A 115343-nucleotide genomic window follows, 5' to 3' on the forward strand; every position below is an offset into this window, starting at 1 on the left:
CCAGAAAGGCGAGAATGTCCTTCGCCGAACTCTAAATATCCCTTTGCCGGATACCTTGCAAGGTTACAGTACTTCGAACAACCCGGCTGCGCCCATGCCGCCGCCGACGCACATCGTGACCACGACATACTTTGCGCCGCGACGCTTGCCTTCGATCAGCGCGTGGCCGGTCGCGCGGGCGCCGGTCATGCCGTAGGGGTGGCCGATCGAGATCGCGCCGCCGCTGACGTTGAGCAGCTCGTCGGGGATGCCGAGGTTGTCGCGGCAGTACAGGACCTGCACCGCGAACGCCTCGTTCAGCTCCCACAGGCCGATATCGTCCATCTTCAGGCCGAAGCGCTTGAGCAGCTTGGGGATCGCCACCACCGGGCCGATGCCCATCTCGTCGGGCTCGGTGCCGCCGACCGCCATGCCGACATAGCGACCGAGCGGCTGGAGACCGCGCTGCGAGGCGATCTTCTCTTCCATCAACACCGACGACGACGAGCCGTCCGACAGCTGCGATGCGTTGCCCGCGGTGATGGTGAAGTCGGGGCCCATTACCGGCTTGAGCGACTGGAGGCCTTCCAGCGTGGTGTCGGCGCGGTTGCCCTCGTCCTTGGTGATCGTCACGTCCTTGTACGTGACCTCCTTCGTCTCCTTGTTGACGATGGCCATGTTGGCGTCGACGGGGATGATCTCGGCATCGAAATAGCCGGCGGCCTGCGCGGCGGCGGTGCGCTGCTGCGACTGCAGTGCGTAGGCGTCCATCGCATCGCGGCTGATGCCGTAGCGCTTGGCGACGACCTCGGCGGTCTGCAGCATCGGCATGTAGACGTCCTTGTGCATCGCGATCAGCTGGGGATCGGGCGCGACGCGCATCTGCGGGGTCTGGACGAGGCTGATGCTCTCGACGCCGCCGCCGATCGTGATGTCCATGTTGTCGGTGATGATCTGCTTGGCGGCGGTGGCGATCGCCATGAGGCCGGACGCGCACTGGCGGTCGACCGACATGCCCGAGACGGTGACCGGGAGCCCGGCGCGTAGCAACGACGTGCGGGCGATGTTCCCGGCCTGATGACCTTGCTGGAGCGCGCAGCCGAAGACGACGTCGTCGACTTCCGCGCCATCGATGCCGGCCCGCTCGACCGCGGCCTTGATCGAATGCGAGGCGAGCGTGGGGGCGGGGGTGTTGTTGAAGCCGCCGCGATAGGCGCGGCCGATGGGGGTGCGGGCGGTGGAGACGATGACGGCTGAACGCATGTATTTTATCCTTATCTGCTCCCTTCCCGCTTGCGGGAGGGGTTGGGGGAGGGGGTGGCCAGAGTGGCCGGCGCAATCGCGGCTATCTCGGACCCTCCCCTGACCCCTCCCGCAAGCGGGAGGGGAATTAGTTTCAAACGAACACTTGGCTGATCCATTCGGCGATCAGGGCGGGCTTTTCCTGGCCTTCGATCTCGACCGAAAACGCGTTGGTCTGCTGCCACTGGCCGGGACGCTTCTCGTCGAACGAGAGCAGCTTGAAGCGGCCGCGGACTTTCGAGCCGGAGCGGACGGGGGTCAGGAAGCGGACCGAGTTGCCGCCATAATTGACGCCCATCTTCGCGCCTTCGATGGTCGTCGCGTCGGGCACCTTCGACGACAGCAGCGGCATCAGCGACAGCGTCAGGAAGCCGTGCGCGATCGTGCCGCCGAACGGGGTCTGTGCCGCGCGGACCGGGTCGATGTGGATGAACTGGTGATCGCCGGTCGCGTCGGCGAACTTGTCGATCATGTCTTGCGTGACCTCGACCCAGTCGGAGACCGTCTCGGTGCCGATGCGCTGCTGCATCTGCGCGGTGGTGATCGTCGCCACGGCATTCCCCTCAAAGCTCATTTGGCGCTAAGCGCTGGAATGTCTCTAGGCGTACAGGCGAGCGGATCGCAAGCCTCACCCAACCGGAAGCTGGAAAATGTCGACTGCCGTAACGTCCAATGCCCGCGATATCATGGCAAAGCTGTACCGCGCGAGCGAACCCGATGTTCTAAAACCGCTGCTGGACCGCGCCGCGCTCGATTCGGATTCGCGCGAGCGGGTGATGGGGCACGCGCTGGGCCTGCTCGCGGACCTGCGGGCGGCGCAGAGCAAGGGCTGGGTGAACCAGTTCCTCCAGGAATATCGACTGAATTCGTCGGAAGGCGTCGCGTTGCTGTCGCTGGCGGAGGCGTTCCTGCGCGTGCCCGATCCCGAGACCGCGGATCTGCTGATCGCGGACAAGCTGGGCGATGCTGACTGGCGCGCGCATGCGGGCAAATCGAATTCGAAGCTCGTCAATTCGGCGACCTGGGGGCTGGTGGTCGGCCGCGTGCTGGTCGGCGAGGGATCGACCGGGCCGCTGCGGCGCCTGATCAGCCGCGCGGGCGAGCCGTTCGTGCGACAGGCGGTCGGCGCGGCAATGAAGATGATGGGCGAGATCTTCGTGATGGGTCGTACCATCGACGAGGCGATGAAGCGGATGCGGCGGCCGGAGAACAAGGGCTTCACGGCGAGCTTCGACATGCTCGGCGAGGCGGCGCGGACGCATGCCGATGCGCAGCGATACTTCCAGGCATATGTCGGTGCGGTCGATGCGGTCGGGCGCGATCCGGCGGCGGGGCACTCGATCTCGGTCAAGCTGTCGGCGCTGCACCCGCGGTACGAGGTGGCGCGGTGGAGCGAATGCGTGCCCGCGCTGACTGAGATGCTGGAGGCACTGGCGGTGCAGGCGGCGTCGAAGGGCATCGCTCTGACCGTCGACGCGGAGGAATCCGAACGGCTGGAGATGAGCCTCGACATCATCGGCACGGTCGCGGGGCTGCCGTCGCTGAAGGGCTGGGATGGGTTCGGCATGGCGGTGCAGGCCTATGGCAAGCGCGCGCGGCCGGTGATCGAATGGGCGAACGGGCTGGACCGCGTGATGAACGTGCGGCTGGTGAAGGGCGCGTATTGGGACAGCGAGATCAAGCGGACGCAGGTCGAGGGGCTGGCGGACTATCCGCTGTTCACGCGCAAGGCGGCGACCGACGTGTCGTATCTGGCGGTGGCGAAGGACATGCTGGCCGCGGAGAATATCCGGCCGGCGTTTGCGAGTCACAATGCGCTGACGGTCGCGACGATCATGGAGTGGGCGGGCAACTCGCGCGACTTCGAGTTCCAGCGGCTGCACGGGATGGGCGACGGGCTGTACGAGCGGCTGGTGCAGGAGAACGGCTATCATTGCCGGGTCTATGCGCCGGTTGGTGGGCACCGGGACCTGCTCGCGTATCTGGTTCGGCGGTTGCTGGAGAATGGGGCGAATTCGAGCTTCGTGCACCAGTTGGCGGATGAGCGGCTGACCGAGGCTGAGATTTTGGCGGATCCTGTGGCGAAGATCGCTGCGGTCGGAGGGAAGCGGCATCCCAGCATTCCGTTGCCGGTGGATTTGTTCGGGGCTGGGGGGCACCGGAATTCCGCCGGGTTGGATTTGAGTGATGTGGGGACTTTGGAGGCGACGGTTGCTGCGGTGAATTCCCCCCTCCCGCTTGCGGGAGGGGGATGCCGTTGCGGCCGCTATTACGCGTGCGCACGCGGCGTTTCCGGGTTGGTCGACCACGCCGGTCGACGATCGCGCCGCTTGCCTCGAACGCCTCGCGGACCTGCTCGAGAAGCATCGCGACGAACTGATGGCGATCTGCGTGCAGGAGGCGTTCAAGACGATTGGCGACGCGATCGGCGAGGTGCGCGAGGCGGCCGATTTCTGTCGCTATTACGCGCAGCAGGCGCGGTTGAACCTGCATCCGATCGAGCTGCCGGGGCCGACGGGCGAGCGCAACACGCTGCATATCGAGGGTCGCGGTGTCTGGGCGACGATCGCGCCGTGGAACTTCCCGCTGGCGATCTTCCTCGGCCAGACGGTGGCGGCGCTCGTCACAGGCAACACCGTCGTCGCCAAGCCTGCACCGCAGACCCCGCGGATCGCGGCGCGTGCGGTGGAACTGGCGCATGAGGCTGGCGTGCCGGTCGATGCGCTGGTGCTCGTCACCGGCGGGCCGGAGGTCGGCGCTGCGCTGACGGCGGACGTGCGCATCCAGGGCGTCGCGTTCACCGGATCGACCGCGACGTCGCGGAAGATCGCGCGGTCGTTGCTCGACGACGAGACGCGGCCGATCGTGCCGTTGATCGCGGAGACCGGCGGGATCAATGCTATGATCGTCGATTCCACCGCGCTGCCCGAGCAGGTGGTGGCGGACGTGATCGCGTCGTCGTTCCGGTCTGCGGGACAGCGTTGCTCGGCGTTGCGCTTGCTGCTGGTGCAGGAAGATATCGCGGACGGCGTGATCGAGATGCTGTCGGGGGCGATGGAGACGCTGCGGATCGGGCGGTCGGGCGATCCCGCGACCGATGTCGGGCCGGTGATCGACCAGGCCGCGTATGACCGGCTGATGGCGTATCGCGAGAGCGTGAAGGCGAAGATCGTCAAGACGCTCGATGCGCCCGCGGACGGGTTGTTCGTGCCGCCGACTCTGGTGCGGATCGGGGCGATCGAGGATTTGAACCAGGAGTGGTTCGGGCCGATCCTGCATGTCGCGACGTGGGAGGCGGGGAAGCTCAGCGAGACGATCGCTCGGGTGAATGCGAAGGGGTATGGGCTGACGATGGGCCTGCACAGCCGTATCGCGCGGGCGGCCGAGGTGATCGAGTCCGAGGCTGCGGTGGGGAATTTGTATATCAACCGGTCGATGATCGGGGCGGTTGTGGGGTCTCAGCCTTTTGGGGGCGAGGGGCTTTCGGGGACCGGGCCTAAGGCTGGTGGGCCGCGGTATCTGTACCGGTTCTGTGCGGAGCGGGCGGTGTCGGTGGATACGACGAGTGCTGGAGGGAATGCGACGTTGTTGTCTTTGGATGAGGGTGGGATCTAGTCTCTTCTCAACCTAACACTACGTCCGCACGGGTGAAGTAGAGAGCACCTCCCCGGCGGAGGCCGGGGCCCAATTGGGGAACGGTGCTGACGACCGTTGCGCTTCGTTACTGCGACCTTGCCAATTGGGCCCCGGCCTTCGCCGGGGTGGTGTTGGGGCGTGGCGATGAGCTCTTCATGTCCAGCTTGTCTCGGCAGCCGTGATTTCACGGTATTCTAGCAAGAATTGTTTCCCCGCGAAGGCGGGGATCCAGACTGGGCTCCCGCCTTCGCGGGAGAACAAGGTAGCAGTGGCAACGGGGCTTAGGCCGGCGTTGCTTCCGCATCCGACCGTCGCCCCTCGGGATACGGCATCACCACCGACCCATCCGGCGCGGCCATCATGTTCACCTGCGTCGGGAACGCGATCTCGATCTTCTCGTCGTTGAATCGTTTCAAAATCGCGATCCCCACCGCCGTCCGGCCATCGTAGAAGCTCGCATAATCCGGCCCCTTGCTGTCGAACTGCACCTCGAAATCGAGGCTCGACGCGCCGAAGCCTGTGAAGCCGGCGCGGGTGAAAATCTTGTCGTTGGCCTCGACGATCTCCTTCAGCATCGCGGGGATGCGCGAGCAGACCTCCGGCGGCGTCGAATAGGTGACGCCGATGACGAATTTCGCGCGGCGGTGGTTGCGTTGCGTGTTGTTGAGGATCTCCTTGTTGAGGAGGTTCTTGTTCGAGATCACGCGCTCCTCGCCGTCGATCCCGCGGATGCGCGTGGATTTCAGGCCGATCGCCTCGACGCTGCCCGAGGCGGTGTCGTAGCTGATCGAGTCGCCGCGGCGGAACGGGCGGTCGAAGATGATCGCGAGCGCGGCGAACAGGTCGGCGAAGATGCCCTGCGCCGCCAAACCGATCGCGATGCCGCCGACGCCGAGACCTGCAACGAGGCCGGTCACGTTGACGCCGAGATTGTCGAGTACGACGACCAGCGCGACCGCGAACACTACGAACGTGACGAGCAGGCGGATCAGGCCCATCGCCGAGAGCAACGCTTCGCCCGAATAATGTTCGGACTGCGTACGGTGCTCGATCGCGCCGAGGATGATCTCGCGGACCCAAACGGCGGCCTGGAACACCGCGGCGACGGTGAAGAGGAAGTTGATCGTCGTCGCGACTTCGCCGGGGGCGGCGGAGTATCCCGCGACCAGCTTGGCGGCGAGCATGACGATGAAGAAATTGCCGGTGCGTGCGATCGCCTTGCCGACGACGATGCCCCAGCCGTTAAGCGCGCGCGGGCGTTCGCAGAGCTTGCTGCCGAAGCGGCGCGCGGTGTGGAGGACGATCACGATGACCGCGCCGATCCCGAATGCGATCAGGATCTGGAGCCAATAGGCCTGGACCCAGGCGAAGCTCGCGGTGACGAAGCCCTGCGCGTGATCGCCGACATCGCTGGCGTCGAAGATCGGCTGTTTGGCGGCGGTAGTGTTGGACATGGAGATACTCGTCAGGCCGCTTTTTCGATTGTGGCAATTGCGGGCGTGCCGGCTTCGAGGAAGGTGATCAGGCCACATTCCTCGCGGCTCATGTAGCGCTTGGCGCGGGGGAGGCGGAGCGCCTTGCGGAACGTCGACTGACCGGTCTTCACCAACGCGATCAACGACGGGTGGACGTAGCTCTTCCGCGCGATCGCGTGGGTGTTACCCAGGCGGGCTACTACAGGTTCGAGCATCGCCTTGAGGCTGAGGTCGCGTTCGGCCGACGCGAGCGCCTCGAACGCGGCGACGCTGGCGGCCCAGGTCCGAAAATTCTTGGCGGTGAAATCTGTGCCGGTGACGTCGCGGATGTAACAGTTGACGTCGGTCGAGGTGACCGGGTGCGCGACGCCGGCATCGTCGAGCCACGCGAACAGATGCTGTTCGTCGAGGTCCTGGCATTTCTTGACGAAGCTGCTGAGCGACCGGTCGGTGATCTTGAGCGTCCGCATCTTGCCGGACTTGCCCCTGTACTGGAGTTTCAGCGTCGAGCCCTTCACTTCGCCGTGGCGCTTGCGCAGCGTGGTCGCGCCGAAGCTCTCGTTCGCTTCGGCATAGGCTTCGTTGCCGATGCGGATGTGGCCGCCGTCGAGCAGGCGGATGACGGCGGCGACCGCGCGTTCGCGGGTCAGCGAGCGCTTGCGGAGATCAGCCTCGACCGCCTTGCGGATCTTGGGGAGCGCGTGGCCGAAGTCGGCGCAGCGTTCGTACTTGGCGGCCTCCTGTGCTTCGCGGAAGCCGAGGTGATAGCGGTATTGCTTGCGCCCTTTCTCGTCCCAGCCGACCGCCTGGATATGACCGTTGGGCTTGGGGCAGAACCAGGCGTCGCGGTAGGCGGGGGGCAGGCCGACCGCGTTCAGCCGGTCGATCTCGTCGCGGTCGGTGATGCGCTCGCCCTTGGCATTCCAATAGCCCCAGCCGTTCCGCATCTTCTTGCGGGTGATGCCGGGTTTGGAGTCGTCGGAATACACGATCTTGATGGGCAATGCGGGGGTCCTTCTTGTCTGGAAATGTTCGGGAGGACGCATCGTTCCGGAACGACCCGCGTGGCGCTTGGTTGAGGGGGCACGGGATTTCACTGGAGACATGACATGGCCGATCTTTCCCAAGCTCGCGTATTGATGCTCGCTGCCGATGGTTTCGAGACCGTCGAACTGTTCGAACCGCGCAAGGCGCTGGAGGCGGCGGGCGCGAAGGTAACGCTTGCCTCGATCAAGACCGACCCGATTCAGGGCATGAAGGGCGACATCAACAAGGCCGAGACGGCGACGCCCGACCTGACGCTCGACGAGGTCGATACCGACGATTACGATGCGCTGGTGCTGCCGGGTGGCGTCGCCAATCCCGACACGATGCGCCAGGAAGAGCGCGCGATCGAGATCATCACCGAGTTCATGGAAGACGGCAAGATCATCGCCGCGATCTGCCATGCGCCGTGGCTCTTGGCCGAGGCGGACGTGATCGACGGTCGTCGCGTGACGAGTTTCCCGTCGATCCGCACCGATCTGGAGAATGCGGGCGCGGATGTGGTGGACGAGGAGGTCGTGGTCGACGGCAATTTGATCACCAGCCGCAAGCCGGATGACATCCCCGCGTTCAACAAGGCGATCATCGACGCGCTCGAGGAAGAACTGGCCGACGAACCGGTCGACTGACCTGTTCCCCTTCCGCTTGCGGGAGGGGTTAGGGGAGGGGAGTGGGCACCGACCTGTTACGGACGCCCCTCCCCCGACCCCTCCCGCATGAGGGAGGGGAGCCTGTTGAGCCAGTGTTGGGCGGGGCGTTCTATTAGATGATAGAGCGCTATCGAGGTCAGCAGGACCATTGCCAGATACAGCGCGATCTTCGTTGGCGATACTGCCGTTGCGTCACTGACGAAGACGAGTTTGAACGCCTTCCAGAGAATGAAGTGACTGAGATAGGTCGCGTAGCTGATCTCGCCGAGATAGTGCGTCCATCTCAGTTCGAACGGGTTGGCCGGCTTGTTGGCAGTCAATGCCAGCAAAAGTAGGACCGCTGCGAATAGTGCCGGAACGACCATAGTTTCCGGCGCGCCGGCGATACAGCTTCCTGCGACAAGCACGGCAACCAGTGCAGCGCATATCGGCGCTCGCGACGCGCCACGCCAGCGCAACCATAGCGCGCAGACTATGCTGCCGGTCGTAAACTCTACCAGGCAGCGAAGCAGGCCGTAGCGCGGGATGTCGGTGCCGAGCGTCGGCGCGTCCATCGCTAGGTGCAGGCCGATCAGCAAGCCGCCGGCAATCGCCAGCAATGCCCAGCTCGGCAAACGCCGCCAGTCCACCGCGATCACCAGCACCGGAAACAGCAGGTACGCGCCCAGTTCGGCGCTGATCGACCAGGCCGGGTCGTTCCAGGCGAGGTGATGCGTGAAGCCCCAGTTCTGGAGCAGCAGGATGTGGAGCGGCAATTCCGAGAAGACGAACTGCGGATCGCTGCGGCCGGTTGCGCGGAGCAGCAGGGCCAGCGCGACGGCGCCGCCTAAGGTGACGAGATGCAGAGGCCAGATGCGGGCGATGCGTTTTTGCAGGAAGCGCGGAAAGCTTCTCGCGCCGCCGGTACGAATGCGGTCGGACCAGGTCAGCCAGATCACGAAGCCGGACAGCAGGAAGAAGAAGTCGACCGCCAGGTACCCTTTGGCAAAGACGTCGCGCACGCCGGTCGGCAACCCCGCGATAGACAGGCGGATGTGATAGAAGACGACGAACCAGGCGGCGATCCCGCGAACGCCGGTCAGCGCGCGCAGTTCGTGAACGGGCGTGCGATCCGTCACGCCGGAGATGGCACGGCACTGCGGCGCATCGGCCGGAACGATTGCTCGCTCCGCTTGCGCGCCAGATACGTGTCGAGGCCGATCTGTGCGCCGATCAGCATGTAGATGAACGGCTGGAAGGCGATCGCGATGAACCCTGCGCCGAGCAGGTAGACGATGTGCCCGCTTTGCAATGCCGCTGCAAGCGGTCCGGCCCAGGCGAATTCCCCGTCCGGATCGCTGTAGCGGCGGCGTATGAATTCCATGCGGACGATGCCGATCAGGTTGATCGCGAGCCATATCGCAAGGCCGGGATAGCCCTGCTCGCCGAGCATCTCGAAATAGGCGCTGTGATACGCGCGCGCCTTGTCGACCTCGACCTTGGGGGCCTCGGCTGCGCCGGGCGTGGTCTTCAGGTCATAGCGGATGTGGTTGCCGAGATACGCGTTGAAGCCCCCGCCGAACGGGTTCGCCTTTGCGTATTCGATCGTCCATTTCCACACCGCGAGCCGCGTCGAGGCGGATTCGTCCGCGTCATAGGTCTTGATGGTGTTCATGCGGTTGGTGAAGGTCGACGGCAGGAACGGGATCGCCGCCAGCCCCAGCACGCCGAGCATCGCCAGATACGCGACCTTGCGTTTTACGTTGCGGATCGACAGCAGCGCGAGGAGGCCGATGCAGAGCAGCCCGGTGCGCGTCGACGTGCCGACCGGGATCAGCAGGCAGGCGAAGACGAGCGCGAGGCAATAGGCCTTCACGCGCCAGTCCGGCCGGAAGATCGTGCCATGATGCATGAACCAGATGATGATCGGGACGATCGCGATCGCGACCGCGCTGATCGTGCTGCCCTCGTACAGGCCTGAATTATTGTCGACCATCAGGTTGAGCTGGCCGTAACCACCGCCGCCGCTGGCGATCGTCTTGATCCCGCCGACGACGATGATCGACGATGCGGCGAGGATCATGAACAGCAGCAACGCCTCGATCCGCACGCGCGTGCGCAGCGTCAGGGGGAGGAACGCGGCGAAGGCGAGCGCCTTCCACACCCAGTCCCATTTCTCTTTGGCCTCGACCGGGAAATCCGCGGCGATCGTCGTGCCCCAGCAATAGAGCAGCAACAGCACGATCAGCACCTGACGTCCGCCAACCCGGGTGTCGCGTTTGTCGTCGGCGAGGATCCATCCGCCGAGCGCCAGCGCGACCGCGATCAGCGAGATCGGCACGCTGTTGAGCAGTAGATAGGTCAGCCGCTGCGGCGAGACGATGTCGATATAGACATAGACAAGCACGAGCAGGAACGGCCGCTTGAACCCCATTCCGAAGAACGCGAGCAGGAAGGCGATGAACGCGAGATCACGCATCGGGGCGAGGTTTCTCGGTGGATTTGCGCTTGGTATCGGCGGTGTCGTGCGGGCTCGGCTCGCGATCGAGGTCGGGCCGCTTGAGTAGCAGGAACGCCGCGAGCATCATCAACCCGTGGCTCAGGCCGAGCGCGAGATTGTCGATCATGGGTACGGCCTCCTTCCCGGATATGCGGGCTTCGTGGAATCGTCTGTACGTCTAGTCGGTTGACGCGCCGTTAAGCGATCTGTGGCAGGGGGATAGCACGATGCGTATCCTTCATATCCTCGATCATGGCCTGCCGCTGCAAAGTGGCTACACGTTCCGCACGCGGGCGATCCTCAAGGCGCAGGAGGCGCTCGGCTGGACTGTCGCTGCGGTAACCGGCCCGCGGCATGGTGTCGCGCCTGCTTCGGTTGAGTCGGTCGACGGGCTCACCTTCCACCGTACGGATGCCGGTGTGAAGCCGGGACCGGTTGGCGAAGTCGTCGGGATCGCGGCGTTTGCCAAGCGGATCGAAACGGCGGTCGATGCCTTCAAGCCCGACATTCTCCATGCCCACTCGCCGGTGATCGATGCGCTCGCAGCGCTGATCGTCGCACGGAAACGCAAGCTGCCTTTGGTTTACGAGATTCGCGCGTTCTGGGAGGATGCGGCGGTCGGCAACGGGACGGGCACGGCGACATCGCTGCGGTATCGCGCGACGCGGGCGCTGGAGACCTGGGCGGTGCGGCGGGCGGATGCGGTTGCGGTGATCTGCGAGGGCTTGCGCGGCGACCTGATCGCGCGGGGAATCTCCGGGGACAAGATCATGGTCTCGCCAAACGGCGTCGACCTCGACCTGTTCGGTAACGCGCCGCCGCGTGACGATGCGCTGGGGGCTGAACTGGGCCTCGACGGTGCCGACGTCGTCGGGTTCATTGGCAGCTTCTATGATTACGAAGGGCTCGACGATCTGATCGCGGCGATGCCAGCTCTGGTGGCGCTGCGGCCCAAGGCGCGGCTGTTGATGGTCGGCGGCGGGCCGATGGAGGCGGCGTTGCTTGCACAGGCGGAGGCATCGCCGGTGGCGGACGCGATCCGCTTCGTCGGGCGCGTGCCGCACCAGGAGGTCGAGCGCTATTACGGGCTGGTCGATATCCTCGCCTATCCACGCAAGCGGATGCGGCTGACCGATCTGGTCACGCCGCTGAAGCCGCTGGAGGCGATGGCGCAGGGGCGGCTGGTCGCGGCCTCGGACGTCGGCGGGCACCGCGAGCTCATCCGCGACGGCGATACGGGCACGCTGTTTCCACCCGACGATCCGCGGGCGATCGCGAATGCGCTGGCGGGGATGTTCGCGGATCGCTCAGGGTGGGACGAACGGCGTGCGCGGGGGCGTGCTTTCGTCCAGGAAGAGCGTAACTGGTCGTCAAACATTCGCCGTTATGCTCCAGTCTATGAACGGCTGATCGCGGCCGCGGTGCGGGAAAATTAATGGCAGAGTTTGCTCTTCGGACTTTGCAGCGTGGCAATCTGAATCGTCTGGTGCCGATCGTCGGTGCGGTTGTCGGGGGCTTGATCGCGGCGGCGGGCGTGGTGCTGTCGTCGGGCGATTCGCTGGAGGCGCTCGTGTCGGACACGGGTATCGCGGCGCTGATCCCGATGGCGGCACCACCGCTCGGAGCGACGGCGCGCGCGATCCTTGCGCTGGGGGCGGGGGCGTTGGTCGCGGCGATCCTGTGGTCGTCGCTGTACCTGCTGTTCGGGCCGGGAGGTGTGTTTGCCGGAGCACGTCCGCGGGAGGACGGCGTGCCGATAATCCGCCGCGCCGACGCACATCCTGACGCACCGCCGCGCAAGCCGATGTCGGCGGCCGATCTCGGTACGCCCTTGATGGAGGTCGGCGTTGCGGGCGCGGCCGATGGGGCCGCGCGCGATGAGCGGGCTATTCCCGCCGATCTCGACCTGCCGCTGGCCGCCTATGATCCGAAGGCGATGCGGCCGGTGCCGATGGAGCCGGCCCGGCCGGTCGCAGCGCTGGTGCAGCCGACGATGGTCGCGCCGGTGATCAAGTCGGCGTCGACGGCCGAGCCGGAGACGTTCGTGACCGCGCCTGCGCCAAAGCCGGTCGAGCCGCCGGTCGCCGAAACGTCCGAACCGGTGGAGGAGGTCAGCGCGCCGACGCCGATCGCCCGGCCTTTGCGTGCGCAGGCCGAGCCGACTACGCCGCCGACGATCGAGACGCTGCTGCAGCGACTGGAACAGGGGGCGCTTCGTCGCGGACGGATCGGGTCGCACTGAGGTAGACGCTCGCCGCTCGCTCTGGCGTACCCCAGCCTGCCGAAAGCGCTGTTTCTCCCTTCTCGCCTCTGATACCCATAGCTCGAAAAACATCGGGGAGGGATCATGGCAAACGCCGAAACCGTTACGGGCGAGCCGGAGAAAGGCGCGTCGCGCTATGCGTGGTACGTGTTGTCGATCCTGTTCCTCGTCTACGTCCTGAACTTCGTCGACCGGCAGATCATCTCGATCCTGGCGGAGGACATCAAGCGCGACCTAGGGCTCAAGGACCAGGATCTCGGGTTCCTGTACGGCACCGCGTTCGGGGTGTTCTATTCGCTGTTCGGCATTCCGCTGGGGCGGCTGGCGGACAATTGGCACCGCGTCAGGCTGATGACGATCGGGTTGTCGCTGTGGTCGGTGATGACTGCGCTGTCGGGCTTCTCGAAGACCGGCGGGCATCTTGCCGCGGCGCGGATCGGCGTCGGGATCGGCGAGGCTACCGCGAGTCCGTCGGCCTATTCGATCATTTCCGATTATTTCCCCAAGCGGCTTCGCGCGACGGCTTTGTCGATCTACTCGGCCGGATTGTACGTGGGCGGCGGCTGTTCGTTGTTCATCGGCGGGCTGATCGTGCAGGGCTGGAACAAGGCGTATCCCGGCGGCGGGCCGCTCGGGCTGGTCGGCTGGCAGGCGGCGTTCATGGCGGTCGGCGTGCCGGGGCTGTTGCTGGCGGTGTGGATCGCGACGCTGAAGGAGCCAATCCGCGGGCTCGTCGAGGGGCTGCCCGAGCCGGAGAAGCATCCTGCGCCGTTCCGTGCGTTCGGGGCCGAACTGGTGACGATCGTGCCGCCGCTGACCTTGATCGGTGCCGCCATGGGCGGGGCGCGGGCGCTCGGGTACAACCTCGTTGCGCTCGCTGTGGTGGTCGCGGCGGTGTCGGGGCTGGTGGCGGCGGGCGAGCCCTGGCCGCAATGGGTGGCGATCGGGATCGGCGTGTATGCGGTGTTCTCGTGGGCGTCCGCGCTGAAGCGGCGCGATCCGCCGACCTTCGCCCTGATCGTCGGGACGCCGGCGTTCCTGTGCACGGTAGTCGCGTACGGGTTGAACGCGTTCCTGAGCTATGCGGCGAGCTTCTGGGCGGCGCCCTATGCGTTGCGCGAACTGGGTGCGACGCCGGCGTCGGCGGGGTTTATGATCGGCAGCCTCGGCGCGACCGCGGGGTTCCTCGGGCTGACGATCGGCGGCGTGGTGTCGGATCGGTTGCGGCAGCGCAATCCGGCGGGGCGGTTGTGGGTGGTGATCTTCGGCGCGGTCGTGCCGGTGCCGTTCCTGATCCTCGCCTTCACCGCGTCGTCGCCGGCAGCGTTCTACACGGGGATCTTCCTCGCGCAGTTGACCGCGTCGTGTGCGCTGGGGGCGGCGGCGGCGACCACGCAGGACATGGTCCTGCCGCGTATGCGGGGGACGGCGACGGCGACGTTCTTCATCGGGACGACGCTGATCGGGTTGGCGCTTGGGCCATATATGGCGGGGCGGGTGTCGACTCTGACCGGGAGCTTGTCGATCGGGATGCTGTCGTTGCTGGTGGTGACGCCGATTACGCTGGCATGTGCGGTGGCGGCGTACCGGTTGGCGCCGCGGGCTGAGGCTACGCGGGAGGAGAGGGCGCGGGCCGCGGGCGAGGCGGTTTAACCGCTCCTGTTGAACCTATCCCGGCCACCCCCTTCCGTTCGTGCTGAGCGAAGTCGAAGCGTTCAAATTTGGGGCGTGCCCTTCGACTTCGCTCAGGGCGAACGGGGATGGGGGCGGGTCAGTGCACAAAACATGTGCTTCGATACGCGCCCTCGATGCGCCGCCTTCGGCGACTACTCGGTCTCTATTCAGCACGAACGGAAGTCGTGCAGGCGAATGTGCCCCTCCTGAAGATTAGGAGGGGCCACGCACTTAGCCCGCCTGGAACACGCCGCAGGCGATCCGCCCGCCGCTGTTGCCGGCCGGGTCGGTCATCAAATCGTCCGGACCCGCGTGCACCACGAAGGCCGAGCCGTCCGTGTCCATCAGCCCCGCCATCGTCGCGCCCGGGATCGTGATGCCGATCGTGCCGCGGCCATCGGTGCCGATGACGAGGTTGGGCAAATCGCCTTCATGCGGACCCTGGGGGTTCATGCTACCATGCTTCATGCCGGTCGGGTTCCAGTGGCCGCCCGCGGTCGTGAAGTCGGGGGCGTCGCAGCGGCCGACCATGTGGATATGCGCGCCGTGCGTGCCGGGGGGCATTGCCTTGGCGTCGAGCGTGAAGCGGAGGCCGCCGGCCACTTCGGTCGCCGTCGCGCGGCCGACATCGCTGCCGGTCGCGGTCTGGAGCGTCGCGGTGGCACGCTGGCCGCCGGATACGGGGGCACCGGTCTCCATGCCAGTCTTCTCGCAGGCGGTCAGCCCGATCGTCGCCGCGCCGAGCAGTGCCAGTGTCGCAATCCGCATAGTGTATCTCCCTGTTGATCTCTTGGCGAACCCTCCGCCGTGGCTCAGGTTCCACCCCCGGTATCGAGCGCCCAACGTGCAACCGGTTCGTACGTCGCGCCGTCGCGACCGAGATGGCTCTGGTACAGCACGAGATGGGGTAGCGGGAAGGGCGCGCTCGACAGTGCGGCATGCGTCGCTAGCCAGTCCTCAATCGCGAACCCGACGCCCGCCGACCGCGCCAGCCGCGCGACGGTGATGTGTGGAAGATACGCGCGATGTTCGGGCGGGAGGCCGGCACGAACGCACGCCTGGTCGACCTTGCGGTGGAGCGCGGCGAGCGCGTCGAGGGGCGTCACGCCGGCCCAGAGCGTATCGGTCCGTCCGCGCTTCTCGAAGCGGCCGACTCCGGTGAGCGCGACGCGCGGAACCGGCGCGACGATCTGGCTCAAAGCGACCGCGACGTCCTCAGCGACCGGTCGTTCGACCTCGCCGATGAAGCGGAGCGTCACGTGCAGCTGCTCCTCGTCCTGCCAGCGTGCGGTGGGCACGCCCTCCATTATGTCGAGCAAGCTCTGACGGATAGCGGGCGGCGGGCGGAGGGCGACGAAAAGGCGGATCATGGATTGCGGCAGGTTAACTGCGAACCACCATGCCGATGCAACCACTCTGCTTGAAAAGCGTCCTGTAAAAGACGATATTCACCGTAACCGGCACCATGCCGGACAAAGGAGCTAATTTCACAATGGCTAATTGGTCTGACCCCCAGCCCCGCGCCGCGCCGTTCGGAACGTCGGCCACGGGCCAGCGTACCGAGGCCTATGACGCTGGTCTCCGTTCGTACATGCTGTCCGTGTATAACTACATGGGTTCGGCAGTTTTGCTCACCGGCATCGTCGCGATGCTGTTCGCATGGGGCGGCGCTGAGTCGCCTGCCGCACAGGTGTTCATGAGCGGCGGCATCCTGAAGTACGTCATCATGTTCTCGCCGCTCGCGATCGTGTTCGGCATGAGCTATGGCCAGAACAAGATGTCGACCGGCACGATGCAGATGCTCTTCTGGGGCTTCGCCGTCCTGATGGGCCTGTCGATGTCGACCATCTTCCTGGTCTATAGCGGCACGTCGATCGCGGGTGCGTTCTTCGCCACCGCAGCCGGTTTCGCTGGTCTCAGCCTGTACGGCTACACCACCAAGCGCGACCTGTCGGCGTTCGGGACGTTCCTGATCATCGGTGTCGTCGGCCTGCTGGTCGCGAGCCTGATCAACATGTTCCTGCAGTCGGGCGTGATGCAGCTGGTGATCAGCGGCGTCGGCGTGCTGTTGTTCGCGGGCCTCACCGCCTACGACACGCAGCGTACCAAGAGCCTGTATGCGCAGGTCGCCGGTACGGACATGGTCGGCAAGGTCGTGATCATGTCGGCGCTGAGCCTGTACCTCGACTTCATCAACATGTTCATGTTCGTGCTGCGTCTGTTTGGTAGCAGCCGCAACTAACTCCCGCTAAGGGTGTGACGAACGCAGGGCTCGGCGGGACACCGCCGGGCCCTTTTCTTTTGGCCTCGGGACAGGAATGGGACGCGCAATGCGGCTCTCGATCGACGTGCGTCTGGACTACGGGATCACGGGGGATGCCGATGTGCTCCTCCAGATCGAGGCGGCGGCGATGGCCGACCAGAAGATCGAGTCCGAGTCCCTCACTCTGTGGTCCGATAGTCCGATCCGGGCGGTGCGCGGCGAGGATGGGATCGGCCAGCGTTGCTGGTCGCGCGGGCATGGGCGGTTCACGGCCGAGTATAAGGCCATCGTCGCCGTAAATCGCGAGCGGGTGCAACTCGAGCTGTACCCGGCAACGCCACCGCGGATGCTCGACGGGGAGCTGACGCCGTATCTTATGCCGAGCCGCTATTGCCCGTCAGACCGGTTCGAGGGCTTCGTCGCGCGCGAGTTCGGCGGGCTGGAAGGCGGTCCGCTGGCGGCGGCGCTGACCGAGTGGGTGTACCAGTCGCTCGACTATCGCTGTGGATCGAGCAGCGGCGAGACGACCGCGCTCGATACGTTTGCGTCGCGCTCGGGAGTGTGTCGGGATTATTCGCACCTGCTGGTGTCGCTCGCGCGGGCGGGTGGGATTCCGGCGCGGTGCGTCTCGGCCTATGCGCCGGGGGTCGATCCGCCCGACTTCCATGCGGTCGCGGAGCTGTGGCTGGCAGGCGACTGGCGTTTGATCGATGCGACGAAGATGGCGACGTGCAGCGATATCGCGCGGGTTTGCGTCGGGCGCGATGCGACCGATATCGCGTTCATGACGGTGTTCGGGCAGGCGTATCTGTGGGAGCAGACGGTGAAGGTGACGCCGCTGGATTGAGCCTCTCTCCGGCGCGGTTCGGGGGAAACAAAGCGCCCTTCGACCGTTGGTCACCGCCAAGATTAAAGAGGGACGTCGCAATGACCGACATAGACAAGAGCGCGCTGGATAGCCTGTCCGTAGCGCCCGACGACAAGGATGCAGAGGGCAAGAGCTCGGGTCGCGATCCGCGCCAGGAAGCGGGCCAGGACAAGTCGATCGGCAAGCGCCTGCAGAAGAACCCCGACAGCGCCGACGCGCGTCTCGACAATGGGCTCGACGAGTCGATGGACGGCAGCGATCCGATTTCGGCGACGCAGCCGGGGTCTGGCACCGAGCCGGCAAAGTCGTCGGGCTATGACGAGGATGCCGAGCGGGCGCTGCGCGAAAAGCAGGCGTAACCCTCGCATCTGCTCAACGAACAGGCGTCGGTCGGCAACGACCGGCGCTTTTTTGTTGCCCAAACGCCTCGCAAGACGATCAAATCGCTTAGTTTCGTTCGGTTCGTCGCAGCCTTGTTGCAGCGCAACAGCTTTCATGGTCGCTTGGTGTTACGGAAAGATGACGCGCGATAGGGTCGTTGTTAACCATCCGAGCGCATAGTCTGCCGGTTCCTTGACGAGAGCGGGGTGACGACATGGCTTCCAGAATGAAACCGGCACAGGGGTCGATGACCCTCGCCGAGATGAAGGAATTCGCGGCTTTTCCGAGTTCGACGCAGCGGTATATCCGGCGTTCGCTCGACGTGGGCCTGGACCGCGAGGACGCGATGCAGCGCTGGTCGCGCGACGTGGTCGAGGCGGCAAGCATCCGGGCGCAGGCGCGGCTCTACAACAACCTCCCCGATCTGCGCGCGATGGTGCCGGACGATAGCGGGCTCGATGCGATCGAGCCGTTCCTGGCGCCGTTGATGACGCTGGTGGCGTTCGACCTGGGGCAGGGGCGGCTGACGAGTTTCTCGGCGTTGCGGTTCCTGTACGAGCGGTTGATCGGGGCGGAAGTCCGGCCGTGGCTGCCCTCGGCGTTCTGCGCGGCGGCGGCGCTGCCGCATCTGAATCCGGAACTGCGGCGGAAGCTGCTCCAGTCGATCAGCGAGGCGGCAGCGACCGCGTCGGGCTGGTCGAGCCGGCAGCCGGCGTTCTTTCCGTACTGGGTCGAGAAGGTGGATTCGGGGACGACCTTGGCGAGCTGAAATCTCGCGGGTAGCGAGGCGGACTGTCAGGGCGTTATCCACCCCAGCGAAGGCCGAGGCCCAATTGGAGAGGTCGCAGTAACGATGCGCACCCCTTCGTTTAGCCAGGTCTCCCAATTGGGCCCCGGCCTTCGCCGGGGGGTAACGAGGGGGATCGGATCACCGACATGCACGCCATCCCATCGACCCTCGGTTAGCCTGGTCGAGATGCAGGTGGTCGGCATGCGCGGCGTTGTAGTCGGGGGACAGCGTCGTCGCGAACAACTGGCACGCGCCGTCGCGGACGTCGCGGAGGAACGCGGCTTTGGGATCGTCGCCTTTCCAGTCTCGCGCTACGGTAATGCGGGTGCCATCGGTCAGGCGGAAACCGGCGATGTCGACCGCGTCGGCAGTCGCGTGTTCGCTCCAGTTGCTCGAATGGCTGCCGGCGATACGGCGGCAACTATAGCTGCCGAAATGATCGATCGTCGCGACGCGTGCGCCGAAGTGCCGTTCGGCAGCAGGCTGGACGATGTCCCATTCCCACATCGCCAGCGCCGCGGCGACCGGACAGGCGACGCCCAACCCGGCAGGTGCGAAGGCGATCTTTCGAGCACCGCCGGTCAGGCGCACGCCGTCTGCATAGCCGCATTGCCCCTCGCCCTTGCGCGGCGGCAGGACGGTGTAGCGGACGCCGGCACGGTCGAGCAGTGCGCGGCATTGGGGGAAATCTTCGGTCAGCGCGGTGAGCTTGCGGCCCGTGAACAGGCCGATCGGCTGGCCGAGATCGAGCGGCGCCCAGGGCACGTCCTGCGGCCGGCCGCGCAGGCTAGCCCACAGCATCAGCGCCAACGTCGCGATGACGACCAGCGCCACCAGCCACCCGATCGTCCTCCGCACCGCGCGCATGTCAGCCGCGCATCGCGTCCGACATCGGCTCCGACGTTATCGGATAGCCGAGGTCGTCGGGGATGCAGAGATGCTCGACGCCATCGCGTATCTCGGTCCACGGCGTGACGGTGCGGATGGGATGCGCGCGGGCTTTAGCTACCGCGGCGTCGAAATCGGCGAACTGCGCAAGGCGTTCGAGATTGCGGCGGGTCGGGAAGATGATCGTCGCGCGTCCGGCATCGGTCTCGGCGAGAATGTGCGCGGCGGTTGCCCAGAACAGGCGGACATTCTCGGTCTCGTCGACCCGCGGGGCGGGGGCGTCGGCGGGCAGGCGGGCGAGATAGAAGCGCGTGTCGAAGATGCGCGCGTGGGCGTGTGCTGGCCGCCAGCGGGCGAAATACTCGAGCGTTTCGAGGTCGAGGGATGTGCTTGCGTCCGCCAATGCTTCGCCAAACGCGGTTCCAGCGTGAAGGGCGGCGCGCAACTGCTCGAAGGCCTGGATGGAGGGCATCGGCGACAGGCCGATCGGCAGCCCGGCCTCCTCGATCGTTTCGCGGATCGCGGCGATGCGCGCGGCGGTCTCGTCGTCGGGTGAGCCTAGTACCGCCGCCAGCGCATGGTCGCCGGGATCGACGCGGCCGCCGGGGAATACCAGTGCGCCGCCCGCGAACGCCATCGCCTTGGCACGCTCGACCATCAGCAGTTCCGGGGGGCCGGCCGGCGTGTCGCGGAAGATGATGAGCGTCGCGGCGGGGATGGCGGGGGGAAGCGCGTCGGTCATTGGCTTTGGTAACGCGCGAGGGCGGGATCGGGTAGCGTTGTGAGGTGGCGTTACTCGGAGGTGGGGCGGTGAGTTAAGCGTGTTCTCCCGCGAAGGCGGGAGTCCAGTCTGGGTCCCCGCCTTCGCGGGGAAAGAGGGAGACGCTCGGTTGTTAGCCGTCAGTCTGCGAGCATCGCGGCGAGTGCGGGAGTCAGGTATTCGCGCGCAATGCCGTCGATTTCGGTGACGAGGCGGGCGGCGATGCGATGATTGTGCGCGAGGTCGAGGCCGTCCGGCCCCAGCACGGTGAGCGCGGTTGCCCAAGCGTCGGCGTCGAGCGCGGTCTGGTGGATGACGCTGGCGGTAACGACGTGCGTTTCGATAGGGCGGCCGGTGCGTGGATCTAGCGTGTGGGCGCCACGGCGGTAGTCGCCGGAGGTAGCCACCGCTTGACCGTGCAGCGCGATCCTGAGCGGGGGGAGTGTCAGGCCGGGCGGACTTTCGAGGTCGACCCACCAGGGATCGCCGTCCGGCTTGATCCCGCGACCGACGAGTTCGCCGCCGATCTCGACCAGTGCGTTCGGGATGCCGACATCGTGCAGCAGGTCGGCGACGGCGTCGACCGCGTGGCCCTTGGCGATCCCCGACAGGTCGAGCGCAGTGCCGCCGGGTTGGCGGAGGTGTGCGCCGGTGGGGGCGAACGAGAGCCGGGACCAGCCCGATGTCGCGAGCGCCGTCTCGATTTCGGGTGTGCTCGGGGGGCAAGCGACGGGGACGGGACCGAAACCCCAGGCATCGACGAGTTTGCCGATCGTCGGATCGAACGCGCCGCCAGTGATCTCGGCGATCGCGAGGCCGCTCGTCATGACGTGTGCGAAGTCGGGTGGGAGCGTCGTCCAGGTGCCGCTAGGCGACCGGTTGAAGCGGGACAGGAGCGAATCCGGTGCCCAGTGGCTCATCTCGGCGACGAGCCTGGCCAGCCGCGTGACGATCGCGGCGCGGATCGACGACGGATCGGCGCCGGCGGGCGCAGCGAAGCGCGCGCTCCACGACGTCCCCATCGTCTCGCCGTGCAGATCGAGCACCACCGCCGAGGGATCGCGCGCCGCGAAAGCCGCGGCGTCGATCGTCGGTGGCAGTGCGATCCTCATGCCGCCAAACTCATGCCGCCAAACTCAGACCCGGACGCCTCAGGGCGTGAGGACTTCGAGCGTCGTGACGTAGCTCATCCGCCGCTCGGTCGCGCGCGGCGAAGTCGCTTTGGCGTCGGTCAGCGTGGCGTTAAGCCAGTACATCCCGGCGGTCGGCCACGAGACGCTCAACACGCCGTCCGCCCCGGTGGTCAGCTCGCGTGCGCCCTCGTCATTGCGATAGCGCTTGCCGCCGGGGATCACCGTGACCTTCAACCCCGCCGCGGGCTTGCCGTCGACCAGGAAGCGGAACTTGGCGGTCTCGCCCGCGACCAGTTCGTCGGGGTGCGTGATCGGCGCGAACTCGAGGCCCTTGCCGGTCGTCTTGAAGACGGTGGTGGTCGGCGCGCCCGCGGTCACGAAGATCTCGTTGCGGCCCGACACCTCGGTGACCTTCACGTCGGTCGCGTTGGCGGGGATGTCGGCGACGGTCAGCGGGGCGGGCGCGTTCGGCTGCGGGGGACCGCGACGACCGCCAAGGCGCTTCTCGACGCCATCAACCTTGAAGCTGCCCATGACGGCGGACATCTGCGTGCCGATCTTCCACGTGCCGGGCTTGTCGAGCTTCACGTCGAACACCGAGCGATAGCGGCCGGTCGCGCCGTTCTGCAGCGTGCCTTCGCTGCCGTCGGGCTGCCAGACCTTCATGCCGTCGAGGCGAAGCGGCTGGTGATCGAAGAAGAAGAGGTCGTTCGAGACCGCGGCGTCGACCGTGACCCAGCCATCGGTCCCTGAGAACACGGTGGCCGAGGGCAACAGCCACATGCGGTGCGCCGACAGTGCGGCGGGGATCGACAACAGCGCGGCGGCGGCCATCAGGCGTGCAACAAAAGGCTTCATGCTGTGATCCTTAGCGGGCGGAGATGGCGACGGCGCCGAGCTCGGTCTTGCCCGTGGTGCGGGCTCCGGCGGTAAGCGGTACGGAGACGAGCTCGCGACCACCGGTCTCGCGCGCAGCCTCGACGTTGAGGACATACTGGCCGGGTTTGACGTCGGTGGGCAGGGGAATCGTGTACTGGCCCGGTGTCCGCGTCGCGCCGCTGACGCCGTCGGCGGGCATCGTCATGCTGCGGCCGCCCTTGCGCCACCACGCGCGCAGGTCCGCGAGCCATTTGGTACCAGGATCGTTGCCGCGCTTCTTCAGGTCGTACCAGACCGCCAGCGTCCGCGGCGCGCCACCGCCGACCGGCTCCAGCCATACCGCGACATAGGGGCGATGATATTCTGCGACGTCGAGCCGCGGAATCGTGATCGTCACCGCACCGGGCGGCGCTGCAACCGCAGGCGACAACAGGGCAGGCGCGGTGATCGCCCCGCCGAGCAACAGGAACGCGGTAGGACGCATGGCGAAACCCCTCAATGGATGAACAGGATGGCGAGCAAGACGGGAAGCGCGAGCCCGGCCGCGACGATCGGCCAGGTCGAGGGCCGGTGCCGCGCGTGGAGTTGCAGCAGCAGGAGTCCGGTGAGTGTGAAGAGGATGCACGCCCCTGCGAAGACGTCGATGAACCAGAACCACGCCGCGCCCGCGTTGCGCCCCTTGTGCAGGTCGTTCAGATACGAGATCCAGCCGCGATCGGTGGTTTCGGCGGTGATCGCGCCGGTCTCGCGCGCGATGCTGACCCAGCCGTCGCCGCCGGGTCGCGGCAAGGCGACATAGGCGTCGCTATCGGACCATTCGACGGGCTTGCCGGCCGGATCTAGCCCGACCGCGTTCGCGACCGCCTTGGCGACGGGAACGGGGAGCGGCGCGTCGGCGGTATGCGGTGCGCTCAGCATGTGGAGCAGCGGGCGCGGTAACGTCCCACTTTTCTCCACGACGACCGGTTTGGCACCGATCGATGCCGCATGATTGAGCGTGATGCCGGTGATCGCGAACAGCAGCATCGCGGTCAGCGACAGCGCCGCGCTGATCCAGTGCCAGCTGTGCAATTGCTTGAGCCACCAGCTTCGCCACTTGCGTTTGCGCTTGACGGTCGTCGCAGGCGACGGGGAAGTTTGGGACGCGTTCACAGAGGTCCGCCTATCGGTTCGCGACAGGCAGATCAAGGCTATTGAGAATAGTTAGCAGAAATGACGAGTGGGTGCCTAGACGTCGCAGGAGGGCGTCGAGGCGATAGCATCAGTCTCCGCGCCGTGCGCGCTCGGCCATCTCGTTGAACTGGTCTAGCGTTTTCGAAAAGCGGTGATCGGCTTCGGCGTTGCGCAATGGGCGGACGCGTTCGACGAGTATCTCGCTCGGCGTTGGCTGTTGCGTCCAGAGCGCCATGACCTCGTCCGCAAACGCATCCAGCGGCATGTAGGCCGAGCGCGTCTCCTGTCCGGGGGTGAGGCTGGTTTGTACGCCGGGGGGCACGATCTCGATGACCTCGACCTTGCCGTCCAACGCGCGACGCAGGCTGACGGTGTAGGAGTGGATCGCCGCCTTGGTTGCGGAATAGACCGGCGCGGTGGTCAGCGGGATATAAGCCAGCCCGGACGTCAGGTTGACGATCGTGCCGCCGGACTGTCCCACGAGATGATCGACCAGCGCGTTGGTCAGCCTGATCGGCCCGAGCAGGTTGGTGACGATCGTCGCCTCCGCGTCGGCGAGATCGCGGCGGGTCGAAATATCCTCCAGCTTCATGATGCCGGCATTGTTGACCAGCACGTTGAGCGCAGGATGTTCGGCGACGAGGCGCTGCGCGAAGTCTTCGATCGCGGCGGGATCGTCGATGTCGAGCGTCATCGCGCTCATGTTTTCCCGCCCTGCGATCACCTCGTCGAGCGCTTCCTGACGTCGGCCGGCAACGATCACCGCGTTGCCCGCATCGTGGAGACGCTGCGCCAGCGCGGCGCCAATACCCGACCCGCCGCCGGTGATGAGGATGGTGTTGCCGGTCGGATTCATGCCGCGTCTCCTGATGATAGCGGCCGTACAACGCAGGCGATGCGCGTTGGATGCCGCGCCATATCGTCGCTCGACCTCGATCGCGAGGCGTTTGGCCGACGTCGACCCCGGTCATGCCGGTTCGGGTAACATCGGGACGCTTGTGAGGCGGGGCCGCCCCCGGTAGGTCGAGAGCATCATGTCCAGCGTCCCGCGTCCTCCGATCCCGCAATCCCGCGGCCATGTGCTACGCTCGATCGGGCATAATCTCGGTTGGCTCGTCGGCAGCCGGGGCGTCGTTGCCGTCCTGTCGTTGCTGTATCTGGGTATCGCGGCCCGCACGCTGGGCGTGACCGGTTTCGGTCGATTTTCGCTGATTACAGGCGCGGCGCAGGCGCTGGCGACGCTGGTCGCCTTCCAGAGCTGGCAGGTGATCGTCCAGTTCGGCATCGGGCTTTCGCACGGCGAAGACGAGTCGAAGCTCGCCCGCCTGTTTCGCGGCAGCTTCATCCTCGATCTGGGAAGCGCGCTGATAGGGGCTGCGCTGGCGATCGCCATTCTCGAGCTTTGGAGCGATGCCTTCGGTATCGGCGCGACGCTCAAGCGTGCGGCGCTCATATTTACCGTCGTCCAGCTCGTGACGATCCGGTCCGCCGCCGTCGGCATCCTGCGGCTGAGGGACAAGTTTCGGCTGGCCGCGATTGCCGACAGCATCACGCCAATCGCGCGCGCGATTGGCGCAATACTCGTCATGATCTTCCATCCCACCGTGCAGGCGTTCCTGGCGGTCTGGGCTGTCGCGGAGGTGCTCACATCGGCGACCTACTGGGGCATGGTCGCGCATATCGGCGATCTGAAGCTGCTGTGGAACGGTGTCGGCTTCAAGCGGATGGTCGAGGAGAATGATGGCATATTGAACTTCGCGCTGAGCACGAACGCGAGTTCGACGCTGGCGCTGGCGAGCAAGCAATTGCCGTTGCTGGCGGTCGGTAACGAGCTTGGCGTCGCCGCGGCCGGTACGTTTCGGCTTGCCGCCCAACTCGCGCAGTCGCTGGGAAAGATCGGCCAGCTCATCTCGCGCGCGGCGTTTCCCGAAATCGTGCGGGCGGTGCAGGAGGCGAAGGATCATACGGTACAACGGCTCGTGCTGCGAACCGTGCTGATGAGCACGGTCGCGGGATCGGCGATCATGGTGATCGCGCTGCTGTTCGGTAAATCGGTGCTCAAGCTGGTGGGTGGGCACGTGTTCGGCCAGGGTCATCTGGTGCTGACCTGGATGGCGGCCGCGGGGGCAATCGATCTGGTCGCGGTCGGGCTGGATACCGTGCTGACCGCGCGCGGCTATGCCGGCCGTATTTTCCTGATCCGGATCGTTAGCGTGGCGGTCATGCTGGCGACTGCGCTGGTCACCTTGCCGCTCTGGGGGGAAGTCGGGATGGCGATCGCCGTCGTCGCCGGATCGGTCACGGTGACGAGCCTGCTCTTCGCCATCACCTACGCAAAGAAGACCCAGACCGCCTGACGCGCGTGCGGATTTATTGCGCGCTGCGCCGACTGGCGCTTGGCAGGTAGGTCGGCAGCGCGCTTCTCGCCCATTGCCGGGCGTTGGATCCTAGCAGGTTGGTCGGCAATCGCGTCAGGAACGCCTTGATCGCCTGGGTGCGGCCGATCTTCGGGATCAGAGCGCGGCAGGCAAGGAGCCAGAAATAGTCGCTCGCCGTGGCAAGTGCGTCCTTGTCGAACACGTGCGTAGCGTCGTTCGCATGGCGTAGCCGCGCCAGCCAATCCCGGGCCCAGGCCAGGAACGCTCCGTCGACATCGGCATCCCGCAAATCGGCGAAGCCCAGCAGGACGTGGCGTTCGACGTCTTCGGTCGTGGCGTCGATCTGCAGCGATGCGAGCATCGGCTGGATCAGCGTTTGTCGGCTGGTCAGGATCTCGCCGCGGAATTGGCGGACGGTTTGTTCGGGATGGAGGCGACGGTCGATCAGGATATCGGGCAGGTTCGCGAGATCATGGTCGCGTTGCAGGCGGACGAACATGTCGACGTCTTCGCAGACACGGTAGCGCGGGTCGTAGCGATACGCCTTCAATATGTCGGCGCGACCCGTGATGGAGGATTGCTGGAAGGCGGACCGGAACAACAGCCAGGCTGCGATCATCGGCGGGCTGAGCGGCGGCATGCGGCTGCCGCGCTTGGGCGATCCGTCGATGTTCATCTTGCCGGCGGCGGATCCGACCATCGCTATGGCGGGATTGTCGCGCAGGAACTCGACCTGCTTCTGCAATCGGGTCGGTCTTGCCGTGTCGTCGCTGTCGAGCCAGGCGATATAGTCTCCGCGCGCGGCGGCCAGCGCCGTGTTCCGCGTCTCCGGGATGCCGCGATTGGCGTCGTGGCGGACGTATCGCAGTCGCGTGTCGGAGAATCGCGCGATCAGGTCGGGCGTGGCATCGGTCGATCCGTCGTCGACGACGATCACCTCGGTATCGGCCAGCGTCTGCGCGAGCGCGCTAGCGATCGCATCACCGACATAATGCGCGCGATTGAACGTCGGGATGAGGATGGAGACGGTTGGTGCGCGCATCCACGCGACTTAGGCGAATGCCCTGCCAAACGCCAACGAACCCGGGCTCAGCGCTTGGGGCGAAAGCGCTCACCCGCGACGATCTCGCGTTCGTGACGCAGGACGGCACGACCCGTGCGGAACCGGGGAGTTCGATATCCAGGTCGCGTTGCATGGTCCCGGGGGCGGGGTGCGCACATCGTTCAGCTTGCTAACCCGCTAAGCCCCGTAGTTCATTAAGAAGATTGCGTCGTCCCGGTTGTCCGCTAGGCATGGACGGGAGTGGTTGGATCGTTTTGACTCCGGGGGAACTATGGCATTTCAGGCCCGAAGGGGCATCGTCGAGCGGATGTTCGCGCGCAAGTCCATCGCGCAGGTGCAGCGAGAAACCGCGGCGAGCGAACTGAAGCGTACGCTGGGCAAATGGAACCTGCTGATGCTCGGCATCGGCTGCATCATCGGCGCGGGCATCTTCGTGCGCACCGGCTCGGCGGCCGCGCTGCATGCCGGACCGGCGGTGCTGCTGTCGTTCGTCGTAGCGGGCATCGTCTGTGCGTTTGCCGGGCTGTGCTATGCCGAGCTATCCTCGACGTTGCCGGTGTCCGGATCCGCCTACACCTATGGCTATACGACGCTGGGCGAGTTCGTCGCGTGGATGATGGGTGCGCTGCTGATGCTCGAATACGGGCTGGCGGCGTCGGTGGTGGCAGTAGGGTGGTCGGGCTATATGGTAAGCCTGCTGGCCGATTTCGGCGTGCACATTCCGCCGCAGTTCACGGGACCGGCCGGGTACCCGTTGATGCGGGGCGGTGTACCCGTGCTCGTCGACGGACAGCCGGTGACGACGATCTTCAACCTGCCGGCCTTCCTGATCTGCTTAGCACTCGCCGCGCTGCTGGTGCGGGGCGTAGCGGAATCGGCCAAGGTCAACACGATCATCGTCGCGATCAAGGTCGGCGTGCTGGTCGCCTTCATCGCGGTCGGCGGCGCGATCGTGCTGTCGCACTTCAACGAACTGGTCGCGCGCAACTGGACGCCGTTCATCCCCGCCAGCCAGGGCGACGGCAAGTTCGGCGTCGACGGCATCATGCGCGCCGCCTCGATCGTGTTCTTCGCCTATGTCGGCTTCGAGGCGATATCGACGGCGGGGCAGGAGGCGAAGGATCCGAAGAAGGACATGCCGTTCGGGATCATCGGGGCGCTGGTCGTCTGCACGTTGATCTACATGCTCGTCGCCGCGATCATGACGCTGCTGGTGCCCTATACCGCGCTCAACGTGCCCGATCCGGTTGCCGTGGTGGTCGACAGTTTCGGCCCGACCTGGAGCTGGCTCGCCAAGCTCATCAAGATCGGCGCGATCATCGGCCTGACGTCGGTGGTGCTGGTGCTGATGTACGGCCAGACCCGGATCTTCTACACGATGGCGCGCGACGGTCTGTTGCCGAGGGTGTTCGCGACCGTGCACCCGACGTTCAAGACGCCCTATGTCAACACGGTGCTGGTCGGCATCATCACCGCGGTGGCGGCGGGGTTCTTCGACATCAACGTGCTCGGCGACATGACCTCGGTCGGGACGCTGTCGGCGTTCTCGATCGTCTGCCTGTCGGTCATCTATCTGCGCCGGGCCGCGCCCGACCTGCCGCGCGGCTTCACCGTACCGCTGTACCCGGTGGTGCCTTTGCTCGGCATCGCGTCGTGCGTCTACCTCATCACGACGGTGCCGATGAAGGTGCTGATGTTCTTCCTCTGGTATCTGGCGGGCGGGGTAGTGCTGTATTTCGCATACGGCATCCGCCATTCGAACCTGCAGCGCGGCGATCCGCAGGACGAGGCGCCCGACATGGGCGAGTATGTCGCCCCGGTCGGGGAGCAGCCCTGAGGCCTGTTCCCCGACCAGCCGCGCGTCAGACGACGCGCGTCAGGCAAAGATCGTTTCCAGGTCGCTAGGCGCGGCGCCTTCCTTCACATCGCGCAACTCGACGTAGATCGCTGCCTGGATGGTGCAGAGGACCATCGTCGTCACGATGCTCACTGCGGTCGTGATGAGAACGCTCAACGAGGTCGGCGTCTGCGCTGCAGCGGTCAGCAGGCCGGTCGGCGCCTGGAGAATCAGAATGACGATCCAGCAGACCAGCAGCAGCCCGAAGATCTTCCACCGCGATCCCTTGGTCAGCGCACGGCTTCGACCGAAGCTCTCGACGACGCCGATCCGTTCCTGGACATAAGCGGGCACCGCGACCGACCATGAGATGTAGAGCATGACCCCCGGCACGAATAACAGCATGAAGCCCAGGCCGATGCCGAGACCCAGCAGGATCGTCAGCCCGATCATCGGCAACAGCATCGCGAAGCCGGCCTTCAGGCAGCCGGCGAAGCTCGGGCGCTCGCCGACCAGATCGCTGATCGTCGCGCGGGTGATCGCGACTTGGAGAACCGCCGATCCGACCCAGGCGAGAAGGCCGCCGCCCACCGCCGCGATTACGATCGGGCCAGCGAATTCCGGTCCGCTGAGACCGAGACGCCAGAGTCCCGCGATCAGCTGAGGGATGCCGGAGAGGATCGCGGCCAGGCCCAGGAAGAGCGCGGCATTACGCCCGATCGCGCCGAATGCGCGGCTCAGGACGCGTCCCATGTCGAAGGTTTCCGCGATCGCATTGCTGGCCATTGAGTTTTCCCCCCGGAGCGGCATTCGCGCCGCAAGCCTGAAGAATTAACGCGGCGATGGTGCTTGTCCAGCCCGTTCCGCGCGCTTCCCACCGCCGTCGGACATGCTAAGAATGGACGGCGATGGGGCAGGTCACACCACAGCAGGGGGCGGCGCCGGTCGACGCCGACATCGCGTCGGCGTGGGCGCGGACCCGCGCGGATCGGACGATCCAGTTCGACCTGCCAGCGTTCAAGCCGCCTGAAATGCCGCCCTGGCTTCGATGGTTGCTGGAGCACCTCGACGGGATTGGGGCGGTCGGAAAGATCCTGTTCTGGATTGCGTTGTTTGCGGCGGGTGTCGCGCTCGTCGCGCTGATCGTCCGGCTCGTACGACGCTTAAAGTTTCGTAGGTCGACATTTCCCGAGGCCAGCACGTCCTGGCAGCCCGAGGCGGGCGCCGCGCGGGCATTGCTCGCCGAGGCCGATGCGATGGCCGACGCGGGGCACTACGACGCGGCGGCACGGTTGTTACTGCATCGCAGCCTCGAGGATGTCGCACGGCATCGGCCGGCGCTGGTCCGTCCCGCCGCGACGACGCGTGAGATCGGCGGCGCGGACGCGTTTCCCATCGCTGCACGCGGCGCGTTCACGCCGATCGCCGCGGCGGTCGAGCGGAGCCTGTTTGGTGGTCGCGCGCTTGCCCGCGAGGACTGGGACGCGGCGCGTACCGCCTATCGCGACTTCGCGTTGCCCGGGGCCTGGGCATGAGCGCGACGCCGTTTGCGACGTTCGGCACGCGGACGATGGGCATCGTCGTCGCGGTTGCCGTGATCGGCTTTGCCGCGTTCCTGTTGCTGACCGCCTATGCACCCGATCTCCGGCCTGGGCGCGATGGCGGCGGTCATGCGCTGTCGACCTCGGCGGTCGGGTTCAAGGGCGTGGTCGACCTGACGCGGGATACCGGCAGGTCCGTGACGCTGATCCGCGACCCCGCGGCGCTGGGTTCGAATATAGTCATGATCGCCACGCCCGGTGCGGATGTCACGCCAAAGGCGATGCGCGAGTTCCTGGCCGCGCGGGATGGCCGACCGACGCTGATCGTCCTGCCGAAATGGTCGGTGCGACGGCAGACGACCAATCCCGCCTGGGTCGAGCAGTCGGGCATGCTGCCCGAGACCATCTCGATCATGCCGATCCGCGGCTTTGGCTCGATCACAGTCTGTCGCACCGGAACCCGCCAGTACCTGTGCGGGCCGGGTGCCATGCCGGTTCTGCGAACCACGGACGGTGTCGTGCTGGCGCGCATCGGCGTTCGCCCGCTCTGGGTGCTGGCGGACCCCGATGTCCTCGACAATCACGCGCTGGCGACGCTTGCCAGCGCACGGCGAGCGATTGCGGTCCTGGACGCAGTCTCGGCCGGGCCCGACCGTCGGATCGCGTTCGACCTCACGCTCAACGGCTTCGCACGTCGCCCCAATCTGCTCAAGCTCGCGTTCGAGCCGCCCTTCTTCTCGCTGACGCTGTGCCTGTTGGCGGCTGCGGCGCTGGCTGCGTTTCATGCGTCGGTGCGCTTCGGCGTGCCCGAACGCGAGGATCGCGCGCTGGCCCTTGGCAAGCTTGCGCTGGCGGACAACGTCGCCGCATTGCTGCGGCTGGCGAAACGGTCGCATCGCACGGGTGCGGCCTATGCGACCCTGGTTGCCGACGACGTCGCGCATGCGACCGGCACGCGGCTGAGTGGCGAGGCGCTGGTCGCGTATCTCGACGGGCTGGGCGCCACACCGACCTATTCGTCGCTCGCGCGCAACGCCGCCGAGGCGCGTGACGATGTGGAACTGCTTGGCGCCGCGCAGGCGCTACACCGCTGGAAGGAAACGATCACGTGACTATCGATGAGGTCCGGCAGCTCGCCGACGCGATCCGCCGCGAAATCGCGCACGGCGTGGTGGGCCAGGACGATGCCGTCGAACTGATGCTGATCGCGCTGTTCGCGTCGGGTCACATCCTGCTCGAAGGGCCACCGGGCACCGCCAAGACGTTCCTCGCGCAGTGCTTCGCGCGCGCGGTGGGGCTTGATTACGGACGCATCCAGTTCACGCCAGACCTGATGCCGGGAGATATCATCGGCTCGAACCTGTTCAATTTCCAGACCTCGACGTTCAGCCTGACGTGCGGGCCGATCTTCACCGAATTGCTGCTGGCCGACGAGATCAACCGGACGCCGCCCAAGACACAGGCCGCGCTGCTCGAGGCGATGCAGGAGCGGACCGTGACGATCGACGGCACCTCGCACCCGCTCGCGCGGCGCTTTATGGTGGTGGCGACGCAGAACCCGATCGAGAATCAAGGGGTCTATCCGCTGCCCGAGGCGCAGCTCGACCGGTTCCTGTTCAAGCACGAGGTCCGCTATCCCGACCTAGCCGAGGAGCGTCGGATCGTCGCCGCGCACGGCAACCGCTTCGGTACGCCGCGCGCCGCCGATTGGGGTGTCTCGACGGTCGCCGACCGCGCGGCGATCGACGCCGCCTGCGATACGGTCGCGGCGATCCGGGTGGCGGACGAGGTGGTGGACTACGTCGTTGCCCTCGTACGCGCGACACGTGAGGCGGGCGACCTGCAGACCGGCGCGTCGCCCCGTGCCGCGGCGATGCTGGCAGCGGCGGCGCGCGCGAAGGCTGCAATCGAGGGACGTGATTTCGTGCTGCCCGACGACGTGAAGGCGCTCGCCCCCGCCGCGCTGCGCCACCGCGTGACGCTGGCGCCGATCGCCGAAATCGACGGGCGATCGGCGGACACGGTGATCGCCGCGCTGGTGGAGCAGGTCGAGGCGCCGCGTTGATCTATCCGACCAGACGGGCGGTACTGGCGACGGCGAGCGGCGCGCCCGTCGCGCTGCTGGTGTCGGTCGCCTTGCCCTCTGCCTGGGGCGCGGCGCCGTTGTGGGTCGCCGTCGTGCTGGCGCTCGTCGTGATCGACGCGATGCGTGCGCCCGCGGCGCCGGTGTTGCGGGTGACCGCGTCCGGAGCGGTCGGCGTCGGTGCGCCATTGCCGGTAACGCTGGCGCTGGATCGACCGACGCCGGGGGCGGAGGTCGCGCTGGAGACGGGACCGAAACTGGTCGCCGATGACGTCCGACCGATCGTTTTCGACGACATGCTGACCACGACGCGTACCTACCGGACGATCCGTCGCGGCACCGACGGCGTGTCGCGCGCGTGGCTGCGCTGGAGCGGACCGATGGGTCTGGCTTGGCGACAGCGGACGCTGGCGATCGACCACCGGGTCGTGATCACCCCCGACATCCGCGCGGTCCGCGACGAGGGCGCGCTGTTGCTGCGTAGCGCCCAGGCCGGGCAGCTGGCGCGGATCGATCGCGGCGAGGGCAGCGAGTTCGAGGCGCTGACCGAATGGCGATCGGGGATGGATCGGCGCGCGATCGACTGGAAACAGTCCGCGCGCCACCATGTGCTGCTCGCCAAGGACATGCATGTCGAGCGCAACAACCAGATCGTATTCGCGGTCGACGCTGGCCGCGCGATGGCGGATCCGGTCGACGGCGTCCCCCGCGTCGACCGCGCCGTGACCGCCGCGTTGCTGGCCGCGTATGTAGCGCTGAAGCTCGGCGATCGCGTGTCGCTGTTCGGGTTCGACGCGCGCCCGCGGATCGCATCGGGTGCGGTGACGGGCGTGCGCGCGTTCCCGGCGTTGCAGCGCCTCGCGGGAGAACTCGACTACAGCACCGCCGAGACCAACCACACGCTGGGGCTGTCGACTCTCGCCGCAGGGCTGACCCGCCGTGCGCTGGTCGTCATCTTTACCGAGATCACCGACCAGACCGGTGCCGAACTGATGATCCAGGCGGTGAAGCATCTGCTCGCCAGTCACCTCGTGCTGTTCGTGCTGATCGAGGATGCCGAACTCGACGCGCTGGCCGCCGCCGCGCCCGTCGATGTCGACGCGGTGTCGCGCGCGGTCACGGCCGCCGCGCTGCTCCGCGAGCGGCGGCTCGTCATCACCCGGCTCCGCCATCTCGGCATCCACGTCATCGAGGCACGGCACGACCGGATCGGCGCGGCGCTAGTGCGCGCCTATCTCGATTTCAAACGGAGGAACCTGCTGTGAGCACCCGCCTTGCGACCGGTCTCACCGAGACCCGTTTTCGATCCGCGCGCGAGGGCGACTGGCTGCGGCTGGAGGGGCTGCTCGACCGGATCGAGCGCGGCAAGCTGAAGGCATTGTCGGACGACGACCTGTTTGCACTGCCGGTGCTGTACCGCGCCGCGCTGTCGTCGCTGTCGGTCGCGCGCGAGACGTCGCTCGATCGCGACCTCGTCCGCTATCTCGAAGCATTGGCGATGCGCGCCTATTTCGTGACCTATTCGGTGCGGGCACCCTTGCGGGGCCGGATCGTGCGGTTCTTCACGCATGACTGGCCGGCCGCCGTGATGGCCTTGCGCCGCGAACTCGCGGTGTCGGTGCTGCTGATGGTGGCTGGTGCGATCGTCGCGTGGATCCTCGTCGCGCAGGATCCGGCGTGGTTCTACGCGGTCATCCCGCAGGACCTGGCGGGAGGACGCGATCCGACCGCCTCGACCGCGACGCTGCAAAACGCCTTGGGCGGCAACGAGAAAGGGTTTCTCGGCCTGTTCGCGACGTTCCTGTTCACGCACAACGCGCAGGTCGCGATCATGTCGTTCGCGCTCGGCGCCGCGTTCGGCCTGCCGACGCTGCTGTTGATCGTCTATAATGGCTGCATGGTCGGCGCGTTCATGGCGCTCTACGCGAGCCGTGGGCTGGGGTTCGAGATGGCGGGGTGGCTGTCGATTCACGGGACGACGGAACTGTTTGCGATCGCCATCGCCGGTGCGGCCGGTTTGCGGATCGGCATGGCGGTCGCGTTCCCCGGTCGGCTCGACCGGTTGACCGCGGCGACGCGGGCGGGGCAGGTCGCGGGTCTCGCGATGATCGGCGTCGTGCTCATGCTGTTCGTGGCCGGCGGGCTGGAAGGGATCGGGCGGCAGGTGGTCACCGCGACCGCGGGCCGTTTCGCGATCGGCGGCGCCGCGCTGGTGGGATGGCTCGCCTATTTCTTCGGTGCCGGGCGCGCCCGGCATGGCTGAGCGTCCCGCGGATCCACGCTTCGTCCGCAGCTTCGTGACACCCGAGGGCGTCGACCTCCGGCTGGTACTGGGGCAGGGGAGCGAACGCTTGAGCGCCTTCATTCTCGACATGGTGATCATGGGCGGGGGCCTGATCGCATTGAGCATCGTCGTCGCACTCGTGTTCCTCGGCATGGGCGCGATCGTCGCGCAGATCCTGGGCATGATCTGGTTGCTTGGGTTCTTCCTGCTGCGGACGGGGTATTTCATCGGTTTCGAACTCGGTGGCCGCGCGGCGACGCCGGGCAAGCGGATGCTCGGTCTGCGCGTCGTCGCGCGTGATGGCGGCCCGCTGACGGGTGCGGCGATCGTCACCCGCAACGCGTTGCGCGAGCTGGAGATCTTCGTCCCGCTGTCGTTCCTCGCCTATCGCGCCGCGGACAGCCAGGCCGAGCTGTGGACCGGAGTCGCGGGCCTTGCCTGGGCGGGTGTCTTCACCGCCTTCCCATTGTTCAATCGAGACCGAATGCGGGTGGGCGACCTGATCGCCGGAACGTGGGTGGTCCGTACGCCACACCGCAGGCTGGCCCCTCCGGTCGCGACGGCGACTGTCGTACCCGTCGGCCCCGAGTTCGTCTTTACCGCGCAGCAACTCGGTGCGTACGGCGAGTTCGAGCTGCAAACGCTGGCCGACGTGCTGCGCCGGGGTGACGTCGATGCGATGACGATCGTCGCGGGCAGCATACGGCGCAAGATCGGCTGGACCGGCAACCAGCGCGACGACGCGGCGTTCCTCGGCGCGTATTACGAGGCACTGTGCGCCAAGCTCGAACGCGGCCTGCTATTCGGCCAAAGACGCGCCGACAAGACCGAAGCGGGGCGTTGACGGTCCATCGCGACCTCGGACGGGCAACGTCGCCATCGGTCATGACGAACCCCTCAGGCAATTTCATCGTCTCGGAACAAGTCTGCGTTTGACGCAGACATTCTCATCAAGTAATCATTCGTCTCACAAAATGAGATGATGCAAATCATCGGGTGAGACGTGGATATGCTGCGTTGCCGGGTCGAAACAGACCGGGCGGGCGGGACGCGGACATCGTTCGATGGTGTGTGCGACGCGCCTCCGGTGGGGCGCGGGGGATGAGGAGCGTTGAGCGTGGCGATTGTGACTTTGCCGAAGATCAAGCACGTCCGGGCGTTCGTCGTCCGTGGTGGTGGTGCCGATTATCACGACCAGGGCGCGGGGCACTGGATCGACGATCACATCGCGACGCCGATGAGCCGCTATCCCGAGTACCGCCAGTCGCGACAGAGCTTCGGGATCAACGTGCTCGGCACGCTGGTCGTCGAGATCGAGGCGGAGGATGGCACGGTCGGCTTCGCGGTCACCACCGGGGGCGAACCCGCGGCGTTCATCGTCGAGAAGCATCTCGCCCGCTTCCTCGAAGGGCGATCGCCGACCGAGTACGAGAAGATCTGGGACCAGATGTACTTCTCGACGCAATATTACGGCCGCAAGGGGCTGGTCGTGAACGCGATCTCCGGCGTCGATCTCGCGCTGTGGGATCTGCTCGGCAAGCTGCGCCAGGAGCCGGTCTATCACCTGCTCGGCGGTGCGGTGCGCGACGAACTGCAATTCTACGCGACCGGCGCACGGCCCGACGTCGCCAAGGAGCTCGGCTTCATCGGTGGCAAGATGCCGCTCCACCACGGCCCCGCGGAGGGCGCCGAGGGGATGAAGAAGAACATCGCCATGATCGCCGACATGCGCGAGAAATGCGGTCCCGATTTCTGGCTGATGCTCGATTGCTGGATGGCGCTCGACGTCGACTATGCCACGCGGCTCGCGATCGCCGCGCACGAGCATGGCCTGAAGTGGATCGAGGAGGCGATCAGCCCCGACGATTACTGGGGCTATGCCGAACTGAAGCGCAACGTGCCCAAGGGCATGCTGGTCACCACCGGCGAGCACGAGGCGACGCGCTGGGGCTTCCGCATGCTGCTCGAGATGGACTGTTGCGACATCATCCAGCCCGATGTCGGCTGGTGCGGTGGCGTCACCGAACTGCTCAAGATCAGCGCGCTGGCCGATGCGCATGGCAAGATGGTCGTGCCGCACGGGTCGTCGGTCTACAGCTACCACTTCGTCATTACGCGCCACAATTCGCCGTTCGCCGAATTCCTGATGATGCATCCGGGACCGACCGAGGTGGTGCCGATGTTCCATCCGCAGCTGCTCGGCGAGCCCGTGCCGCAGAACGGCCGGATGAAGGCGAGCGCGCTCGATGCGCCGGGGTTCGGCGTCACGCTCAACCCTGAGATCGCGATGCACCGCCCCTACACGCATTGATCCAGTCTCTCTTTTCGCCATTCTCTTTTCCGAAAGTCCCTTCATGAAACTCTGCCGCTACGGCCAACCCGGCCAGGAAAAGCCAGGCATCGTCGATGCCGATGGTGCGATCCGCGACCTGTCGGGCGTGGTCGACGATCTCAGCATCATAACGCTGGCGCGGGCGCTCGCGGCCGATCCCGCGTCGCTGCCGGTCGTCGAGGGTACGCCGCGCTACGGCGTGCCGATAAAGGGCATCGGCAAGATCGTCGCGATCGGCCTCAACTACCGCGATCACGCGATAGAATCCGGCCTGCCGATCCCGACCGAACCGATGATGTTCATGAAGCCGCTGTCCAGCCTCAGCGGCCCGAACGACGACGTCGTCCTGCCGCGCGGTTCGATGCATGGCGACTGGGAGGTCGAGCTCGGCGTGATCATCGGCAAGACCTGCCGTTACGTCTTGGAGGACGAGGCGCTCGACAAGGTCGCGGGCTATGTCCTCGCCAACGACGTGTCGGAGCGCTTCAACCAGAAGCAGCGCGGGTCGCAGTGGAGCAAGGGCAAGGGCCACGACACCTTCTGTCCGGTCGGCCCGTGGCTGGTGACGCCCGACGAGATCGGCAACGCGCAGGACCTCGACATGCATCTCGACGTCAACGGCGCGCGGATGCAGACCGGCAACACGAAGACGATGATCTTCGACCTGAAGCAGCTCATTTCCTACGTCAGCGAATACATCACGCTGTACCCTGGCGACCTGCTGATCACCGGCACGCCGCCGGGCGTCGGCGAGGGCAAGAAGCCCGAGTCGATCTTCCTGAAGGCGGGCGACGTGATGGAACTCGGCATTGGCGGGCTCGGCACGCAGCGCCAGTCGGTCGTCGAATGGCGCCATCTGGGTGAAGGTTCGATCGCATGACGATCTATGGGGGGCGGTTTACCGGTCGCTGCGCGATCGTCACCGGCGGCGCGTCGGGGCTCGGCAAGGATGTCGCCAAGCGGATCGTCGCGGAGGGCGGCAGCGTCGTGCTGTGGGATCTCGATGCCGCCAAGCTCGCGGTCGCGAAGGACGAGGTCGGCGCAGCGCACGTCGTCGCGCTCGACGTGTCCGACGTCGACGCGGTCGTCGCGGCGGCGGACGAGAGCGCGGCCGTGCTCGGCAAGGTCGACATCCTGATCTGTTCGGCCGGAATCACGGGGGCGACCGCACCGGTCCACGAATACCCGCTCGACAGCTGGAAACGTGTCGTCGACATCAATTTGAACGGGCTGTTCTATTGCTGCCGGACGGTCGTGCCGTTGATGCTCGCGAACGGCTATGGCCGCATCGTCAACGTGTCGTCGGTGGCGGGCAAGGAGGGCAATCCCAACGCGTCCGCCTATTCGGCGACCAAGGCCGCGGTGATCGGCCTGACCAAGTCGCTCGGCAAGGAACTCGCGGGCAAGGGCATCATCGCCAACGCGCTGACCCCGGCGACGTTCGAGAGCCCGATCCTCGAGCAGCTTCCGGCGAGCCAGGTCGAGTATATGCGCTCGAAGATCCCGATGGGGCGGCTCGGCGAGATCCCGGAATCGACCGCTATGGTGTGCTTCATGGCGTCGGAGGAGTGCAGCTTCACGACGGCGTCGACCTTCGACACGTCGGGGGGACGGACGACGTTCTAGAGAGTGAGTTCTGTATCCTCCCCCGCCAGGGGGAGGTGGCTGGTACTTGCCAGACGGAGGGGGAGGTAAGGGTAACCTCTGTTCCGTATCCTCCCCCTCCATCGCCTTTGGCGCCACCTCCCCCTGGCGGGGGAGGATCGTTCCGACTGTCATCCCAAATCGCTCAGCCAACGCTGCCCGGCACGAGGCGGTACGGTTCAACAAACCCAGGAGAGAAGGCGATGATCCCGTTCGTCGACGCGCATATCCACCTGTGGGACCTGAGCCACATCCGCTATCCGTGGCTGTCGCCGCCGTTCGCCGATGATGGCCCCAATGGCAGCGTCGAGCCGATCGCGCGCGACTTCGGCATCGCCGACTACCGCGCGGCGCTCGCCCGCTGGAATGTCGTCGGTGCGGTGCATGTCGACGCGGGTGCGGACCCGGTGCAGGCGCTCGACGAGACGCGCTGGCTCGAGGGGATCGCCGCCGAGCACGGCTTGCCCAACGCGATCGTCGCCTTCGCACCGCTGGACGATCCCGACGTCGAGACGCACCTCGCTGCGCAGGCTGCGTTCCCCCATGTTCGGGGTATTCGCCAGATCGTAAACTGGCACGCCGATTCATCTCGCAGCTACACGGCGCGCGACCTCACGCAGGATGCCCAGTGGCAGGCTGGCTACGCGCTGCTGCGTACGCACGCGCTCTCGTTCGACCTGCAATGCTATCCCGCGCAGATGCCCGGCCTTGCGCCGCTGATCGCGCGTCATCCCGACGTTCCGGTCATCATCAACCACCTCGGCATGCCAGTGCTCACCGATCCCGATGGCATAACGGAATGGCGCGACGGCCTGCGCGCGCTCGCGGCGCTGCCGCATGTCGCGATCAAGCTGTCGGGCCTCGGCTTCATCGCGCGCGACTGGACGCCGGAGAGCGTGCGGCCCTTCCTGCTCGAAGCGATCGACCTGTTCGGCACCGAACGCTGCCTGTTCGCCAGCGACGCGCCGACCGACACGCTGTTCGCGCCGATCGATCGCTACCTCGAAACCTATCACGCGCTGGTCGCGGACTTCGCCGAAGACGAACGCCGCGCGCTGTTCGGCGGCAACGCGAACCGGATCTACCGGCTGGGTCTCGACCTGTGAACCCGCTGCTCGGGGTCCTGTATCACTGGCTCGGCGGGCTCGCGTCGGCCAGCTTCTACGTCCCCTATCGCGGGGTGAAGCGCTGGTCGTGGGAGATCTACTGGCTAACCGGCGGTATCGTGTCGTGGCTGGTCGCGCCGTGGTTCTTCGCCAGCCTCCAGACGCAGGACCTGCTCGGTGTGCTCGGTCGTGCACCATCGACTGCGTTCTGGTGGCCGATGCTGTTCGGCGTGCTCTGGGGGTTTGGCGGGCTCGGCTACGGGCTCGTCATGCGGTATCTCGGGCTGTCGCTCGGCATGGCGGTGGTGCTTGGCCTTTGTACCGTGTTCGGCACGCTGATCCCGCCGGCGTTCACGGGCGAGTTCCACGAAAAGCTGATCGCGACCACCTCCGGCAATATCGTCCTCGCCGGCATCGGCCTGACGCTCGCCGGCATCGTCGTCGTCGCGATCGCGGGCGCGATGAAGGATGCGCGGCTGACGCCGGAGCAAAAGCTGGCGGTCGTCGCCGAGTTCGATTTCCGCAAGGGCATCGTCGTCGCGATCGGCGCCGGAATCATGTCCGCGTGCTTCGCGTTCGGGCTGGCCGCGGGCGAACCGATCAAGGCGCTGTCGGCGACCGCGGGCACCGGGCCGCTCTGGACCGGACTTCCCGTACTGTGCCTGATCATGGCCGGCGGGCTCGTCACCAACGGCGCCTGGTGCGCGTGGCTGATCGCGAAGAACCGCAGCGCACCGCAATGGCTCGGCCGCACGGCCGACGGCGCCCGTCCGCCGCTTGTGCGCAACTATGCGCTCAGCGCACTCGCGGGCGTCACCTGGTATTTCCAGTTCTTCTTCTACACGATGGGGGAGAGCCAGATGGGACGCCTCGGCTTCTCAAGCTGGACGCTGCACATGGCGAGCATCATCATTTTCGGCACGCTGTGGGGCTTTGCGTTCCGCGAGTGGAAGGACGCCGGCGCGCGGATCAAGGCGGTGGTCTGGGCGGGCGTCGCGCTGCTCCTGATCGCGACCGTGGTGATCGGCTATGGCAACAGCATCGCGGTGGAGACCGTCGCATGACCCGGATCGCGCACCTGATCGCCGCCAGCCTGCTGGCACTCGCGGGGGCCGCACCCGCAACCCCGCCACGCGAGCCCGACGCACCGCTGGTGATGACCGCGATGCACCTCCACGATCCGTGGATCGTCGCCGACAAGGCCAGCCGCACCTATTACCTCTTTACCCGCAACGAGGTCGCGATGACCGGCGACTCGCGGCTGGGCACGATGATGTATGCGAGCCGTGACCTGAAGCACTGGACCAAGCCCAAGCTGGTGTTCGTGTTGCCCGGCGACGTCTGGGCGAAGGCGGGAAGCTGGGCGCCGGAAGTACACCGCTGGAAGAACCGCTGGTATCTCTTCGCGACGTTCCATGATCCCGCGTCGCCGCTGACGCCCAACGGCAAGCGCGCGACCTATCGTCGCGGCACCGTCCTCGCGGTCGCGGACAAGATCGACGGGCCCTATGCATTGGTCCGGGGCGGCGAGCCGATCGTGTCGAAGGACCAGATGTCGCTCGACGGCACGCTGTACGTCGACCCGAAGGGCAAGCCGTGGCTCGTCTACGCGCATGAATGGTGGCAGACGACGATCGGCACGATGGAAGCGGTGCCGCTGAACGACGACCTGTCCGCGGCGGGCTCGGCGAAGCGGCTGTTCGGTGCGAATGACGCTACGTGGGTGGTCGGCCAGAAGCAGCCCGATGGCGACACGGTCTATGTCACCGACGGCCCGGAACTGTACCGCACCAAGACCGGTGCCCTACTGATGCTGTGGTCGAGCTATGGCAAGAAGGGCTATGTCGAGGGGCAGGCGCGCTCGCGATCGGGCGGCATCGAAGGTCCGTGGGAGCAACTCGGTCCGCTCGTCGAGCGCGACAGCGGCCACGGCATGCTGTTCCGCGCGTTCGACGGGCGACTGATGATGATCCTCCACCGGCCGTTCAACTTCGCACTCGGCAAGCTCTACGAGATGCGCGACGAGGGCGATCGGCTGGCGGTAGTACGCGAGGCGACCGAACTCGACGGCGAGGCGTATCCGACGCATCCCTGCACGCCGGGCCACTCGTCGTTCGACAACGCTAAACCGGGGTGTTCGTGATGCTGGGTGCAGATGATGTGTGGCCACTGTGGGCGGACGAGCCCGCGGTGACGTTCGAGGATCCTTCGGTTGCGGCCGAGGTCGCCGTCGTCACGGCGGTGGACCAGCCGGTGCTGCTCGGGTTCCGTGCCGCCAAGCCCAATGGCCGGGCGATGCTCGTGCTTGGCGGCGGTGGCTACACGCAGTTGATGGCGGGCAGGGAAGGGGTTCAGGTCGCCGCCTGGCTGACGGGGCTCGGCTATCACGCGTTCGTCCTGCTCCACCGCTTCCCCAACGCTGCCCACGGTATCGCCGCACCGCTCGACGACGCGCGCGAGGCTATGCGGTTGATCCGTGGAAGCGGTCTCGCGCCGGCGGGGCTCGGCGTGGTCGGACTATCGTCGGGCGGTCATCTGGCTGCATGCCTCGCCGCGGCGTATCCGGACAAATGGACGGCGCCGGTATCGCGTCATCCCGACGAGCCGACGCGGCCCGACGTGATGGTTATTGGCTATGCCCCGATCTCCACCAACGCGGCGGGACGGACGATCATCGTCGACAAGCCGCCTCTGCCGCCGGTCGAGAAGCAGGCGATGTACGATCGGCTGCAACCCGATGCGCAACTTCTGCCGTCGCCGCCGCCTGCGTTCATCGTCTATGCCGGCAACGATCCCGTCGTCCCGGTCGAGAACGCCCGCCGGCTTTACACGGCGTGGCAGGACTTAGGCGGTGCGGCCGAACTCCACGTCTTCGCCGACGCGCCGCATGGGTTCGCGCTCGATACGCAGGGGTTGCCCGTCTCGATCTGGCCGACGCTGTGCGAAGCGTGGCTGCGGCAGGTCGGTTTTCTCGATTAGCGGCGTGCGAGCCGGATCACGGTCGTCGCGTCGCGGTCCACGGTGAGGATACCGCCTTCCTCCTTCAGTTCGGCGATCTGCAGCACGCTGCGGCGGCGCCATTCGGGATCGCGCGCGGACTGCGGTTCGCCGGACTGCTGGACGAAATAGACGATGTACGCATGATCACCCGCGACGATCACGTCGGGATGCTGCCCCTTGGCGCGATCGGTTTCGTCGCGGCCGGGCGTCGCGAGCAGATAGTCCGGTTGTCGCGTCCAGTGCTCGCCATCCGTCGAGCGCATCGCCAGCAATCCCTTCCACGCGTCGGAGATCAGCCACCAGCGGCCCTTCCAGCGGAACGCCTTCGGTCCCTCGCCGGGCGTATCGACGATCGTGGCCTTCACGCGCCAGTGCACCAGATCGTCGCTGTCGGCGTAGCGGATAGCCTTGTTCAGCCGCTCGTCATTGTACCAGAGTCGATAGCCGCCACCGGGTAGTGCCGCGACGCTCGCATCGATCACCCGGTCGGAGCCAAGCGACAGCCGCTCGCCGCAGGTCCAGCGCTTCAGGTCGCGGGAGGTCAGGTGGACGATGAACCGCGGCGCGTTCCAGTCGCGGAAGATGCCGGGCACGACGGTCAGCCACATATGCCACCGGCCCGCGAGATACTGGACTTCGGGCGCCCACAGCGTCGCGCCGGTGCAGGACGCGGGGATCGCCGCGGTGTCGCCGTAACGCCAGCGCACGCCGTCACGCGAGCGCGCGGTGCCGATCGCGGTACCGTGCACCCAGCGCACGTCCTTCGCGTCGGCCATCGGCAGGTCGGCACGGCGGTTGGTGTAGAACATCACCCATTCGCGGCGGGCGGGGTCGTAGACAGTCGAGGGATCGGCGGCGCCGTCGTGCACCGGATCACGAAACAGCGGCTTCGGCGCAACCGGCGAGGCCGCCCCGGCGAGCAACGCAGCAGCAAGCAGGATCACCGTGTGCCCGCCGCCGCGACGGGGTTGTTGCCCCACAGCTTGTCATAGGACCAGCCCGACAGATCCTCGACCACGCGCGCGTTGTCCGGCGTCGACGGCGTCCGCTCGCCACGCCGCAGATGCTCGATCTCCTCCAGCAGGATCGCATGCGTGGCGGGCGTCAGGCGGAACCGGGTCGACACCAGCACGCCGAACACCAGCATCGCGATCGTCCCCGCGCCTAGCACCGCGACGATCGCGTAGATCGCCTGCGGGCTCTGCGCGGTCGCCTTCGACACGAAGCCCGACGCCTGCATCACCTGCCCGACGAGGATCACCGCCAGCGCCTGGCTCATCTTGCGCACGAACGTCATCACGCCCGCGAACGCGCCCTCGCGACGGCGCCCGGTGACGATCTCGTCGACGTCGGCCATGTAGTTGTACGTCGCCCACGGGATGTAGTTCAGCGCGCCGCGCCCCAACCCGGCGAACACCACCGGCAGCCAGAACAGCGCCGACGTCGCGGTATAGCCCGCCGCGTACATCGCGAGAAAGGTCACCACCCCAATCGCGAAACTCAGCGCCGCGAACCGGTAGGCGGCCGCCGGCGACAGCCGCAGCGCGAAGTTGATCGCGAGCACGACCGCGACGAGTTGGACGATATACGTAACGCCGACCAGGTTCGCGACGATCGCGGTCGATCCGGCGAGCGCGAAGATCACGAAATAGGTGAACGCCGCGTTATAGATGTCCTGGCTGATATAGCCGCCCAGATACATGCCGAGATGGAGGCGGAACGCGCGGATCCGCAACGTCGAGAACAGGTTGCGGTACAGTGCCTTGAACGCCGCGCCGAGCGACGCCTTCTCGACGCCCTGGACCTCGTCGAGTCCCTCGGGCCGCTGCCGCTCCCAGCTGAACGCGTACAGCAGACCCGCGGCACCCATGAACAGACCTGAGAAGATCATGCCCATATACAGATACGTGTCGGGCGAGTCCGGCCCCAGATACGCGATCAGCCAGCCTGGCAGGAACGCCGCCGCGATCGCCGAGCACTGGCCACACAGGATACGCACGCCGGCGAATTTCGCCTTGGTGCGGTAATCGGTCGCCATCTCGGACGCGAACGTCTCGTACGGGATGATCTCCATCGCGTAGACCATCTCGAACAGCACGTACGTCACGAGGTAATACCAGAAGCCTTGCCCTGCGACCCACATGATCGCGAACGACGGCAGCAGCGGGATCGCGGCGAGAATGAAGAACCGCCGCCGTCCGAACTTGCGCCCCAGCCAGCTTCGCCCGAGATTGTCCGACAGGTGGCCGATCGTCGGGCTGGTGAACGCATCGAGCACGCGCGCGACGCCGAAGATGATCGTCGCCTGCGCCGCGGACAGGCCGCAGAAGCTGGTATAGAAGATCAGAATCCACGTGCTGATGACCGCCATCGACCCCGCGCCGAGCACGTCGTTCGATCCGTAGGCGAGCAGATTATACCAGCGTACCGGACGGGCGGGCGCGAGCGGCATTGCCGGACGGGCGGCGATCGGATCAGTGGCCATGCGAAAGTCCTTGGGTACCGGCGTTGGCTGGAGATGAGGCAGGAAGCGGATCGAAGCGCAGCGCGTCGAACACGATCGCCGGGTCGTCGATCCCGATCGTCACACTGTGACGTCCGGCCGCGAGCGGTGTCGGCAGCGCAAGATCGAGACGGTTGTCGAGCACCGCGAGCGCCCATGCCCGATCACCGGTCTTGCGCGGAACACCGACGCGCACGGGCGTCCCGCCGTCGATCGCGACCGATACCGCGAGGTCGGCGCCTTCGGTCGTAGGATAGGTCGGCAAGATTTCCGCTGCGAGCTGCCAGCGACCAGGCGGGAGCGTGACACTATACGACAGCGTTGCCGGCGCCGCCGCGGCTACCGCCGCACCGTTGCGGCCGAGGCCGTCGACCACGCGCCAGCCATTGCGTGGACCTTCTGCCTCTTCCGCCTCGATCACGATCGTTGCCGTTGGCAAAACCTCCCGGTTCCCCGGCGAAGGCCGGGGTCCAGTTGGAACGACTGAGGTAATGGAGGGCGGCGCGATCTCACCAGGGACCTTCCAACTGGGCCCCGGCCTCCGCCGGGGAGGTGCAGTTGGGGCGGGCAGGATTGGAACCGACAAGCGGTAACGGCGCCATTGCCCGTCGGCGGGTTCGACCGCCATCATCCCCCACCACTTCCCGCCCGCGATCTCATTATTGTAGCGGCGCGTCAGAACGGTGATTTCCGCATCCGCTGCGCGCGAACGCTCGCCAGCGACTGCCGCACCAACCGGATCGGTGTCGCGCAGGCGGTCATGCGCCTCGGCATCGAACACGCGCGTGTTGGCGAGCGCGGCCGCGGTCACCGGATAGTCGACCAGTTCGAAGAACGCGTCGCGTCGGTTGGGCGCAACGCGCGGCGCGATCGAGCGGACGCGCGCGCGCAACGTATCGAAGGCGGCGAGGCGGGTTGCGATGTCGGCAGGGGCAAGCGGGCTCGGCTTCGAGAGTTCGCCGGGCAGCCACCATTGCAGATGCTCGGGCCGGCGCTGGAAATTTAGCCGGTGATGCTCGGCCATGATCGCGGCGATCTCCGACGCGACATCGGTGCCGACCGTGCCCGCCGCCCAGTCCGTGACGACGGTATCGATCGGTTTGCCGCGCGTGCCCGGTACGTCCCACGCAAGCTGCAGGAAATAATCGGTCGCGAGTTCCGCGGGCTTGAGGTCGCCGACATTGGCGACCCACATCCGCCGTGCACCCGCATCCCAGGCACGTCCCAGTTCCTCGCGGATCAGCGCGGGCGGGGTGGTCGACAGCCAGAGATACGACAGCGGCGCGCCAAGATAGGACAAGTGATAATAGATGCCCGACCCGCCCGACCGCGCGCGCTCGGCGGCATCGGGGACGTGACGGATATAGCCGAAATTATCATCGGGCCACATCAGCGTGACGTCGTCGGGTACCTTCAGCCCGCTGCGATATACATCGAGCACTTCCTTGTACGGCGTGAAGACCTGAGGAACGCGCGCCAGATCCCCGTTCACGCCGCGCGCCAGCATCGCGCGCTGATCGGTGAATATGTGTTCGAGCAACGATCGGCGCGCATCGTCGGTGGTCGGGCCGACGATCCCGCTGTCGTGAATGCCGCGCATCCCGAGCGTCCAGACGCTCTCGTACTGGCCGTTCGCCCTGACGCGCGTGCGCCAATAGTCCGCGACGCGGGCGGGGTTGGTCACATAGTTGAACTCGGCCGCCGGTGCCGTCCATTCGCCGACATTGTTGCGCAGCATCGGTTCGGCATGGCTCGATCCCATGACGATCGCATAGCGGTCGGCAAGGCGCGCATTCTCGGGGTTCGCGTTGAACGGCGCGGTGACCTTGTGCATCGCCGGCCAAACCATGTTCGCCTTCAGCCGCAGCATGAGCTCGAACAGTTTCGCGTAGGTCTTCGGCCCGATCGTCCCGGCCTCGGGCTCGAAAGTGCCTGAGGCCCAAGGTTGCAGCCCCCAATCCTCGTCGTTGAGGAATATCCCTCGATACTGGACCGACGGCGGCCCGTAGCAGTGGAGACCGGTCGCCGCATAAATCGCGGCGTGATGCTCGGGCGTGACGTCGGCCCACCAATGCCACGGCGACACGCCGATCGCGCGCGACAGCTCGTACGCGCCGAACGCCGTTCCGCGACGATCGCTGCCGACGATCACCAGCGCTGCGGGGATACCGGGTGCGGGGTTGGCGACGGTGGCGATCACGAAGCTCTCCCACGCGCCGCGCAGTTTCGAGACGTCGAGTATGCCACGCCGGACCAGCCGGTCGATCGCGGGGTTGCGACCGAGCGTGCCGAGCCAGATCTGCGTGCCGTTGGCGGTCGTGGCACCGGTCACGCGCCGGATGTCGCTCGTCAGGTCGGCGGCGGCGATCCGGACGACCTCGTGGTCACCCGGCGCCGTCACTAGGCGCGCCATGCCTTGCGCGTCCGCCAGTGCGAGACCCGCCCCGGGCGCGAACGACACGAGACGTGCGACCGGCTCGGCCGAGGCTGGCGCCCCGAGCCATAGCGCGGCCGCGAACAAGGCACGCCGCAGGGTCAGATATAGGTCCGCAGGAACTCGGCGAGCGCGACCATCGCGAGGCTCTGACCGTACGGCATCGAGGTGAGCGCGATGTCCTTGTAGAATTGCTGCGTGTCGCCCATCGCGGTGCCGAAGCTGACCTGCTTCAGTTCGCCGGCCTCGTCGATATTGGCGAGCACGCCCTGCACGGCCTTGATCCCGACCGCCTCGTAATGGCGCGGCAGATAGCCCTTCCGGACGCCCTTCAGGATGCCATAGGCGAAGCCCGCGGTCGCCGATGCCTCGAGATAGCTGGTCGGGTCCATCACCAGCGTGTGCCACAGGCCGCTCTCGTCCTGCGTCTCGGCGAGCGTCTTCACCTGCGCTGCGAGCGTATCGATCAGGAAGGTGCGGAACGCGTCGCCCACCGGAAGGTCGAGGATCTCGATGATCTCCGGGATCGCGATCGTCACCCAGCAATTGCCGCGCGCCCAAAGCGCCTCGGCGAAGTTATGCCGCCCGTTGAAGTCCCAGCCGTGGAACCAGAGCCCGGTCTTCTTGTCGAACAGGTATTTGATATGGACGAGGAACTGCCGCTTGGCTTCCTCGACATAGTGCGGGCGGTTCAGCAGCAGGCCGATCTTGGCGAGCGGCAACACCGACATCATCAGCGTGTCGTCCCACATCTCGCCCGGATTCTCGTCATTGTAGACGATGTGCTGGAACCCGCCCTCCTCGGTCTTGGGCAGTCCGTCCGGCGCCATCAGCCACTCGGCCCAGGTGTCGAGATAGGGGATGTAGCGCGGGTCAGGCTCGCGCTCGTAGAGATAGGCGAGCGTGATGAACGGCGCGACGGTGTTGATGTTCTTGGTCGGCGTGCCCTCGGCGAAGCGATCCTCGAACCACTGCTTGATGATCGCCAGCGCGCCTGCGTCGCCGGTCTGCTCGTAATAGCGCCACATCCCGAACAGGCCGACGCCGTGGGTCCATTCCCAGCCGGCCCAGCCCTTGGTGTCGATGACACGGCCGTCTTCGAGGCGCAGCAGGAACTCGCCGGTCTCGTCCTTGATGTTGACGAGGTTGTCCATCAGCTTGGCGATCGCGGCGGTCACGTCCGCGCGCGGTACGTTATGGGTGAGGGCAGCCACTTATAGTCTCCTGTTGGGACGCGCAGGGCTGAGCCCGTAGTCGCGCGCCATCGTCCGATAAAGGGTGAGAAATTCGGGGTCCGCGTCGTAACGGCCGCCATGACCGGTCGACGGCGTCGTGCCGTTCGGTGGTGTCGGTGCGGTTGGTGTCGTCACGGCGCCGGGTGCTTCGGCGGCGTTGATTCCCTGCGAGAGGAGGTCGGGCTTGGGGCCTTCGCCGGCGGGCGTGCCGTTGTGCGTGAAGATGGCTTCCTGGTGCCGCGTCGGCTCCCAGATGAAGCTGCCCCAGCCGTGCGGCTGCGCGTGGACGAGGTCGTTCACGTAGCGTTTGCGCGAAGAATATTCGAGCGCGAGAAAGCCGTGATCGGGATAGGCTTTGGCGAACTCGGTAAAGGTTCGCGCCCAGTCGCCCTGCGCCTGTTGCTGGTAACAGGAGAAGCCGGTGGCATCGAATTTGACGCCGCGCTGGAGCAGATTGTCCATCCAGTAGCGGACGATCGGCCAATGCCGCCCGAGATGATTGTGCACCGCGACCTTCGCGTCGGGGAGCGCCTCGCGAGTGCCGGCGATTCCTGCCTTCAACAGCATCGCGAACCGGTCGTACCCGCCGGCGCCGGGCACGTTCATGTGCACCGCATCGGTCTGCGGATTACCGGTAGGGATGGTCAGCGGCACGCGTCCGTCGGGCCAGAGCATACCGAAGGTCGTCTCGTTGCCGATCACGATCAGGTCGGGGGCGGCGCCCGCGCGCTTCATCGCCGACAGCGCGTCGACGGTATGGCGGTGGACTGCCTCGACCAGTTGCGGGAACGTGAGCGCAGCCCAGGCGGCGGGCTTGTCCTGATGCTGCGGGTCGGCCCAGGTGTCCGAATAATGCAGCGTCAGCGGCAGGTGGAAACCGGCGGCCTTGATCCGCTTGGCGAACGCGATCGTGCGCGGCAGGTCGCACCACGGCCCGCCCGGCTTGCCACTCGAATACCCCTTCGCAGGATCGACGAAAAGCCGCAGCTTGATCGCGTTGAATCCCGCATCGCGCAGGATTGCGAGCGGGTCCTTGGCGACACCGTTCTCAAGATACGTCGCGCCGGCGAACTCGTCCTCGGGGATCCACGAGACGTCCGCGCCGATCAGATAGGGCCATGGCCTTGCGCCGCTTGCGACCTTTGCGGCTGGTGCGATGCTGGCGAGACAGGCCGCCCCAGCGCCCGCGCCAAATGTTCTGCGCGTGATCATTTGGCGGAGCCCAGCCGGTCGGGTGCCACGACCATCCGCACCGGCACGCCGCCCTTGACGTTGCGCATCGTCACCAGGCGGACCTGCTCGATCGCATCGCCGGGCGCGCCGTCGGACGTGACTGCGAGCGCGACGGTGTTCGCCCCGTGGTGGTTGAGGATGCCCTCGGGGATCGGGAACACGCGCTGCGGACCGACATGCGCGATGAATTGGCCCATGTTCCAGCCGTTGACGAACAACAGCGCACGGTAGCGGGCGACCGAGCGCGGCGTCGTCGTGTCGCCGAACGCGAGCGCGATCGTGGTGTCCTGGCCCTTCGGCACCGCGAGGTCGAAGCGTGTGCGGTACCAGGTCGTGCCGGGCGTCGCCGTGGTGGCGGGGATGGTCGCTGAGGCCCAGGCCTTGTCGTCGAAGCCGGGCAGGTGCCAGCCGATCCGTTCGCCATATTGGCCGCCGTTGTTGGCGGGGCCGCGCGCCGGATCGGGGAGGTCCTCGCCGCCGAGCTTGCCCTGGATCTTCCACGCGATCGGTATGCCGAAGCTGCGCCCGCCCGGCGCTTCGATCGATGCGGAAACCAGCCCGCGCGCTTCCTTGTGATAATCGTCGGAATCGAGGTCCCAATTATGCCCGTTGTTGCGCACCATCACGCTGACGACATGCTCGCCAGCGGCTTGTGCGGAGGCGGGCAGGTCGAACCGTGCGAGCCCGGTCGTGATCGGCCGCGGCAGTCCGCTCGGCAGCTCATTCTGGCCAACGAACTGGCCATCGACCCAGACCTGTACCATCCCCGACCCCCCCGCGCCGTAAAACAGCGCGATCTGCTTCGCATCGGGCGTGCCGGTGAAGCGGCCGCGATACCAGACGTCGCCGTCGTGAAATCCGTAGGAGTCCATCGTCAGGTTCAGTTGGCCATCGGGCTTCGCGGTCGTCGTCGCGCTGCCGCGTCCGTCGATCGCCTGCCAGCTGCTGTCGTCGAAGCCGGGTGCGGCTTCGGGGGAGCCCTGCGCCGTTCGCCACCCGGTCAATACTGGCAGCACGACGGGCGCTGGACCCGGCAATGCCGTCGTCGCGCTTCGGCTACCGATCGCGGTCGTCTTCGTCGCAACCGCCGTCCCGTTCCACCGCACCGACCGTAGCGCGGCAGGAGCCCAGATTTCTAGCGACGTCGTCTCGTCAGTATCGCCGGTCAGCGCCAGCGTGCCGCCGGTCGCCTTGGTCGAACGCAGCAACGCGGGCCCACGCACGAGCACCGCGTCGCTACCCCGCCAATAGCGTACCGCCTCGGCCTCGTCGGCGAGGATCAGCGTGAGGGCAGGACGCCCGCCGCCGGTGATCCGCACCACCGCGCGCCCGGCATGCGTATAATCGAGCCGGAGATCGCCCTTCGCTGCGTCGAACGCGCTGGTGGCGGTGCCTTCGAGCAGTGTCACCGTCGGTGCGGACGCATAGCGCAACACTGTCTCGCCGGTCTCTCCAGCGCGACCGTACAGCAGCATCACGTCGCCGCGATCGATCGTCAGCGCGGCTTGCAATTCGGACGTCGAATAGACCAGCCGTTGCCCGCCGAGATTAACCCCCGCAACCAGCCATTTCGCGTCGAACCCGTTCAGCCGCATCGGTTCCGCCTGCGGGAAGGTGTAGCGCCCGTCCGGCAGGTCGGCGGTGATCGTGAAGCGGTCGTCGGTCTGTCCGTTGGACGGCTTGTGCGTGACCATCAGGAAGCGTGCATCGCTCTCCGGACTGCGGTTGTGATACGCCTGCACGTTCGGCGACGACACCTTTACCGGCGCGGCGGGGACCATGCCCGCTAGGTCAGGCACGGCGGCGATCAGCCCGCCGAGCTGTTTCATCTCCTCCGCCTTGCTCCGAAGCTCGCGCGCTTCGGAGATCGCCGAACCGTAATCGTAGCTCGTGAACACGACGGGGGCGGGGAGCCAGCCCCAGCTCGTGCCGCCATAGCCCATGTAGAAGCTCTGGATGTCTATGCCGTTCGCCAGATTGGTGCCGTAGAACACGCGCTGGAACCGCTTGCCGCGCTGGACGGCGTTGCATTCGTAGCCGCCGTTCGAGCCCCAATAGTCGAACCAGCCGCCACCGAATTCGGCGAGGAAAGCCGGCGTATCGGGCGAGGCGGACGCGCCGCCCTTTGCACCGCCGGGACCGTAGAATCCCCAGTCGGGTGCCGCCACGCCGCGCGTCGGCTTGCCCGCGACGGTGCAGGTGCCACCGGGATAACCGTCGAACGCGTAGAGATCGCCCGGCCCCTGCACGACGTTCGCGACGGTCGAGGACTCGGGGACCCAATATCCGTTGCGACCCTGGTCGTTGTGGAACAGCGGCACGGTAATGCCGTCCGCACGCGCCTTGGCGTAGAGATGGTCCATGTAGCGGCGCTGTGCGGGCGTGGTCAGCGCCAGTTCGTTCTCGATCTGGTGCAGGATGACAGTGCCACTATGGCCCTTGCCGTCACCGTTGATCTGGTGCCGAGCGATGATCGCGTTGACGTGGGTGAGCCACTCATCGACTGCCGCGAGATACGCCGGGTCGTCGGTTCTTGCCCGCGCCTTCTGGTTGACCAGCCAGCCCGGAAACCCGCCGCGCGACAGCTCCGCGTTCACATACGGGCCGGCGCGGGTGATGACATAAAGCCCTTCTTCCTGCGCCATCGCCAGCACGCGCTCGACGTCGCGGATGCCGGTGAAGTCGTACACGCCCTGTTTGGGGCTGTGATACCCCCAGTCGAAATAGAGCGCGACGGTGTTGAACCCGCTCGCCTTCATCTTCTGCAATATATCGCGCCACAGATCGGGGCTGGGCAGGCGGAACGGGTGAAATTCGCTCGACCAGATCACCTGACGCTTGCCGTCGATCATCAGCGACCGTGCATCGTACGACACGCGGCCGAATGTCTTGACCGGCGCGGCGAGGTTCTGCGTCGGGCGTGCGACCTGCGCCGTCGCGGTGACCGGCGTCAGCGCGGTGGCGAGCGCCAGCGCGATCAGACGTGTGCGATCAATCATGATGGAAGATCAGCGGGAGCGACCATTCCTTCGGGCGGTTGTTATCCTCAACCTCCATCAGCGGCGCCATGTGATCCCACCAGCGTTTCATCACCGGGTGATCGGGGAGGGCATCGCGGGTGTTCGGTTCGGCGAGCTTCAGGACGGCGAACAGCGAGAGCGTCGCCTCGTCGAGGAAGATCGAATAGTCATGGATGCCACTTTCGGTCAGCAGCGCGGAAAGCTCGGGCCAGATTGCGTCGTGGCGCTTGCGGTATTCATCGACCACGCCGGGCTTGAGCTGCATCCTGAACGCATGGATCGACATCGCACCCTCCCAATCCACTATGTGGTATTGCTATGTACGATTTGGTAAAGCCGTTCGGCGCTTAGGTCAAACGCTAACCGCGCCAGAGCGGCGTCCGCGTCACCGAAAGTCCAGCGGCGTCCTCGATCACGAAGGGCGGGCGGGCATCGGGGCTGGTAGTGGCCAGATCGAGGCAGTCGATCACGAGGCCCTTCGCGTGCCGGACCCACAAGCCCCAGGCGGGGAGCACACCGAACATGCTCGGCTCCGGATAGGCGCCCGCGAGGTCTTCAGGCCTGCGTGCGGCATCTTCGGAAGTGCCGCCGCCGCGATAGGACAGATGGATGCGGGATAGCGTGACGTCCTCGACCGGATGGCCGGGAAGCCCCGCGATCGCTGTGGCGAAGCGGTGGTCGATCCCGGTGGCATCGATGTAGCTCAGTGTCACGCGTCGGATCGTGCCGATACTGGTTCCCGCCGGGCCCCGCCGCCGATCGCCGATCCGCAGGAACAGCGGCGCGGTGGTCACGTCGCGCATCGTGATGCGGCGCACGACGACGTCCTCCATGACGCCGCCGTCGACCGTCTCCAGTGCGAGCCCGCGGCAGTGCGTGAAGCTGCAACACTCGATCAGGATGCGCCGGTATCCGCCGTTGCTCTCGGTCCCGAGCTTGATCCGCCCCGTCACGCGGTCGCGGTCGGGCGCGAGCAGTTGCGTCGTCCGCCGCGTGCCGTCGAACATCGTCCCGAGGTCGTAACCCGAGACGGCGCAATGCCGCACGGTCACGTCCTCCGAAGCAACCGCGCGGCCGAGCGCAAAACTGCTCTTGATGACGATCGCGTCGTCGTTGGGCGTGTTGACGCGGCACCGCTCGACGATCGTACGCTGGACGCAATCGAGGTCGATCCCGTCGCGATCGGTGTCGATTGTCAAGTCGTGGATGTGCAGGTCGCGCGTGCCCGTCGCGAGGATCGCAAAATGCCCGCATTTGAGCATCGAGAAACCGGACAGGCGGATATTGCGGCCGTTCCGGAACGCGATCGCCTTGTTGCCAAGGCCGTTCATGCGCGCGGCATCGGGTTCGAGCCGGGCGATCTCGACCGCGCTCATCTGGCGCATCGACAGCGGTCGCTCGCCCGTCTGCGCCTTCCACCGCGCACCGGGACCGTCGCGTGTCAGCCCGAGCCCGTGGATCAGGCCGGGGCCGATCATCGCGACGTTCTCGACATCCTCGCCCCAGAACAGGCTGTTCCGCCAATGGCTGTGGCCGAAATCCTGGTACAGTTGCTCGCCATTGTCCTCAGGCAGGTCGTAGCGTCCGGCATGGCGCGCCGGATCGGCCGCCTCGATCACCGCGCCCTTGGCAAGCTGGATCGTCACGTGGCTCAGCAGCCGGATCGAGAAACACAGGTACCGTCCCGCGGGGATCAGCACCGTCCCGCCGCCTTGCCGCGCGGCGGTAGCGATCGCCGCATTGATCGCGCCGCTATCGATCGCGCGCCCATCGCCGCGCGCGCCGAGTTTGCGCACGTCGATCACCATCGCGGCATGCGCAGGGAAGGGAAGCAGCGCCGCGCCGATCCCCAACCCGACGTCGCGGCGAGTCATGTGCGAGGCGTCGAACGCGCTTATTGCAGGTTCACGTACATGCCGCCGTCGACCAGCAGCGAGGCCCCGGTGACGTATTGCGCGAGATCAGAAGCCAGGAACACCGTCGGCCCGACCAGATCGTCGGGCTTGCCCAGCCGGCCCAGCGGAATGCGCTTTTCCATGTACGACCGCTTGCCCTCGTCGGCGAGATCGTCCTTGTTGATGTCCGTCAGGATCGTGCCTGGGAACAGCGAGTTGCAACGAATACCGTGCTTGCCGAGCGCGATCGCGACCGACTGCATCAGCGAATGCAGCCCAGCCTTGGTCGGCGTGTAATGCGTTTGGTACTCGCCGCCGACCAAAGCCGAGATCGACGACATCGCGATGATCGACCCGCCGTCGCCCTGCTTCACCATCTGGTTCGCCGCGGCCTGCACCATGTAATAGGCGCCGTGGAGGTTGACGCGCATGGTCCGCTCGAACGTCTCTACCGGCATGTCCAGGAACGCGTGGAACGGGCAGATCCCGGCGTTGTTGACGAACACGTCGACCCGACCCAGCGCCGCTACGGCCTTGTCGATGAAGTCGCGCGCGGTATCCGGATCAGCGACGTCGCCCTGGATCGCGACGGCTTTCCGACCGAGCGCCTCGATCTCCGCGACCGCGCTCTCGGCACCGGCCACGTCGCGCGCGAAATTCAGCGCGACGTCCGCGCCATGTCGTGCGCAGCCGATCGCGACCGCCCGGCCGATCCCCGCCGATGCGCCGGTCACCAGCACGGTCTTGCCTTCGAGCAACATTATTTTCTCCCAGTTAGTCGGTTGGCGGCTCGAAGCCGAGTTCGCGACTGATCGCGCCCGCGGTGCCGCGCACTTCGTCGGTCAGCGTCGTCATGCGGTCGTCGCTCATATATTGCGCGGCGCTCGACACGCTGATCGCGCCGACGATCTTGCCCGCGGCATCGCGGATCGGCGCGGCGACGCAGCGGATCTGGTCCTCGTTCTCCTCCAGATCGAACGCACGGCCGCAGGTTGCATAGCCTTGCATCCGCTCGCGCCACACATTCGCATCGGCCCTGGGCGCACCCGCCGCCTGGTCCGCGTCGAAGCGCTCCTGCCAATATTTTGGCGGAGAATCGATCATCAGCGCCTTGCCGAGCCCGGTCGAACTCAGCGGCTGGCGATCGCCGACCCGGCTCGAAATCGTGATCCGCCGCCGCCCCGGCACCTTGTCGAGATACAGCGCGAAGTCGCCGTCGAACACGCCAAGATGCACCGTGTCCTCGGTCGAGGCGGCCAGCTCCTCCAGATAGGGTCTTGCGACCTGCACCAGATCGGCCTGCGCCTGCGCAAGCGTGCCGAGCAGCAACAGCTTGGGTCCGAGCCGGTATCCGGAGCGCGGTGTGAACGCGAGATAACCGCGATCGACCAGCGCACTTAGCAGCCGGTGCGTCGTGCTCTTGGTCAGGTCGAGCTTCACCGCGAGTTCGCTCAGCGTCAGTACCTCGTGGCTGACCGCCTCGATCAGATCGAGCCCGCGCATGAGGGTCTGGCTACCGGCACCGACGCCGTTTCCGGCCGACTCCGACTTGTCGATATTCGTCGTGGAAGTGTTCATGCCCACTCCATAAGACGGCCTCCTACATGCTGGCAATCGGCGAATCTTGCGTCGATTCCGGTCACGCTACACGTCTCAAAAACCGAGAAAAAATGGCCGACCGTCTTGCGGCGGTCGGCCGAGGGGGGAGCGCTCTAGAATTTCAGCTGGAGACCGGCGAAGAACCGCTGGCCGGCGTAATAATATTCCACCGGTCGAGCCTTGTCGATGTAGCTCGCCGACGACTCCTTGTTGATGTTCTGGATCTCCATGAACAACTGGGTGTGCTGCTCGGGGAACCGGAACGTCACCTTGGCATCGAAATAGCCTTCGCCACGACGATAGATCGGGCTGTTGTCGAAGTTGACGTCGGACACGGTTTGGAGCCAGTTCGAGCGGTAGTTGTAGTTGACCCGGATGTTGAGCCAATCCTTGTCGTAGAAGATGCTGGCGTTCGCGGTCCATTTCGACAGGCCGGGATAGTCATTGAGCGGCTGACCGGTGGCGACGTTGGTCAGGTTGGTCCGGATGGCGCGTGCGTAGGTGAAGTTGCCGCTGGCCCCGAAACCATCGAACGGTGCGGGCAGGAACGTGAAGGCGGTCTGCGCGCTTCCTTCGATCCCATCGAGCAACGCGCCGAAGCCGTTGACCGGCTGGCGGACCGTAAACAGCGAGCCGTCCTGGAAGAGATCGACATCGCCGCGCGTCACGTTCGAGATGACGAAGCTCTTCTCGTATTTCTTGAAATAGCCGATGCTGATCGCGGTATCCTTGTTCGGGAACCAGCCGAGGTTCACCTCCCACTGATCGGCACGATACGGGACCAGTTCGGGATTGCCCGCGGTGCAGGCGTCCTGAAGCCCGGTGATGTCGGTCGAGTCATCGAGACAATTGACGTTCGGGACCAGATCGGTCGGCTTGGGCCGGGCGAGATTGCGGGCCCAGTTGGCGCGGAAGGTCAGGTTCGGCGTGATCTCCAGCGCGCCGTTGAACGCGGGAAGCCAATCGGTGTAGCTGTTCTTCAGCGACAGCGAGTTTGCTGCAAGCGTGACCGTTTCGATCACCGCGGGAATGCCGGGGACGCCCGTGCCGGGACGGATCCGGGTCTGGCGGCTGATGTTGGTGCCGGTGCCCGTGTCGGTCGTCTTGATATAGCGGAGGCCGGCATTGCCGCTGAACCGCATGCCCAGGACGTCCTGCTCGACATTGCCCTTCAGATACGCGGCGGCGACGGTCTCCTTGATGAACACCGCCGGAATTTGCGACTGGCCATCGGCATTGCGAACCAGATCCTGGTCGAAGCCCGACAGGTCGTAGATCTGGCCCAGCCTGTCGAAGTTGATCGTCGGGACCGACAGTTGCGACGGCAGGCCAGCGGGCGCACCCTGTAGCCCGGTGAACAGGGCAGCACCCGGCAAGCCGCCGGTATTCGCCGCGATGAACTGGGCGTACTGGGCCTGCGTCATGTAATAGGTGTTCGCGGCCCGCACGGCCGGCGGCGTATCAGTGACGACTGTGGTGTAGGAGACGTTCGCACTCGTCTGATACACGGCAGGGACGGCCGCGGCACCGGTTGACGGGTTCGCCGGAACCGCTGGCGTCAGCAGGCGCGAGCCGCCGCCGTTGTAGTTCTTATACTCCTGCCAGCGGAACTGCCCGCCATATTCGATGCTCGTCAGGAACGGCAGGTTGGTGTTCCAGTCCGCGTCGAGCTTGAGCTGGTCTTCCTTGTTGTTGTTGTCGCTCGGGCGATATTGCACGGTCGGTCCGGCCTGTCGTCCGGGTGCGTTGATCGTGCCAGGGCGGACATAGGCGCCGGTCGAATTCGGGTCGAAGTTCTCGGGGAACACGAACACCGGAATGCCAAGGTCGTTGCGACGGTCTATGGTTATCCCGCCGATGCCGGTCGAATAGGCGAGCAAGTTGGTGTCGTTGACGGTTCGCCCCGTCGAATGCGAGGCGAGCGCCTTGATCTTGAGATCGTCGAACGTCCAGTCGAACCCGGTCAGGTAATAGCGGGTGCGCTGGTCGTAGGTGAAATCGCGACGCTGGACGCCGAGAATGTTGCTGGCGCCGTTCCAGACCGGTGCAGCGGCGGTGCCGACATTGACCGAATTGAGCGCGGTCAGTGCGCTGGTGACGACGTGGTTCTCGCTGGTCGAGGTGCCCGCGGTGATCTGCGGACGCGACGTCCCGCCGTTCAGTCCGACCGGCAGCGCGGCGTCGTAGTTGAAGCGCTCGAAACGGCCGAGATCGAGCGAGTAGTTGACGTCGTTGAACTGCTGCTTGCGGTTGGTGATGATCGCTTCGGCGAACGCGCGGAAGTTCGGCGCGAATTCATACTGGACCTGGAGATCGGCGGACAGGCGCTGGTCGTCGATCCGGCGCTGGCGCAGGCGCGGGACGGTCGGGACCCAGTCGAAGAACTGCGTCTCGCACGCCAGCCGCCGCGTCGTCGCGGCCGCGGCATTCGCCCCACCGACTCCTGCGCAACTGCCATAGGTATTGAAATTGGCATAAGCGGGGTTGGCGATGGTCTTCTCGTCAGAGCGGTCGAAATCCGCGATCCGCTTCCAGTTGGTATTGCTGATATAGTCCTGGCGAAGCTGCTTCTTCTCGTAGTTGACGGTGCCGAGGATGCCGAGGCCGTCGAGTAGGAAATGGGGTGTCCCGAAGATGCCGGTGAGGCGGGGACGCCATTTCTGTGCGGTGTCGAGATGTTGCGCGGAGGCCACTGCGCTGAGAAGTGGCTTTGCCAGTTCGAGTGGGCGGCGCGTCTCGACGCTGACCGTGCCGCCGAGGCCGCCTTCGGTCAGGTCGGCGCTATAGCCCTTGTAGACGTCGATCGACTTGACGAGTTCGGTCGCGAGATCGCGCAGATCGCCCGAGCGGCTGCCATCGGCGCTGGCCTGGGTGACGCCGTTGATCTCGATGCGGTTGAGATCGGGTTCGACGCCGCGGATCGATACTGCCGTGCCTTCGCCAAAATCACGGCTGAGTTGGACGCCGGTGATGCGGGCCAGCGAGTCACCGAGGTTCTTGTCGGGGAAGCTGGCGATGTCGTCGGCCACGATCGAGTCGACCACGGTGCCGGCCTTGCGCTTGCGGGCGATCGCCGATTGAAGCGAGGCGCGCGTGCCGACGACGAGGATGTCTTCCGAGGTCGCGCCGTCCGGCAGGGTCGCGTCGGGCGCGGGCTTCTGTGCGGGTTGCGCAACGTCTGTCGCGGGCGTCGTAGGCGCGGTTGTCTGGGCGGTAGCGGCGGTCGCCGAACCCAGCATCAGCGCCAGTGCAGACGTCGTGATCGCCAGATTGCGCACCGAACAAGTGTGAAGTGTCATCATATTTCCCCCGAAAGACGTTCCGGGCGGCGACGCGTGCGGTAGCCGGCCCATCGTGAAGTTACCATGCTAGGTGGCTGGGCTAGCCGGCTGGGCGCGTCGACAAGGCACGGGTGCGGCAGGCCTTGCGGCATGTTGCGCGATCGATTTTGTGCTGGGTCCAGTCATCATCATCCCCTCGTCTCGGCGCGGCCATTACCGTCGCCAGTGCCGGTTCAATGACCGACGAAAAACCATATTGTGAAGCTCTGTCCCGTTTATTAGTTTGCCATTTCCTGAAGGGCAATCATAATAATTGGGATAAGTGCGATAATTGGCACGCCGCGATGGAGATGATGATGACGATAGGCAGCCGCGCGTTTCTGGCGCTCTTGGTCGGTGTTGCGACGCCCGCGCTCGCGGCATCTCCGTACCGCGCGGTAGAGCGGCTCGATCGCGGCGTCGTCGCCACGCCCGCAAAGGACGGCGGCTGGCTTATCAGCTGGCGGCTGTTGCGGGACGATCCGTCCGCGACCCGCTTCGACGTCTATCGCGACGGCCGCAAGATCACGCCGCAACCCCTCGCCGACGCGACGTCATTCGTTGATCGGCAGGGTAATGATCGCGCCCGCTATACCATTCGCTCTATCGTCGGCGGGAAGGCAGCAGCACCGAGTGCCCCCGCGCTGATGGCACCGAACGGATATCTGTCGATCCCGCTCGTGCCCCCGCCCGGCGGGACGACGCCCGACGGCGACGCGTTCACTTATACCGCCAACGATGCCAGCGTCGGCGACCTCGATGGCGATGGGCGCTACGAGCTGATCCTGAAATGGGACCCGACCAACAGTCACGACAACAGCCAGGCGGGCTACACCGGCAACGTCTTCGTCGATGCCTACACGCTTGAGGGTAAGCGGCTCTGGCGGATCGACCTTGGTCGTAACATCCGCGCTGGCGCGCATTACACGCAGTTCCAAGTCGCCGACTACGACGGGGACGGCCGCGCCGAAATCGCGATGAAGACTGCGGACGGCACCGTCGATGGCGTCGGCACGATCATTGGCGATGCGAAGGCGGACTGGCGCGGTCGCGACGGCGAAGTCCCGCAACCGGACAAGACTGGCGCGAAGCTGCTGGCGGACGGCACCAAGGTCGCTCCGCTCGTCGGACGTATCCTGAAAGGCCCGGAGTATCTGACGGTGTTCGATGGCCGCTCCGGCAAGGCGCTCGCTACCGCGCCCTATGATCCGCCGCGCTATCCCGGCGGTAATCCAAGCTTCGACCAGATGCGCGAGACCTGGGGCGATGGATATGCCAACCGGTCCGACCGGTTCCTTGCGGGTACGGCCTATCTGGATGGACGGCATCCCAGCATGATCTTCGGTCGGGGCTATTATGCGCGCACCGCGATCGCCGCGTGGGATTATCGCGGTGGCAAGCTGACCAAGCGCTGGCTGTTCGACAGCGCGGAGCCGGGTAAAGCCGACTATGCCGACCGCGGCAACCATCAACTCAGCATCGCCGATGTCGACGGCGATGGCCGCGACGAGGTGATCTATGGCTCGATGGCGGTCGACGACGACGGCAAGGGATTGTGGACCGTGCCGCTGTTCCACGGCGATGCGATGCATCTCGCCGATCTCGATCCACTGCGTCCGGGGCTCGAGAAATGGGGCGTGCACGAACAGGTGAAGACCAATGGCGGGATCGGCTCGGCGCTGCTTGATGCGCGCACCGGCTCGATCCTGTGGACCAAGCCAGCCGATACCGATACCGGCCGCGGGCTCGCCGCGGATATCGATCCGCGCCATGTCGGGGCCGAGCTGTGGGGCTCGAACAGCCGCGACCTGTTCGACGTGAAGGGCAACGCGATTGGTCCGGCGCCGCGCCAGACCAACTTCGCGCTCTATTGGGACGGTGACCTGCTCCAGGAACTGCTCGACGGGACGACGATCAGCAAATGGAACTGGAAGACAGGTACCGCCTCGCCGTTGCTGCATCCGGAGGGCATCGCGTCGGACAACGGCACCAAATCCAACCCCGCACTACAGGCCGACATTCTCGGCGACTGGCGCGAGGAGGTCGTTTGGCGCTCGGCGGACAACCGCGAACTGCGCATCTACGTCACACCGTATCCGACGACCCACCGGCTCGTCACGCTGATGCAGGACCCGGTCTATCGCGCGGGCGTCGCGTGGCAGAACACCGCCTATAACCAGCCGCCGCATCTCGGCTATTTTCTGGGAAGCCTCACGCCGTCGGACGACGCCGACTGAGGGTGCCGGCCGTCAGGGTTGGACCTTGGCGGTCTCCACTGCGTAGATCGCCGCCTTGCCCTCGATGTTCGCGCGGAAGATCAGCCATTTCCCGTCTGGCGAAAAGCGCGCGTTAGGCTCCAGCTTGTAATCCTGCTTGCCCATGTCGACGAGTTTCTCCGCGGCGAAGGTTCCCGCTTCGATCAGGCTGTCGGCATTGTCGGCGCGAATCCCGGCGACATCGGGAACCGGCTTCGGACGGAAGAGGTACATCCATTTTCCGTCGGGGGCGTGCGCGACCATCTCGCTATCGCCGCCGTCGCCCGAGAACAGTGTCTGGTCCGCTGAGACGTTATAGTGGACCGACCATTCGTTGCGGTCGAGATGATACCAACGGCGCTTGGCGGTGGCGACGTCGTAGCCGGCGAGCCAGAAATCCTCGCCGCGCGGCGTCTGCAGATCGTACCAGATCGTCTTGCCGTCGGGCGACCAGAATTCGTGGCCGGCGATCTCCATGTTCATCGTCCGAGTGTGAACCTTGGTCATCTGGCTGCCATCGGTGCGAATGGTCCAGATCCGATCGACGCGGTGCCACGGTCCCTCATGGCAATACATCAGTAGCGTCGGGTCGGTCGGCGAGAATTGCAGGTGGTTGAGCCAGTCGGTCGCCTTCACCACGCTGCGCCGCTGCCCGGTCGTCACGTCGATGGTGAAGATCTCCATCGGGATCTTGGCGTCGAGCCGCTGGTTCAGCCGGAATTCCTTGGCATCGGCATAGACCATCGGCCGGCCGTCGGGCCAGTTCGCCGCGTATGCCGTCTGTCCGGTCTTGATATCGACGCCCGCCGCGTTGGGCTGGAGCGGCATGTCGCGCGAGGCGACCTGCCCGGCGAGCAATGTCTCGTCGGCGTTGAGCGTATCGATCCGGCTGCCCTTCGGCACCACCGCGATCTTGCGGACCTTGGCCGTATCGATGTCGGCGGCATAGATCGTGATCGGCGCGTCGTCGCCACCCTTGGCCTGTTCGGAGAAATACGCGGTGCGTGTCTTGTGACCGGCGAACAGCAGGTGAGCGCCCGGCCGGTGCAGCAAGGATCTGACCGCCCATGTCTTCGTATCCGCCACCGAGATACCGTCGGCAGTCTGGAATATCATCAGGTCGCCCTGCGGCGTGTAGGCGTTGTAGTTGAAATAGAGCGCGTAATTGCCGGGTGCGTCGGACAGCCGAAGGACCTTGTGGCCGGTCTTGGCGTCGATCCACGACGCGGGCGCCGCCGCGATCGAGGGCGCGGCGACGGCGAGCGCGATGCTCAGCCCGAATACAGTGTTTCGCATCGTCAGATCCTTGTCGTCACGCAGGCCAGCCATGGTCGCGCGACCAGGCCAGGAAAAGGTCCATCCACGGTATCGGCGTGCCGTCGCGGTGCGGGGCAGGCGGGCCATGGCCACCTTTTTCGAACATCAACAATTCCGTGGGGATCTTGGCGGCATGCAGCGCTTCGTACAGCAGGATACTGTTCCGCGCCGGCACCGCGGGATCGTCGGCGTTCGCCATCACGAAGCTCGGCGGCATGTCGGCCGGGAGATCCAGCTGTGTCGAATAGCGGCGCTGCCACACGGAATCTGCGGCATGCGCGCCGAGCAATTCGCGGCGCGATTGCGCATGCACGCCGTCATCGAGCATCGTCACGACGGGAAAGAACATCCCCGCGATAGCAGGCTTTGCGGACAGGTGATCGGCCATGTCGATCGGCGCGTAGCTCGGCATGGCCGACCGGGACGCCAGCCGCGCCGCGAGATGCCCGCCAGCGGAGAAGCCTGTGACGGCAACGCGCGCCGGGTCGACCGTCCAGCGCGTGCCCGCACCCGCGCGGATCACGCGCATCGCCCGCTGCGCATCCTGCAACGGCGCATCTGGTCCCGCGGCCCAGCCATCGTGCGGCAGGCGATAGAGCAGCTCGAAGGCGGTGATCCCGCGCGCCGCGAAATCGCGCGCGATGCCGCCGCCGGTCCGGCCAACCGCTACGCGCGCGTAACCGCCGCCCGGACAGATCAGCACCGCCGCGCCGTTGGGCTTCTCCGGCCGCACCACCGTCAGCATCGGCGCTGCGACATGCGGCCAGGCGATGTCGTCCGCCGCACCGGTCGGCGAACGCTTGACCCACTGGTCGACGACCGCCGGTGTCGGGGCTCCGGGTGCCGCACTAGGCCAGAGCGCAAACCTCTCCACCGCAAGCTTCGTATCTTGAGCGAATGCGCGGAGCGGCAGCAGGCTGGCGAGCCCACTGGCGAGACCACCGGCCAGGATCGTACGTCGCGTGGTCATCTCAGTTTCCGTCCGGTCGGGTGGAATCATGCGCCACGCTCGGCGCAAGCCGGAACGTGGCAGGGTCGGGCGGATGGCCTGCGTCGAATGCTGTCAGGTCCGGCTTCAGATGCTCGGCGAGCGGCAGTTTCGCGGTAGCAATGCCCGCCGCTACCGCCCGCGCGAGCACCCACGCGCCGTAATTGTCGTGATGCGTCGCGTCCTTGCCGCCATCGTTGAATGCGAGCGGCGCGCGGGCCGGTCCGAGCGCTTCGTAGAAACGGATGCTCGCGGCATTCAGGTCGATCACTGGCACGCGCAATTCCGCGCCGACCGCCTTCACCGCCGCGGCATACTCCGCGAGGGTCGGGCGGATATTCTCGCCCGCCCACATCCGCCGCTCTGGCGAGGTCACGAGCACAGGGTCGACGCCCCGACGCCGAAACTCCGCGATCCACGCGCGGAGGTAATCCCGATAGGTCGTCTCGGCAGCGGCGTAGGTCTGCGGCCACTGCGTTTTCTGGTCGTTATGCCCGAACTGGATCAGCGCCCAGTCGCCCGGCTTCGCGGACTCCAGCACCTTGGCGAAGCGCAATTCGGTCATGAACGACTTCATCGTCTCGCCCGATTCCGCGTGATTGGCGACAGCGATGTCCGGACGGAAGAATGCGGGGAGCATCTGCCCCCAACTCGCAGCAGGCTCGGCCGGCTGATCGGTGACGGTGGAGTCGCCGAGCAGGAATATCGTCGGCACCGTGATCGGCTCGATCGTGATCGCAGTCACGCCGAGCTTCGTGCCTAGTATTTCCAGCGACAACCGGTCGTCCCAACTGAACGAACCGTGCTCGCGTGGCTTGAGCAGCACCGCGGTCCCACCCGGCGCGTTCAGCGGCGGCGGGGTGAGTGCGGCATCACGGACGTTGACGACGAAGCTCTGCGTTATCGACCGCCCCGCCGGCACGACGACCGTATCGAGCATCAACCGTCGCGACTCCGCCTTGATACTGGTGTCGGTACGCATCTTGGGCAGGCCGAGAGTCACCGTCACCCGATAATTACCTGGCGGGACCGCAACCGAGAACAGCGCGGGGCTGCCGCCCTCGAAACCGAAGCCGTCCGCATAAGCGCGCCCGGCTGCCACCGAGACGGCGTCCTTTGGGGCCGCGCCACCACCGAACACGAACCTCCGTACCTGCGCTTCGGCCGCCGTACTCATCAAAGCAAATCCCAGAGCCAGCGCACCGATCAGCCGCACGATGGGCCACCCGCCGGCGTCGCACGCGTCAGGGCAGGAGTCCCAGGTGTCACGTACCGCGCGATCGGCAGCTTCAGACGATGGAGCCCGGTCGCCACCAGATCGGCAACCCGCCGTGCGCCGATTTCGCTGAAATGCGTGTCGTCGGCCACGCCGGTGGGATAGCCGGGCGCTCCCGCTGCGCCGCTGTAATGCAAATAATAGCCCTTCGCCGCGTCGGCCCCGGCCGCCTGCACCCAGGCCTGTGACGTCTTGCCGAGATCGATCAGCGGCGTCCGCGTCTCATGCGCCACCTGTCGCGCCGCGTCGGCATAGGTCGGAAAGCTCGGTTGCTCGACCCCGTCCTTGAAGTCGCGCCGCGCGACCGGAGTCAGGATCACCGCCTTCGCACCCGCATGGCTGGCGACATCCAGAAAGCGGCGGAGGTTCGCGCGATACTGCTCGATAGTCGTAAAGCGTTCGGGCTTGTCGACACTCGCATCGTTGTGACCGAACTGGATCAGCAGCGTATCGCCTTTCCGCAGGTCCGCGGCGATCTTGTCGAGCCGCCCCTCGCGGATGAAGCTGTTGGTGCTGCGCCCACCGATCGCGCGGTTCTCGACGCTGACGTTTGGCGCCACGGCGCATCGCAGCATCGTGCCCCAACCCGACTGCGGATAGCGATCCGCCTTGTAGTCCTGTGCGGTCGAGTCGCTGGCGATGAAGATCCGCATCGGGGCAGGGGCGGCTCCCATGATCGCAGGCGCAACCAGAGCGATGGCTATCAACAGGCCGTTCTTCACCCACTCTCTCCCGCGTCTTCTTTCCCGCATGATGCAACGACGTTCCGGAAAGAGCAACCGGCATCTCGATGAAATAACCATCATGTGGAATGCACAACTAATATTCGGCACGAACTTGGCGGCGGCGATTTCGCGGCCTATGCAATGGCGGAGCGCGATGACAGCGCACGGGGAGGGCAGCATGCGCTTGAATGCACGGCTTCATATCGCAGCGGGCATCCTGGCCAGCGTGCCGTCGACGTCGATCGCCCGGCAGCCGCTCGCCGATTGGGTCGTCGAAGCCGAAGACCCCGCGGCGCAAGTCACCGAACGCGCCGGGATCATCGACATCGATACCGCCAAGGGCCTCACGCTGTGGTGGCGCAAACCCATCGCCGGACCGGTCGTCATCCGGTTCGACGCGATGGCGGTGTCCGAAGGCGGCGCGAACGACACAGTCAGCGACCTCAACGCTTTCTGGATGACGCACGAAGACGATGGCGGATCGGTGCTCGCCCACCGTCGCAGTGGCGCGTTCGCGGACTATGACAACCTGCGCACATACTATGTCGGCATCGGCGGCAACCGGAACACCACAACGCGCTTCCGCCGCTATATCGGCCGCGCCGGCGATCGGCCGCTGCTGCCCCAGCACGACAAGCGCGATGCCACCGAGATGCTCGTACCCAATCGCTGGACGACGATCCGGCTGATCGCGGACGGGCGGACAGTGGCGGTCGAGCGCGACGGGCGGCGTGTGTTCACGCTCGACGATCCCGCACCCTATGCGTCCGGCCAGTTCGGGCTCCGGACCACGTGGAGCCACCTGCGCATCCGCCACCTGTCGATCACGCGCCGCTGATGGAGACGATCATGACCCCAATGAACCCTACGCGGCGCGATACGCTGAAGGTCGCACTGCTCGGCGGTGCGACCGCGTTGCTGCCGGTCCGGCTCGATGCTGCGCCTGCGCCTGCGTTCCAGTCTGCCCCGATCCGCTGGATCGACGGGGCAGCGCCGACGATGCACATGGGGCAGACGTTCGGCGTCGCGTGGCCGCGCGGCGTGCTGAAGCGCAACACCGCGCTCGCGGTTCGCACGGTCGACGGCGCCGACATACCAGTACAGACCTGGACCACTGCGACCTGGCCCGACGGTTCGATCAAGTGGACCGCCCACGCGATACCTGCCGATGTCGCGCCCGCTGGCCTGATCGTCACGCGCGGTCGGGCGACGGCACCAGCGCGCGCGGTGAAGGTCACCGGGTCGACCGATGCGGTGGTCATCGACGTCGGCGACCTGCGCTGGGAGATCGGTCGCACCGGCCCCGCATTGGTCCGCTCGGCCAGGCAGTCCGGGAAGCCCGTGCTCGGTGCGGTTTCTCTCGTCGGTTCGGTAAAGTCCGACCCGCTCCACGGCGAACCCGTGTCGTTCGCCGGCGAGATCGAAAAGGTCACCATCGAGCAACGAGGCCCCGTCCGGGCTGTCATCAAGATCGAGGGACGTCACGTTGTGGGTCATCGCCGCTGGCTCCCGTTCACCGTGCGCCTCTACGCCTATGCCGGATCGGCGGCGTTGCGGATCGTCCACAGCTTCGTGTTCGACGGCAATGCGGGGCACGACTTCCTCGCGAGCCTGGGCGTACAGGCGTCCGTCCCGATGCGTGGCGCACTCCACGATCGCCACGTCCGCATCGCCACCGACGGCCAGATGTTCGCCGAGGGCGTCCGGCCGCTGACCGGCCTGCGTCGCGACCCCGGCCGAGCATTCCGCGAGGCACAAGTTGCAGGCCGCGCGACGCCACCGCTGGCGACGATGGCACCATCGGTCCGCGACACGCTCGACCGGATCCCCGCCTGGGGCGACTTCCGTCTAGAACAGCCCAACGCCAATGGCTGGCAACTGACCAAGCGGACCGCACCGGGGCAGGGCTGGATCGATGCCGACGAGGGCGCGCGGGCGCCGGGTCTTGCGTATGTCGGCGGTCCCGACGGTGGCGTCGCGCTCGGCCAGCGCTATTTTTGGCAGCGTCACCCGACCGCGCTTCACATCGATGGTGCAGACCACGACACCGCGCAGTTGACCGCTTGGCTATGGTCGCCCGAGGCGCCAGCGATGGACCTGCGTCCCTATCACGGCGCGATGGGGATGGAGGGATTTGCCGCGCAAAACGAGGGGCTGTCCATCACCTATGAGGATTACGAGCCCGGCTGGGACGACGCATCCGGCATCGCGCGCACCAGTGAACTGACGCTATGGGCCTTGCCCGCGACGCCCGACACCGTGACGCTCGCGCAGATGGCGAAGGCCCAAGTGACACCGCCGCAATTGATGGCGAGCCCCGAGCATCTCCACGCCGCGCACGTGTTCGGCGATTGGAGCCTGCCCGATCGCTCGACGTCGAACCGCACCGCGATCGAGAACCAGCTCGACAATTTGATCGATTTCTACGCTGGTGAAGTGGACCGCCGGTCCTGGTACGGGTTCTGGAACCACGGCGACATCATGCATACCTATGACAGCGACCGGCATCGCTGGCGGTACGACATCGGCGGGTTCGCGTGGGACAACAGCGAGCTCTCGCCCGACCTGTGGCTCTGGTATTCGGTCCTGCGCACCGGCAACGCGGAGGCGTTCCGCTTTGCCGAGGCGATGACCCGCCACACCGGCGAGGTCGACGTGTATCATGGCGGGCGTTTCGCCGGCATGGGCACGCGCCACGGCGTCCAGCACTGGAGCGACAGCTCCAAACAGCCGCGCGTCAGCAACGCCAGCTATCGCCGCATCTTCTATTATCTGACCGCGGACGAGCGTGTCGGCGACCTGATGCGCGACCTGCTCACCTCCGACCAAACGCTCCAGCAGGTCGAGATCGGGCGGAAGGTGCCGGGGGCGAAGAAGCCGGTATTGCCGACGGGAACGATCGAGATGACCTTCGGCACGACCTGGTGCCCGCTCGCTGCGGCGTGGCTGACCGAATGGGAGCGGACCGGCGACTCCCGCTGGCGCGACCGGATCGTCGCGGGGCTTGATAGCATAGGGCGCCTGCCGCACGGCTGGATGACCGGCAGCGCGCCGTTCGATCTCGCCTCGGGCCGGTTCGTCGACCAGAATCGCGGTATCCGGCTCTCGCATCTCAACGCGGTATTCGGCGCTGTCGAGGTGAGTTCCGAACTCATCCGCCTGCTCGATGTGCCGCGCTATCGGACAGTCTGGCTCGACTATTGTCGCTGGTACAACGCGCCCCAGGCCGAATATCTGGCAAAGTTCGGCGCACCGTTTGGCCCGCGCAACTTACGCGAGGCGCATTCGCGGCTCACCGCATACGTCGCGCACGAAACGCAGGATGCGACGCTCGCTGCCCGGGCGGCGGGCGAATTCCTGTCCGGTGATGCAGGGCTTGGCACATGGCCGAGCGATCCGCGGCATACCGAAGGGCACGTCACCGAATGGCCCGGCGTCTCGACCAACGCGTCCGCGCAATGGGGTCTCGCCGCAATCCAGTGTCTGGCATTAATCCCCGAAGCGCTCGACCGCGCGACCATCCAATCGCCGGAGACATTGGGCAAACGCCGTCTCGGCGACGCCGGCCGCGACTGATTGATAAATCCCGTATTGTGGTCACTTGCGCCAAAATATGCGGAGCGGTATCGGTTCTACCAACTGAGGTGTCGCTTCCGGCATCCATCTCTCGGCCATCGGAGTCCCGCATGTACGAACGCACCTATTACGCTACGCATCCCGACATGATGGAGTGCGTCTCCAACGACGAACTGCGCGATCGCTACCTGATCCAGGACCTGTTCCGCGACGGTGAATGCGTGCTCAACTACACGCACGCCGAGCGCTTCGTGATCGGCGGCGTCGCCGTCGCGAGTGGAGCTGTGAAACTGCCTGACCAGACCGACCCTGCGTCGGCGGCCGGGCATCCGTTCCTCGAACGTCGCGAACTCGCGGTCGTCAACGTCGGCAAGGTCGGCGGGACCGTCACGGTCGACGGCGAGACGTTCACGCTCGGCAACAAGGATTGCCTGTACGTGACGATGGGCGCCAAGGACGTGCAGTTTTCCGGCGACGGCGCGCGCTTCTATCTGGCGTCTTGCCCGGCGCACAAGGCGTTCACGACGCGGGTCATCTCGGTCGGTGATGCGACCACGCTGGAACGCGGTTCGCTTGAGGACTCGAACGAGCGGACGATCTACCAGATGGTCATTCCGGGCATCTGCGACAGCGCGCAGCTCGTCATGGGCCTCACCGTCCTGAAGCCCGGCTCGGTCTGGAACACGATGCCGCCGCACATCCACGAGCGTCGCAGCGAAATCTATTTCTACTTCGAGCTCGACGATCTCGAGAAGGATCGCGTGTTCCACTACATGGGCGAGGGCGAGGCGACCCGCCACATCGTGTTGGCGAACGAGGAAGCGGTCATCAGTCCACCTTGGTCGATCCACATGGGCTCGGGCACCAAGGCTTATGCGTTCATCTGGGCGATGGCCGGTGAGAACCAGGATTATACCGACATGAACGTCCTGGATATCTGCCAGCTCGCGTAACCGACTTTCTCCCCTTCCCGCTTGCGGGAGGGGGCAGGGGGTGGGCACGCGCTCACCTCGATCGATCCGCGTGAGGAAAGCGCGAGCCCACCCCCGGCCCCTCCCGTATACGGGAGGGGAGGAGACAAGCATGACCACTCCTTCCGTATCTGGCCCCTTCGACCTGACCGGCAAGGTGGCCATCGTTACTGGCGCCAACACTGGCATCGGCCAAGCCATCGCCCTCGCGCTTGCTACCGCCGGCGCGGATGTCGCCTGTGTCGGCCGCACGCCCGCCGAAGACACCGTCGCGCAGATCCGTGCGCTCGGACGCAAGGCGGAGATCGTCTCCGCCGACCTCTCGACGATCGAACCGGTCCAGCGCGTCGTCGACGAGACGGTCCAGAAGCTCGGTGGTCTAGACATCCTGATCAACAACGCCGGCATCATCCGCCGCGCCGACGCGGTCGACTTCACCGAAGCCGACTGGGACGCGGTGATCGACACCAACCTCAAATCGGTGTTCTTCCTGTGCCAGGCCGCCGGTCGCCACATGATCGCGAACGGTGGCGGCAAGATCGTCAACATCGCCTCGATGCTGACCTTCCAGGGCGGCATCCGCGTGCCGAGCTATACCGCGTCGAAGTCGGGGATCGGCGGCCTCACCAAGCTGCTGGCGAACGAGTGGGCGAGCAAGGGCATCAACGTCAACGCGATCGCACCGGGCTACATCGCGACGAACAACACCGCGGCGCTACAGGCCGACGAGGTGCGCAACAAGTCGATCATGGACCGCATTCCCGCAGGCGCATGGGGCGAGGCGTCCGATCTCGGCGGCGCGGCGGTGTTCCTGTCGTCGGCAGCGGCAAAATATGTCCAGGGGCATATCCTGGCGGTCGATGGTGGCTGGCTCGCACGATAAGCTTTCGCTTTGATGCAGCGGCTGACGTGGGACGGCGTCGCGCTGCACGCCGGTGGTCTCCTGAGCTATTCGAAAAGCCATGGGCGCATGCATCTACCTAGGGATTTTCGCGCGACCTTCTCGGTATCATGGCCCTTGGGGCAACCGTCGTGATCGATGGTAATGCGGCGGATCATGTGCGCACGACGGACGCAGCCTGCTCGCCCCGTTCGACGGTAAGGGGCGGCGGGTCGAACGAGCATTTCTGAATGGTCAGCAGTTACGCTGGACTCCAAATCGGTCACCTACCGGGCCTATGACGATTGCCGTCTCGAAATCCGATGGCGAGGTCGTCGTGATGCGCAACGATATCGAGATCGGTCGAAGCGTGGCGAAGGTGAACGACGATGATAAGGGCAGCCACGTTATCACGCTGACGAAGGCCCCAGATGGCGAACCGCGCTGAGTGTATATCGGTTTGCCAGGTCACGAAGAGGAGGCCGGGCATCCGCTCGACGAGGCGGTGATCAACCGGCTCCGGCTACCACGCGGTTTCTATGACGCGGTGCGCCTGGCCCTTCGGCCGGGGACCACGATTCTCATTACCCAGTCGCGCGTCGGCACGAGTGGCGGCGAACCGCTCACGGTTATGGACGCGGTCGTACCGCAACCGTAAAATGTCCGCGTCTCGCCGGAAAGCGGGAGCGGGACGAATAGGGGAAATCACGTGTCGGTCATAAAACGCTCAACTGGCTGCACCGTTTCGCTTCTGCTCTCGACCTTCGCGCCTGCCATAGCCGCGGCACAGTCCACCGGCCTTGAGGACATGGTCGGCGCACGCGCTGGCCAAGCCGAAGCCGAGCTCCAGCGTCGCGGCTACGCCAACATCCGGGCCGAGAAGGGCGACGATCGTAGCTACACCTATTGGTGGAACGCCAATCGCCGCCAGTGCGTGATTATCGCGACGATGGACGGTCGTTACAACTCGATCCAGCCGACGCCGCCGCCCGATTGCCGAAAGCCCGCGAGCCTTAGGCCCACGCCAGGGTATCCGACTCCGCTCCCCAGTAGATCCCAACCCGGCTATCAGCCCGATCCCGGCTATTCGCGGCCTTCGTATCGCCCCGGCGACAACCAGCCCGGCTATCCCGCAGGCGGTCCGATAGTTGGCGGCAGGCCCGTAAGTCTCGGCTTGGTCTGCTTCGGTGACGGCTCGAAAAACGGCATTGCAAGCGGTACGACGTGGATGTGGAACCGCGACCGGGACCGCTACGAATATGGCACCTACAACCAGACGACCCGCGAAGTCTTCGATGCGTCGCTGATGGTGCAGACATGGGACGGTGGCGGGCGCATCCGCCTGCCGCGATCGCTGATCCCGCCGATCAACTCACGCGGCAGCAATGGCTGGTGGGACCTCTACGACGTTGTCACCGGTCCCGACGTTATCCGAGCAACCTACCGTCTGAATGGGCTGAACAAGCCGCGCGTCGTGATCGACCGCCGGACCGGGCGGATTACCGTGCAGGGAACCGCAAGCTACGGCTTCCGTGGCTCGTGCGACACGATCGGTCGGGAAACGCGCAAATTCTAGGCGTCGTGCCGGGCGGTGGTAATTTCGCGATGCTGATCGAACTCGCCCTCGCAACGGTGCTCGTCGTGACGACGGCCATCTTTCATGGCCTGGGCCTGCTCGTGATCGGGCGCTCATTGCGCGCATTCGACCGCGGCAGCGTCGACGTGAAACTCTATCCTTTGTCACGAACCGGTGCCGCCTACACCAGCGCGGCCGTTCTCGGCCTGTTGGCGTTAGCCGGCATCGAGATCTAGTTCTACGCGATCGTCTATCTCGTGATCAGCGCGACGGCGACATTGGCCGCGTCAGTGTATTTCTCGACCATCACTTACGCAGTAATCGGCTTTTCCGACACGGCACTAGCCGCCCCGTGGCGGCTAGTCGGTGCAATCGAGGGGATCAATGGCGTGATGCTGCTCGGCTGGTCCGTTGCATTCCTAGTAGCAGAATTGCAGCGGGTGCGGCGCCGGTGAATTGCCGGCCAGAAGGACACCTTACGGGTGGGTACGTAGATCGGACCCGGTTATGCCGCAGCGTGTGCGAAGCGATCGGTTAGCGACTGTCTCGATACCGACGAGGAAACAGGAAAGCATGACCATCGGTGGAAGGGGCTGTAGAACGCCTCTCAAGGTGCTTTTAGAAGCCGGGAAAGCTGGACGATAAAGCCCCGGCCAGGATTTTGGCCAATACGGAACCGCTCGCCATAGACCTCGAAAGCAAGATCGGTCCGCCTGCGCGGCCGGGCGATATCCGCGGCTGCCAGGGCCGCTGGCAACTCGGCCAGCGTGGCCTCGGTATAATAGGAAGGCGAGCAGCACTGTTGCCGCCACGACGCCGCTATCGATCCGGCATCATAGGCGTCGAAGCCTGTCTCTTCGACCAATGCCATCGTCACATCGCTATCGCGCGCGGGCTCGGCGCGGCGATGCGGTCCGGGTCGCCTGCGGGGCAGCCCATCTCTTCGAGTGTTACCGAGTAGATCGAGTTCCAAGCTTTCGCGATGGGACGGCCCAGTTGTTCCGCCACCCAAACGCTATTCCGCATTGGCAAGCGTCTCGGCGAGAAGAGCGTTGAACGCCTTGACCACGGGGCGTCCGAGCTGCTCGCTCGACCATACGCTTTCCGGCTTGCCGTCATCTATATCGCCGATGTTCTCATCGCGGAACGGGTGATAGTTGCCGGTGTCGATCACCACCACATCGGCTGGCACGTCGGTGAAGAGGCTGGCGATTTCTGGGATCTGAGCGAACGGGATCGAAAGGATGATAACGTCGACGTCCTTGGCCGCCTCTAAATTGAGATGATCTATTGGGGCGCAATGGACCTATGAGGCCGATGGCTAAAACGGTTAGGGTAATTCCTTAGCCCCTTTCCGTTTTAGAGCTTTGCGGACAGCCGTCGTTCGGCAGAGACACCACGACCTTGGCCCCACCCAAACGGGAATCTGTTATCAATACCGAGCCGCCGTGTGCACGAACGATTTGCTGGACGATGGCCAAACCTAGACCCGAACCCGCAAGTCGACGATGCTGTGGATCGTTTCCGCGATGGTAGGGCGCCAGAACCGCAGCACGTTGGTCCGGATGTATCCCAAGCCCGTCATCTTCCATGGCAAGAATCACAGCCTGCTTTTCCTGCCAGACCGACAGACTCACTTGGCCATTGCCGTATTTTAGCGCGTTATCGATCAGGTTCGCGATCACCCGGCGCAAGGCATGCGCATCGCCAAGACAGGGTGCGTCATGCAACTGCGTGGCGATCTTCACGCCTTCGTCACGCACTTGCCGTTCGGCCACCTCGGACGCGGCGAGGTCGGCCAAATCTGTCTGTTCGCGAACGCTGCCCGTCGTGCCTCGTGCGAAAGCAAGAGCATCGGCAAGCATAGCGTTCATGCCATCCAGATCCGCTTCAAGTCGTGATCGTGGCAGGTCGTCGAGTATCGCAACGCGCAAACGCATTCGCGTGAGGAGCGTGCGCAGATCGTGCGAGATTGCCCCGATCATCAAGGACCGCTCACCGAGTAGGTCGACCACCCGCCGTTGCATGTCGGCGACCGCCTCGGCGGTCCGGCGGATGTCGGTGGCGCCGATCAGCGTTCCAGTGGTCGTGACTGCGGAGCCATCGAAGCGCCGCGTCGCACGAACCAGATCGCGCAGCGGACGCGTCTCGCGCGCTGTCAACCATAGCGCCAGCAATACCACGACAATCGCCAGGAATCCCATCCACAGGCTTGCCGGCATGCCGAAAAGGCGAGGACGTTCTTCGTCACCCGATGCGTTGGTCGTCAGCACCAGCACCCGTCCGTCGGGAAGCCTGGCAATCGCGGCGGCAAGATACCCTTCGATGCCGCTGCCGCTTGGAGCAGGCTTGTAGCGCGGGTTGATATAGGCTGTGACGGGCGTCGGGGTCAGCATGAAGCTCTGCAGCTTGGCGGTCAGCCGGGATGCCCGACGCAATGCGCCAAGGGGTGGTGGCGTGGCGCGTATCGCGGCGGACATGTCAGATCCATTCGCTACGCGCAGGAACAGCGCTCGAGGAGGGGCGCTCGGCTCGCTTGCCAGATCAATGAGACCCGCCGCCTGGCGAATCCGCGAGAAGGCGGGCAGGTGGATGCGGTGCCGCTGATTTTGGACGAGGATGATCGTCACGCTCGCCGAACCAAGCAACAAGATGCTGCCCGCCACGATCAGCAGCAGCCGCCCGAACAGATCAAGCCGTCCTCTCATCGCTGCCGTGCCGGTGCGGCCAACATGTAGCCGGCGTTGCGGACGGTGCGGATCAATCCCGCCACGTCGCTGCCCGCCTCGTCGAGCCGACGCCGTAGTCGGCTGACCTGCATGTCGATCGTCCGGTCGAACAGGTCGGCCGTCCGGCCGCGGGTCGCATCCAGCAGCTGGTTACGAGACAGCACGCGCTGCGGCGCCCGCGCGAAGCACAGCAGAAGGTCGTATTCTGCGGCCGTCAGCGCAATCTCGCATCCGCGCAGTGTCACCTGCCGGCCGTCGGGATCGATCACCAAGTCGGCGACCGTCAGCGTGTCGATCGCGACTGTCGCGCCGGCGCGGCGCAGCACGGCGTTGACTCGCGACAGCAACACGCGCGGGTTGAAGGGTTTGGAGACATAGTCGTCCGCGCCGCCATCGAGTCCGGCAACGCGGTCGCCATCCTCGTCGCGCGCGGTCAACATGATCACCGGCGGGCCGCCGTTCGCGCGGAGACGGCGGCAGATGGACAAGCCGTTCTCGCCCGGCAGCATCCAGTCCAGAACAACCAGCGACACTTTGATGCGCGCCAGCACGCGATCGAGAGCCTTCGCGTCGCCTGCGGTCTCGACAGAGAAGCCTTGGGCGGTGAGATAAGCCGCGAGCAACTCGCGGATATCGGCATCGTCCTCGCAGACGGCGACGATCGGGGGACCGGCCATGCCCGCTTGAAGGCCAGTGCGGGACGGGACGCAAGGCCTGTGACAAAATGTTACATCCGCTTCCGGTCCGTCACGCCGTCGATGCAAACCTGCACCAGAAGCAGCGCATTGGTTTGGGAGCCAGACAGGCATGACACAACGCATCGATCGATCGGGATATTGGCGCAAGGTGCTCGCTGGCGCAGCGCTCTTCATGCTGTCCGGCATAGCACTGCCTGGCATTGGCACCGCGCAAGACATGATCGTCCCGTCGAGCGTCAATCCTCAGGTTCGCAACGGCAATACCCCATATCTCGTCTATGACGGTGCTGCCGGCCGTGCCGGAGCACCGCTCGCTGTGTTTCTTCCCGGCACCAACGGGGTCACAGCCGGAGCTCCTCGGCTGATGTTGCGCATGCTCGCGGACCAGGGCTATCGCGTCATCTACCTGTCCTACAACGACCGGGTCGCGGCGACGAATATCTGCCCCCAAGCGCCGCCGGGATGCTTCGCGGCGTTTCGCGGGTCGCGTCTATTCGGCGGCGGCGGACCCGAGCCAACTTCACGCGCGGAGGCAATCGTGCCGCGCTTGACGCAGCTGCTGCGCTATCTCGACCGGGAACATCCAGACGGCGGCTGGGGTCAATACCTCACGCCGGACGGGCCGGCATGGCCACGGATCGTGATGTCCGGACTGTCGCAGGGGGCCGGTATGGCGGCGTTTCTCGCCAAGCGCTATCCGCTGAAACGCGTCGTCCTGTTTTCCAGCCCGTGGGACTTCCGCCTGCCGGGTCGGCGACCGGCTTCGTGGTTGTTCGACGCTTCGGCGACGCCGCCAGACCGGTGGTGGGCAGAGCGGCATGCCCGGGAGAACACGACGGTCGAGATCGCGCGAGCCTATGACGCGCTACGCATCCCGCGGAACCATATTCTTGTGTTCGACGGCCCGCCGCCACCCGATGCGACGGGCAAGAACCCCTTTCACGGCAGCACCGTTAAGTTGGTGCAGTACCTGCCGCAATGGCGCGTGATGTACGGCGTCGACCAGCCTTGGCAAAGAAGGAGCAAATGATGAGACTATTTTTTCTGGCGACGGCGGCAATAGTCGTCAGTTGCGCCGCGTTGGCCACGGCCCAACCCACGAACGCGACGATGGCCTTCGCCGGTCATTGGCAGGTGACGCGCGTCGCAGTGTCCGACGATGGCGTCCAGGCGCTGAGCGACAACGATCCAAGCCTAATGGGCAAAAAACTCGCTTTTTCGAGGGTGCGTCTTGCCTGGGATCAGCAGACCGTGACGCACGATAGCTGCCTTAATCCCCGCATTACGCGACTGGCAACGTCTGCCCCGGCGGCGCTGCGCTCGCAGCTTCGCAAGCTAGGACTGCCGCGGCCAACGTCCTTCTCGATCCGTTGCCAATCGGGCAGCTGGGGGCCAGGCGGCAGCGCCATGATCTTCCGCGGTGCGGGGGGTGTGCTTGCCATGCCGTGGTACGACGGAGGCCTGCTGAAGCTTACGAGACGGTAGTATCGTATGAGGGCTCAGCGATGCTGCTTAGCCCTCCGGGCAATGCTATGTTTCACGCTTTTCGTGCACAGGTGACCGACCTTGGTGTCGAACGGTACTGGCCGTTTCATTTGGTGGCGGAATTGCAGCGTGTGCAATGTACCAGATGTGCAGCGACCCACGCCTTGGTGTTGTCGCCCAGATGTTTGGCGAATAGGAGCGTCGCTTGATCGGTATAGCGCGATAACGGACGGTATCATCCTTTGTGCAATGCCGGGTGAATGGGCTAACTCTGACGCTATGGCCGACGCTCCTCCGACAGATCGCCCCCGTAGAGGCCGCCCCCGCGCCGAAGATCGCGGGTTGATGGATGAGCGCGTCCTCGACGCCGCGACCGCGCTGTTTCTCGAACAGGGGTTCGGGCGGACGACGCTGGATCAGGTCTCGGAGCGATCGCGGACGGGGAAGTCGACGCTCTACGGGCGGTATGCGAACAAGGAGGCATTGTTCGCCGCGGTGGTGACGCGGTCGATCGACGCGATGTTCGACGATCTGAAAGCAGCTCGGTCCGATGGCGACGTGCAGAGCCGGCTGCGCCATCTCGGACGCGAGCTGGCGCGGGTGATGCTCGATGCGCGGTGTGTCGCGCTGATGCGGATTACTGCGGCGGAGGCCGGCAACTTTCCGGCGTTGGCGACGCTCGGGTATCAAAAGAGCTTCGACGGCACGGCGCGCTTCGTCGCGGAGGCGATCGTCGGGCCGGACGGGAACGGTTCGGTCGAGAGTGCCCTGCCGATCGCCTGCAGGTTCGTCGAACTCGCGCTTCAGCCGATCAGTTTCCAGGCGACCTTCGGCGTCGATCCCGAACTGCTGAAAGAGCATGTCGGTCGTCATGTCGACGACGCGATCGTCCTGCTGACCACGACCGGTTTGCTCAAGAACTGACGACGCTCTCGGGCGTCACCGCAGTCGGAAAGCTGTTTTCAGGGCTTATTTTTATCGCCCCGGAACCATGATCGCGCCGATGCGTCTTTAATGGACGAAACCCTCCGTTAATTGGCGGCGGCGATCGCATTTCTTCACCCGACCCCTTCAACGCCTTTTCGTCCGTCGCTTCGTCCGTGATTGCGGCACGGGATCGGCGTGCGCGGGGTCACAGTTCAAGGACGCACGATGTCTAAAGCAGCCTATATGGAATGGTACAAAGCTGGATCGCATGCCGTACGCTCGGGATGCGAGCAGGGTGTCGCGGCCGCGTTGAAGGCAGAGCAGCACTTCACCGACAGCGATGCCAAGGCGCTGGCGGGCGATGGCAGGACGATGCTGGAACAGCACCATAAGGCGTTTGTCGGCTTTCTCGCCGACATCGGTGAACAGCCGAACGACTTCGTCGATCAGATCATGAAGGGTATCGGCGAGGGCGTCGGCCTGTCGCTCGAGGCGGCAGAGGAGCCCGAGATCGTCGATGTCGCGCTGGTGACGGGTGAACAGACCGGGCTGCACTATTTCATCGCAGCATACGGCGCCCATGGTGCCGCTGCCAAGGCGCTCGGAATGCCGGCTCACGCCGATACGCTGAAGCAGATGATCGAAGAGTGCCACGCGCTCGACCGTCGCTACACCGAAGTCGCTGAAGCCAGCGTCAATCCAGCTGCCGCAGCGTAACCGGCTTCAAGTCCGAAGAGCCCGAATACTGCCGTCCCACGCTCTGCGGTGGGCCGGCAGTATTCGCTTCGTCGATCCACGAGGATAAATGCATGGCGATGCCGCCGATGATCCAGGCTGTACGACTGTACGATGTCGACTCCGACATGCAGCTCGAAGAGTTTGCGAGCACAGCCGAACGCAACGACAGCTTCACCAACTTCGTCGTCAATCCGAACTGACGGGTGCCGACGATGCCAACGTCCCCGCCTGGAAAGATCCTTGTCCTGCTGGCCGAGGATTTGCGACTGGAAGACAATCTCGCCTTCGCTTTGGCGTCGGACCCCAACGGCGATGGACTGGCCGTTCTCCGCATTCTTCCCGAAGCGCGAGGCAGGCCCCTGCGTACTCAGCACCGGCGAGAGATCGAGGATGCGGCTCAGACACGTCTCGGCAAGCAGCTAGGCGACAGGGGCGTCGCGTTTGAAATCGTGGGTCCCGAAGATGACACATCGCTGGTGCGCGCCTGCCGTTGGTTGGGGTGTACATCCGTCATTCGCAACGCAGCCGACGGCATGGCGATCGAGAACGCGTATCGTCTGGAGGGGGAGCGCGAACTGGAGGCGGCGAACATTCCCCTCCTGACGGTCAATGGCGAGATGATCCGACGGTTGGGTGCGGGCGGTGCAAAACCCGACCGTCCGTTCCTGTCGGATGACCGGGAGGTCGAATCCGATCGCTTGCCTGACGATCACCCGATCCTGCTGCTGCGCGCGTTCCTGCTTGCGCTGCCGGATCGCAATTATCTGGCCGACATGTGGATACCAGGTCGGGACCGGACGAGTTCCAGCCAGCTCTCGACCCATTTTGCCGCGGGAACGCTGTCGAGCGACCGTGCGACATGGGAAACCATCAAGGCCGAACGCGCCTGGAACGCGGCCAATCCTGGGCAATCACGGACGCCGGAAGGTGCGTCGTTTCGCCACTTCCGAAGCAGGGTCAGCATGAGGACGGGGTTTCTGACGACATTCTCCCGCTACCAGGACACGACGCCACCGCTGGCCTCGACTCCGGCGGAGATGGAGCGAGTGCGGGCATGGCGAGACGGTCGCACCGGCATCCCCATGCCGGACGCCGAAATGCGGGAGCTGGCTGGCACCGGCTGGATCAATTTCCGGCTGCGGCAGCTAGTCACGTCCTACGGCGTCCAGCTTCTCCAGCTCCCGGCGGCGGAAGTCGGTGGCGCGCTTGCCGAGATGTTCGACGACTATGAGCCCGGCATTACCTGGCCACAGATCGGCCTGAACGATGGGACGATCATGCAGGATCGCGGTCCACGCATCCTCAATCCGGTCAAGCAAGGCCGCGATCTCGATCCGTCCGAGACGTACGTCAGGCGGTGGATCCCCGAACTGGAACCGGTGCCGGTCGGCTTCGGACACGAGCCATGGCTCTGGCTCGACAATCCGCTCCCTGCCCCGATCATTGATCACAAAGCCGCCTTCCGCGATGCTCGGGCACGGTGGGGGAATCAAAAGCAACGTCTCCGGCGACGTGAAGATGTGCTCCTCACGCACGGGGGTGGCCCCTTCTGAGGGCCGCCGCATTTAAATGGTGACGACCAAGAGACTAGCCGAACTAGAGATCTGCACAGGCTACCACGTTTCCGAAGCTCGATCCCTTTCGGGAAAAGGCGGCAATGCCGCGCGACGACAGCTATCGCACACTTTTGTCCAGAAGCCGCTGTACCGCGGACTTTGCCGCTCTCTGCCGTTCAAGTCTAAGAACGATCGAATGATGTCGGGAGTGGATGTGAGGCCGCGGGTGTCCGCTTGTGGGTCTACGACCGGCGCCATCTGCATGTCCCCAGCTGGGTTGGTTAAAACGAGGGGGCTACACCGGCGTCAGTAGATTGCCGCTACGCTGCAGCTGTTCGATGTCGCGACGCGGAGGAGCGCCAAATAAGCGCGCATACTCGCGGTTAAACTGCGATGGACTTTCATACCCCACGGCAAAACCTGCGCCGCCTGCGGTCGTGCCTCCCGACAGCATCAGGCGGCGTGCTTCCTGTAAGCGAAGTTGTTTTTGATACTCCAGCGGCGTCATCTTGGTCACCGCTTTGAAGTGTTCGTGCAGCGACGATGAGCTCATGCCCGCCGCGGCGGCGATGTCTCCGATGCGCAGCGGCCGGTCGAACCTAGTGCGGATCGTCGCGATAGCGCGGCTGACCTGATTGAGATGGCCGTCGGCGACCGCCATGTAGCGAAGGGCAGCGCCGTGGGGACCCATGAGCAAACGGTACAGGATCTCACGCTCGATCAGCGGCGCCAGCGCGGCAATGCTGTCGGGCCGGTCCAGCAAACGCATCAGGCGGCATGCTGCATCGACCAGATCGTCGTCGCTGCGGTATACTGCGAGCGCCGGTAGATCAGCCTTGGGCGCCCGGCCACCTTCCGCCAGGATCAGGTCCGCCAGCACCGCCTGGTCGATATCGATCTTGCAGCAGAGGTACGGGGCGTCACGACCCGCCTGGATGACGTGTCCGACCAGCGGTAGGTCGACCGAGACCAACAGGAAATGTGCGGCATCGTAGAGAAGGCTCTGTCCGCCGAGCGAGACTCGCTTGGCACCTTGGGCAATTATGCAAATTGACGCATCATACACGGCGGGCAGGGGCACGGTCGGCTCATCGGCCCGGAACAGCGATAGCCCATCGATCGCCGTGCTCACCATGCCGGTTCTTGGGACATGGCGCGCAACCAGCGTGGCGAGATGTGCGATCGTGCTCATTAAGGGACTGTGTCCGCTGTTGCCCGCTCTCACAAGCATGCGTCACATCGTTTTGGAGGATCGTGCAACAGTTCTGGGCGATCGGTCTCACGCTGACCGGCAATCCGGTTCCATCTGTGCTCAGTCTTCAGGACAACAGGACAGGAACCATCATGAACGACGTCATCGACAAGACAGTGCTGATCAGCGGCGCCTCCAGCGGTATCGGCGAGGCCACTGTGCGCGAACTGGCAGGACGGGGGGCGCGCCTCTTCATCGGAGCGCGCAGGACCGATCGCCTCGAAGCGCTCGCGGCGGAACTCAGCAACAACGTCGCGTGGCAGGCGCTCGACGTTACCGACGCGGCAAGCTTCGCCGCGTTCGCCGATGCGGCGGAAGCGCGGTTCGGGCGCGTGGACGTGCTGATCAACAACGCCGGCGTGATGCCGCTGTCGCCTCTTGCCGCGCTGAAGCAGGACGAGTGGACGCGGATGATCGACGTCAACGTTCACGGCGTGCTGAACGGGATCGCTGCCGTGCTGCCCCGTTTCATCGCGCAGCAGGCGGGCCACGTCGTCAACGTCGCGTCGATAGCCGCGCATTTCGTGATGCCGAGCGCCGCCGTCTACTGTGCCACCAAATACGCGGTCTGGGCGATCACGGAAGGGTTGCGTCAGGAGCATGACGACATCCGGACGACGATCATTTCACCCGGGGTCGTAGCGACCGAACTGGGCAACGACATCACCGACCCGGATATCGCCTCGGCGCTGACCACGTGGCGGCAGAAGTCGCTGACACCCGACGCTATCGCGCGGGCGATCCGCTACGCACTGGAACAGCCCGAGGGGGTGGACATCAACGAGATCATCGTCCGTCCGACTGCGGCCGGCATGTAGACGACGTTGAGAAACCCGGTTCGGGCAGGCTTTCTGTCTGCCCGAACTAGTTGTCGGGCGCGAACGGCCGTCTGCTTCCGGCGAGCGGGTCGTTCGCCTTGCCGAGGCCCTAATAGCCACTGGTAACGCGCGCGACCGCGTCCTTAAGCAGGTCTTCCCAGCATAGCTTTCGTCAACGTGTCAACGTGATATTCGCGCTTGCGACTGACCCGGGGCGGGGCGGGTAGCTGTGAACGGCGTTCGCCGCGACGAGAATTCGGGTCGGAGTCGTTCGTGTCGATACCCGCCGAAACAAGGCCCGACACGGTAATATGAACCGATACGCCTAGCGGATATCGGCGCGGCGAGTGGGAGCATGAAAATCCGCAGGCTTGTCGGCGATCCAGCGCAGGAAGCGACTGATATCCGGGCGCGCTTTCAAGACATCGAGATCCGCGAACGTCGTCGCCAGATCCTGGTTCGAGACGCTGGCATGGATGATACGGTGACAGATCGGATGAACCGGGATAACCTGTGTACCACCCCGGCTTTTCGGAATGCGGTGATGCCATTCCACCTTTCGCCCCAAAGGCCGCTCGCACAGCCCGCATCGCCCGGCGTCTTCAGCAGCGATCGTCCGCGCCTCTGACTGCAATAGTCCTGCCATCCGCTTCACACGTCCGCCCATGTTTCGGATATGGTGTATCGTGGGGGGGAAAGACTAGCAAGTCGAGAGGCTTATCAGATGAAGCGTGACATCCGTCGCCGCAGGACGACCCACCAGAAGTAGGCAAAACCCCGGGTCTTATGGCGCAACCGGAACCAGTAGAATTTCCTGATGCCGGCATGCGTCTTTACAGGCCGCGTCCAGTCGAAGCGAACGGCAAGGATATCCTCGACGATGGCACGAAGCGCGCGTCGGTCGGAGACGAGATACTTGGCGTACAGGGCGCCATCGCCAAAGCTGTAGCCCGCCAGCAGCCGGGTTTCGTCGTCTATATCGCGGCGCCCGTGATAATGATCGACGACCATCAGCGGGTCGTAGAGCACCGCAACGCCGAGGCCTGCTGCACGAAACAGGAAATCCGTATCCTCCGCCGACACGAATGGCGCGCCGGCTCCGAACCGTTCGTCGAAGGGGCCCGTCAGTTGCAGGACATCCGCGGTGAACGCCAGATTTGCCCCCATGATGAACCCGCCCGGAAACCCGCGCGACGGTGCGACCATGGGATGGTCCTCGAGCTTGATCGTGACGGGAAGATCGGCCGGGTTGCCGAGCAGAATGCGACCGCCGATGATCGCCGGCTTGCTGGCCCGATCGAATGCTGCGCAGACCGCGGCGAAATAGTCTTGGTGTAGGACACAGTCGTCATCCGTCATCGCGATGATGCGCCCGGTGCAGCGCGCAAGTCCGGTGTTGCGAGCGCGGGCAAGCCCGGGGTGCGGCTCGTGAACGAGGTGGACCGGGAAAGTCTGCTGCGCGCGCCATTCTGCCAGTCGCTGCGGCGTGCTGTCGACCGAGCCATTGTCGACCAGGACGACCTCCACGGTCGTGTCTCTAGTATACGCTGCCGCGCGCTTTACGGACTCTAGCGTAGCCGCCAGCGACACGGCGCGGTTGCGCGTGCAGACGAGCAGGCTGACGTCGATGGCGGCAGTCACCGCGCGTCGATGCGCTGCTTGGCAAGGACCATGGCGTGTTCGATCGTCGAGGCTCTCGTCACGATCGCGTCCGGGGCGGGCCAGGCGTCGAGATATGCGGCGATCTTGCCGTAGTCGTTGTCGAGAACGACGTGCGGAATGCCGAGCAGGTCGGCGAGGATGTGACCGTGGAGTCGGTCCGTCACGACGACCCGCCCCCGCGCGAGCAATCGCAGCCCACGGTCGACGCGTGCGACGGCTTGAGCTTCACGTGCTTTGGCGTCGATCCCGACCGGTAGATCGGCATCGTCCTCCAGCCAGTCGACGACGGTCGCTGGATCGGTCGACGGTATCGCATAGCCTTGCCGTTCGTCGTCGGTGCGCATCAGCATCAGCACGTCGCATTGCGCCGCATCGCGCGATTGCTCGCCAAGCGCATACGCCGAGTCCGGGGCGAGGTGTGACGGGCAGGCCAGATGCTTGCGTGCGAAGTCCAGGCTGCGGGTATCGCGGACGTACAGGAAGAAATCCGGATGGTCGGCGACGAGCGCGGCGAACCGATCCACCTCCGCCGGCACGCGAAAATGGATCGATTGCGGTAGCTGAACGACCGGTCGATCGCGGACCCGTGCCAGGATGTCCTCGCGGAACCGCTGGTGGTGCGGCCAGATGTCGCCGAGGTTTCCGCCGCCATGCAGGAACAGGATGCCGTCGGGACAGGCGCTACGAAAGGCATCGACATCGAAATCGTGCCAGGTCGAAACGTAACACGGATCGCGCCCCGTTATCGCCCGAAGCATTGCGAGTTCGCCGAGCCAGATCGCGCTGTCGCCGACGTTCGCATGATCCGGAAAGTCGACCAGCGCATAGCGAGAACCAGGCGCGACATGCGTCCGGTATAGTGCGGTGAGCAGTGCGCGCTGCTCTCTCAGATGATCGCTAGCCGTCATGCGCGCTGCCTCAGTTCGTGACCGACCACGTCACGGTAAAGGTCCTCGCATCGATCGAGCCACCGATCACGGGTGAAGGCCGTCTCGACCCGGTCGCGCTGTGGGGCGCGGGGACGTAGGATGGCCGTCGTGATGGCGTCGGCGAGCGCCGGAACATCACCGGGTGGTGCGAAACATCCTGCCTCGGCGATGATTTCTCGCAGCGCGCCACGGTCGAAAGCCGCTACCGGCAGGCCGCAGGCCATCGCCTCGACCGCGACCAGGCCGAACGGTTCGTTCCAGCATGGCGTGAACACGAACACCGAAGCGCGGCCCATCTCCGCCGCCAGTGCCACTGCATCCAGATGCCCGCCATAGCGAATGCTGCCGTCCAGCAGCGGCGCGACGTCGGCGTCCCAATAGTCGCGATCCTCGATCGGTCCGAACAGCGTGAGCGGGACGCCGGCCAGCCGTGCCGCCTGCGCTGCCAGATGCGGCGCCTTGTCCGGCGTCATCCTTCCGCACCAGACCGCGCTGCCGTCGCCTTGCGCGACGAACGGCCACGCTGCGAGATCGATGCCGTTGTGGAGGACCGAGGCTTCGCGTGGCGGGCCGTCCGGCCACCAGGCGGCAAGCTGGTGGGCCGAGGTCGCGGTCAGGCGGTGGGTCGGCGTGACGCTGGCGTGCACGAACCAGCGGAGCGCGTCGTAGGGCGGGACGTGCAACGACGTGACGGTCGGGACCACAGCGGTCCGCGCCGGCTCGAGCGGGAAGCGGTGCAGGCTGTTATTATGCACCACGTCGAAATTACTGGCGGCGATCCGGTCGCAGGCGGCGGCGTAGCCGTCGTCGAGATGCGCGATCAGCGGCGCGAAGCCACGGTGCTCGGCCCCCGGAAAGGTGCGTTCGTAATGCTCTGGGATCACGGCATCGATCGTGAAGCGCGGATCGCTGTCCCCCGAGGCGAACAGTACCACGTCATGACCACGCGCCTGGAGACCCGCCGCCAGATGCCAGCATTGCGATTCCATGCCGCCGGCGAACGGCTGCGCGATCGGCTGGCGGACATGACAGAGTACCGCGATCCTCATTCGGCCGCCGCGGCTCTCTCGCTTGCCGCCAGCCGGTCTTCGAGCAGGCGGATAACGGTCGCAGTATTGGCATAGGGCTGGTGGCTCTGCTGGCCGGTCAGCGCGAGATCGGCGGCGTCGGGGCGGCGCAGGATGCGGATCGGCCGACCCGGGGTGGGGTCGATCAGCCCCATCAGGCGGAACGCCTGGAGCCAATGGCCCATCGTCCGATAGCCCCATTTGGTTTCGAACAGCTCGGCGTTACGCACGACGCTGTCGAGATGGTGCACCGGCGGCATGTGGTGCGGATGATATTGGTGATACGCCAGACCGCCCTTGATCCACGCGATCGGCACGCCGGCCTCGTCGAGCGCCTTACCGAAATCGGTATCCTCGCCGCCATAGCCGACATAGCGCTCATCGAAGCCGCCGAGACCGAGGAACGTCGTCCGTCGCATCGCGAAGTTGAGCGACCAGAAACAACGATAGTCGGTACAGATCTCGATCCCCTGGGGCGGGGGACCGCGACGGTCCGAATGCTTCACCGCGATCTCGGCGAACCGGTCATACTGCCATTCGCCGTCGGTCGCGCCACCCGGCAGGTACAGGACCTCGCCCATCAGCAGCCCGTCGAACGTCTCGAGGAACCCTGCATAATCGGCCAGCAATGTCGGCGTCGGAATGCAGTCCATGTCGAGAAAGACGATTACGTCGCCGGTCGCTGCACGGGCCGCGATGTTACGCGCGGAGGCGAGCGGCAGGGCGTCGGCGACGACCTGCATCTGGCGGATCGGGAACGGCGCCTCGGGCAGGTCGTACAGGTCGTCCTGCATCACCGCGACGATCAGTTCGGTCGGCATCAGCGTCTGGCGCATCAGCCCGCGGACGACATTAACGAGATGGTCGGGACGCCCCTTGCCCAAGGTGACGACGGAAACTTCGGTCATTGTGATGGCTCTGCTTGGAATAGGGAAACGCGCGGCGGCGGTGGCCGGTCGATCAGAACGCATGAAGCGGGTAAAAACGTTCCTCGAAAATCCGCTCGGTTGGTTCAGTCCGCTCGGCCAACGCCGCGACCCCGCCAAACCGGAAGCCGAGTTGCGATCTGTATGCGACGCAGGGGGCAATCCGTCGCGCTCGCGTTTCGGACGTGAGATGTTCGATCACCGCCGACATGGCGGCAACGCGGTATTCGCGATCGGCATAAGGCCAGTCTTCCCATAGCAATACGGTATGATCGCAGAGGATCGCCGTATCACCTCCAGAACGACGTGATGGTCGATATGGTTGCCGAGGCACATTGGCCTGAGAACGCGATCAGGCCGTTCCGCCGCTAAAAGCCGTGGCACTACACTTGGCACTACAAGCGGCACGACGTCGAAAATCTGATCGGTAAACGACTTGGCGTAGCGAGGACGCTTCTAAAATACTGTGTCGAACGGCAGATAGTTTTCGAGCGCAACCGCAGCCATTCGAGACCCGGCGTCTTAAAGGAGTAGATACACCGGGCCCCGGACGCTTGCCGTTTCGCTGCTGAATATGGTGCGTCCCAACTCTTTCGGGCGCGCTGCCATCGGCTGAAAGCCGACTAACATAGGGGCGCCGATCGGGTCTTTGTGATGTTCGACAGTCCGGCGCGGATACGGTCGAAGCGGACCTAATGGTATTCTCGCCATTCAAGTTATTTAGGCAGTTGATCGGCCGCAAAGCAATTCCGCTCAACAGGGTGAACGCATTGCTGAAGGTAACATGTGGGGGAGGGGTACGGGCGCGTGCGCTCATGGGAAGTCGAAAGCGGCCGACGATCAACCGTGACGGTCTTGTTACTGGAAGCTGTAGGACGGCTTCCGAACGAAATCAGTTATTCGGGTTTTCTGAATGCGAACCATTTCCGCTGAACCGCACCAGAAAGCGGGATATCTGCGCAACGGCAGGCCGAGTTCCTGCGAGCGTCATTGAACAAAAAAAGGGCGGCAGGTCGATGACCCGCCGCCCCGAATTTGATCCCGAAGGATCAATTACATGTCGATGGTCAGGCCGACGAACAGGTAACGGCCAATGGCCTCGTAGATGCCCGGATAGGTGTTGCCATTGCCGAGCGAACCGATCGGCGATGCCGTTGCACTCAGGATCGGCGGCGTCTTGTCGAGGATGTTGTTCACACCCATGCGGTACGTGAACTTGTCCGCGACCCGCACCGTTGCGGCCAGATCGAAGTAGTTCTGCGCCTTCACGCGGGCGTCGTTGACGAAGAACGGACCGGCGAGATCGCTGTCGCTGCTGGTGCGCTCGAACTTGGTTGCCGACAGGTATCGCCAGTTACCCGACAGACCGATGCCGTTCGGCGTGGTCAGCGAGACACGAGCCTGATGACGCCACTTGGACATCGGATACAGGCACTGCGCCCCGTACAGGCCGGCGCAATCGAACTTCGCACCAACCTTGTCCGACGTGAACTTGTCGACATAGGTGCCGTTGAACGAAAACCCGATCGTGCCGATGCTGTCCGACCGATAGGTATAACCCGCCGACGTTTCGATGCCCTGCGTCGTCAGCGTACCCGCATTGACGTTGGTGTTGACGATGAAGCCGGCATTACCCTGCCACAAACTGCCGTTGGCATCGCGATTGATTGCGCCGCAGAACTGCTGATCGGCGGTCTGGAGGCACTGCGCAATGATCGTGTCGGAACCGATAGTACCGATTCGATCCTTCAGCTTGATCCGGAAGCCGTCGACCGACAGGTTGAAGCCCGGCAGGAACGACGGACGCAGGATCACGCCAGCGGTGACCGTGTCGGCCTTTTCGGGACGAAGGTTCGTGTTGCCGCCCAACAGGCCATTATACTGCTCCGAGGGATTGGCTGCGATCAGGCCGAAGCGGTTCGCAGGAACGCCGGTGAGCGCGCACTGTGCCGCGGTGTTGCCGTTGACCAGGCCGTTGACTGCGGCGCCTGCGCAGGGATCCGTCGCACCGTCCAGCTGGACCGATTGCTGTGCGAACAACTCCTGCGTGTTCGGGGCGCGAACCGCACGGTTGTAGCCGCCACGGAAGCGGATGTCCGAGATCGGTGCCCAGACGATTTCACCCTTGTACGAGTGAGCCGAACCGGCCGTGCTGTAGCTTGAATAACGGTAGCCGCCATTGACGGTCAGTTCGTTAAAGAACGGACGATCGCTGACGAGCGGCACCTGGATTTCGCCGAATGCTTCCTTGACGTTGTAGCTGCCGCGGATCGGCAGCGTCGCGCCGCCCTGGCCGGCCAGATCGCCGCTCAGGAACGCGTTGTCGACTTCGAGGCTCAGCGACTCCTTGCGATATTCACCGCCGATGTTCAGTGCGATGCCTTCGCTCGCGAACGGGGACTGGACGCCGTATTCGGCCCCCTTGAAGGTGAACGACCCGTTGAGGACGGTTTCCTTGTTCTCACCAGACTGGAAGCCCGGCGTCTGGACATAGTTCAGTGCTGCAGGCGTGATGCCAGCCGAACCGAAGATGTTCAGCGGGACGCAGCTCGGATCGGTGCCGTCGACGACCGAGCGGCATACCGCCTGGCCATTCGTTGCCGAACCTGGACGCGTATCGGTGATGGCATCGAGCGCGCGGGTGGTTCGCGAAACCGAGAACTCGTTACGGTACACCTGGTTGAACACGGTGCTGCCGAACTGGCCGTAGGCTTCGTACGAAATGCCCTTGTCGAGATTGCCACTTGCACCGGCAACGAAGCGGTACTGCGTGTGACGAAGATCAGCCTGACGACCGCCGCCCTCGACGTTGCGACGGCCGATGCGGACGTTTGCCTGCTGATACCGCGAACCGTCCGGGTTGGTCAGATTGATGACGTTGCCGTTCGCGTCCCGCACCAGGTTGCTGTCGCGGAAGAAGGTCGCACGCTGTGTAGCCGACAGAAACGGGTTGTTGCTGTTCAGGACCGAGGTGTTGTTGAAGTCGCCGGACGGCGCGATCTGCGCCACCGAGCGATCGTCCATGAACATGAAATCGGCGTAGGGCTTGAACGCGTCGCTGACTTCATATTTGGCGAGGAAGCCGGCGGTGTAGCGCTTATCCGGACGCTGATAATAGTTCAGCGGGTTGGCGTTATACAGCGTCGTACCAGGAACGAGCTGGCCAGCGGAGTTCAGCGTGTAACCGGTTGGCGGCCCGCCCTCGACGGCGTCGCCGAGTGAGAAGTTTGCGGGGAACGCAGTTGCGGATCCGCCGCAGACATAATCGTTGCCGACATTGCCAGATGGTGCGTTCAGGCCGCAGGCGCTGTAGTCACGCGAACCCTGCAGGATCGCGCCGATCTTGCGATAGCCGCCATAGCCGACGATGTGGCCGCGGCCGTCGCTGGTGCCGACGCCGACCTTGAAGTTGATGTCGAACTGCGTTCCGTCGAACGACTGACCGGTCGGAGCGGGATAGCCCGCTGCGGTGTTCAGCGCCTTGAAGCGGTCGCTGCGGTTGTTGTGGTTATAGATGCCGCCCGACGTGTCGACGCTAAAGCCCTCGTAATCGGTATCGAGCACGAAGTTGACGACGCCGGCGATCGCATCCGATCCATAGACCGAGCCTGCGCCGCCGGTCAGCACGTCGACGCGCTTGATCAGCGACGCCGGGATCATGTTGACGTCGGCCGCAGCGCTGGCGGTGCTGCTCGACGATGGGTTGCCCGGCATCAGGCGCCGGCCGTTGATCAGCACCAGCGTGCGCGATTCACCGAGGTTGCGAAGGTTGATCGTCGCGGTCCCGGTCGAACCGTTGGATACCGACGAGGTCTGCGTGGCGAAAGACGATGGAAGGCTGTTCAGCACGTCCTCGATGCGCGTCGCGCCACGCAGCTTGATGTCCGCGGCGTTGACGACGGTTACGGGGCTGGCCGACGTCAGGTTCGGGTTCGAGATACGCGAACCGGTAACGACGATGTCACCACCCTCGGCCGTACCCGCAGCGGCGGGATCCTGGCTCGGCGTGTTGGAGATCGCGGGCGTCGTCGCCGCTGCGCCGTCGTCGCTCGTCGTACCCTGAGGCGCGGGTGCCGGCGCGGTCTGCGCAAACGCGGGCAACGCGGCAACCGCACCCGTGATCATCGTGGATGCCAGCAGGCAATCTCGGAACATATGGTTTCGCATCGAGCTATTTGGTCCCTGTTCGGTATCGGCGAGTTTTCTCGCGCCGTGATTTAAAGTGCGGCCTTATGACCCCATCGGCGGCGTTTTTTACAAAACCGAACCGTCATGTCCAAAACTAAGTTACAAATTGGTTGCAGTTCATCGCATTGCGTCAGGATTGTTGCACGATGGCAACAATGTGGTGTGCGGCGCAGCATTCCAAGTCGCTATGCTACGATTGGGGTGCCCCGCGTGTGGGCTCATTGCTCGGCCTAAACGATTGGGGCGGCGACGACGGTCGAGCCGCTTGGTGAAGGAGGGCGCGCGATCAGCTTTGGGCATCGTCGCCGACAAGTGACGAGGTCGTCGAGACAATCGTTCTGCTCGATGTCCTCGACCGGAATGTCCCGGAGAGATCGACGAAATCCCGGCCTGAGTACGCATGCGGTTTGCTGCGTCGGCGGCATGACCAGCTTCCACCTATCGAACAAATCTATCGATCGCAGAACGGGGCGGAGACGGCCGGTTGTGGTCCGGCGTTTTTCGCGTACTCGGAACGTCGACGGGCGACGGATCAAGACAGGCCGCAGCTACGTCCGCGATGGGCGTGGCCAGCAGTTCTCTTTGTGCCGAGCGAAACCTGCTACGGAGCCGTTTCTTCAGAAGCGTGACGCATCTTCATGGGTATCTGCCGCAGCATACGATCGCAGCATACGATGATAGTCGGTAGTAGGGTGCTTCCGGGTGCCCAATGAGAACCATTTCAGTGGTTGCTGTACCAGGTCACTGTACCAGCAAACAAGAAAGTATGGCTAAATCACCCATTTCCGCCACGAATGTGATGGCTGGTGACCCCTACGAGAATCGAACTCGTGCTTACGCCGTGAGAGGGCGTCGTCCTAACCGCTAGACGAAGGGGCCGTTAGCAGATGCGGGCGTCTACGGAATGGGCTGGCGGCCGTCAAGACACCTGCCAATTTTTCCTGCGACGCCCGCGCGTTTTGTTACGCAGCGACCTTTTTGCGCTCGGCCATTTCCTCGTTGAGCATCTCGGCCAGCAGGAAGGCGAGCTCGAGGCTCTGGCTGGCATTAAGGCGTGGGTCGCAGTGCGTGTGGTAGCGATCGGCGAGGCTCTGCTCGGTCACGTCGACCGCGCCGCCGGTGCACTCGGTCACGTTCTGCCCGGTCATCTCGGCATGGATGCCGCCCGCGTGCGTGCCTTCCGCGCGGTGGACCGCGAAGAAGCCGCGGACTTCGGCGAGGATGCGGTCGAACGGCCGCGTCTTGTAGCCGTTGGCAGCCTTGACGACGTTGCCGTGCATCGGGTCGCAGCTCCACACCACCGGATGGCCCTCGCGCGTGACGGCACGGACCAGACGGGGCAGGTTCGCCTCGATCTTGTCATAACCGTACCGCGTGATCAGCGTCATCCGGCCGGGGACGCGGCCAGGGTTAAGCGTGTCGAGCATCCGCAAGAGCGCGTCGGGCTCCAGGCTCGGGCCGCACTTGATGCCGATCGGGTTGCCGATGCCGCGCAGGTATTCGACGTGGCTGGAGCCCTCGAAGCGCGTGCGATCGCCGATCCACAGGAAATGCGCGCTGGTGTCGTACCAGTCGCCGGTCAGCGAATCCTGCCGGGTCAGCGCCTGCTCGTACTGGAGCAGCAACGCCTCGTGACTGGTGTAGAAATGCGTCTGCGCGAGCTGCGGCACGGTCTCGGGATCGATCCCGCAGGCGGCCATGAACTCGAGCGCCTCGCCGATCCGGTCCGCGGTCTCGGCGTATTTCTTCGACCAGGGGCTGCGGCCCATGAAGTCGTGCGTCCAGCGGTGGACCTGATGCAGGTTCGCGTAGCCACCCTGCGCGAACGCACGCAGCAGGTTGAGCGTCGCCGCCGACTGCGAATAAGCGCGGATCATCCGCTGCGGGTCGGGCGCGCGCGATTCCGCGGAGAAGGCAATGTCGTTGACGTTGTCGCCGCGGTACGACGGTAGCTCGACACCGCCGATCGTCTCGGTATCGGTCGAGCGCGGCTTGGCGAACTGACCCGCCATGCGGCCGAGCTTCACGACCGGGAGCTTCGAGGCGAAGGTCAGGACGACCGCCATCTGGAGGATGACGCGGAACGTATCGCGGATGTTGTTCGCGCTGTGCTCCGCGAAGGACTCGGCGCAGTCGCCGCCCTGGAGCAGGAACGCCTTGCCGGCTGCGACTTCGGCGAGCGACGCGGTCAGGTTGCGGGCTTCACCGGCGAAGACGAGCGGCGGAAAGGTCGCGAGCTGGTCGGTCGCGGCGGTTAGCGCTGCTGCGTCGGGATAAGTGGGGAGCTGCCGCGCTTCGTGACGTGTCCAGCTGTCGGGGGCCCAGTTCGCGGCCATATCATGTCGTCCGATTGGTGAATTGTGACGATGGCAATGCGCGAAAACGCCTTTTTGCGCAACGAAGTAAAGCTTGGGAGGCCGCGGCGAAATGCTGTGTAAGCGGGTTCGACCGGATATGGAGGATAACTCCATTCATATTAGATTAAAAAATATATGGCGTCTTCGCTGTCCAATTGGCATTGTCCCCGCATGGACATGCCAATGCGTATCATCATCGCGCTATCGATCATCGGCGGGGGTATTCTCGCCGGCGTACCGATCCTGATCATTTATTCCCGCCGTCGCCGTGCCGACAAACTGCGCCGCCGGGGAATCAAGAGCTACAATCGCAGTCGGCGCCCCGCCGCGACCCAGGTCAGTCAGTAACCCGCGTCGAGATCGGCGACGTTATTCATCGGGCGACCGGCTAGGAACGCCACGAGGTTGTCGAGGAACAGCGTTGCCCCTCGAGCGAACATCGTCGTCTGGCTACGGCCCGACAGGTGCATCGTGACGATCGCGTTAGGCGTCGACCAAAGCGGATGATCCGCGGGCAGGGGCTCCGGGCTGGTCGGGTCGAGCACGGCCCCGGCAATCGTCCCGTCTGTCAGTGCCACGATCAGCGCATCGTCGTCGATCATGTCGCCGCGCGCAATATTGATCAGCCAGGCGGACGGCCTCATCCGCTGTAATTCTTCGCGACCGATCATCGCGTGCGTCGCGTTGGTCGAGGGCGCGGCAAGGATCACCCAGTCGAACGCATCGAGCCGATCCCGCCAAGCATCGGGCGTGACCGTGCCATCGCGGCCGGTGCGCGTTACGCCGGTGACCTCGACCCCGAACGCGGTCAAGCGATCGCCGATCATCTTGCCGATCGTGCCGTAGCCAATGACAAGTGCCTTGGTTCCGGCGAGTTCGATCTTGCCGGGCGCGTCCTTCAGCCACTCATGACGGTCCTGCGCGCGGACGACGGTATCGAAGCGCTTGGCGGCGACGAGCACCGCCATCACCGCATATTCGGCGACCGCGACGGCGTTGATGCCGGCACCATTGGTCAAAGTGACGCCGTTCTCTCGCAGTGCGTCGAGCGGGAACGCGTCGAGCCCGGCATAGATCGTCGAGACCCATTTGAGGTTCGGCCCGGCATGGCGGATCGCGTCGGCGACGAGTTTGGTCGGCTGCATGTCCACCCAGGCGATATCCGCGTCTGCGATCATCGCGTTGGCTTCGTCCGGCTTGGCGAACCAGGCGACGTCTAGGTCCGCGGGCAGCTGCGGTTCGAGGAGCGGGCGGGCGGCGGCTGGGAGGACGGCTTTCATCCGGAGAACATCGGCGTGCGGCGGGGCATGTCAAGTTGTGCCGGGGGCAGCGACGGATCGGTCCCGCGTTCCCCTGCAGTAACACGCTACCACATGGTCTCGTTTTCCGCGCGAAGGCGGGAATGACGATAGATTTTCCCTGTGGCCCTAGTTCTTGGACCTACCCGGCGGGCTCACACCACCGCGATCTTCCAGTCCCAACCTAGCGAGTCGCCGTCCATCACCTCGACACCCGCGGCGGCGAGTTCGTCGCGGATCGCATCCGATCGCCCGAAGTCCTTCGCAGCGCGCGCATCGCGGCGATCCGCCAGCCGTGCGGCGATCGCATCCTCGTCGATCGTCGCCGTGATTGGCCGGATCCGCAGGTCCTCGCGGCGGATCGTCGCCAGGTCCAGCCCCAGTACCGCGTCGAAATCGTCCAGCGCAGCGATACGGTCCGCCGGCGCGACCCGCTTGTCCGCGAGCAGTTCGTCGAGGATCGGCAGCGCGCGCGGCGTGGCGAGATCGTCCGAGACCACCTCCTCCAGCCGGTCGGCATAGGCATGCGCGCTACCCGACGGCCCGCCGGGCTCGCGAGCGCGCAACGTCTCGACCGCTTGCACCATGCGCTTCAGGCGGATCGCCGCCGCGGCCAGATTCTCCCAGGAGAATTCCAGTTCGCTCCGATAATGCGCCTGGAGGCACATCAGCCGGTAGGCGAGGGGGTGGAAGCCGCGGTCGACGATCGTCTGCATCGTCGTGAACTGGCCCGTCGACTTCGACATCTTGCCGGCACGCTCGACGAGGAAGTTGTTGTGCATCCAAACGCTCGCGCCGGTATCCGCGCAATCGCAATGCGCCTGGTTCTGCGCGATCTCGTTGGGGTGGTGGATCTCGCGGTGGTCGATCCCGCCGGTGTGGATGTCGAAATGCGCGCCGAGATAATGCTTGCTCATTACCGAGCATTCGAGATGCCAGCCGGGCGCCCCGCGACCCCAGGGCGAATCCCATTCCATCTGGCGGTTCTCGCCGGGCGCCGAGGTCCGCCAGATCGCGAAGTCCTGCGAGTTGCGCTTGCCGGCGACCGGTTCGATCCGGCTTTCTATATCGTCGTTGCCGGCCCGAGCGAGGCGGCCATAGTCCGGCACCGTCGCAACGTCGAAATACAGCCCACTGTCGAGCATGTAGCAATGCTTCGGTGCGATCTGTTCGGCGAACGCGACCATCTCGGCAATGTGATCCGTCGCAACCGCCCAGCGAGCCGGCGGCACGATATTGAGCCGCGCGACGTCGCGTTTGAACACGTCGGTATAATAGGCCGCGATCTCCCAGATCGAACGTCCTTGCGCCGCGGCGGCCTTCTCCATCTTGTCGTCACCGACATCGGCGTCGGAGGTCAGGTGGCCGACATCGGTGATGTTGATGATGTGGGTCGTCGGCCACCCCTTCCACCGCAGCACGCGGCCCAGCGTGTCCGCGAACAGGAACGCGCGCATGTTGCCGATATGCTGGTAATTATAGACGGTCGGCCCGCAGGTGTAGAGCCCGACATCGGTCGGATCGATCGGCTGAAAGGTCTCGAGCTGGCGCGAGAGGCTGTTATATAGTGTCAGGGGGATACGGGTCATGGCCTGCTCTTAGCGCTGCATGGGCCCTCCCGCAAAGGCGCTCACATGTCGGGCAGACCCGCCGGAATACGTGGTTTGGCTTGAAACGACGGCGCTCCGCTGATAGGGGGCCCAGTTCATGCGGCGCGGACCTGTTCGCGACGGCAAAAATCTATTCGTCCGGAGCTTATCGGGTTTATGCAGATCATCGTACGCGACAACAACGTCGACCAGGCCCTTCGCGCGCTTAAGAAGAAGCTGCAGCGCGAGGGCGTGTATCGCGAGATGAAGCTGCGCCGGCATTACGAGAAGCCGTCCGAGAAGCGCGCACGCGAGCGTGCCGCAGCGATCCGTCGCTCGCGCAAGCTCGACCGCAAGCGCGCAGAGCGCGACGGCGCACGCTAAGATTTTGTCGGCCGTACCCGGCGAGCGGGTGGGTCGATAGTTCGGGGTGCCGTGATCGGCACCCCAATTGCTTTCCAACGGCACGCGCGGCGCTCCGGCGTGACCAGATGACCGGGGCCTGATCCGATGTCGACCGTCACCGCAGTGCCGCTGCAGCCAACCAAGCGCAGCTACCTCGTCTATCTCTGGGTCGGTATCGCGCTCGCGCTTATCGCCGCGGTTGCGCTCGCGCGTCAGGGTGATGATCCCCTGGCCCGCAATGCGCGCGCGCGGGGCGTGGTCGTTACCGCATCCGGCCTGCAGTATAAGGTGATCGCGCCCGGCAAGCCCGGTGCGGCCAAGCCGACCGACGCCGACGTCGCACTGGTGAATTACGAGGGTAAGCTGCTCAACGGCACGACCTTCGACAAGTCTCAGCAGCCGACGCCGTTTCCCGTGGCTGGCGTGGTCCCAGGTTTCTCCGAGGGTCTCAAGCTGATGCCGAAGGGCTCGAAGTACCGGTTCTGGGTTAAGCCCTCGCTTGGATACGGTGACAAGACGACCGGCCCGATTCCGGCAAACTCGACGCTGGTCTTCGACGTCGAGTTGCTCGACTTCCTGCCGCAGAGCGTGGTGCAGCAGATGCAGGCACAGGCGCAGATGGGTCGCGGCGCTCCTGGTGGCATGCCAGGCGGTGCGCCGGGCGGCATGCCCGGTGGCACGCAGACGCCGCCGTCTCAGTAAGCGGGGCGACGGTATCGGGTAGAGCTCATACCGCGCCATGATGTCGAATTTGCAGCGCGCCTCGCTCCATTGCGGGGCGCGTTCTGCGTTTAGGCAATGCGTGCCGATTATGCGCAAGCCAGCTATACGCTAGCTCGGTCGGCCAGCGGGACAAGTCAGCGGCTGGCAAGATGGCTGGCCTGATTCCATAGAGGATCGGCCGCTCTAGGGGGGGGCGAGGCTTCCGCGGGGGAAGGGGCGCAGAGGGCCTCGGGCCGACCTGTCCGGCAGTCGCGTGCTACAAGGTCGGTTAGTTCAGCCGTCCTTCGGATAACCCGCGCGGCGATACGCTATTGCAGTATTGTTTCGGCCCTCGGCGTTAAGGCCGATGCCGTCTTATGCTGAGCCATTCTGAGAAAGTGCGCGTCTAGTCCGCTTTGCACAGAATAGCGCAGCCGGAGCCTACCGGACGCCTTTGGCCATCGGCGGTATCGGGCAGATCAGCAGCTGAGTTCTACGCGTGGCACGGCAGCACATTGTGCTTCGGCACACGTTGGCCCGCCTGTCCTCAGAACGGCAGACAAAAAAATAGCGGCCCGAAGACCGCTATTTCTCGAACTAAAGTCGTAAGACTTAATTGCTGTCCGAATCGTCGTCGTTGTCTGCAACGATAACGATACCGGCGATAACTGCAGCTGCTGCGAGAACCGCAACGATGATGCCGCCGCCAGCGAGCTCGTTCTTGTCAGCCGAAACCGAACCCGAACGGACCGAATGTGCAACCGACAGATTTGCCGGTGCTGCCATGGCCGGAGCAACTGCCATCGTGGCTGCTGCTGCGGTCAGGAGATACTTCCCAAGACGCATGATGAACTCCCTTTGTGCTCGTCGCGGCAGGCAATGGCATAAAACCTTACCCAACGCAACTAAGGCCCTTTGTAACAACGCGAAGAGGATCGCACTGTTGCGGCAGTGCAACACACACTTCCGCTGTTTCTCTATAGCCGAGGTGCGCCACGAAGAAAGCGTTCGCGTGCAAACCGCATGATATTCGCGGTGAGATGCGTCAGTTCGTCTTCGGTCCGATGGCGGTGCCGGTCTGGAGCACCCAGGTTTCCGCGCCTTCCATCCCCAGCGCAGTGAGGCGGCCCGATGCGTAGGCGCCGGTGTCGATACCGATTCGGTGTCCGCGTCGTTCGATCTCGTCGGTCATGGTGTGGCCATGGACGATCGTCTTTTCCAACGTCGAGCGATGATCGAGGAAGGGATCGCGAATCCATCGCAGGTCCGACGTGCGTTGCAGGTCTAGCGGTGTATCGGGACGCACGCCCGCATGGACGAACGCGTAGTCGCCGATCACGATCATGTCCTCGAACTTGCGCAGGAACTCGCGGTGTTCGTCGGGCACGAGCGTTTCAAGGCGTTGCACCAGTTCTTCATAGTCGAGCCGCTCATATTCCGCGGCTTCCATGCCGTAGCTCAGCACGGTCTCGCGCCCGCCGATGCGGCAGAACAAGCGAAGCGCTTTGGGTTCGCCGTCGAGCGCACCGAGGAAAATCTCCTCGTGATTACCGAGCAGAAAGCGGACGTCGGGGCGGTCGGGGCGGGCATGGGCCAGCCCGCGCAACCGATCGATCACTGCCGCCGAAGCGGGCCCCCGGTCGACGATGTCGCCGAGGAATATCAGGGTCGTTTCCGCTGCACCGCGGTCGCGTTCGTCGGCTTCGATCAGCCCGATCAGTTCGTCGAGCAGGTCGGCGCGGCCGTGAATGTCGCCGACGGCATAGACGCGGCGGCCGGGAGGAACCTGCGGTTGAGTCGGCTTGGCAACGCTACGAGACTTGAAAAGCTTTGAAATCATGCTGCAATCGATGTGGGGAGGAAGATGTATGGGACCTGATCGAACGCGTCACTTGGTCGCGCGGGCGCATGCGATCGCATAGGATGTTCCTGCAGGCGTCGCAACGCATCGCCGTGTCCGGGCGCAACGCATCGCCGCGATAGGGCGCGCGGGGCTTGCGGTCGTGCAGCATGACGCGGGGGCGCACGACGGCTATGGGGACGCCATGTCGATGATCTCCCGCTTCGCGCCGTTCCTGATGCTCACGGCTGCCACGCCCACAGCTTTGCCTGCCGCACCGATGCCCGTAGCGGATGCGGCGCCAACGGCTGCGTTCTTCGACACGTTGCGCGCTGCCGATCTCCGGCTGGCGACGATCGCGTATCGGCTGACCACCGCGAACGCCGCATTGTGCGACCGCCTCCAGCCGCAGATCGGCATGCCGATCCATGCGCTGACGCAATATGGCCCAGACGCGCGCAAGGCTGCGGCGGCCATCTTCGGGTTCGAATCCACGATCGGTGTCGAGGCGGTCGTCGCCGGCGGTCCAGCTGACCGCGCAGGGGTTCGCCCCAACGATTCGATCGTCGCGATCGACGATCGCCCGCAACCCGGCCTACCGTCGGCCGATGCGCCCGAAAGCGCGGCAGTTCGCGATGCTGCGGAAGCGGTCATCACCGAGGCGCCGGTCGGAAAGCCGTTGCGACTGACGGTGTTGCGCGACGGCAAGCGCTTGCCGATCACGATCACGCCGGTGACCGGATGCCGGTCGCGGTTCGAGATCCTGCTGGGCAGTGGCCTGGATGCGAGCGCGGACGGGGCGATCGTGCAGCTCGGCGAGCGGTTTTTCGAGGGCTATACCGACGAGGAGATCGCGGTCGTCGTCGCGCATGAACTGTCGCATAACATCCTGCGTCACCGTGCGCGGCTCGATGCGGCGAAGATCAATCGCGGGCTGCTGGCGGAACTCGGTCGCAACGGCCGCCTGATTCGCCAGACCGAGGATCAGGCGGACCTGCTCGGCATCTACCTGCTCGCCAACGCCGGTTACGACCCGATGTCGGCCCCGAAATTCTGGCGGAGCAAGGGCGGCGCAATCGACGGCGGGTTGTTCCGTAGTCGCACGCACGCCTCGTCGAAGGCGCGCGCCGAAGCGCTGGAGGCCGCCGCGCGCGACATCGCGGCGACCTCGACGCGGCCGATCATCCCGCCAGTCGTTGCGACTCGAAACGTGCCGTTGCGCTGACCGCGGGAAGCGACGCGCGCGGTTGATCCGGCCAGATGCCGCGCGTGTCGAGCACCGCCTTGTCGATGCGCTCCTCGAGCGGGATCGACTTGAACACGTCGTGGTCGACCAGCACGATCATGATCGAACACGTCTCGATCGCGGTATCGATGTCGATCAGCGTCGCGCCGGTGTCCGCCAGCACGGCCGGCAGCGTCTGCGCATAGGGCTCGACGATCCGCACCCGGTCGCCGAACTGACGCGCCACGGCTTCGGCGACCTTGAGGGCAGGGCTCTCGCGGAAGTCGTCGATGTTCGCCTTAAACGCCAGGCCCAGGCACGCGACCGTAGCGTCGGGTGACGCTTCGACCAGCGCCGCGACCTGCGCGATGACGTGGTCGGTCTTGCCGTCGTTGACCTCGCGCGCGGTCCGGATCAGCGGCGTCTGGTCGGGGGCGGCGTGGACGAGGAACCACGGATCGACCGCGATGCAATGCCCGCCGACACCGGGGCCGGGTTGCAGGATGTTGACGCGCGGATGGCGATTGGCGAGGCGGATCACCTCCCACACGTCGACCCCCATCGTATCGGCGATTAGCGACAATTCGTTGGCGAACGCGATGTTGACGTCGCGAAACGCGTTCTCGGTAAGCTTCGTCATCTCCGCCGCGCGCGCGGTCGTGGTCACGCAGGCACCGCGCACGAAGCGGCGATAGAAGGTCAGCGCCTTACGCGCGCACCGCGGCGTGATCCCGCCGATGACCCGGTCGTTGTCGATCAACTCGACCAGGATGCGGCCGGGCAACACGCGCTCCGGGCAATAGGCGATCGCGATATCCGCGTGGTCGCCGGTCTTGCCCGGTACGCGCAGATCGGGGCGCAGGCTTGCCAGCAGGTCGCGAACCTTCTCCGTCGTACCGACCGGCGAGGTCGATTCGAGGATGATCGTATCGCCCGCCTTCAGCACGCTCGCGATGGTCGTCGCGGCGTCGAGGACATAGCGGATATTGGGTGCGTGATCGGCGTCGAATGGCGTCGGCACCGCGATCACGAACACGTCGGCGGGCTCGATCGCGGTCGAGGCGCGCAACGTGCCACGCGCGACCACTCCCGAGACGAGGCCGTCCAGATCGACCTCCTCGATGTGCACGCGGCCGGAATTGACCGTCTCCACGACCGATTCGGTCACGTCGACGCCGAGCACCTGGGCCCCCGTCCGCGCGATGATCGCCGCGGTGGGCAGGCCGATATAGCCGAGCCCGAGGACGACGACGGTGAGGTTAGAGTCCGACAGCATGCGCAACGACCTTTGCGATTTTGGCGGCGGCATGGCCATCCCCGAACGGGTTATGGGCGCGGGCCATCGCGGAGTAGCGCGACGTGTCGTCGAGCAGGGTGAAGATTTCGGAAACGATGCGGTCCTCGTCGGTGCCGATCAGCCTCGCCGTGCCGGCTGCGACGCCCTCCGGACGCTCGGTGGTCTCGCGCATCACCAGGACTGGCTTGCCGAGCGCCGGCGCTTCCTCCTGCACGCCGCCCGAATCGGTTAGGACGATGTCCGCCATGCCGAGCGCGCGGACGAAGTGCGGGTAATCGAGCGGCTCGATCCGCGCGACGTTGGCGCGGGCACCGAGGATGTCGTCCATCACCGATACGACGTTCGGGTTGGGGTGGACCGGGAACAGCACCGCGACGTCGTCGCGCTCCGCGATCCGGCCGATTGCCCGCGCGATCGCTGCCATGCCATCGCCGAAATTCTCTCGGCGATGCGTCGTGACGAGGATGATCCGCCTGCCCGCAAAGCGCGCAGCGATCGGGTCGAGCCCGGCTGCGAGCGACGGGTCCGCCGCGACGCGGTCCGCGGTCCAGTGCAGCGCATCGATCACCGTGTTGCCGGTGACATAGATCGTGTCCTCGGCGATCGTCTCGCGTCGCAGCGCATCCGCGGCGGTGTCAGTCGGCGCGAAATGCAACTTGGCGATTGGCGCGACGATGCGACGGTTCACCTCCTCGGGCCAGGGATGGTAGATGTCGCCCGACCGCAGCCCGGCCTCGACATGCGCGACCGGCACCTTCCGATAATACGCGGCAAGCGCACCCGTCATCGCGGTCGCGGTGTCGCCCTGCACGATGACGAGGTCGGGCCGTTCGGCGTCCATGACGTCGCCGAGCCCGACCAGCAACCGCGCGGTGAGGCGATCGAGCGTCTGCCCCGGTTCCATCAGGTCGAGATCGATATCCGGCACGAGATCGGCGATCGCGAGGACCTGATCGAGCAACCCGCGGTGCTGCGCGGTGACGCAGGTGCGGACGGTCAGGCCGGGGATCGCAGCCAGCGCCCGGATCACCGGGAAGAGTTTGATCGCTTCGGGTCGCGTGCCGAAGATGACGAGAACTTTGGGCATGATGCAGTCCCTAGATCAACGTCTTTAACGGCGCGCTAATTCAATGCGACAATTTGCGCGCAGGCGTAACGATCGGTAGACGGTCCCGCGAGATCAAAGGGAGCATCGAATGACCATAAAGCCGCTGCGCAAGGCCGTGTTTCCGGTCGCTGGACTGGGTACGCGCTTCCTTCCGGCCACCAAGGCCATGCCGAAAGAAATGCTCACCGTCGTCGACAAGCCGCTGATCCAGTACGCCGTCGAGGAAGCGCTGGAGGCGGGGATCGAGCAGATCATCTTCGTGACCGGGCGCGGCAAGGGTGCGCTCGAAGATCATTTCGACATCTCGTACGAGCTCGAGGATACGATGCGGTCGCGCGGCAAGTCGCTGGACGCGATCAGCAATATTCGGATGAAGCCCGGTTCGCCGGTCTATGTCCGCCAGCAGGAACCGCTCGGCCTCGGCCATGCGGTGTGGTGCGCACGCGAGATCGTCGGCGACGAGCCGTTCGCGGTCCTGCTCCCCGACGAGCTGATGGTCGGCAAGCCCGGCTTCATGAAACAGATGGTCGAGGCGTATAACCAGGTCGGCGGCAACGTGATCGGCGCGCTCGAAGTGCCCGATTCGGAAACCGATAAATACGGCATTATCTCGCCGGGCGCGATCGATGGTCGGCTGACCGAAGTGACCGCACTCGTCGAAAAACCCAAGCGGGGCACCGCACCGTCGAACCTGATGATCCCGGGGCGCTATATCCTCCAGCCAGAGGTGATGCGAATCCTGGAAACGCAGGGAAAGGGTGCCGGCGACGAGATCCAGCTGACCGACGCGATGGCGCAGTTGATCGGCAACCAGCCGTTCCACGGCTTCACCTTCGACGGCCAGCGTTACGACTGTGGCGACAAGGCTGGCTACATCCAGGCCAACCTGGCGATCGCACTGGCCCGCGACGACATCGGGCCTGTGGTTCGCGAGTTCGCAAAGGGCTTGCTGGCGGACTAAACGATCAGCCCGCTCACCGGAACGTTAGAAGGCGTTCCGGTGGAGCAGGACGCGGAAGGTCAGGACGATAATCTTGATATCGCGCCAGATCGACCAATGCTCGAGATACTCCAGATCGGCCTGGAGCCGGTTGCGCAGATCGTCCTCGTACAGCGTCGCGCCACGATAGCCGCGAACCTGCGCGAGGCCGGTCAGGCCAGGCTTGGCAGCATGGCGATGCCAGTATCGCTGGTCGACTTCCCAGAACAATTTGTCCGCGGCGCGCGAGCCGAGTGCGTGCGGACGCGGGCCGACAATGCTCATGTCGCCCTTCAGGACGTTCAGCAGCTGCGGCAGTTCGTCGATGCTGGTGCTGCGGATAAACTTGCCGACGCGCGTAACCCGGTCGTCGTCGCGCGATGTCGAGCGCGCGCCAGCGCCGTCGCTGTGATCGACTCGCATGCTGCGGAACTTCATCAGGCGGAACATCTGGTTGCTGCGACCGATCCGGATCTGGCTGAAGAAGATGGGGCCGCGCGAGTCGAGCTTCACCGACAGCGCGATCAGGATCCAGACGGGCATCAGCGTCACCAGCGCACAGCTTGCCAACAACACGTCGAAGCTACGCTTTACGAAGCGGTCGAACAAAACCAGCGGGCCGTTGGCGATAATGACCGTCGGCGTGTCGCCGTGCGCGCTGATGCCGAGTGGCGCCAGCACGTTCAGTTCGGGCATGAATATCTCGCTCTGGATATTCGCGCCCTTCAACGCCTGCGCCCAGGCGAGCCGGCGTTCGGGGCTGCACGCGACGATCACCCGGTCCGCACCCGACAACGACTGCGCGAGGCGGTCGTACATCACGGGATCATGGTGGTCGGGGTCGAAATACGAGTCCGCGGCGATGACGATCGAAAAGTCTCCGCGCGGGATCGGCTGGCCGGAATCGTAGAGCAAGACGATGCTGAACGGGTTTCCGCCGATGATCGCGGGCATGTGCCGGACGAACAGGAATCGTCCTAACGCCAAGGAAACAATGGCGAATGCCGAACCGGTTGCGACGACAAGACGCGGAAACGTATCGCTGGCCTTCAGACAGAAGGCGATGAAGATCACCGCGGAGATCGCCAGCGCATAGGCTTGCAATCCCCGCGCGACGGATCGGAAAGGATCGCGCAAATTTGCGGCTGCATAGCTGTCGTTATTGAGCGTTGTAATAACAAAAACCGGGATCAGCATCGCAAGGATTACGATCCAGGCGGTGTCGTTCGCGAAGACCCCCCGCAAAGCCGCCGCCGCCAGATAACTGACAATGATGCACGTAGTATCTACCATCAGCATGCCGAGGATCAGGCGAACGCGCAGCGAGGACGCGCTCGGCCGCCAAGTCCGCGCAGGCTTCTTGCCGCGCGATGGGGCCATAGCGCGGCTCAAAACGCCGCTTTCTACATTCATGAACTTGTCGGACGCACGCGCAGTCCCCCCTGCGCAAAGCGATACCGCGAAATGCCGCAATGCAAAAGAACTACTGTTCGTCGATCACGAAAGTTTAGTTGTTATTTTTCCAATTTTGCCCGGAGCGAAAAAGAAACTTGCCGCTAACTTACCGCGAAGTCCCGCTTTTGCCGCACGCCGTACACCCCGGATCCTTGGGAAGACGAATCGTCCGAAAACGTAGTGCGAGCAGGTCGATCAGCAGCAATTTGCCGGCTGGATCGTCACCGAACGGCGCAATCGCGCGTAGCACCTCAAGCGCGGCCAAGCTGCCGATTACCCCGGTGACGGGGCCGAGCACGCCGTCCTCTGCGCAACTCGTCTCGGCACGCTCGGGGTCTTCACCGACGAAACAGCGGTAGCACGGCTTGTCGGCTTCCCACCCGCGATAGGTGGCGAGCTGCCCTTCGAACTGGCCGACTGCCGCGGAGACAAGCGGGATTTGCGCGGCATGCACGGCATCGGCGACGCAAAAGCGGGTTGCGAAATTGTCGCAGCCGTCCAGCACGACATCGGCATCCGAGAGCAGGTCCGCTACGTTCGAAACGTCGATCCGAACACGGTGGGTCTCGACCGAGACGTAAGGGTTGATCCGGTTTACGGCGGCTGCCGCTGCGTCGACCTTGGCGATACCGGTATCTGCGGTCGTGAAGATCGTCTGGCGCTGAAGATTGGAGGGTTCGACTCTGTCGTCATCGATCAGGATCAGGCGACCGACTCCGGCGGCCCCCAGATACTGGATCGCGGGCGAGCCGATCCCGCCTGCGCCGACGACCGCGACGGTCGTCGCCTTCAGCCGCGCCTGCCCGATGCCGCCGAATTCCTTGAGGACGATATGGCGTGCATATCGGGCGAGTTCGTCGTCGGAGAGGATCATGCGCCCCAGGCGAACGTCATGCTGGTGCGGTACCAGGTGTCGGTGTTCGCGTCGACGACATCGATCGAATCGCGCGCGCCCAGGATCACGCCTGCGGCATATTGCTCGACTGTCGGGCAGTCGATCGCGCGCGGCGTTACTCGGCGGACCCTGCCGTCGGGGGTGATGAGCACGGCGAGGTCGACGGTCAGCGCCCAACCCTGCGCCGTCCGGACGACGTGGGTGCAGCGACCGGCGACGACTTCGCCATGCACATAGGCGGAGCTGTTGGCGAGCGTCGTCGACTGCCCCCGGATGCGTAGGATAGGAAGCGTGCTCCAATCCTGAGGCGGCATCGTGCCGGCCATTGGGGTGGCCGGTGCGGCAGGAGCCAGGGCCGGTGCTGCTGCAGTCTGGAGCAGGAGGAGAAGAGCGGCGATCATCGGCCGGTCGATCCGAAGCCGCCTGCGCCGCGGGAGGTGTCGTCGAGCGTGGCGACTTCTTCCAGCGATGCGCGAAGGACGACCGCGGGAACAAGCTGTGCGATGCGGTCGCCGCGCGCGATCGCGAACGGTTCGCTGCCGAGATTGGCGAGGATCACCTTCACTTCGCCGCGATAGTCGCTGTCGATCGTGCCCGGCGTGTTGAGGCAGGTGACGCCGTGCTTGAACGCAAGGCCGGAGCGCGGACGGACCTGGACCTCGTGTCCAGCGGGGATGGCGATCGCAAAGCCGGTCGCGACGGCGGCGCGTGCGCCGGGGGCGAGCGTCAGTTCCTCGGCAGCGACGACGTCCATCCCGGCGGCACCCTCGGTCGCATAGGCAGGCAACGGCAGGCCCTCGCCGTGCGGCAGGCGCTTCAGTTCGATACGGATCATGACGCGGCTTCTAGCGCATCGGCGATACGGTCCGCCAGTCGTGCGGCGACCGCTTCCTTGGGCAGGCGCTCCCAGCTTTCGACGCCGGCTTCGGTGACGAGGTGGACGCTGTTGTCCGCGCCGCCCATCACGTCGCCCGATACATCGTTGGCGACGATCCAGTCCGCAGTCTTGCGAATGCGCTTGGCAGTGGCGTGCTCGATAACGCGTTCGGTCTCGGCGGCGAACCCGATCAGCAGGTGAGGACGGTCCGGGCTGCGCGCCAGAGTTGCGAGAATGTCGGGGTTTTCCGCAAGCGTCAGCGTCGGCGTTGCATCGCCCTTCTTGATCTTCTGCTGCGAGGGTTCGACGTGCCAATCCGCGACCGCGGCGACCATGACGGCGGCGTCGGCGGGCAGCGCGCGGTCGACCGCGTCCGCCATCTCCCGCGCCGTCTCGACATCGATCCGGTCTACGCCCTGCGGCGTCGGCAGCGTCACGGGGCCAGCGACCAGCGTCACACGAGCGCCGAGCCGTGCCAATGCCGCGACGATCGCGAAGCCCTGTTTGCCCGACGAGCGGTTGGCGATGTAGCGGACCGGGTCGATCGGCTCGTGCGTCGGTCCGGCGGTGACGAGGATGTGACGCCCTGCCAGCCGCTTCGGCGGGGAAGGGATAAGCATCGCTTCGATCGCGGCGACGATCGCGGGCGGCTCGGGAAGGCGGCCGGGACCGTACTCACCACACGCCATGATTCCCTCGTCCGGCGTCATCACCGTCACGCCATCGGCGCGAAGCTGCGCCACGTTGCGGACAGTCGCGGCATGGCCCCACATGCGGACGTTCATCGCCGGCGCGACTAGAACCGGTTTATCGGTCGCGAGCAGCAGCGTCGTCGCGAGGTCGTTCGCTAGTCCCGCCGTCATCCGTGCCATCAGGTCGGCGGTGGCAGGCGCGACGACGATCAGGTCGGCTTCGCGACTAAGCTGGATATGGCCCATTTCGGCCTCGTCCGTGAGGTCCCAGAGCGTCGTGTAGACCTTGTCCTCGCTCAGCGCGGCGAGCGTCATCGGCGTGACGAAATGATGCGCCGCCTCGGTCATCACGCACCGCGCCGCGTACCCGCGCGTCTTCAGCAGGCGGATCAGTTCGGCGGCCTTGTAGGCGGCGATCCCGCCACCGACGATCAGGAGGATGCGTTTCATGCTCGCAGCTCTAGCGGATAACGCGCGTGACCGTAATGCGCCGCGTATCGCTGGCGGCGGCGATCATGTCGCGCAGGCCGTCCACCGCGAACACCAGCCCGACCAGCAGCACCGGCGTGGTCATCAGCGCCCAGTAGAAATTGTCGCTCCGTGCAAACAGCGAGATCAGCGCGGCATAGGCGGCGAACACGACCAGCGCACGCGTCGCGACCGCATCGCGCCACGCGAGCCAGCCGAACAGCGCGGTGCCGAGGATCAGCGAGGCAAGCCACTGCGGCAGAATGTCGAGCCCCGACGAGATCGTCGCCAGCCTGACGTAGAACCCGAACCCTTCGAGCCCGGTCCACCCTTGCGATACGCGGTCGAGCGGACCGCTGACCAGCGACACCGCGTGCGCATGGGCGGCAAGCACCACGGCAAAGACCCCGATCGCCCCAAGCCACCCCAGCGTCTCGCGCCGCTCGCCCTCAAGCCACGCGAACACCGCCATGATCGCGACGTACAGCAATGCGGTCTCGCGGATCAGCATCGCCGACAGCCCGAACGCGACTGCGGGCAGCCAGTGGCCGGGGCGGCGCAACGCGAGGGACAGTGCGATCAGCGGACCTGCCCAAACTTCGTGGAAAACCACCAAGCTGGAGTCGAGGTTCACGTAGAGACCGGCGACCACCAGCAGGCCCGCCGTACCGAGCGGAACGACGCCTGCCGTTTCCGGACGAAGCCGGGCGACCCAGGCCAGGACCGTGCCGACGCACAACGCCAGCAGTAGCAGGTTGACCAATATTGAGGGCAAGGTCGCCTCGACAACTGCCAACGTCGGCAGTCGAACCGCGAAAAACGGTTTTAGCGGGTAATGGCCGATGCGCTGCGTTTCGGCAGCGACGGTGTAATAAGGTGATCCGCTCCGGACGCCGGCAACGATCGTTTCGTACAGCAGCAGATCGGTCTGCCCTGGTGGCGGGCCATCGGATGCGACCGAGGTTGATGCGGCGCCTCCGTCGATGCTCGGTCGCGGGCCCGGCGAGGCGATCGCGCTGAGGCAGGCCGCCAGGAATACCAGGAACAGCACGAGCCCGATCCGAGCCTGCGCCGACGGCATGCCCGCGAACCGGGTCGCGCGGGTCGTCCATAACGGAGCGCCGCGACGCGTCTTCATGCCCTCAACCAAATAGCAGCGTCGTCACGACCCCGGCGGCGGCCGCGAGCACCGCGACCAGACCGTACCGCCAGCCGCCACCGATCCGGATCACTTCGATTTCGCGCAACGGCATCGTTGGCGGAGCCCCACCGGGGGCGGGGTAATGCGCCTCGATCCGGCGGACCAGTTCGGGAAGCCGGGTCAGCGTGCGGAAATCCTCGATCAGGCGGTCGGCGATCATCGCCTCGGGACCCAGCTCGCCGCGGATCCAGTCGCGGACGAATGGTTCGGCGGCTTCCCACAGGTTGATGTCGGGGTTGAGGCTGGTCGCGACGCCCTCCACCATCACCATCGTCTTCTGCAGCAGCAGCAGATGCGGTTGCGTCACCATGTCGAAATCGCGCGTGATCGAGAACAGGCTGTCGAGCATCATGCCGATCGACATGTCCTTGACCGGCAGCCCCCGCATCGGTTCGCCGACCGCACGCAGGGCGGTGGCGAATTCGGCGACGTCGTGGTGCGCGGGGACGTAGCCCGCCTCGAAATGGATCTCGGCGACGCGCTTATAGTTGCCGGTGATAAGGCCGTAGAGAATTTCGGCAAGCCAGACTCGCGCGCGGCGGTCGATCCGGCCCATGATGCCGAAGTCGATCGCGGCGATGCGGTTGCCGGGCAGCGCGAACAGGTTTCCCTGGTGCATGTCGGCGTGAAAGAACCCGTCGGCGATCGCCTGGCGCAGGAACGCGCGGACCAATGTCTGTGCGAGTGCGGGGAGGTCGTAGCCGGCGGCGACGAGCGCGGGGCGGTCGGACAGCTTGATGCCGTCGATCCACTCGATCGTCATCACCTTGGCCGTCGAGCGTGCCCAGTCGATCGCGGGGATGACGAAATCGGGCTCGGCGGTCATGCCCTCGGCGAGTTCGGAGGCGGAGGCGGCTTCGCGGCGGAAGTTGAGTTCGCGCAGCGTCCAGCGCTTGAAAGTCTCGATCGTCAGGCGCGGACGCAGGCGCATCGCTTCGGGGCTGAGCGCCTCGAGTTGCGCGGCGGCCCAGCTGTACGTGTCGATCGCGCGCGCGAAATCGTCCTCGACGCCGGGGCGGAGGACTTTCACCGCGACCTGGCGGCCATCGGTTGTGACGGCGCGGTGGACCTGCGCGATCGACGCGGCGCCGACCGGGATCGGTTCGATCCGCGAGAACAGCGTTTCCAACGGCTTGCCGAAACTCGCCAGCATCGCCGCCTCGATCGTCTCGTAGGGGACGGGGGAGAGCTGGTCCTGGAGCCGCAGCAGGTCGTGCGCGGCATCCTCACCGACGAGATCTGGCCGCGTCGCGAGCGTCTGCCCCAGCTTGATCGCCGCAGGTCCGATCGCCTGGAACGCATCCGCATAGCGCGGCACCGCCGGCACGCGCGCACCGAACCGGGCGATCCGTGCGAGGCGGCGGACAGGCGCGGGGGTGTTGGGGTCGCGCTCGATCCCGCGCAGCGCGCCGTGGCGTGCGAGAATGCGACCCCATTTCAGGAGGCGCCAGACGTGCGTGGTTGAAGCCGTCACAGTTGGATCAAATCTTCCAGCCGCTGTGGATCGCGACGAGCCCGCCCAGCAGCGGCTCGACCTTCGTCTGCACGAAGCCGGCGTCGGCGATCATGCCCTTGAACTTGGGTATGTCGGGGAAGCGGCGGATCGATTCGATCAGGTAGCGGTAGCTGTCGGCGTCCTGCGCGAGAAGCTGGCCGAGCTTCGGGACCATCTTGTGCGAATAGGCATCGTATACCTCGGCAAACCCGGGCCAGACGGTGGTCGAGAATTCGAGGCAGTAGAAGCGTCCGCCACGGCGCAGGACGCGGTGGGCTTCGCGCAAGGCCTTGGGGATGTCCGTCACGTTACGGATGCCGAACGCGATCGTGTAGGCGTCGAAGAACTTGTCGGGGAAGGTCAGCGTTTCCGCATTGGCTTCGGTCCAGACCAAGCCGTCGATCCCGCGCTTCTGCGCGCGCTGCATGCCGACTTCGAGCATCTGCGGGTTGATGTCGGCGACCGTGATCGACGCGCCCGATGGCTCCATGCGGAACGCGATGTCGCCCGTGCCGCCGGCCATGTCGAGGATCTGCTCGCCTTCGCGCGGCTTCACGCGGCGGACGAAGCGGTCCTTCCACAGCCGGTGCATGCCGCCCGACATCGCATCGTTCATCAGGTCGTATTTCCCTGCGACGTTCGAGAAGACGCCGCCGACGCGGGCGGTCTTCTCGGTGGCGGGGATGTCTTCGTAGCCGAAGGAGACGGTATCGGGCGTGAGTGCGGGCGCGGGCGCGATCAAGTCGTTCATATCCTGCGCTCTAGCCGCGCCTTGTGGCGCGAGCAAACGCAACCTAGCTGCAAACCGTGCCAGAATTACCAGAAGTCGAAACCACCGTGCGCGGGCTGGAGCCCGTGCTGAAGGGCCAGCGCCTGACCTCGGTCGAGCCGCGCCGTGCCGATCTGCGCAAAGCGATCCCGGTCGACCTGCGCCAGCGGATGACGGGGGCGACCGTTACGCATCTGGGGCGTCGTGCCAAATACGGGCTGATCGATACCGATCGTGGCGATACGCTTGTCTTCCATCTCGGCATGTCGGGGCGCTGGCGAGTCGATCCGAGCGAACTGCTTGCGCACGACCACCTGCTGATCGGCACCGAAGCGGGGCGGACGGTGGCGCTCAACGATCCGCGGCGATTCGGTTTTCTCGATCTGTGGGCGACCGATGACATCGCGAATTACCCGCCGTTCCTGAGCATGGGGCCGGAGCCGCTCGGGCCGGACCTGACGGCGGCGTATCTGCTGGAAGCGCTCGAGGGGCGGGGGGCGTCGATCAAGGCTATGCTGCTCGACCAGCGAATCGTCGCGGGGCTCGGCAACATCTATGTGTGCGAGGCGTTGCACATGGCGAAGATCGCGCCGTCACGTGCGGCGGGGCGGATCTCGCTGTTTCGACTCGAGCGACTCGTCGAGGCAATTCGGAAGGTGCTGACGGCCGCGATCCTCGCGGGTGGGTCTTCGCTGCGCGATTACGTACGGCCGGACGGCGAGCTCGGCTATTTCTCGAAGCAGTGGCGCGTTTATGGGCGCGAAGGCGAGGCGTGCGAATGCGGTGCTACCGTGAAGCGGCGGACGGAGGGCGGGCGCTCGACGTTCTGGTGTCCGAAGTGCCAACGCGGTTGAGCCTATCAGTTGACGGGCCAGCGCAAAGTGAGTAGGGCCGCGGCTTCGAGAGGGCGTAGGAGCAATCCGGCGCCCCTTTTTATTCATTCGAACATCCAGAGGGCTTCATGGCGAACACGCCGCAGGCGAAAAAGCGTATCCGTCGCAACGACCGTCGCGCGGAAGTGAACGGCAACCGCGTCGGCCGTATCCGTACCTTCATCAAGAAGGTCGAGGCCGCACTGGCATCGGGCGACAAGGGCGCAGCGACCACCGCACTCGCAGCGGCACAGCCTGAGCTTCAGCGTGGCGTCGCCAAGGGCGTGCTGCACAAGAACACCGCGAGCCGCAAGTTCGCGCGTCTGACCAAGGCCGTGACCGGGCTCGCCTAAGCGACCGATCATTGTCGAAGCTGATCACCCGTCGGGACCTTCCCGGCGGGTTTTTTGCGTCTGCGAACGGAACCGGCGGGGAGTCCGCATAACCCTAGGATTCGCCACGATTCGTGTGATCGAGAATCACGTCACGCAATCGCGGAAATTGCAAAAAATGCGTAAAGACAGCGACTTATAAAAATATCGACGCATTTCCGCGGCTTGATCAAGTCAACCCGCTTTATTTCGAAAATGTGACGCCTCGGGGCCTTGCTAGGATCGTCGATCGCTTCATAACGGGGCTCACAGCGACGGTGGTTTCCACCGCTGCATCAACAAACAGGGCGAAGATGCCGGATGACCCTTGGGGTCGTCAGGGGGACCATTTTCTGTCGGGACTATATCACCCGCGCGAGCAATCTCGCGGGGTCGGAGAAGTGTGCGCGTGACGAAGTGGCAAGGATCAGTGACGCACGCGACCGAGGCCGAAAAGGCCTGGGCTCGTGTTCGTGCATCCTTGAAGGAGTCCGCGGGTGCGCGACTGTTCGAACAGTGGCTGAAGCCGATCGAGCTGATCCCCGGCGAGGACCGCGACACGATCCGCCTCGCGCTGCCATCCGCGTTCATGACCAACTGGGTTCGCAATCACTATGCGGACCGGCTGGTGCTCGAATTCAAGCAGATCCTGCCCAACGTCCGTACCGTCCAGATCGAGACTCGGGCACCGGGTCGCGCAGCCGTCGTGCTGGCGATCGAGCCGGTGGCCGATGCCATTCCGGCAAAGCCCGTTGCGGATCCGCT

The 115343-nt window shown here is 65.3% G+C and carries 108 protein-coding genes, 1 tRNA gene and 1 pseudogene (1 of these 110 only partly in view); 50 read left to right on the forward strand and 60 right to left on the reverse strand.

The features are described from left to right. Positions 1–63: 63 nt before the first annotated feature. Both O6X71_RS14500 and O6X71_RS14505 read right to left on the reverse strand, forming a co-directional pair. Entirely contained in the window at positions 64–1242 is a 1179-nt protein-coding gene (locus O6X71_RS14500; protein ID WP_056490984.1) for an acetyl-CoA C-acyltransferase, read from the reverse strand. A gap of 133 nt (positions 1243–1375) precedes the next feature. Then, positions 1376–1810, reverse strand: a complete 435-nt coding sequence (locus O6X71_RS14505) for a MaoC family dehydratase (RefSeq protein ID WP_435368495.1) — start codon at positions 1808–1810, stop codon at positions 1376–1378. A 157-nt stretch (positions 1811–1967) separates the two neighbouring features. On the opposite strand from O6X71_RS14505, the pseudogene O6X71_RS20970 reads away from it, so the two are divergent. Continuing rightward, positions 1968–4896: pseudogene (locus tag O6X71_RS20970) on the forward strand (L-glutamate gamma-semialdehyde dehydrogenase). 302 nt (positions 4897–5198) lie between these two features. Here the strand turns inward: O6X71_RS20970 and O6X71_RS14520 are convergent. Both O6X71_RS14520 and O6X71_RS14525 read right to left on the reverse strand, forming a co-directional pair. Continuing rightward, positions 5199–6371: a mechanosensitive ion channel family protein gene (locus O6X71_RS14520; RefSeq protein WP_353466452.1), complete on the reverse strand. Its 1173-nt coding sequence runs from the start codon at positions 6369–6371 to the stop codon at positions 5199–5201. Between the two features lie 11 nt (positions 6372–6382). Next, positions 6383–7339, reverse strand: coding sequence for a DNA topoisomerase IB (locus O6X71_RS14525; protein ID WP_353466569.1), 957 nt, complete (start codon positions 7337–7339; stop codon positions 6383–6385). Between the two features lie 162 nt (positions 7340–7501). Here O6X71_RS14525 and O6X71_RS14530 point away from each other — a divergent pair, with 162 nt between their 5' ends. Then, complete coding sequence (locus O6X71_RS14530; protein ID WP_056065353.1) at positions 7502–8065, forward strand: type 1 glutamine amidotransferase domain-containing protein; 564 nt, start codon at positions 7502–7504, stop codon at positions 8063–8065. A gap of 56 nt (positions 8066–8121) precedes the next feature. Here O6X71_RS14530 and O6X71_RS14535 read toward each other — a convergent pair whose 3' ends face one another. The 3 genes from O6X71_RS14535 to O6X71_RS14545 are packed head-to-tail and all read right to left on the reverse strand — an operon-like array spanning position 8122 to position 10692. Next, positions 8122–9204, reverse strand: a complete 1083-nt coding sequence (locus O6X71_RS14535; RefSeq protein WP_353466453.1) for an acyltransferase family protein — start codon at positions 9202–9204, stop codon at positions 8122–8124. Then, positions 9201–10544: a putative O-glycosylation ligase, exosortase A system-associated gene (locus O6X71_RS14540; protein ID WP_353466454.1), complete on the reverse strand. Its 1344-nt coding sequence runs from the start codon at positions 10542–10544 to the stop codon at positions 9201–9203. Before O6X71_RS14540 ends, O6X71_RS14535 begins: the two co-directional genes overlap by 4 nt. Further along, complete coding sequence (locus O6X71_RS14545; RefSeq protein WP_353466455.1) at positions 10537–10692, reverse strand: hypothetical protein; 156 nt, start codon at positions 10690–10692, stop codon at positions 10537–10539. The genes O6X71_RS14540 and O6X71_RS14545 overlap by 8 nt, the downstream gene beginning before the upstream one ends. A gap of 100 nt (positions 10693–10792) precedes the next feature. On the opposite strand from O6X71_RS14545, the gene O6X71_RS14550 reads away from it, so the two are divergent. The 3 genes from O6X71_RS14550 (at position 10793) to O6X71_RS14560 (ending at position 14481) form a co-directional block, all read left to right on the forward strand. Further along, on the forward strand, positions 10793–12001 hold the full coding sequence (locus O6X71_RS14550) for a TIGR04063 family PEP-CTERM/XrtA system glycosyltransferase (RefSeq protein WP_353466456.1): 1209 nt from the start codon (positions 10793–10795) through the stop codon (positions 11999–12001). Then, positions 12001–12807: a hypothetical protein gene (locus O6X71_RS14555; protein ID WP_353466457.1), complete on the forward strand. Its 807-nt coding sequence runs from the start codon at positions 12001–12003 to the stop codon at positions 12805–12807. The genes O6X71_RS14550 and O6X71_RS14555 overlap by 1 nt, the downstream gene beginning before the upstream one ends. Before the next feature lie 105 nt (positions 12808–12912). Then, positions 12913–14481, forward strand: a complete 1569-nt coding sequence (locus tag O6X71_RS14560) for a spinster family MFS transporter (protein WP_353466458.1) — start codon at positions 12913–12915, stop codon at positions 14479–14481. Between the two features lie 252 nt (positions 14482–14733). On the opposite strand, the gene O6X71_RS14565 is transcribed toward O6X71_RS14560, so the two are convergent. Together O6X71_RS14565 and thpR are read right to left on the reverse strand one after the other, a co-directional pair. Next, positions 14734–15270, reverse strand: a complete 537-nt coding sequence (locus O6X71_RS14565; RefSeq protein WP_353466459.1) for a superoxide dismutase family protein — start codon at positions 15268–15270, stop codon at positions 14734–14736. Between the two features lie 44 nt (positions 15271–15314). Next, entirely contained in the window at positions 15315–15872 is a 558-nt protein-coding gene (gene thpR, locus O6X71_RS14570) for an RNA 2',3'-cyclic phosphodiesterase (protein WP_353466460.1), read from the reverse strand. A gap of 122 nt (positions 15873–15994) precedes the next feature. On the opposite strand from thpR, the gene O6X71_RS14575 reads away from it, so the two are divergent. From O6X71_RS14575 to O6X71_RS14590, 4 genes are all read left to right on the forward strand, one after another. Beyond that, positions 15995–16744 (forward strand): Bax inhibitor-1/YccA family protein, encoded by a 750-nt coding sequence (locus tag O6X71_RS14575; protein WP_353466461.1) that lies wholly within the window; start codon positions 15995–15997, stop codon positions 16742–16744. Positions 16745–16832: 88 nt separating this feature from the next. After that, positions 16833–17612 carry a transglutaminase-like domain-containing protein gene (locus O6X71_RS14580; protein ID WP_332754336.1) on the forward strand — a complete coding sequence of 260 codons (780 nt, stop codon included), beginning with the start codon at positions 16833–16835 and terminating at the stop codon, positions 17610–17612. 80 nt (positions 17613–17692) lie between these two features. Next, entirely contained in the window at positions 17693–17992 is a 300-nt protein-coding gene (locus O6X71_RS14585) for a hypothetical protein (protein WP_056051272.1), read from the forward strand. Positions 17993–18228: 236 nt separating this feature from the next. Then, positions 18229–18783: a hypothetical protein gene (locus tag O6X71_RS14590; protein WP_435368493.1), complete on the forward strand. Its 555-nt coding sequence runs from the start codon at positions 18229–18231 to the stop codon at positions 18781–18783. 159 nt (positions 18784–18942) lie between these two features. On the opposite strand, the gene O6X71_RS14595 is transcribed toward O6X71_RS14590, so the two are convergent. From O6X71_RS14595 to O6X71_RS14625, 7 genes are all read right to left on the reverse strand, one after another. Beyond that, entirely contained in the window at positions 18943–19671 is a 729-nt protein-coding gene (locus O6X71_RS14595; RefSeq protein ID WP_353466463.1) for an extensin-like domain-containing protein, read from the reverse strand. A gap of 1 nt (position 19672) precedes the next feature. Continuing rightward, on the reverse strand, positions 19673–20434 hold the full coding sequence (locus tag O6X71_RS14600) for an NUDIX hydrolase (RefSeq protein WP_353466464.1): 762 nt from the start codon (positions 20432–20434) through the stop codon (positions 19673–19675). A gap of 158 nt (positions 20435–20592) precedes the next feature. Continuing rightward, entirely contained in the window at positions 20593–21564 is a 972-nt protein-coding gene (locus O6X71_RS14605) for an FAD:protein FMN transferase (protein ID WP_353466465.1), read from the reverse strand. A 39-nt stretch (positions 21565–21603) separates the two neighbouring features. Beyond that, on the reverse strand, positions 21604–22443 hold the full coding sequence (locus tag O6X71_RS14610) for a DUF4198 domain-containing protein (RefSeq protein ID WP_353466466.1): 840 nt from the start codon (positions 22441–22443) through the stop codon (positions 21604–21606). Positions 22444–22453: 10 nt separating this feature from the next. After that, entirely contained in the window at positions 22454–22948 is a 495-nt protein-coding gene (locus tag O6X71_RS14615; protein ID WP_353466467.1) for a DUF2271 domain-containing protein, read from the reverse strand. An 11-nt stretch (positions 22949–22959) separates the two neighbouring features. Further along, complete coding sequence (locus O6X71_RS14620) at positions 22960–23616, reverse strand: PepSY-associated TM helix domain-containing protein (RefSeq protein ID WP_353466468.1); 657 nt, start codon at positions 23614–23616, stop codon at positions 22960–22962. Between the two features lie 109 nt (positions 23617–23725). Continuing rightward, positions 23726–24493, reverse strand: a complete 768-nt coding sequence (locus O6X71_RS14625; protein WP_353466469.1) for an SDR family oxidoreductase — start codon at positions 24491–24493, stop codon at positions 23726–23728. Between the two features lie 223 nt (positions 24494–24716). Here O6X71_RS14625 and O6X71_RS14630 point away from each other — a divergent pair, with 223 nt between their 5' ends. Further along, on the forward strand, positions 24717–25994 hold the full coding sequence (locus O6X71_RS14630) for a lipopolysaccharide biosynthesis protein (protein ID WP_353466470.1): 1278 nt from the start codon (positions 24717–24719) through the stop codon (positions 25992–25994). 13 nt (positions 25995–26007) lie between these two features. Here O6X71_RS14630 and O6X71_RS14635 read toward each other — a convergent pair whose 3' ends face one another. Then, a complete protein-coding gene (locus O6X71_RS14635; protein ID WP_353466471.1) occupies positions 26008–27057 on the reverse strand; it encodes a glycosyltransferase family 2 protein in 1050 nt (349 codons plus the stop codon). A 292-nt stretch (positions 27058–27349) separates the two neighbouring features. Here O6X71_RS14635 and O6X71_RS14640 point away from each other — a divergent pair, with 292 nt between their 5' ends. Further along, on the forward strand, positions 27350–28915 hold the full coding sequence (locus O6X71_RS14640; RefSeq protein ID WP_353466472.1) for an amino acid permease: 1566 nt from the start codon (positions 27350–27352) through the stop codon (positions 28913–28915). 39 nt (positions 28916–28954) lie between these two features. Here the strand turns inward: O6X71_RS14640 and O6X71_RS14645 are convergent, their stop codons facing one another. Continuing rightward, positions 28955–29701, reverse strand: a complete 747-nt coding sequence (locus tag O6X71_RS14645) for a hypothetical protein (RefSeq protein WP_353466473.1) — start codon at positions 29699–29701, stop codon at positions 28955–28957. 122 nt (positions 29702–29823) lie between these two features. Here O6X71_RS14645 and O6X71_RS14650 point away from each other — a divergent pair, with 122 nt between their 5' ends. The 13 genes from O6X71_RS14650 to O6X71_RS14710 all read left to right on the forward strand — a co-directional run bounded on the left by O6X71_RS14650 (position 29824) and on the right by O6X71_RS14710 (position 42884). Next, the gene (locus O6X71_RS14650; protein WP_353466474.1) at positions 29824–30450 is read left to right on the forward strand and encodes a hypothetical protein; all 627 of its coding nucleotides are present in this window, start codon (positions 29824–29826) and stop codon (positions 30448–30450) included. Then, positions 30447–31568 carry a hypothetical protein gene (locus tag O6X71_RS14655; protein WP_353466475.1) on the forward strand — a complete coding sequence of 374 codons (1122 nt, stop codon included), beginning with the start codon at positions 30447–30449 and terminating at the stop codon, positions 31566–31568. Before O6X71_RS14650 ends, O6X71_RS14655 begins: the two co-directional genes overlap by 4 nt. Then, entirely contained in the window at positions 31565–32521 is a 957-nt protein-coding gene (locus O6X71_RS14660) for an AAA family ATPase (RefSeq protein WP_353466476.1), read from the forward strand. Before O6X71_RS14655 ends, O6X71_RS14660 begins: the two co-directional genes overlap by 4 nt. Next, a complete protein-coding gene (locus O6X71_RS14665; protein WP_353466477.1) occupies positions 32518–33804 on the forward strand; it encodes a DUF58 domain-containing protein in 1287 nt (428 codons plus the stop codon). Before O6X71_RS14660 ends, O6X71_RS14665 begins: the two co-directional genes overlap by 4 nt. After that, positions 33801–34802 carry a stage II sporulation protein M gene (locus tag O6X71_RS14670; protein ID WP_353466478.1) on the forward strand — a complete coding sequence of 334 codons (1002 nt, stop codon included), beginning with the start codon at positions 33801–33803 and terminating at the stop codon, positions 34800–34802. The genes O6X71_RS14665 and O6X71_RS14670 overlap by 4 nt, the downstream gene beginning before the upstream one ends. Continuing rightward, positions 34795–35667 carry an RDD family protein gene (locus O6X71_RS14675; RefSeq protein WP_353466479.1) on the forward strand — a complete coding sequence of 291 codons (873 nt, stop codon included), beginning with the start codon at positions 34795–34797 and terminating at the stop codon, positions 35665–35667. The genes O6X71_RS14670 and O6X71_RS14675 overlap by 8 nt, the downstream gene beginning before the upstream one ends. Before the next feature lie 282 nt (positions 35668–35949). Continuing rightward, positions 35950–37134 (forward strand): L-rhamnonate dehydratase, encoded by a 1185-nt coding sequence (gene rhmD, locus O6X71_RS14680; protein ID WP_056065412.1) that lies wholly within the window; start codon positions 35950–35952, stop codon positions 37132–37134. A gap of 43 nt (positions 37135–37177) precedes the next feature. Beyond that, positions 37178–38035 carry a fumarylacetoacetate hydrolase family protein gene (locus O6X71_RS14685; RefSeq protein WP_353466480.1) on the forward strand — a complete coding sequence of 286 codons (858 nt, stop codon included), beginning with the start codon at positions 37178–37180 and terminating at the stop codon, positions 38033–38035. Next, positions 38032–38781: an SDR family NAD(P)-dependent oxidoreductase gene (locus tag O6X71_RS14690; RefSeq protein WP_353466481.1), complete on the forward strand. Its 750-nt coding sequence runs from the start codon at positions 38032–38034 to the stop codon at positions 38779–38781. The genes O6X71_RS14685 and O6X71_RS14690 overlap by 4 nt, the downstream gene beginning before the upstream one ends. A gap of 221 nt (positions 38782–39002) precedes the next feature. Then, complete coding sequence (locus tag O6X71_RS14695) at positions 39003–39905, forward strand: amidohydrolase family protein (protein ID WP_353466482.1); 903 nt, start codon at positions 39003–39005, stop codon at positions 39903–39905. Further along, positions 39902–40969, forward strand: coding sequence for an L-rhamnose/proton symporter RhaT (gene rhaT, locus O6X71_RS14700; protein WP_353466483.1), 1068 nt, complete (start codon positions 39902–39904; stop codon positions 40967–40969). Before O6X71_RS14695 ends, rhaT begins: the two co-directional genes overlap by 4 nt. Further along, positions 40966–42048: a glycoside hydrolase family 43 protein gene (locus O6X71_RS14705; protein WP_353466484.1), complete on the forward strand. Its 1083-nt coding sequence runs from the start codon at positions 40966–40968 to the stop codon at positions 42046–42048. The genes rhaT and O6X71_RS14705 overlap by 4 nt, the downstream gene beginning before the upstream one ends. Next, positions 42048–42884: an alpha/beta hydrolase gene (locus tag O6X71_RS14710; RefSeq protein ID WP_353466485.1), complete on the forward strand. Its 837-nt coding sequence runs from the start codon at positions 42048–42050 to the stop codon at positions 42882–42884. The genes O6X71_RS14705 and O6X71_RS14710 overlap by 1 nt, the downstream gene beginning before the upstream one ends. On the opposite strand, the gene O6X71_RS14715 is transcribed toward O6X71_RS14710, so the two are convergent. The 11 genes from O6X71_RS14715 to O6X71_RS14765 all read right to left on the reverse strand — a co-directional run bounded on the left by O6X71_RS14715 (position 42881) and on the right by O6X71_RS14765 (position 60123). Further along, complete coding sequence (locus O6X71_RS14715) at positions 42881–43885, reverse strand: glycoside hydrolase family 43 (protein ID WP_353466486.1); 1005 nt, start codon at positions 43883–43885, stop codon at positions 42881–42883. The genes O6X71_RS14710 and O6X71_RS14715 overlap by 4 nt on opposite strands. Continuing rightward, positions 43846–45390 carry an MFS transporter gene (locus tag O6X71_RS14720; RefSeq protein WP_353466487.1) on the reverse strand — a complete coding sequence of 515 codons (1545 nt, stop codon included), beginning with the start codon at positions 45388–45390 and terminating at the stop codon, positions 43846–43848. Before O6X71_RS14720 ends, O6X71_RS14715 begins: the two co-directional genes overlap by 40 nt. Beyond that, positions 45380–47929, reverse strand: coding sequence for a glycosyl hydrolase 115 family protein (locus O6X71_RS14725; RefSeq protein WP_353466488.1), 2550 nt, complete (start codon positions 47927–47929; stop codon positions 45380–45382). Before O6X71_RS14725 ends, O6X71_RS14720 begins: the two co-directional genes overlap by 11 nt. A 14-nt stretch (positions 47930–47943) precedes the next feature. Next, positions 47944–49056: a glycoside hydrolase family 88/105 protein gene (locus tag O6X71_RS14730; RefSeq protein WP_136190903.1), complete on the reverse strand. Its 1113-nt coding sequence runs from the start codon at positions 49054–49056 to the stop codon at positions 47944–47946. Beyond that, entirely contained in the window at positions 49057–50289 is a 1233-nt protein-coding gene (locus O6X71_RS14735; RefSeq protein ID WP_353466489.1) for a glycosyl hydrolase 53 family protein, read from the reverse strand. Further along, a complete protein-coding gene (locus O6X71_RS14740; RefSeq protein ID WP_353466490.1) occupies positions 50286–53309 on the reverse strand; it encodes a glycoside hydrolase family 35 protein in 3024 nt (1007 codons plus the stop codon). Before O6X71_RS14740 ends, O6X71_RS14735 begins: the two co-directional genes overlap by 4 nt. After that, positions 53302–53616: an L-rhamnose mutarotase gene (locus tag O6X71_RS14745; RefSeq protein ID WP_353466491.1), complete on the reverse strand. Its 315-nt coding sequence runs from the start codon at positions 53614–53616 to the stop codon at positions 53302–53304. Before O6X71_RS14745 ends, O6X71_RS14740 begins: the two co-directional genes overlap by 8 nt. Before the next feature lie 73 nt (positions 53617–53689). Further along, positions 53690–55204 (reverse strand): rhamnogalacturonidase, encoded by a 1515-nt coding sequence (locus tag O6X71_RS14750; protein ID WP_353466492.1) that lies wholly within the window; start codon positions 55202–55204, stop codon positions 53690–53692. Positions 55205–55224: 20 nt separating this feature from the next. Further along, positions 55225–55989: an SDR family NAD(P)-dependent oxidoreductase gene (locus O6X71_RS14755; RefSeq protein ID WP_353466570.1), complete on the reverse strand. Its 765-nt coding sequence runs from the start codon at positions 55987–55989 to the stop codon at positions 55225–55227. 10 nt (positions 55990–55999) lie between these two features. Then, entirely contained in the window at positions 56000–56803 is an 804-nt protein-coding gene (locus O6X71_RS14760) for an IclR family transcriptional regulator (RefSeq protein WP_353466493.1), read from the reverse strand. Between the two features lie 134 nt (positions 56804–56937). After that, on the reverse strand, positions 56938–60123 hold the full coding sequence (locus O6X71_RS14765; protein ID WP_353466494.1) for a TonB-dependent receptor: 3186 nt from the start codon (positions 60121–60123) through the stop codon (positions 56938–56940). Positions 60124–60455: 332 nt separating this feature from the next. Here O6X71_RS14765 and O6X71_RS14770 point away from each other — a divergent pair, with 332 nt between their 5' ends. Beyond that, positions 60456–62381 (forward strand): rhamnogalacturonan lyase, encoded by a 1926-nt coding sequence (locus tag O6X71_RS14770; protein WP_435368496.1) that lies wholly within the window; start codon positions 60456–60458, stop codon positions 62379–62381. Positions 62382–62393: 12 nt separating this feature from the next. Here O6X71_RS14770 and O6X71_RS14775 read toward each other — a convergent pair whose 3' ends face one another. Genes O6X71_RS14775 through O6X71_RS14790 form a run of 4 tightly spaced genes read right to left on the reverse strand, consistent with a single transcriptional unit; the run spans position 62394 to position 66702 of the window. Then, on the reverse strand, positions 62394–63695 hold the full coding sequence (locus tag O6X71_RS14775) for an oligogalacturonate lyase family protein (RefSeq protein WP_353466496.1): 1302 nt from the start codon (positions 63693–63695) through the stop codon (positions 62394–62396). A gap of 16 nt (positions 63696–63711) precedes the next feature. Continuing rightward, positions 63712–64686 carry an alpha/beta hydrolase gene (locus O6X71_RS14780; protein ID WP_353466497.1) on the reverse strand — a complete coding sequence of 325 codons (975 nt, stop codon included), beginning with the start codon at positions 64684–64686 and terminating at the stop codon, positions 63712–63714. A 1-nt stretch (position 64687) separates the two neighbouring features. Next, positions 64688–65881, reverse strand: a complete 1194-nt coding sequence (locus tag O6X71_RS14785; RefSeq protein ID WP_353466498.1) for a rhamnogalacturonan acetylesterase — start codon at positions 65879–65881, stop codon at positions 64688–64690. 29 nt (positions 65882–65910) lie between these two features. After that, positions 65911–66702 carry a rhamnogalacturonan acetylesterase gene (locus O6X71_RS14790; protein WP_353466499.1) on the reverse strand — a complete coding sequence of 264 codons (792 nt, stop codon included), beginning with the start codon at positions 66700–66702 and terminating at the stop codon, positions 65911–65913. Positions 66703–66883: 181 nt separating this feature from the next. Between O6X71_RS14790 and O6X71_RS14795 the strand changes: the two genes are divergently transcribed. The 9 genes from O6X71_RS14795 to O6X71_RS14835 all read left to right on the forward strand — a co-directional run bounded on the left by O6X71_RS14795 (position 66884) and on the right by O6X71_RS14835 (position 74163). Continuing rightward, positions 66884–67543, forward strand: a complete 660-nt coding sequence (locus O6X71_RS14795) for a DUF6250 domain-containing protein (protein WP_353466500.1) — start codon at positions 66884–66886, stop codon at positions 67541–67543. Between the two features lie 11 nt (positions 67544–67554). Next, a complete protein-coding gene (locus O6X71_RS14800; protein ID WP_353466501.1) occupies positions 67555–70281 on the forward strand; it encodes a Tat pathway signal sequence domain protein in 2727 nt (908 codons plus the stop codon). A 110-nt stretch (positions 70282–70391) separates the two neighbouring features. Then, positions 70392–71234 (forward strand): 5-dehydro-4-deoxy-D-glucuronate isomerase, encoded by an 843-nt coding sequence (gene kduI, locus O6X71_RS14805; RefSeq protein WP_353466502.1) that lies wholly within the window; start codon positions 70392–70394, stop codon positions 71232–71234. 130 nt (positions 71235–71364) lie between these two features. After that, positions 71365–72135: a 2-dehydro-3-deoxy-D-gluconate 5-dehydrogenase KduD gene (gene kduD / locus O6X71_RS14810; RefSeq protein ID WP_353466503.1), complete on the forward strand. Its 771-nt coding sequence runs from the start codon at positions 71365–71367 to the stop codon at positions 72133–72135. Positions 72136–72430: 295 nt separating this feature from the next. Beyond that, on the forward strand, positions 72431–72580 hold the full coding sequence (locus O6X71_RS14815; RefSeq protein WP_353466504.1) for a hypothetical protein: 150 nt from the start codon (positions 72431–72433) through the stop codon (positions 72578–72580). Continuing rightward, the gene (locus O6X71_RS14820) at positions 72581–72790 is read left to right on the forward strand and encodes a hypothetical protein (RefSeq protein WP_353466505.1); all 210 of its coding nucleotides are present in this window, start codon (positions 72581–72583) and stop codon (positions 72788–72790) included. 51 nt (positions 72791–72841) lie between these two features. Beyond that, entirely contained in the window at positions 72842–73708 is an 867-nt protein-coding gene (locus O6X71_RS14825; protein WP_353466507.1) for a hypothetical protein, read from the forward strand. A 29-nt stretch (positions 73709–73737) separates the two neighbouring features. Then, complete coding sequence (locus O6X71_RS14830; protein ID WP_353466508.1) at positions 73738–73944, forward strand: hypothetical protein; 207 nt, start codon at positions 73738–73740, stop codon at positions 73942–73944. A gap of 9 nt (positions 73945–73953) precedes the next feature. Next, positions 73954–74163, forward strand: a complete 210-nt coding sequence (locus O6X71_RS14835; protein ID WP_353466571.1) for an ion channel — start codon at positions 73954–73956, stop codon at positions 74161–74163. A gap of 152 nt (positions 74164–74315) precedes the next feature. On the opposite strand, the gene O6X71_RS14840 is transcribed toward O6X71_RS14835, so the two are convergent. From O6X71_RS14840 to O6X71_RS14855, 4 genes are all read right to left on the reverse strand, one after another. Next, on the reverse strand, positions 74316–74579 hold the full coding sequence (locus O6X71_RS14840) for a hypothetical protein (protein WP_353466509.1): 264 nt from the start codon (positions 74577–74579) through the stop codon (positions 74316–74318). Positions 74580–74723: 144 nt separating this feature from the next. Further along, a complete protein-coding gene (locus O6X71_RS14845; RefSeq protein ID WP_353466572.1) occupies positions 74724–74999 on the reverse strand; it encodes an NAD(P)-binding domain-containing protein in 276 nt (91 codons plus the stop codon). Positions 75000–75051: 52 nt separating this feature from the next. After that, positions 75052–76416 carry an ATP-binding protein gene (locus tag O6X71_RS14850; protein WP_353466510.1) on the reverse strand — a complete coding sequence of 455 codons (1365 nt, stop codon included), beginning with the start codon at positions 76414–76416 and terminating at the stop codon, positions 75052–75054. Further along, complete coding sequence (locus O6X71_RS14855) at positions 76413–77114, reverse strand: response regulator transcription factor (protein WP_353466511.1); 702 nt, start codon at positions 77112–77114, stop codon at positions 76413–76415. Before O6X71_RS14855 ends, O6X71_RS14850 begins: the two co-directional genes overlap by 4 nt. 130 nt (positions 77115–77244) lie before the next feature. Here O6X71_RS14855 and O6X71_RS14860 point away from each other — a divergent pair, with 130 nt between their 5' ends. The 6 genes from O6X71_RS14860 (at position 77245) to O6X71_RS14885 (ending at position 81838) form a co-directional block, all read left to right on the forward strand. Then, complete coding sequence (locus tag O6X71_RS14860; RefSeq protein WP_353466512.1) at positions 77245–78165, forward strand: BPSS1187 family protein; 921 nt, start codon at positions 77245–77247, stop codon at positions 78163–78165. Beyond that, positions 78165–78620, forward strand: a complete 456-nt coding sequence (locus O6X71_RS14865; RefSeq protein WP_353466513.1) for a hypothetical protein — start codon at positions 78165–78167, stop codon at positions 78618–78620. Before O6X71_RS14860 ends, O6X71_RS14865 begins: the two co-directional genes overlap by 1 nt. A gap of 345 nt (positions 78621–78965) precedes the next feature. Further along, a complete protein-coding gene (locus O6X71_RS14870; RefSeq protein ID WP_353466514.1) occupies positions 78966–79544 on the forward strand; it encodes a TetR/AcrR family transcriptional regulator in 579 nt (192 codons plus the stop codon). 228 nt (positions 79545–79772) lie between these two features. Continuing rightward, positions 79773–80264: a DUF892 family protein gene (locus O6X71_RS14875; RefSeq protein ID WP_353466515.1), complete on the forward strand. Its 492-nt coding sequence runs from the start codon at positions 79773–79775 to the stop codon at positions 80262–80264. A 92-nt stretch (positions 80265–80356) separates the two neighbouring features. Next, a complete protein-coding gene (locus O6X71_RS14880) occupies positions 80357–80485 on the forward strand; it encodes a hypothetical protein (protein WP_353466516.1) in 129 nt (42 codons plus the stop codon). A 12-nt stretch (positions 80486–80497) separates the two neighbouring features. Further along, the gene (locus tag O6X71_RS14885; protein WP_353466517.1) at positions 80498–81838 is read left to right on the forward strand and encodes an FAD-binding domain-containing protein; all 1341 of its coding nucleotides are present in this window, start codon (positions 80498–80500) and stop codon (positions 81836–81838) included. A gap of 298 nt (positions 81839–82136) precedes the next feature. On the opposite strand, the gene O6X71_RS14890 is transcribed toward O6X71_RS14885, so the two are convergent. Further along, entirely contained in the window at positions 82137–83033 is an 897-nt protein-coding gene (locus tag O6X71_RS14890; RefSeq protein WP_353466518.1) for an AraC family transcriptional regulator, read from the reverse strand. 152 nt (positions 83034–83185) lie between these two features. Here O6X71_RS14890 and O6X71_RS14895 point away from each other — a divergent pair, with 152 nt between their 5' ends. After that, the gene (locus O6X71_RS14895) at positions 83186–83911 is read left to right on the forward strand and encodes an SDR family oxidoreductase (RefSeq protein ID WP_353466519.1); all 726 of its coding nucleotides are present in this window, start codon (positions 83186–83188) and stop codon (positions 83909–83911) included. Between the two features lie 325 nt (positions 83912–84236). Here the strand turns inward: O6X71_RS14895 and O6X71_RS14900 are convergent, their stop codons facing one another. The 5 genes from O6X71_RS14900 to O6X71_RS14920 all read right to left on the reverse strand — a co-directional run bounded on the left by O6X71_RS14900 (position 84237) and on the right by O6X71_RS14920 (position 88477). Then, positions 84237–84557, reverse strand: a complete 321-nt coding sequence (locus O6X71_RS14900) for an HNH endonuclease (protein ID WP_353466573.1) — start codon at positions 84555–84557, stop codon at positions 84237–84239. 74 nt (positions 84558–84631) lie between these two features. After that, entirely contained in the window at positions 84632–85552 is a 921-nt protein-coding gene (locus O6X71_RS14905) for a glycosyltransferase family 2 protein (RefSeq protein ID WP_353466520.1), read from the reverse strand. Next, a complete protein-coding gene (locus O6X71_RS14910) occupies positions 85549–86481 on the reverse strand; it encodes a polysaccharide pyruvyl transferase family protein (RefSeq protein WP_353466521.1) in 933 nt (310 codons plus the stop codon). The genes O6X71_RS14905 and O6X71_RS14910 overlap by 4 nt, the downstream gene beginning before the upstream one ends. After that, positions 86478–87551, reverse strand: a complete 1074-nt coding sequence (locus O6X71_RS14915) for a glycosyltransferase (RefSeq protein ID WP_353466522.1) — start codon at positions 87549–87551, stop codon at positions 86478–86480. The genes O6X71_RS14910 and O6X71_RS14915 overlap by 4 nt, the downstream gene beginning before the upstream one ends. Then, positions 87548–88477, reverse strand: coding sequence for a galactosyltransferase-related protein (locus O6X71_RS14920; RefSeq protein ID WP_353466523.1), 930 nt, complete (start codon positions 88475–88477; stop codon positions 87548–87550). Before O6X71_RS14920 ends, O6X71_RS14915 begins: the two co-directional genes overlap by 4 nt. A gap of 4 nt (positions 88478–88481) precedes the next feature. Here O6X71_RS14920 and O6X71_RS14925 point away from each other — a divergent pair, with 4 nt between their 5' ends. Continuing rightward, entirely contained in the window at positions 88482–88754 is a 273-nt protein-coding gene (locus O6X71_RS14925) for a hypothetical protein (protein ID WP_353466524.1), read from the forward strand. Between the two features lie 794 nt (positions 88755–89548). Here O6X71_RS14925 and O6X71_RS14930 read toward each other — a convergent pair. From O6X71_RS14930 to O6X71_RS14940, 3 genes are all read right to left on the reverse strand, one after another. Then, the gene (locus O6X71_RS14930) at positions 89549–92650 is read right to left on the reverse strand and encodes a TonB-dependent receptor plug domain-containing protein (protein WP_353466525.1); all 3102 of its coding nucleotides are present in this window, start codon (positions 92648–92650) and stop codon (positions 89549–89551) included. An 837-nt stretch (positions 92651–93487) separates the two neighbouring features. Continuing rightward, a tRNA-Glu gene (locus O6X71_RS14935) sits at positions 93488–93562 on the reverse strand. A gap of 83 nt (positions 93563–93645) precedes the next feature. Next, complete coding sequence (locus tag O6X71_RS14940) at positions 93646–95019, reverse strand: class II 3-deoxy-7-phosphoheptulonate synthase (RefSeq protein WP_353466526.1); 1374 nt, start codon at positions 95017–95019, stop codon at positions 93646–93648. A 204-nt stretch (positions 95020–95223) separates the two neighbouring features. Between O6X71_RS14940 and O6X71_RS14945 the strand changes: the two genes are divergently transcribed. Continuing rightward, complete coding sequence (locus O6X71_RS14945; protein ID WP_353466527.1) at positions 95224–95388, forward strand: hypothetical protein; 165 nt, start codon at positions 95224–95226, stop codon at positions 95386–95388. On the opposite strand, the gene O6X71_RS14950 is transcribed toward O6X71_RS14945, so the two are convergent. Then, positions 95382–96320, reverse strand: a complete 939-nt coding sequence (locus O6X71_RS14950) for a D-2-hydroxyacid dehydrogenase (RefSeq protein ID WP_353466528.1) — start codon at positions 96318–96320, stop codon at positions 95382–95384. The two genes, O6X71_RS14945 and O6X71_RS14950, sit on opposite strands and share 7 nt — an antisense overlap. A gap of 173 nt (positions 96321–96493) precedes the next feature. Then, entirely contained in the window at positions 96494–97927 is a 1434-nt protein-coding gene (gene cysS / locus O6X71_RS14955; protein ID WP_353466529.1) for a cysteine--tRNA ligase, read from the reverse strand. A 177-nt stretch (positions 97928–98104) separates the two neighbouring features. On the opposite strand from cysS, the gene rpsU reads away from it, so the two are divergent. Beyond that, on the forward strand, positions 98105–98311 hold the full coding sequence (gene rpsU / locus O6X71_RS14960; protein WP_055878578.1) for a 30S ribosomal protein S21: 207 nt from the start codon (positions 98105–98107) through the stop codon (positions 98309–98311). 126 nt (positions 98312–98437) lie between these two features. After that, a complete protein-coding gene (locus O6X71_RS14965; protein ID WP_353466530.1) occupies positions 98438–99034 on the forward strand; it encodes an FKBP-type peptidyl-prolyl cis-trans isomerase in 597 nt (198 codons plus the stop codon). Between the two features lie 612 nt (positions 99035–99646). Here the strand turns inward: O6X71_RS14965 and O6X71_RS14970 are convergent. Both O6X71_RS14970 and O6X71_RS14975 read right to left on the reverse strand, forming a co-directional pair. Continuing rightward, on the reverse strand, positions 99647–99880 hold the full coding sequence (locus tag O6X71_RS14970) for a hypothetical protein (protein ID WP_176501462.1): 234 nt from the start codon (positions 99878–99880) through the stop codon (positions 99647–99649). A gap of 199 nt (positions 99881–100079) precedes the next feature. Further along, on the reverse strand, positions 100080–100874 hold the full coding sequence (locus O6X71_RS14975) for a metallophosphoesterase family protein (protein ID WP_353466531.1): 795 nt from the start codon (positions 100872–100874) through the stop codon (positions 100080–100082). 205 nt (positions 100875–101079) lie between these two features. Between O6X71_RS14975 and O6X71_RS14980 the strand changes: the two genes are divergently transcribed. Further along, a complete protein-coding gene (locus tag O6X71_RS14980) occupies positions 101080–102099 on the forward strand; it encodes a M48 family metallopeptidase (protein ID WP_353466532.1) in 1020 nt (339 codons plus the stop codon). Here the strand turns inward: O6X71_RS14980 and wecC are convergent. Further along, on the reverse strand, positions 102056–103375 hold the full coding sequence (wecC, locus tag O6X71_RS14985) for a UDP-N-acetyl-D-mannosamine dehydrogenase (RefSeq protein ID WP_353466533.1): 1320 nt from the start codon (positions 103373–103375) through the stop codon (positions 102056–102058). The two genes, O6X71_RS14980 and wecC, sit on opposite strands and share 44 nt — an antisense overlap. Next, the gene (gene wecB / locus O6X71_RS14990) at positions 103359–104483 is read right to left on the reverse strand and encodes a non-hydrolyzing UDP-N-acetylglucosamine 2-epimerase (RefSeq protein WP_353466534.1); all 1125 of its coding nucleotides are present in this window, start codon (positions 104481–104483) and stop codon (positions 103359–103361) included. The genes wecC and wecB overlap by 17 nt, the downstream gene beginning before the upstream one ends. Positions 104484–104592: 109 nt before the next feature. Between wecB and galU the strand changes: the two genes are divergently transcribed. Next, the gene (galU, locus tag O6X71_RS14995) at positions 104593–105465 is read left to right on the forward strand and encodes a UTP--glucose-1-phosphate uridylyltransferase GalU (protein WP_353466535.1); all 873 of its coding nucleotides are present in this window, start codon (positions 104593–104595) and stop codon (positions 105463–105465) included. A gap of 24 nt (positions 105466–105489) precedes the next feature. Here the strand turns inward: galU and O6X71_RS15000 are convergent, their stop codons facing one another. The 8 genes from O6X71_RS15000 to O6X71_RS15035 form a co-directional block, all read right to left on the reverse strand. Next, positions 105490–106863, reverse strand: a complete 1374-nt coding sequence (locus O6X71_RS15000; protein ID WP_353466536.1) for an exopolysaccharide biosynthesis polyprenyl glycosylphosphotransferase — start codon at positions 106861–106863, stop codon at positions 105490–105492. Positions 106864–107044: 181 nt separating this feature from the next. Beyond that, complete coding sequence (locus tag O6X71_RS15005; RefSeq protein ID WP_353466537.1) at positions 107045–107812, reverse strand: HesA/MoeB/ThiF family protein; 768 nt, start codon at positions 107810–107812, stop codon at positions 107045–107047. After that, entirely contained in the window at positions 107809–108234 is a 426-nt protein-coding gene (locus O6X71_RS15010) for a hypothetical protein (RefSeq protein WP_353466538.1), read from the reverse strand. Before O6X71_RS15010 ends, O6X71_RS15005 begins: the two co-directional genes overlap by 4 nt. Beyond that, entirely contained in the window at positions 108231–108668 is a 438-nt protein-coding gene (gene dut, locus O6X71_RS15015) for a dUTP diphosphatase (RefSeq protein ID WP_353466539.1), read from the reverse strand. The genes O6X71_RS15010 and dut overlap by 4 nt, the downstream gene beginning before the upstream one ends. Further along, complete coding sequence (coaBC, locus tag O6X71_RS15020) at positions 108665–109852, reverse strand: bifunctional phosphopantothenoylcysteine decarboxylase/phosphopantothenate--cysteine ligase CoaBC (RefSeq protein ID WP_353466540.1); 1188 nt, start codon at positions 109850–109852, stop codon at positions 108665–108667. The genes dut and coaBC overlap by 4 nt, the downstream gene beginning before the upstream one ends. Positions 109853–109862: 10 nt before the next feature. Continuing rightward, positions 109863–111008, reverse strand: coding sequence for a hypothetical protein (locus tag O6X71_RS15025; protein WP_353466541.1), 1146 nt, complete (start codon positions 111006–111008; stop codon positions 109863–109865). A 4-nt stretch (positions 111009–111012) separates the two neighbouring features. Beyond that, positions 111013–112545, reverse strand: a complete 1533-nt coding sequence (ubiB, locus tag O6X71_RS15030) for a 2-polyprenylphenol 6-hydroxylase (RefSeq protein WP_056062157.1) — start codon at positions 112543–112545, stop codon at positions 111013–111015. A gap of 7 nt (positions 112546–112552) precedes the next feature. Continuing rightward, a complete protein-coding gene (locus tag O6X71_RS15035) occupies positions 112553–113317 on the reverse strand; it encodes a class I SAM-dependent methyltransferase (protein WP_353466542.1) in 765 nt (254 codons plus the stop codon). A 56-nt stretch (positions 113318–113373) separates the two neighbouring features. Between O6X71_RS15035 and mutM the strand changes: the two genes are divergently transcribed. From mutM to dnaA, 3 genes are all read left to right on the forward strand, one after another. After that, positions 113374–114189, forward strand: a complete 816-nt coding sequence (mutM, locus tag O6X71_RS15040) for a bifunctional DNA-formamidopyrimidine glycosylase/DNA-(apurinic or apyrimidinic site) lyase (RefSeq protein ID WP_353466544.1) — start codon at positions 113374–113376, stop codon at positions 114187–114189. A 107-nt stretch (positions 114190–114296) separates the two neighbouring features. Further along, positions 114297–114560 (forward strand): 30S ribosomal protein S20, encoded by a 264-nt coding sequence (gene rpsT, locus O6X71_RS15045; protein ID WP_031394736.1) that lies wholly within the window; start codon positions 114297–114299, stop codon positions 114558–114560. A gap of 427 nt (positions 114561–114987) precedes the next feature. Continuing rightward, on the forward strand, positions 114988–115343 hold the start of the coding sequence (gene dnaA / locus O6X71_RS15050; RefSeq protein WP_353466545.1) for a chromosomal replication initiator protein DnaA. 1159 nt of this gene lie beyond the right edge of the window; the window shows 356 of its 1515 coding nt (coding positions 1–356); its start codon is at positions 114988–114990; its stop codon lies off the right edge, out of view.

This window comes from Sphingomonas faeni, assembly GCF_040407505.1.
Lineage (GTDB): Bacteria > Pseudomonadota > Alphaproteobacteria > Sphingomonadales > Sphingomonadaceae > Sphingomonas > Sphingomonas faeni_E.

Coding starts and splice junctions, on each gene's coding strand:
- O6X71_RS14950 (WP_353466528.1), bottom strand. CDS start 96,320: ATGAAAGCCGTCCTCCCAGCCGCCGCCCGCCCGCTCCTCGAACCGCAG.
- O6X71_RS14800 (WP_353466501.1), top strand. CDS start 67,555: ATGACCCCAATGAACCCTACGCGGCGCGATACGCTGAAGGTCGCACTG.
- O6X71_RS14605 (WP_353466465.1), bottom strand. CDS start 21,564: ATGAGGATCGCACTGCCACCGACGATCGACGCCGCGGCTTTCGCGGCG.
- kduD (WP_353466503.1), top strand. CDS start 71,365: ATGACCACTCCTTCCGTATCTGGCCCCTTCGACCTGACCGGCAAGGTG.
- kduI (WP_353466502.1), top strand. CDS start 70,392: ATGTACGAACGCACCTATTACGCTACGCATCCCGACATGATGGAGTGC.
- O6X71_RS14875 (WP_353466515.1), top strand. CDS start 79,773: ATGTCTAAAGCAGCCTATATGGAATGGTACAAAGCTGGATCGCATGCC.
- O6X71_RS14705 (WP_353466484.1), top strand. CDS start 40,966: ATGACCCGGATCGCGCACCTGATCGCCGCCAGCCTGCTGGCACTCGCG.
- O6X71_RS14555 (WP_353466457.1), top strand. CDS start 12,001: ATGGCAGAGTTTGCTCTTCGGACTTTGCAGCGTGGCAATCTGAATCGT.
- O6X71_RS14650 (WP_353466474.1), top strand. CDS start 29,824: ATGGGGCAGGTCACACCACAGCAGGGGGCGGCGCCGGTCGACGCCGAC.
- O6X71_RS14615 (WP_353466467.1), bottom strand. CDS start 22,948: ATGCGTCCTACCGCGTTCCTGTTGCTCGGCGGGGCGATCACCGCGCCT.
- O6X71_RS14610 (WP_353466466.1), bottom strand. CDS start 22,443: ATGAAGCCTTTTGTTGCACGCCTGATGGCCGCCGCCGCGCTGTTGTCG.
- O6X71_RS15025 (WP_353466541.1), bottom strand. CDS start 111,008: ATGAAGACGCGTCGCGGCGCTCCGTTATGGACGACCCGCGCGACCCGG.
- O6X71_RS14780 (WP_353466497.1), bottom strand. CDS start 64,686: ATGACCACGCGACGTACGATCCTGGCCGGTGGTCTCGCCAGTGGGCTC.
- O6X71_RS14860 (WP_353466512.1), top strand. CDS start 77,245: ATGACACAACGCATCGATCGATCGGGATATTGGCGCAAGGTGCTCGCT.
- cysS (WP_353466529.1), bottom strand. CDS start 97,927: ATGACCCGTATCCCCCTGACACTATATAACAGCCTCTCGCGCCAGCTC.
- O6X71_RS14890 (WP_353466518.1), bottom strand. CDS start 83,033: ATGAGCACGATCGCACATCTCGCCACGCTGGTTGCGCGCCATGTCCCA.
- O6X71_RS14600 (WP_353466464.1), bottom strand. CDS start 20,434: ATGACCGACGCGCTTCCCCCCGCCATCCCCGCCGCGACGCTCATCATC.
- O6X71_RS14795 (WP_353466500.1), top strand. CDS start 66,884: ATGCGCTTGAATGCACGGCTTCATATCGCAGCGGGCATCCTGGCCAGC.
- O6X71_RS14850 (WP_353466510.1), bottom strand. CDS start 76,416: ATGAGAGGACGGCTTGATCTGTTCGGGCGGCTGCTGCTGATCGTGGCG.
- O6X71_RS15005 (WP_353466537.1), bottom strand. CDS start 107,812: ATGATCCTCTCCGACGACGAACTCGCCCGATATGCACGCCATATCGTC.
- O6X71_RS15000 (WP_353466536.1), bottom strand. CDS start 106,863: ATGGCCCCATCGCGCGGCAAGAAGCCTGCGCGGACTTGGCGGCCGAGC.
- O6X71_RS14870 (WP_353466514.1), top strand. CDS start 78,966: ATGGATGAGCGCGTCCTCGACGCCGCGACCGCGCTGTTTCTCGAACAG.
- O6X71_RS14675 (WP_353466479.1), top strand. CDS start 34,795: ATGGCTGAGCGTCCCGCGGATCCACGCTTCGTCCGCAGCTTCGTGACA.
- O6X71_RS14640 (WP_353466472.1), top strand. CDS start 27,350: ATGGCATTTCAGGCCCGAAGGGGCATCGTCGAGCGGATGTTCGCGCGC.
- rpsT (WP_031394736.1), top strand. CDS start 114,297: ATGGCGAACACGCCGCAGGCGAAAAAGCGTATCCGTCGCAACGACCGT.
- coaBC (WP_353466540.1), bottom strand. CDS start 109,852: ATGAAACGCATCCTCCTGATCGTCGGTGGCGGGATCGCCGCCTACAAG.
- O6X71_RS14500 (WP_056490984.1), bottom strand. CDS start 1,242: ATGCGTTCAGCCGTCATCGTCTCCACCGCCCGCACCCCCATCGGCCGC.
- O6X71_RS14945 (WP_353466527.1), top strand. CDS start 95,224: ATGCGTATCATCATCGCGCTATCGATCATCGGCGGGGGTATTCTCGCC.
- O6X71_RS14910 (WP_353466521.1), bottom strand. CDS start 86,481: ATGACGGCTAGCGATCATCTGAGAGAGCAGCGCGCACTGCTCACCGCA.
- O6X71_RS14865 (WP_353466513.1), top strand. CDS start 78,165: ATGAGACTATTTTTTCTGGCGACGGCGGCAATAGTCGTCAGTTGCGCC.
- O6X71_RS14525 (WP_353466569.1), bottom strand. CDS start 7,339: ATGCGGAACGGCTGGGGCTATTGGAATGCCAAGGGCGAGCGCATCACC.
- O6X71_RS14550 (WP_353466456.1), top strand. CDS start 10,793: ATGCGTATCCTTCATATCCTCGATCATGGCCTGCCGCTGCAAAGTGGC.
- O6X71_RS14880 (WP_353466516.1), top strand. CDS start 80,357: ATGGCGATGCCGCCGATGATCCAGGCTGTACGACTGTACGATGTCGAC.
- O6X71_RS14530 (WP_056065353.1), top strand. CDS start 7,502: ATGGCCGATCTTTCCCAAGCTCGCGTATTGATGCTCGCTGCCGATGGT.
- O6X71_RS14975 (WP_353466531.1), bottom strand. CDS start 100,874: ATGATTTCAAAGCTTTTCAAGTCTCGTAGCGTTGCCAAGCCGACTCAA.
- O6X71_RS14575 (WP_353466461.1), top strand. CDS start 15,995: ATGGCTAATTGGTCTGACCCCCAGCCCCGCGCCGCGCCGTTCGGAACG.
- rpsU (WP_055878578.1), top strand. CDS start 98,105: ATGCAGATCATCGTACGCGACAACAACGTCGACCAGGCCCTTCGCGCG.
- O6X71_RS14625 (WP_353466469.1), bottom strand. CDS start 24,493: ATGAATCCGACCGGCAACACCATCCTCATCACCGGCGGCGGGTCGGGT.
- O6X71_RS14775 (WP_353466496.1), bottom strand. CDS start 63,695: ATGCGAAACACTGTATTCGGGCTGAGCATCGCGCTCGCCGTCGCCGCG.
- O6X71_RS14520 (WP_353466452.1), bottom strand. CDS start 6,371: ATGTCCAACACTACCGCCGCCAAACAGCCGATCTTCGACGCCAGCGAT.
- dut (WP_353466539.1), bottom strand. CDS start 108,668: ATGATCCGTATCGAACTGAAGCGCCTGCCGCACGGCGAGGGCCTGCCG.
- O6X71_RS14940 (WP_353466526.1), bottom strand. CDS start 95,019: ATGGCCGCGAACTGGGCCCCCGACAGCTGGACACGTCACGAAGCGCGG.
- O6X71_RS14765 (WP_353466494.1), bottom strand. CDS start 60,123: ATGACACTTCACACTTGTTCGGTGCGCAATCTGGCGATCACGACGTCT.
- O6X71_RS14695 (WP_353466482.1), top strand. CDS start 39,003: ATGATCCCGTTCGTCGACGCGCATATCCACCTGTGGGACCTGAGCCAC.
- O6X71_RS14545 (WP_353466455.1), bottom strand. CDS start 10,692: ATGATCGACAATCTCGCGCTCGGCCTGAGCCACGGGTTGATGATGCTC.
- O6X71_RS14690 (WP_353466481.1), top strand. CDS start 38,032: ATGACGATCTATGGGGGGCGGTTTACCGGTCGCTGCGCGATCGTCACC.
- O6X71_RS14560 (WP_353466458.1), top strand. CDS start 12,913: ATGGCAAACGCCGAAACCGTTACGGGCGAGCCGGAGAAAGGCGCGTCG.
- O6X71_RS14900 (WP_353466573.1), bottom strand. CDS start 84,557: ATGGCAGGACTATTGCAGTCAGAGGCGCGGACGATCGCTGCTGAAGAC.
- O6X71_RS14980 (WP_353466532.1), top strand. CDS start 101,080: ATGTCGATGATCTCCCGCTTCGCGCCGTTCCTGATGCTCACGGCTGCC.
- O6X71_RS15035 (WP_353466542.1), bottom strand. CDS start 113,317: ATGAACGACTTGATCGCGCCCGCGCCCGCACTCACGCCCGATACCGTC.
- O6X71_RS14565 (WP_353466459.1), bottom strand. CDS start 15,270: ATGCGGATTGCGACACTGGCACTGCTCGGCGCGGCGACGATCGGGCTG.
- O6X71_RS14885 (WP_353466517.1), top strand. CDS start 80,498: ATGCCAACGTCCCCGCCTGGAAAGATCCTTGTCCTGCTGGCCGAGGAT.
- O6X71_RS14585 (WP_056051272.1), top strand. CDS start 17,693: ATGACCGACATAGACAAGAGCGCGCTGGATAGCCTGTCCGTAGCGCCC.
- O6X71_RS14785 (WP_353466498.1), bottom strand. CDS start 65,881: ATGAGTACGGCGGCCGAAGCGCAGGTACGGAGGTTCGTGTTCGGTGGT.
- O6X71_RS14855 (WP_353466511.1), bottom strand. CDS start 77,114: ATGGCCGGTCCCCCGATCGTCGCCGTCTGCGAGGACGATGCCGATATC.
- O6X71_RS14965 (WP_353466530.1), top strand. CDS start 98,438: ATGTCGACCGTCACCGCAGTGCCGCTGCAGCCAACCAAGCGCAGCTAC.
- O6X71_RS14930 (WP_353466525.1), bottom strand. CDS start 92,650: ATGTTCCGAGATTGCCTGCTGGCATCCACGATGATCACGGGTGCGGTT.
- O6X71_RS14925 (WP_353466524.1), top strand. CDS start 88,482: ATGGCTCTGCTTGGAATAGGGAAACGCGCGGCGGCGGTGGCCGGTCGA.
- O6X71_RS14580 (WP_332754336.1), top strand. CDS start 16,833: ATGCGGCTCTCGATCGACGTGCGTCTGGACTACGGGATCACGGGGGAT.
- wecC (WP_353466533.1), bottom strand. CDS start 103,375: ATGCTGTCGGACTCTAACCTCACCGTCGTCGTCCTCGGGCTCGGCTAT.
- O6X71_RS14830 (WP_353466508.1), top strand. CDS start 73,738: ATGCTGATCGAACTCGCCCTCGCAACGGTGCTCGTCGTGACGACGGCC.
- O6X71_RS14540 (WP_353466454.1), bottom strand. CDS start 10,544: ATGCGTGATCTCGCGTTCATCGCCTTCCTGCTCGCGTTCTTCGGAATG.
- O6X71_RS14720 (WP_353466487.1), bottom strand. CDS start 45,390: ATGGCCACTGATCCGATCGCCGCCCGTCCGGCAATGCCGCTCGCGCCC.
- O6X71_RS14505 (WP_435368495.1), bottom strand. CDS start 1,810: ATGCAGCAGCGCATCGGCACCGAGACGGTCTCCGACTGGGTCGAGGTC.
- wecB (WP_353466534.1), bottom strand. CDS start 104,483: ATGCCCAAAGTTCTCGTCATCTTCGGCACGCGACCCGAAGCGATCAAA.
- O6X71_RS14970 (WP_176501462.1), bottom strand. CDS start 99,880: ATGCGTCTTGGGAAGTATCTCCTGACCGCAGCAGCAGCCACGATGGCA.
- O6X71_RS14815 (WP_353466504.1), top strand. CDS start 72,431: ATGACGATTGCCGTCTCGAAATCCGATGGCGAGGTCGTCGTGATGCGC.
- O6X71_RS14710 (WP_353466485.1), top strand. CDS start 42,048: ATGCTGGGTGCAGATGATGTGTGGCCACTGTGGGCGGACGAGCCCGCG.
- O6X71_RS14595 (WP_353466463.1), bottom strand. CDS start 19,671: ATGCGCGCGGTGCGGAGGACGATCGGGTGGCTGGTGGCGCTGGTCGTC.
- O6X71_RS14760 (WP_353466493.1), bottom strand. CDS start 56,803: ATGAACACTTCCACGACGAATATCGACAAGTCGGAGTCGGCCGGAAAC.
- O6X71_RS14770 (WP_435368496.1), top strand. CDS start 60,456: ATGATGATGACGATAGGCAGCCGCGCGTTTCTGGCGCTCTTGGTCGGT.
- O6X71_RS14735 (WP_353466489.1), bottom strand. CDS start 50,289: ATGATCACGCGCAGAACATTTGGCGCGGGCGCTGGGGCGGCCTGTCTC.
- galU (WP_353466535.1), top strand. CDS start 104,593: ATGACCATAAAGCCGCTGCGCAAGGCCGTGTTTCCGGTCGCTGGACTG.
- O6X71_RS14895 (WP_353466519.1), top strand. CDS start 83,186: ATGAACGACGTCATCGACAAGACAGTGCTGATCAGCGGCGCCTCCAGC.
- O6X71_RS14685 (WP_353466480.1), top strand. CDS start 37,178: ATGAAACTCTGCCGCTACGGCCAACCCGGCCAGGAAAAGCCAGGCATC.
- O6X71_RS14635 (WP_353466471.1), bottom strand. CDS start 27,057: ATGCGCGCACCAACCGTCTCCATCCTCATCCCGACGTTCAATCGCGCG.
- O6X71_RS14655 (WP_353466475.1), top strand. CDS start 30,447: ATGAGCGCGACGCCGTTTGCGACGTTCGGCACGCGGACGATGGGCATC.
- O6X71_RS14920 (WP_353466523.1), bottom strand. CDS start 88,477: ATGACCGAAGTTTCCGTCGTCACCTTGGGCAAGGGGCGTCCCGACCAT.
- thpR (WP_353466460.1), bottom strand. CDS start 15,872: ATGATCCGCCTTTTCGTCGCCCTCCGCCCGCCGCCCGCTATCCGTCAG.
- O6X71_RS14750 (WP_353466492.1), bottom strand. CDS start 55,204: ATGACTCGCCGCGACGTCGGGTTGGGGATCGGCGCGGCGCTGCTTCCC.
- O6X71_RS15010 (WP_353466538.1), bottom strand. CDS start 108,234: ATGATCGCCGCTCTTCTCCTCCTGCTCCAGACTGCAGCAGCACCGGCC.
- O6X71_RS14915 (WP_353466522.1), bottom strand. CDS start 87,551: ATGAGGATCGCGGTACTCTGTCATGTCCGCCAGCCGATCGCGCAGCCG.
- O6X71_RS14590 (WP_435368493.1), top strand. CDS start 18,229: ATGGCTTCCAGAATGAAACCGGCACAGGGGTCGATGACCCTCGCCGAG.
- O6X71_RS14645 (WP_353466473.1), bottom strand. CDS start 29,701: ATGGCCAGCAATGCGATCGCGGAAACCTTCGACATGGGACGCGTCCTG.
- O6X71_RS14740 (WP_353466490.1), bottom strand. CDS start 53,309: ATGATTGATCGCACACGTCTGATCGCGCTGGCGCTCGCCACCGCGCTG.
- O6X71_RS14745 (WP_353466491.1), bottom strand. CDS start 53,616: ATGTCGATCCATGCGTTCAGGATGCAGCTCAAGCCCGGCGTGGTCGAT.
- O6X71_RS14840 (WP_353466509.1), bottom strand. CDS start 74,579: ATGGCATTGGTCGAAGAGACAGGCTTCGACGCCTATGATGCCGGATCG.